The sequence below is a fragment of the Acinetobacter sp. AOR43_HL genome, assembly GCF_027854635.1.
In the GTDB taxonomy this organism is placed as follows: domain Bacteria; phylum Pseudomonadota; class Gammaproteobacteria; order Pseudomonadales; family Moraxellaceae; genus Acinetobacter; species Acinetobacter pittii.
This window is the reverse complement of sequence record NZ_JAKTHX010000002.1, coordinates 115344-230686: the sequence shown is the minus strand read 5'-3', so window position 1 is coordinate 230686 and position 115343 is coordinate 115344. Positions and strand designations below refer to the sequence as shown.

Sequence of the window (115343 nt, the reverse complement as noted above, 5' to 3'; positions counted from 1 at the left end):
TTAACCCTTCCCACTTATGAAGATGTAGCGGCCGCTGCTGAACGTATAAAAGGTTTTGTAAATAAGACTCCTGTTTTAACTTCACGTACTGTTAACAATGAATTTGAAGCTGAAGTATTTTTTAAATGTGAGAATTTTCAGCGTGTTGGCGCTTTCAAATTTCGTGGCGCAATGAATGCGCTTTTGCAATTTAATGACACTCAAAAAAAAGCTGGTGTGGTTGCTTTCTCTTCGGGAAATCATGCACAAGCAATTGCACTGTCAGCAAAAACTCTTGGTATTCCAGCCATAATCGTTATGCCCCAAGATGCTCCTGCTGCAAAAATGGCAGCAACGCGAGAATACGGCGGTGAGATTGTTGAATTTGACCGCTATACGGAAGATCGGGAAAAAATTGGAAAAGAAATAGCTGAAAAAAATGGCCTGACACTCATTCCATCTTATGACCACCCGCATGTAATTGCAGGTCAAGGTACGGCTGCAAAAGAGTTATTTGAAGAAGTAGGTGAATTAGATTACCTGTTTGTATGTTTAGGTGGCGGTGGTTTATTAGCAGGTTCAGCCCTTTCTGCTCGCCATCTCTCTCCTAACTGTAAAATATATGGTGTTGAACCTACTCTAGGAAATGATGGACAAATGTCTTTTAGAAAAGGAGAAATTGTTCATATTGATACGCCGCAAACCATTGCAGATGGTGCTCAAACGCAATATTTAGGCAAATTAACATTCCCTATTATTCAAAAGAATGTAGATGACATTTTGACTGTAAAAGACCAAGAACTGGTGACTTCTATGAAGTTCTTCGCTGAAAGAATGAAGATGGTAGTTGAACCGACAGGCTGTCTTGGATTTGCTGCTGCACGTAATTTAAAACATGAATTAAAAGGCAAACGTATAGGCATCATTATTAGCGGTGGAAACGTTGATATTTCTAAATATGTAGAGTTTTTATCAGCTTAATAAAAGTCGATATCTATCTATGATGTCAGCTAAAACGTCATAGATAGATAGAACTTCAATATACACATACCTCTCGACTTAGCCGTATTTTAATTTAAATAAACTTTTGGAGATGGTGATGAGATTTATTTCTGAGTCTGAATCTTCTGCTCTCATCAATCACGAACTGGCTTATGACGCCATTTACCAAGCTTTAATTGCTGCAACTCAACCCGATACTAAAAGTTTTCCTGTGGTTCACGGTCAAGCTTCCAATAGCAAAAATACCTTTAGTGTTAAGTCATCGGCGACTCAGCATTTAGCTGGTCTTAAAGTCGGTTCTTTTTGGGAAGATAACCCTAAAAATGGTTTGCCTCGACATAATGCGCTGATTTTATTATTTAATCAGGCCAATGGAAAAATGGCAGCAGCCATCGAAGCAGGTAAGGTCAATGCATTTCGTACCGCAGCTTCTAACGCAATTGCAACTCATGTACTGGCAAGAAAAGATTCAAAAATATTAGCCATATTTGGTACAGGAAATCAGGCTAAATATGAATGCGAGGCATTAGCGAGAATTAGAAATTTCGAACAAATTTTGATAGTAGGACGCGACTCAAGTAAAGCTGAAAAAATGGCAGAAGACCTCAAACACTTAGGGATTAAAACTGAGGTTTCAGAAGCAAAAGAAGCCTGTGAACAAGCCGATATTATTGTGACCGCGACCTCATCACATACTCCTCTTTTTAAAGCAGAATGGGTCAAAGCTGGCACACACATTTCATCTATGGGGTCTGATAAACAAGGTAAACAAGAGCTTCCACCACAGCTATTTCTGCATAGTGGTTTATTTTGTGATCTTAATACTCAGTCCAAAGTCATTGGTGAATTTCAACATGCGCCTGAGTCTGCCACTTTAACAAACATAGGTGATGTACTTTTAGCAAAGACTCAAGGAAGACTAACTCAGGAACAAATCACAATTTATGATAGTTCAGGGTTATCTATACAAGATTTATATATCGCTCAGAAAATTTTAGAAATGTCTTAATATTGATCATTAACTGCATCATTGGGGTTGATGCAGTTAAATTAAAAATATTGGTTTTCATTAGCCACAAACCAACCCCGCCAAAAAACAATCCAGCACTCTTTCCCGTTGGATTGTCGCATCCGAGCTTAAAAGCTGAATAATTGCACCTTCAATCATATATAAAAATAATTTGGCATCCTGAAAGGTTGCATCATTTCTGAATATTCTAAGCTGACTATAAATTTCATTGATGAGCCACGTTCTATACCTCACTGCGGTGATATAGGCTTTTGGATAGGTGAGTTTCGTTTCAAAAATTGCTTTAAATAATAAATAGTATGGCCCTTCTACATCGCTATGTAAGAAATAAAGTTTCTTAAGTTTATCCTTCCCGTTTGTACTTTGATCGTACTCAACAATTGAGACTACTTTTTCTTTTAAGCGTTCTTTTTGCACGATCAGACAGATTTCTATAAATCGCTCTTTAGAATGAAAGTAGTTATAAAAAGTTGCTTTTGGAGTGTGAGACTCTTTCACGATTCGGTCGATGCCCACTGTGTGAAATCCGTGATGGTGAAACAAATGAATCGATGTATTAATGATTTGGATCGCACGTGTTGAGAGAACTAAATTTGGCATATTTTTACCGTTATAAATTCTTGTTGTTTCTAAACGAGATAATTTTTTGGGAGAAAAAAAGGCATAGCAAAGCCATAAAGACTGTGCTTGGCACATCTCAAGTTTTATAGTTAATGCAAGTTTTTTGAGCCGTAATGACTTAAAGCCTGAAAACCCTAAGGTCATCAAGCTGCTTTAAATTTTTAAGTTGTGTCGTTATAGCTTTTGGCAAAGGCTGCCAAGAAATTATAAATATGCAAAGCCAACTCCTTTTTATTGGGAGTTCTGCCAAACATTTATAGAATTATGGTGGCAGAACGGAAGAAGGTTGACAGACTAGTATTATCTCAAACTAGCACACCCGAGGGTGTCCCTCTCCCGTCCTACCGCTACGGGAAAGGGACGAGTAGCTACCACACAAGACTATTCCTCAGAAGAAATAACTCTGATGCGGGAGATAATATTCAGCCTGTCAAAGCCGGCTGGCAATGTGGCCAGCAGGCAAAGGATAGTGCTCTGCCCTTTAGCAGTCAAGCACACAAAATGACATTTGCTTTAAATTAGATCATTAAAAAGTAAGGATAAATAATGGATAAGTGATTGTTAAAGTGGGGTTTATAAAGGTGGGGGTTTTGGCAGCTATAACTTTATAGGTTGTAACCTTTTAACAAGTTTAAAGGTTACACCGCTCAATTAAATTATAAATAGAAATTAGACTTAACCTATTTTCATAAAATATAAATCAGTGCCTTTTGCAATTGTCTGCTCTTGAAAAGGTACTATCACAATACAATTCGCTTTAATAAATGGCTCTATCTGATATGACTGTTGTTGCTCAATAATTTCTAATACATATTCCCCATTTTCTTGAGGCTTATAGTGCCCCCATAACAACTTTCTATTTGTCACATCAGGAACAATCTCTATGTCAGTTTTACCTTTAAAGTAAGCATGATCAAAAAAGTCTGAGATGTGCTTATTCAAAATATATTTCACAAAAGCATGCATTAGAATCGCAATATCTTGGATGTCACCCGGTAAATTAATAATAGTCGCTTTGTCTTCTGTAACGACTACACGCATACCTTTATGATTACCGCTTTCATCATATATCTGCACAGTCTCACGACTAGGTGGAGTCCTATCTTGTCCTTTAAGAATTTTAATTTCATTAGCTGGCATACAACGTGTATTCAAGGCTGATGACATGCTGCTTTGATCAAAGATTGGAAGTTTTTCAAGCTGGAATAAAGAAGAACGATTATTTTGATATGTGCAGCAAATAATGACATCAAAGTTTGAAGTTTGTTCTTCAAAGAATTTTATATAATCGTCCCTGCTCGTCGTTAATGAGTCATCTAAAGCTGGGTCATTATCTTTTTTAAGATTATTAAATGCAGCATCAAAACGTTCAGGTTTGAGTGATTTGATTTCTACCTGTTCGTAGCCCCATGTTTTCAAGACATCTTTAACATACAGACTTTCCTCACTCATTTCTTCTTTATCAAAGGAATGCATACTTACAATGAGGATTCTGGGATTTTTATATATAGATAATTCTTTGATTCCTGCTCGTCTTAAAACAATTAATTTTTCAGGAGTCAGTTTCTCATCTTTTTTTAGAATTACATCGCCTTGTTTAAATATACTGCCTTTGGGGATAACACCATGCATGGCAGGAATAGAACCAGTAATCTTTTTAGCATCCGTATCAGAAAGATCTAATCTTTCATCTTGTTCAGCAATCACTGAATCTAAAGACTCTAGTAATTTTGTATAGGCAGGAATTTCTAACAAACTTGGAGTTTTTAGATCTAATTTATACGGATTAATAGATCTATAAAGCTGTTGTCCCCAATAGTACCAATGAGTAATTAATAAAGGGCTATCTTTACTTGCAAATTGAGTTGTTTCTGAGTTAAGAGCCCAACCCGCATATTCAGATAAATTATGCAGAGGATAATCCTGTAAAGCATATACATCACTTGCGTTAACTTGATTTATTGCTTTATCCAGCTCTACAGTTTCTTTTAAATCACCTTTAGGCAAATTTATATTGATATGATAAAAAATGTCCGTTAAATGATTTGGTAAGTTATCTGGTATTGGAAGTTTTTTTTGCATAAATATAGATCCTAGAGGTACCTCAAATAGAAGGCACTTCGCTAGTTTTAATTATTAATAAAGAATTTATCGTTATCTAAAACATTCGGTATTAAATAAAGCTCCAAACTGCTTCAGCCTTTTAAGAAATGAAATTTCTCTTTTAGGCGAGTATAGAAACTGAAATTAATTTAGAAGACCAATAAAAAAAGCCCTAAACTATTATAATTAGGGCTTTTTAAGTCATGTAAAACTATTCGAGTTTATATGACTTTAAATCTTGGTAGGTATATCCAGACTCGAACTGGAGACCTCTACGATGTCAACGTAGCGCTCTAACCAACTGAGCTATACACCTAGAATGGAAAGCATAATATTCATTTTTCAAAAGCAAAACAAGTGATTTGCCATCGAAAAAAATACAAATGAGCAGACTTTAAGCAAACTCTTTTTCATTTTCCAAAAAAGAAAAACGGTACATGGTTTAACCACATACCGTTTCTTTAGCTGACTATTAATCTCAACTTAACAAGGGCATTTCTTTAAATTACCACCTGCCGATGGATATCTCGAATCAACACAATGACGGTAGAAAGTCGTCGCATCCATTGGAGTTAAATCAGGATGATGAGCCTTCATATGCTCCAGATAAGTTTGATAGTCTGGAACCCCAACCATGAGTCGAAAGCTTTGCTGCAAACGCTGCCACAAGGTTGCAATGCGCGACCAGTTCTTTGGAGAAAGTAATAGCTCTTTTTGCGAGAGCACTGTCATTTTGATGATTTTCGCAATAATGACAGTTCCATTTTTTGCAAATTTAAAATTCATCATTACTCTCCTCGTGGGGTGACCACTTTCGGATCAGCATATACAGCTGGTGCTTCATGAGCAGTTGCTGTCGGGCTTGCTAACGCACGGCGCACAATACCAATTGCAGCAATCACCATCACAATTGCAACGATCATGAAGAAGCCACAAAGCGCAGCGTTGATTTGATTTGACATCACAATCGTCTGCATTTCTTCAAGTGTCTTTGCTGGTTTAAGAATTTCACCACGCGCAATCGCATCTGAAAATCTATTCGCTTGCGCTAAGAAACCAATCTTTGGATTTTCGTGGAAAATCTTTTGCCAGCCCGCAGTCATACAGGTAATGAACAAGAAAATTGTTGGGAAAATCGTTACCCATACATATTTTTCTTTTTTCATTTTAAACAGAATAACTGTACCCAAAATGAGTGCCATTGAAGCCAACATCTGGTTACCCACACCAAATAAAGGCCAGAGTGAATTGACACCACCTAACGGATCAATCACACCTTGATAGACGAAGAAGCCCCATCCACCTACCGCAACAGCAGTACCCAGCAAATTACCAAAGAATGAGCTTGAAGATTTAACCGCAGGAATAACAATACCCACAGTGTCTTGCACCATAAAGCGACAAGCACGAGTACCCGCATCGACAGCAGTTAAAATGAATAATGCTTCAAATAAAATAGCAAAGTGGTACCAGAATGCCATCATTTGGCGGCTGTTAAAAATTTCAGAAATGATATGTGCCATACCAATCGCAAAGGTAGGCGCACCACCTGTACGTGAAAGAATCGAGCTTTCACCTACTTCTTGAGCCAACACTGTTAGCATTTCAGGCGTAACGACAAAGCCTAAATTACGCACAGCTTCTGCCGCAGATTCTACAGTTGTACCGAGTACAGCCGCAGGCGCATTAATTGCAAAGTACACACCCGGGTCTAAGACAGTTGCACAGATCATCGCCATAATACCGACGAAAGATTCCATGAGCATGCCGCCGTAGCCAATCACACGAATGTCAGCTTCGTTATCAACAAGTTTTGGTGTTGTACCACTTGATACAAGCGCATGGAAACCAGAAATGGCACCACAGGCAATAGTAATAAATAGGAATGGAAATAAACTACCAGAGAATACTGGACCAGTACCGTCAATAAAATGAGTCACTGCCGGCATTTTCAATTCAGGTAATGCAATCACAATACCAACGGCCAAGCCGAGAATGACACCAATTTTAAGGAAGGTTGATAGATAATCACGTGGTGCTAACAATAACCAGACTGGTAAAACTGATGCGATAAATCCATAAATGATTAAGCACCATGTCAGCTGTGTTCCTGTTAAAGTGAAAAATTCACCCCAGTAAGGATCTGCTGCAACCTGTCCACCATAAACAATGGCAAGCATCATTAAAACGAAGCCGATAATAGAAACTTCGGCAATACGTCCCGGGCGAATAAAACGCATGTAAACGCCCATAAACAATGCAATTGGAATCGTCGCTGCAATACTGAAAACACCCCAAGGACTATGTGCAAGTGCTTTCACCACAACTAATGCCAGTACCGCAAGGATAATAATCATTACCCCAAGCGCACCAAGCATGACCACAATACCGGCAAAAGAACCGAGTTCTTGTTTTGCCATTTCACCAAGTGAGCGACCGTCTCGACGTGTTGAAATAAATAAAACTAAAAAGTCTTGTACCGCACCCGCCAGAACCACACCGACCAATAACCAGATCGTTCCTGGTAAAAAGCCCATTTGTGCAGCCAAAATTGGTCCGACTAATGGCCCCGCTCCTGCAATTGCAGCAAAGTGGTGACCGAAAAGCACATATTTATTGGTGGGAACATAATCCAGACCATCGGCTAAACGATGTGCTGGGGTTAAACGTCTTGGGTTTAATTCAAATACTTTAGTTGCAATAAATAGACTATAAAATCGATATGCGATGCTATATACACATGCTGCAGCAAGTACAAGCCAAACCGCATTGACATGTTCACCACGACTGAGTGCCAGCATCCCAAAAGAAATTGCACCTATTATTGCCACTAGGCTCCAGACCAGCTTGGAGGGAAGCGTAGATTTCGCTTGCATTGTGTCCATTCTTAACCTCTCAATAAATAACTACAGCATTTTTATATTGTTATGTACTGTTTCTCTTAATCCCTGTGACTCTACTCCTCCTTTTTCTTTTTTCCTCTTATACTTTCGCATAAAAAAAGGGATGATTTACATCATCCCTTCGATAATAGTGTATTTTTTAACTATTATGCACGCTCTAAATAATCGCCAGTACGAGTATCTACACGAACGCTTTCTTCTTGCTGAACAAATAACGGAACACGAACAACCGCACCTGTTTCAAGCTTAGCTGGTTTACCGCCGCCGCCAGATGTATCACCACGTACGCCCGGATCAGTTTCAACAATTTTCAATACAACAAAGTTCGGTGGGCTTACTGTTAAAGGTACGCCGTTGAACAACATAATTGTACATTTTTCATTTGAATCGTCTTTTAACCATTTAGCAGCATCGCCCATTGCAATTTTGTCTGCCGCGATTTGCTCAAAAGATACAGGATCCATGAAGTTCCACATTTCACCATCGTTGTATAGGTATTCCATTTCAACTTCAACGATGTCAGCTGCTTCTAAAGAGTCACCTGATTTGAAAGTTTTTTCTAATACTTTACCGGTTTTAAGGTTACGTAATTTTACACGGTTGAACGCTTGACCTTTACCTGGTTTTACATATTCGTTTTCCATGATTGAACATGGGTTACCATCAAGCATAACCTTAAGGCCTGCTTTGAAATCATTTGTAGAATAATAGGCCATGAAAGGCACACTCCAAACTTAACAAGTCAACTATGCGATATAATGCGTTGTTGCATTATCTTAATCGTGTCAAATGATAAACTATTTATACCAAGAGCAAAACTGGCAATCTCAACTGAGTGACCTTATTACTGATCCTTCGGAATTGCTAAGCCTACTCGAGTTATCCTCAGAACAGCTATTATCGGGTGCGATTCTGGCTTCTGAAAAGTTTAAATTGCGTGTTCCTCGTGCGTTCGTCGGAAAAATGAACGCTAAAAACCCGCTTGACCCGCTTTTGCTACAAGTATTACCTCATCATTTAGAACTCGAAGAACATCCTGAATTCGTTACTGACCCATTAGGCGAAGAAGCAGCAAATCAATTACCAGGTGTATTACATAAATATAAATCGCGTTTTTTATTAACCTTGACTGGTGCTTGTGCCGTTCATTGCCGTTATTGCTTCCGTCGTCATTTCCCCTATCAAGAAAATTTGCCAAAAAATGAAGATTGGCTAAATATTAAAAACTATATTGAAGCAAATCCAAACATTAACGAGATCATTTTGAGTGGTGGTGACCCGCTTACGCTTTCTAACCGTAAATTAGCACTTTGGTTAGAACGCCTATCATCTCTCAAACAAATCCAGATTCTGAGAATTCACTCACGAGTCCCAATTGTTATTCCAAACCGGATCGACGAAGAGCTGATTTCTTTATTAAAAAACAGTAGGCTGCGTATAGTTCTGGTGGTACACTCAAACCATGCTTCTGAACTCGATGACTTTACTTGTTCAAAATTGTTGCAGTTATCTGACCATCACATTACTGTACTAAATCAGGCAGTATTGCTTAAGGGTGTCAATGACTCTGCACAGACGTTAATTGATTTAAGTTATCGTTTATTTGAAGCTCGCGTTATGCCTTATTACTTACATGTTTTAGATAAAGTAAAAGGTGCACAACATTTTGATTTAGAATCATCCGAGATAGATGATATCTATCGTGACGTGTTAGCGAACCTACCGGGGTATTTGGTTCCTAAACTCGTCAGGGAAATTGCGGGCGAAAAGAATAAAACACCGCTTTTTGGGGCTACAACTTTTTGAGTTATATAATAAGTGATGATGAATAATGCGCTGTCGGACATTTTTCACAATCAAACCGAACTCTCTCGTGAACGGTTAAGCTTTTGTGAAGCCAATATTAAAGATCTTAATGAATGGGTCACTACCCTTTCTATTATGCAACTCGGTGATACGTCAAAAGCATTATTCACAGCTATTTTAGAGCTCAATGAATTAAAATGTAGTGAAACCTTACGTTTCGACCTTATACAAACGCTTCATCCGACTATTAACAATGTACTCGCCAGCCTAGAGAAAAACTTCTTTAACCAAGGCGTGATTAGTACAGATCGTAATGAGCACATTATTGAATTAGCAATGTTGCTCCGCTGCTATTTCGCCAGTATTTATTTAAATATTGCGCAAAATAGTCATGAGCAACTCCAGCATCAAAAGTTTTCAATCTTTGCCTATAAACAAAAAAAGAATCTGCAAACGGCGCGTACTTTATCGACGTTTCATGCGCTACAACAATTAACGAGTCTCCTTTATCAGCAGCACATGCTTTATAGCGAGCCTCTTAAAGGTCAATGGTTAATAGCGCATCAGCTCTATGAAACCGCAGTTCAGCACAAATACCATCTCATCAATATCAATCATATTCAGGGCATACAGCACCCTTTAGCGAATATTACACAAGCTTATGCTCAGTTGATTTTGCTGGATATTTTAAATACGAACCAGATTCGTCAGTCAGAAATTCAGGCATTATTTCAATGTAGTTTTGACTGGGCAAGAATGATTCATATTTTGCCAAAAGATACCGCTTTAACGAAATATGTGGTCGATCCAAATAAAGATCATCCACCTGTTTATAATACAAAGCGTAGCTCTAACTTTAACCCAAGCATCTTCATCGGTACGCAAGCTTTACTTGAGCATGTCACTGCAACCATGCATAAAAATGCTCAATATATTTCTAAGAATGAAAAGTTTTATTTAAGCCCAGCTTTAAAATTTCATGTTCAAACGATTTTAGGAACCACGGCTCAACGTCGTCATGAACGTTATGAGTACAATGCAGAGCTCCAAATTTGTTTTGGTTTAAGCACTGCCCATTTCTATCTATCAAAAGCAAAAAACTTTGAAGAAACGCTACAGCTTAACCATAACTATAACTTACAAAGCGAGTCTAAAGTTTTATCCAACTTAGAGAAAAAAGAACAACAAACCAGCTCTTATCAACGCTTAAGTCGTGAAAGTAAAACCATTTATCAAACCACCGTTCTCGATATTAGTGTTAATGGATATCGTATTAAATGGTCTGGCGAAGCACCAAAGAACTTAAGAACTGGTGAATACATTTTAGTTAAAGAAACTTTGCATGGACAATGGCGTGGCGGTGTAATTCGCTGGATTAAACAATCGACAGAAAAATCCCTAGAGTTAGGTTTAGAGATTTTGTCGCAAGCCATGTTCCCTTGTTCAGTGCATATTCAAGCTGAGCGCCATACTCGCAATTATCATCCCGCACTATTACTACAAACACAAAATCTAGAAGAAATACAAAATACGCTTATTTTACCGGGCTCTCAAATTTTTAGAGAGCAACAAACAATTCATTTACGATTGGGGACAGAAGAAATCAAAGTGTATCTACTCAAAGCACAACTCATTACGCAAAGTTTTATTCAATTTCATTTCGAGCTTTTGAATGAGCAGCAACAAGGTCTGCTTGATCAGTTCATGATGAAAAAGGGTAATAACTCTAGCACTCAAGATTTATGGGAAGCACTAAAGTGAGAAACTCTTTATTATCTAAAAAGTTAAAACGTACTGAAACACGTTTACTCATTATTGATGACAACCAGCTACGTTATAACCAGATTTTAAATTTATTATTGGGGAATGATTATCAAGTTCAGGCATTATTACTTGATGATTTAAAAAGTTTTGAAAAACAGTTAAATACGCCGTGGGATGCTATTATTTTTGGTCGTGCTTATGACCTAAAAATTGAACAAACTCTCTCCCTCATTCAAGCATCTGAACAGCCAAATTTACCTGTTTTATTATTACAACCTGACGATTATCAACCTCAGCAATATCAGGCTTATATTCAAAAAGGCATTTATGATGTAGTTCCATTAGAACCATTAGATTATTTTTATATCACTCTTCTTCGGACCTTGTCTTATAGCCACTTATTACAAACCGAACAACGCCTGACCAATGAGTTAGAAACGATTCACTCCCATACACAAACATTGGTCAACAATAGCCATAAAGCAGTTGCCCTTTTTCAAGAAGGGATGCATGTTAAGGCAAATACAGAATACCTCAACCTTTTTGGGTTTAAACAAGAAGACGAGATTATTGGTCTACCGATTTTAGATGTTTTACAACCTGATGATTTAAATGTTTTTAAACAAAGATTTAAGAAAATTTCATTAGGCCAATTTGATCAGGCCCGTTTTGAAATCCAGAGTCAACATGCAGCAATCGCAGGTAACAATGCTCTAAAACTAGAGTTTATTCCTAGTCAGGAAGAAGATGCCGTACAGTTAACCATTGACTACCAACTGGATTTAAAAACACCTGCAAATACACTTTTTTCAGAAAAGAATTATGGTGTGCAAGCACCTTGGCAACAAATTAATCGACAACTATCGACCTACCCTGCTCAAGCCAACACATTAATTTTATTTAAATTAAATCAGTGCCCAGAGCGAGTATTTCAACAAGATTGGCAAACTCCTGCCCAATATTTTAATCAGCTGCACAGTTTCTTAAAAGAACACGCGCAAATGCCGATTTTTAATATTGAACTTGGTGCATATGTTGGCATTTTACAAGCTGAAAACAGCACAGTCCTTAACTCCCAACTGACTAGTCTGCAAAGTTTGCAAAAAGAGCATTTATTAAAGATTAATGAGCTTAATTACTCGATCCAATTTAAGCTGAGCTATGCCCCAATTACTGAACCTTTAAATGAAGATAGCTTTTCAAGCTTACTTGCTCAAACAAGTCAGCAAGAGTTACCTAAGGCGCAGGCAGAAATTGAGTTGGCACCAACCATCGATATTATCGCTCCCGAACCTGTTAAATCTTCTATATCGCTTGATCTAAGCCTTGAGCAAGTCGATGCTCCTTTGCAATCTTCGTTATTGCAGCAATTAAAGCAGCAGTTAGCTCGAAGTGAAATTCATTTAAAATATCAGCAGATCTACGATAAACACGATCAAGAAACCCATAACTATGAGGTGACTAGCGGTTTTATCAGCGATGAACAATGGTATGACATAAATGACTTGGCTGAATTAAGAGAAGACAGTGAGCTTTCTATTCAATTAGATCGCTGGATTTTGGTTGAGGCATGTAAGCAACTACATAACTTTATTACTCAGTACCCTAAAGCCAAACTGATTATTAACCTGAATATTGATATCTTGCTCAAAGATAAATCCTTCCCTGAGCTGATTTCAAAACTACTCACCATTATTGGCAGTAAGCTTGAAAGCCCACTGGTTTTACAATTTTCAGAACAGGCAATTCAGCCTCATCTTGCAATTGCCCAGCAACACATAGCTCGCCTGCGTCAACACGGCGCAGAAATTTCGATTCGGGATTTCAGCTCCTCTATGTATAGCGAATCAATATTGCAACAACTAGACGTTCAATATTTAAAACTGCAATCGAAGAAAACTGACCTATTAAACTCAGATGATGGTCTAACACGCTTACAAGAAAAGGTTTTGAACTATTTGACTGTAAAACCTGTAGGGATTTTACTGAGTGATCTAGATGATATGAACTTATTTGCTAATGCATGGAATGTGGAAACGCGTTTCTTGCAAGGTCGCTATTTCCAGAAAAAACTTGATCGATTAACAGACGTACAAGACCAATAATGGTCTTGTACTGAAAAACAAAAAACGGGCATAAAGCCCGTTTTTTGTTTCGTGTTGCAGTATTAACGCTTGATAGAGCGAGACATACCAGCAAAACGTTGTTTGAATTTGTCGATACGACCACCAGTGTCTACATTCTTTTGCTTACCAGTGTAGAATGGGTGGCAAGCTGAACATACGTCAAGGTAGATAGTTTCTTTACCTAAAGCAGAACGAGTTTCGATTACGTTACCGCAAGAACAAGTTGCAACTAATTTTTCATATTTTGGGTGAATATCGGCGCGCATCGTCGATTACTCCTAATTGGAAGAAAGGCTTAAGCTGTCATCGCAATTGATCACTCTCAACTTAAGTTGAGGACAGGCTCAAAATGAGCAGATCAACACCACAACAGACCATTCTTTTGGCCCACCGAAACCTCTAGGGTTAGAGCTAAGCACAACAAGTGGGCAACATTATACGTCAAATAATTTTCTTTTGCGAATTAATCTTTCGATTTAGCCCAGTAATTTGCAATTACGCCACACACCATTAATTGGATTTGGTGAAAGATCATAATAGGCAAAACGATCATGCCTAATGGTTGGCCAATAAATAAGATTTGCGCCATCGGAACACCACTTGCCAAGGTCTTTTTAGAGCTACAAAAGAAAACCGTGACTTGATCTGCTCGGTTAAAACCTAAAGCACGCGGTAGGTAAAGTGCTAATAGCATAATAATTGTTAAAAGTACTGAACACGCAATTGTTAGAATGAGTAAAGTTTTCCAACTTACTTGATGCCAAAGTCCTGCAACTACTGCTCCACTAAATGCGCCATACACCACCATCAAAATCGAGCCTTGATCGAATGCTTTAACAATACTCGGAACTTTTGCCATATAAGGGAAAATATAAGGACGTAATAATTGACCTAAAATAAATGGCACTAACAATAATAATGTAATTTGTATAATTGAAGTCGTCGGGTCAAATCCATGTTGGCTTTGGCCTAAAATGAAAAAGCTCACCAATACTGGTGTAATAAACATACCAATCAAGTTTGAAAAAGATGCACTGCAGACCGCTCCCGCCACGTTCCCTTTTGCAACCGACGTAAATGCAATAGAGGATTGAACTGTAGAGGGTAAAAAGCACATAAATAAAAAACCCCAGTACAGCTGTTGACCTAACAGAGGTAATAAAATTGGCTTAGCCAACAGACCAATTACAGGGAAAATAAAGAAAGTAAATGCAAAGACAAGTACATGCATTTTCCAATGCAAAATACCTTCAATCACAGCCTCACGTGATAGTTTCGCACCATGCAAAAAGAATAAGATTGCAATCGCGACTGTGGTCAGTGTATTGAAATATTGAGCTGCTTGACCACTGACTGGAAAAAATGTTGCTAGTAGTACCATTCCAACTAACAAAACTGTAAATCGATCAAGCGCCAATAACTTCAGCATAGCCATATCCTATGATTATTCTAGATAAATAAAAAACCCAGTTGATAAATTGACCATTTGGTCAAGCGTTCATCATACTGGGCTAAAAAAATAAAGCTAGGCTTTTAAGAACTAATTCTTAAAGCATCACAGTCAATTTTTAGTTATTTGTCGCATTAGCATCTTGTTGAATCAATTCGACTTTATAGCCGTCTGGATCTTCAACAAATGCGATAACAGTAACACCACCTTTCATTGGCCCCGCTTCACGCACAACTTTGCCACCACGTGCTTTAATTTCTTCACACGCTTTGTAGGCATCATCAACACCAATGGCAATGTGGCCATAGGCATTGCCTAAATCATAACTTGATGTATCCCAGTTATGGGTAAGCTCAAGCACGGTATTGGTTTCTTCATCGCCATAGCCAACAAATGCTAGTGTAAAGCGCCCTTCTTCATAATCACGCTTACGAAGTAACTTCATCCCTAATACTTCGGTATAGAACTTTAAAGATTGTTCTAAATTGCCTACTCGCAACATTGTATGAAGCATTCGCATGTTTATTCACCTGCCTTTTCTGATTCATGTGTTTGATGATCTCTTAGCAATTTTCCCACCCAAACCACTAAGATCAAGATTGGAATACCAATAAGAGTTGTCATCAAAAAGAACTTTGGGTATCCAATATTACTGACTATGGTACCTGAATATCCACCCAAAAGTTTTGGAGTAAGTGTCATGAGTGAACTAAAGATTGCATATTGAACAGCTGTAAATGAGACACTCGTTAAACTTGAAAGGAATGCAATAAATGCCGCGCCAGCCAAACCAGAAGCTAAATTATCGACAATAATGGCAAAATAAAGCCATAAAGAACTATATGGTTTAATGACCTTACCGCTGACTTCCACTGGTTGACCAGAAAGCGGATCAATATAAGCTACTGGTTCAATATTCACATCAAGTTCACTTGCCGCTTTTTGATTTGAACTAACAGCATATGGATGAGATGCAGAAAGTATTTTTTGTTCGCCATCCATTACAGCTACGTTAAGCTCTTTACTTGTCGATGCCACTAGTTTTTTTGCATCAATGGCTGCACTAAAAACACCTTTTTGATCAGTCATTTTTGCATCAAAATTTTGCCCATCAAGGCTAATGATAATTTTTTGCGTAGGAGTTAATGCTTGTCCAAAGTATTGCCCTCGAACCACAACACTTCCCTCACCATCTTTGAGTGAGACCTGATCATTGCCCATAACAGGTAAAATTTGTAGAGGCGATTTAGCTAACTCAGTTGTAAGTAATGGCTGAGTACGTGTAACAGGCGCTACATCATTTGAAGCATAAGCAGCTTTTACTTCAATTTGTTTTGTTCCACTAAAAGCAGAACTTGGTACTTCTAACTTCCATAACCCGACTTCATCTGGCTTGACTTGATAGCTATGTTCACCAACTTTTACGTCTACCATATCTAATGGCTGACCAGATTTTACTAGTCCAATAAAAATTAAATTGGTAGAGCTAGCCAAAACTGCACCGACAAACATCAGTTTCATAATGTTGATGCGCTGTGCTAAAAGACCACCTAAGAAACCGCCGACTAAACTAAATAGTACCCCATAGATTTTAACTGCTTCTGCAATTTGCTCTTTACTGAAGTTAAGATCTTGGTAGAACACATTAGAAATAACACCAGCAATAATGTCTGAAATACGGAAGAAACCAATAAGTAGCAACAACACTAATGCGAGTTTGACACCATAGCGTTTAAAGAAATCTAGAATTGGTGCAATCCATGTCTCTTTCGCCATTTGCTGGTTAACCACACCAATTTTAACGAGTAGATAACCTACAAAAATCGCAGCAGCAGTTGCAGTTAAAAATCTTAAAGCCTCTAAACCAAATAACGCAGCACTGTCTTTAATATTGCCAGCTTGTGAAATGGCCTCGGTAACATGCCCCGAATAAATATAAGTGACTACGAATGAAATAACGGCAATAAAAAATACGAGAACCAAACGGTAGTAATCACTACTCTTATAATTTTTATAAACTCGATTTACAACAGGCTCACGCACAAGTAGGGTCGTGACAATACCCACTAACATAAAGCCTGCCATGGTTAAATAAGTCGTTTTCCAAGCTTCATAAATGTAATTACCTTTAGCAGTTCCCAAGTGGGCAGCTAGAAATAATGCACCCGCTCCAGCCACAATCATGCCAATTCGGTAACCAGCATTATAGGTAGAGGCCAATACCGTTTGCATTTCTGTTTCTGCTAATTCAATACGGTAAGCATCAATCACAATATCTTGGGTTGCTGCCGAGAAGCCAAGTAATACAGCACCTACCGCCATTTGAATAAGATAACTTTGACCTAGAGAAGGATCAGAGAAAGCCATAATACAAATAGCAAGAACGATCAAACACTGTGCAATTAACAACCAAGCTCGTCTTCGGCCTAACGTTTTAGTTAAGACAGGCACAGGTAACTCATCAATAAGAGGAGCCCAAACGAACTTAAAAGAGTAACCTAGGGCAGCCCAACTAAAAAAAGTGACTGCACTTTTATCAATGCCCGCTTCCCCAAGCCATAAAGAGAGACTAGAGAAAATTAATAAAATCGGAATTCCGGCAGAAAAACCTAGAAACAGCATAATTAATGCACGGCGATCTAAAAATGCTTTAAAAGCCGAGACCCAACCTGAAGCTTGTGTGGTCATTCGTTTTTTATTTTCCATAAATTATAAATGTGCCTATTCAAACCCTTCTTACAATTCCTTTCAAGATTCTTTATGCAATCAATTTTGTTTTGGCGATAAAAACGGCAAGTTTGCTTGATATTTTATGCTAAACCTGTATACCTTTAAGCTTCAACCTTCGTTTTCTTTTGCTGGATATCAACAGTGACACAAAAACTTGATCAAGTGACCATCTCAACTTTATCACTCGCTAAAACAAACACCACAAACGTCACAATAAATGCATTTCCTTCAGCTTTTGAGCAACCTGATATAAAAATGACTTTGGATAAAACAGCCTTAAAACCCGAACAACTTACACATATTCCAGATTTTGAAAAAATTCCAGCTTCTACAAAACGTATAAAACCGCTTAATAACTTTTTAGGGCAAGACCGTGCCAAAGCATCGGTAGAAGCAGGTATTTCTTTACCCTACTCTGGCTATAACATTTTTGCAGTAGGAACAGCAGGCTTGGGTAAACGCACCATGATTAAGCGTTTACTCCAACAACATGCGAAAACAATGCCTACTCCAGATGACTGGGTATATGTCTATAATTTTAAGCAGGCACGCCAACCACTTGCTCTACGCTTCCCTGCTGGACAAGGGACAAAGTTTCAACATGCCCTTCATCAAACTTGGCAAATTATTTTAAAACAGCTTGAACGCCGTTTTAGTGCCGAGACCTATCATAACCGTATTGAGCGTATCCGTGAGGAAACTGGAGATGAGCAGCAACAAGCGCTTGTCGAGTTAACCAAAGAAGGTGAAGAGCTCGACTTAAAACTCATCTCTCGCAATGAAAAGCATGGCTTTGTACCTGTACAAGTAAAAGATGATCAGGTGCAAGAACTGACTCAAACAGAAATTGATGCTCTAAATACTAAGCAACGTGCTGAAATTGCAGCGAATGTTCGCTACATGGATAAAAAGCTCGAGCGTCTTGGTTTGCATTTAGGTGATTTAGAAGATGACGCACGTGACAAAGTCTCTGTGTTGAATCGAGACATCGCGACTCAAGTGGTTAAGCCACGCATGGATTTGATTTTAAATAAATATGGTCAAGTCAAAGGCCTTGAAGATTATTTAAAACAATATGCTCAAGATGTAATTGATAATGTTGAACTCATTTTAGAGCAAGAAGAAGATGACTTTGCTCCGGCAATGTTCAATCGTGTGCCTGCACGTTATCAGGCCAATGTAATTGTCTCAAACAAACCAAACAGTGGTGCACCGGTTATTTTTGAAGATTTCCCAACGCACTACAACTTGCTTGGTCATGTTGAACAACTTACTCACAACGGCACAATTACCACAGATTTCACGCTCATTCGTCCAGGTGCCCTACATCAAGCGAATGGCGGCTTTTTAATGCTTGAGGCCGAGCAATTACTCGAACAGCCTTATGCATGGCAAGGTTTAAAGCGTGCCTTAAAATCAGGCCAGCTCAAGCTTTCTTCTCTTGAACATATGCTGACGTTAACAGGCTCTATCTCGATAGAACCTGCTGCTGTTCCGCTTGATATTAAAGTGGTTCTTATGGCAGAACCTGAAATTTATTATGAAATTTTAGAAGTAGAACCAGAGCTTGGTAGTGTCTTTAAAATTCGTGCAGATTTTACTGATACTCTGCAACGTAATGACGAAAATGAACAAGCCTACATGCAGCTAATTGCTGATTATGTACAAGCGGATAAATTACTTCCGTTTGACCGCAGTGCTTTAGCAGCTTTACTTACCGATTCAAGTCGTCAGGCAGAAGACCAAAGCTCACTGTCGTTACATGCTTCAACTTTGGGCGACCTCATTCGCGAAGCACATCACCATGCTTTTAAAGCCAATGAAAAGCTTGTAACTGACCAGCACATTAACTTGGCACTACAACACAGACAGTATCGCTTAGGCTATTTAAGAGAGCTTTACTGGCAAGATCTGTCACGTGGAACTCAGTTAATCGAGACTTCTGGTCATCGTTTAGGTCAAATCAATGCCCTCTCTGTTATTCACTATGCAGATGTTGAGTTTGGTTTACCTTCACGTTTGACTGCATCAGTCTATCAAGGTGGCGGCGATATTCTTGATATTGAACGTAGTGTAGAACTTGGTGGTTCACTGCATGCCAAAGGCGTATTGCTCATGTCTAGCTTCTTGAAAGCTCACTTTGGTCGTGAACAGATTTTACATTTCTCTGCTGCTCTAGCCTTTGAACAAAGTTATGGACAAGTAGACGGCGACAGTGCAACAGTTGCCGAGCTTTCTGCATTAATTTCTGCAATTAGCCAAATACCAATTGATCAATCTTGGGCAATTACGGGTTCTATGAACCAGTTAGGCCAAGTTCAACCAATTGGTGGTGTAAATGCAAAAATTGAAGGCTTCTATGATGCATGTAAATTACAAGGCTTAACTGGCAAACAAGGTGTCATTATTCCACGTCAAAACATGCAGCATTTGATGTTACGCCAAGATGTAATTGATGCGGTACAAAGTGGTCAATTCCATATTCATGCGATTGATACGATTGATCAAGCGCTTGAGATTTTAATGGCCCGTCCTGTCGGTACACTCGACAAAAAAGGTAAGTACAGTAAACACTCTATTTATGCTGCTGTAATGGAGCAACTCGAATATTGGCAAGCCATTGAAGATGGCGCAGAAATTGAAGAGGAGCCAAAGAAGAAAAAGAAAAATAAGAAAAAAATTAAGAAGCTTGAAGAGCTTACGGCGGAAGGTCTACCACAAGAAAGTGTAGAAGAAGTCGCAACCTTAAAACAGAAATAATAAAAAAGGGTCTGTCAAATACAGGCCCTTTTTACTTTTAGAGGGGCAAAATTAGCGAACGATTTGGATCGCTCGTCCTCCTGCTAACTGACTAAAATATTGTTTTAGTGCTTCAACACAGCGCTGAATTTTCATTGGCTGTTGGTCATGCTTGGCAACTTCTGCATACAAAGTAAAAGTTGGTAATTTCCAATCTGGCATGAGTTCAATCAAAGAACCATTTTTTAACTCTTTTTGAGCATCTAAATATAAAATTCTTGCAATACCATGTCCTTGCTGACATAACGCTTTTGCAACTTGTAAATTATTGCTCTGCAAACGGCTTTGCATTTCAACATTAAGTGTTTCACCCGTTTTTACATGTTGAAAATGGAAATGGTGCGCGTCATTCATGACATTAATTGATAATAACTCATGTTCTCTTAAATCATTAGGATGCACAATTGGACTAGATTGATTCAGATAACTTGGAGAAGCTACTAAAATCTGATCGACAAAAGCCATCGGAATGACAGAGCTACTTTCTTCTACCGGCGTAGAACTCATGCGCACTGCAATATCAATTCGCTCTTCAATTAAGTCGATATAACGATGCCCAACTTCAAAATGCACAGATAAACCGCGATGAGCTGACATCCAGTGAGATAACGCAGGAATGAGGTGCTGAACTGCTAAATCAGGAGTAGTTGCGATACGCAAATCCCCAATTAAGTCATCCCTCAACTCATTAATTCTGATTTTCCCCCTTTCAGCAGCCGCCAACATTTCTTGACAGCTTGAAAAAAAAGCCTGTCCGGCTTCTGTCAAACTGAGTTTACGTGTGGAGCGATGTAATAGAATTACATCCATTTCATGCTCAAGGGATCGAATCTGCTGGCTCACCGCACTTGTTGTAATTCCTAATTCACGTGCCGCACCACTAAATGAACTTTTTTCAACCACACAAGCAAAAACACCCATCGCACGAAGCTGATCTAACATAGGTTTCCTCAAATCTAATTCTAAATTTATAAAAAAATGCTTATTGTTGTAATGAAAGCAACCAATTATATTATACGAGGAAACCTAAGTTTTATGCATTAGCTATTTTGGTAAAAGATTTATAGGATTAATTGGTTTTCCATCCAAACGGATCTGGAACTCAAGCATGACCTGAGAAGCCCCAGTAGAGCCCATCTCGGCAATTTTTTGTCCAGCAGTTACATTATCACCGCTTTTCACCAACATCTTGCTATTGTGGGCATAGGCACTGATATAGCCGTCAATATGCTTAATTAAAACCAGATTGCCGTATTCTTTTAAACCATCAGCTGCGTAGACAACTTGACCATCTGCTGCGGCATAAATAGGGTCACCCTGATTTCCACCATAACGGATTCCTTTGACATTATTTGCCAAATTAAACCCTTGAATCACTGGCCCATTATTCGGTTTTATCCAGCGTAAACTAGAATTTGGTGCAACCGAAGTCACTGTCGTATTCGTTGACGGCGCGGTCGTTGTAGGCTGAGTTACTGGTGTAACAGGTTGTGTGGTTGGTAGAGCAATGGTTTGACGTTTGATTTGCTCAGGTTGTGCCATGACTTGCGTAGATACTGTTCTTGGTGAAGAACCTTTCTTCAAACGCAAAGACTGATTAACATAAATACGATATGGCGGAGCAATATCATTCATTTCGGCAATACTGATATAGTCGAGGCCATAACGCATTGCGATACCACTTAAAGTATCACCTGAACGAACTGTGTAATAGTTAGGAGCCATTGCATAGCGAGAACTATTATTAATTTGTGGTTTAGAAGCACACCCTGCCATAGCAACGGTAAAACCTACAGCCACAGACAACAACATAATTTTCATTATTTTGTCTTTTTGGATATGCACTCTGCTTTGTTGCCCAATTAAATGCATTGATCTCCCTCACTAAATGCTACAAATCATTTCGGCTAAGAGTACCAAAAAAGTAAGAGGAAACACGTTCCTCTTTTTCTTTATTCACAAAGTTATAACATTCGAGGCAAATTATTGACTCAAACTGATCTGTAAATCTTCTAAAACAGCGTAATTTGTTGCATCCATTTGAATAGGAGTAACACTTACATAACCGTTTGCAACGGCAAAGAAATCAGATTGAATCTGGCTAGAAACACGTTGCGGATCTGTAACCGCCTCACCTGCTAGACCAATCCAGTAAACTTGACGGCCTCGTGGATCGACATGACTGGTAATAGGCTTAGATTGAGCACGACGCCCTTGATACGTAATCTGAGCCCCTTTTAACTGCGGCACGTCAGGAATATTGATATTAAAGATATGTCGCGGAGGCAAAGCTGGTAATCCGCTTGCAATAAAATCATGTACCCATTTAGCAGCCTGAGCATAATCTTCTTTATCGTTATAAGCACGTACATCAGGACCCGCTAAAGACACGGCAATTGCAGGTTGTTTCATTAAACGACCTTCAAATGCAGCCCCTACTGTTCCCGAATATAAAACATCATCACCTAAGTTCGCACCACTATTGATTCCGCTCACGACCAAGTCAAACTCAAAATCAAACAAACCATTCATGGATAAATAAACACAATCTGCTGGTGTACCATTCACTGCCCAGACATCTTCGGCAATTTGAATGGGACGTAATGGTCGATCCAATGTTAATGCACTTGAGAAACCACTTCTTTCACTTTCTGGTGCAACCACAACCACGCGTCCAAGTGGTCTTAATGCTTCAGCTAAAGCCTGTATACCTGGCGCAAAAACACCGTCATCATTCGCTATCAAAATATTCACTAAAATCTTTCTCTACAAATAAACCTAAAGGTTTTCACAATTGAATTATTTGTTGAATTATATATATTTATGCCTCCATAGCATTATAAAATTGTGAAAAAATGAAAACTTTCGCTCCTTTTTTTCAGGTATTGGGGATCAGTATCACATTGTGTACGCAAGTGGTTTTTGCAGATGAGGATATCTCAACACAAGAGGCTAATAGCTTAATTAAAGATGACATTGCCGCAACGCAAGTTTTGCAGGAAATCTGCCCAGCTTTCGTCGGACCAAATAAAAAACTTGAGTCAAACGCGCAAAAGATTATTGCGATGTATTTAAGTGGTTATTCAAATAAATCAATGACCTTAGCGACTCTACAAAACGATGCTGAATTTAAAACTTTATTAAATGAAGCACGTCTTGCGGCAAAACAAATGGATCATCATGAGCAACATGAGCTCTGTGAAGAGATCGTTAATTATAAAGAATAGATCTTACTCTTTTGTGATATAGAGACTTATTCATTTTGGGTTTTCTGTTTGCCATTAAGCAGAAAACCAACATAACAATACATTTTTTCCATTTTTTTAAATTCTAAATTGGTTAAGCTAACGGCATATTTAGAAATTTTATTTTGGGTTATCGATGTTTATGAAGAAAAGCTTAGTTCAATCGCTCTCTTTGGTTTTACTTATGAGCATGGCAACAGCTGGTTTTGCTGCTGATAAGAAGAAAACAACTGAAAAGAAAACCGAAAATGAAAATGTTGTTGAAGTCACTCCACAACAAGGCACGACTCCTGAAGAATTAGCTGCAATTCAAGTGCTTTCTGAAATTTGTCCAAGTTTGATTGGTAAAAAAGACGCTGATTTTGCTCAAGGCTATGAACGTTTAGTTAAAGACTACCTACCAAATGAAACTGATGCTGTTTCTGCATTAGAAAAACGTAGTAAAGACAAAGCTTTCAAGAAATACTTAAAAGAAGCACGTAGCGATGCGAAAGCTGCCGGTGATGAACAAAACACATTAGTTTGCCAAGACGTGAAAGCATATCAATCGCAAAACTAAATTAGTAAAAAACTCTTGAGTTACAATACTGTTTGAAAAAGCCGACTTCTCCCGTAGAAGTCGGCTTTGCTTTATCCTAAAATGCTAGGCTCTTCTGCTTCATACAAGATATTGGAATTACCTAGAATGACTCGAAAAAGCGCTATTGCTGCACTACTCCTCTTACCAAGTTTTTCTTATGCAGCAACTGTCTTATCAGCTCCGCCAGAATTAAATAATAAGTCTTATGTATTAATGGATTATGAGACAGGCCAAATTCTCGCTTCTAAAAATGAAAACGAAAAGCTTGCACCTGCGTCTATGACAAAAATGATGACCAGTTACATCATTGAACAAAAATTATTAAAAGGTGAACTGACTGAAAATGAGCAGGTTCGTATGAACGAGTCTGCATGGTGTAAAGGAAGTAGCTCTGAATCATGTATGTATGTTCCTTTAAACGGTACAGCGACAGTTCTAGAAATGCTCCGCGGTATTATTATCCAGTCAGGTAATGATGCATCAAAAGCAATGGCTGAACATATTGCAGGAAATGAAGGCACGTTTGCTCATATGATGAATCAGGAAGCAAAACGTATCGGCATGGTAAACACCCAGTTTATTAACTCGACTGGTATGCCAGCTGAAGGCCACTATTCAACTGCAAAAGATATGGCTGTGTTAGCACAACATATTATTAAAGACAGTTCAAAATACTACCCAATTTACTCTGAAAAAGAATTTACTTTTAATGGTATTAAACAAGGTAACCGTAATGCCTTGCTTTACACCGACCCAAGTGTAGATGGTTTAAAAACAGGTCATACAGATGAAGCTGGTTACTGCTTAACTACTTCAAGTAAACGCGGTCCAATGCGTTTAATTTCAGTGATTTTTGGTACTCCAAGCATGTCTGAACGTGCCGATCAAACGCGTACCTTACTGGCATGGGGCTTTGCAAACTTTGAAACTGCAAATGTTCAACCAGCCAATCAAGTTCTTGCAAAAGCAAAAGTTTGGTTTGGCAAAGAAGATGAAGTTCAAGTTGGTTTAGCTGAAAACTTTAGTGTGACTATGCCTAAAGGTAAAGCTGATGGCATTAAAACTCAGTTAGTGGTTCAACCTAACTTAAATGCACCACTTCAAAAAGGTCAAGTTGTCGGTAAACTTGTTGCTAGCCTAGACGGCAAAGTAATTGCTGAAAAGCCGTTAGTTGCATTAAAGCCAGTTGAAGAAGCAGGTTTCTTTGCTCGTTTAATCGATCATATCAAACAATTCTTCAGCAACTTATTCTAATTTTTGAATAGTTGAATTAAGCACTCATGCTATTTAGCCTGAGTGCTTTTTTATTTTATAATTCGACTAAATTTTATTTTGATACTTCTTATGGCAAACAACATTCGTCCTTATCTTGAACACCACCCTCAAGTAGATACAACCTGTTATATCGATGAAATGGCTGTTGTGGTTGGTGACGTTAGCTTAGCTGAAAATGTTTCTGTCTGGCCTTTTGCAGTCATCCGTGGTGACGTAAATAGTATTCAAATTGGCAAAAACAGTAACGTACAAGACCATTGTATGTTGCATGTAAGCCATAAAAATGATGCCAAACCGAATGGCTCACCTCTGATTATTGGTGAAGATGTAACGGTTGGACACCATGTGACTTTGCATGGCTGTACCATTGGCAACCGTGTTTTAGTCGGAATCAACACCGTTATTCTAGATGACGTAATTATTGAAGATGATGTGATGATTGGTGCAGGAAGTTTAGTTCCACCTCGCAAAGTCTTAAAAAGCGGTTATCTCTATGTAGGAAGCCCTGTACAACAAGTGCGACCACTCACTGAAAAAGAACTGGCGTTCCTTCCTTATTCAGCAAGACATTATGTAAAAGTGCAAAATAATCATAAAGCTGCACAAGCAAATCAGGATTAATTATCTATCTTGATTATGAGTAATAAAAATTCTGCTTTTTAAACGATATGGTTTTGTCGTATTGCTCATATCGTTTAGCAGATCACCGTAGCCAAAAACCCCTAAATTTCGTATTATACGTCTTTTAAATCATGGTGCTTTTTTATGGCCGCGTGGACTCCTCATGTCACTGTTGCTACAGTCGTAGAAAAAGACGGACGCTATCTGTTTGTAGAAGAACATAGCGAAGGTTTTGTACACACAGTATTTAACCAACCTGCTGGTCATGTGGAATGTGGTGAGTCATTAACAGAAGCTGCCATTCGAGAAACACTTGAAGAAACAGGCCATCATGTTGAAATTGATGCCTTGCTTGGTATTTATACTTATACCCCACCAATGTTTCCCGATCGCACCTATTACCGTTTCTGTTTTCTAGCGCATGTAACTCAGGTTGAAATTGATCCTCAACTCGACACAGGTATTATCGCTGCTGTGTGGATGACACCCGATGAACTTAAAGAATCTGCCCGTGCCCGCAGCCCTCTTGTGCTAAAAGCAGTTGAAGATGCTATGAAAGGCCACCATTATCCTTTATCGCTTATTTATGAGCACCCCTTCTCTCCCTCATTAACTTCTCATTTGGATGCCTAGTCCTATGCAACAACGTGTCATCGTCGGTATGTCTGGTGGTGTAGACTCTTCTGTTTCTGCAGCACTTTTACTTCAACAGGGTTATCAAGTTGAAGGTCTTTTCATGAAGAACTGGGAGGAAGACGACGGCACGGAATACTGTACGGCAATGGAAGACTTAGCCGATGCCCAAGCAGTAGCTGATAAAATCGGTATTAAGCTGCATACAGCAAACTTTGCGATGGAATATTGGGATCGAGTGTTTGAACTTTTCCTAGCTGAATATGCTGCTGGTCGCACGCCAAACCCCGATATTTTATGTAATAAAGAAATTAAATTCCGTGCATTTTTAGATCATGCCATGACTTTAGGTGCAGACTTTATTGCGACTGGCCATTACGCACGCCGTGGTGAAACTGCATATAACTCTAAAGGCGAAGCATACGCACCATTATTACGTGGTGTAGATAACAATAAAGACCAAACCTATTTCTTACATGCAGTTCATGGTAGAGAAATTAATAAAACCTTATTCCCAGTAGGTGAAATCGAAAAACCTGAAGTTCGCAGAATTGCTGAAGAACTTGATCTTGCTACAGCCAAGAAAAAGGACTCAACAGGAATCTGTTTTATTGGGGAACGTCGTTTTAATGACTTCCTTAAACAATATTTACCCGCTCAGCCTGGGAAAATTGTACTTGATACAGGTAAAGAAGTTGGTGAACATCACGGTCTGATGTACTATACGCTCGGTCAACGTGGTGGAATTGGTCTAGGTGGTTTGAAAGGTGCAGCTGAAGGTGCATGGTTCGTACTACATAAAGATCTTGCCAATAATCGCCTCGTTGTTGGTCAGGGACATGAACACCCACTCATGCAAAGTACTCAACTGTGGAGTGAGTCAATTGACTGGGTAGCTGGTGAACAGAATATTCCAGTTGAAGGATTACGCTGTACAGCTAAAACGCGTTATCGCCAACCTGATCAGGCATGTACAATTTTTATTGATGAAAACACTGAACACGGTGTTCGCGTTGAGTTCGATGAACCGCAGCGTGCTGTTACACCGGGTCAAAGCGTTGTATTTTATTCAGATGAAGTTTGCTTAGGCGGGGGTGTCATTCACCATACAAATGCCCCTACACCAAATTTTATTTAAGGGAATGAATGGCATGGTGGAGTTACCATTTCAACAATCACAAGCCTTGAATGTTCGCCAAAACCGTGCCCTTGCCTTGGCTGGGGTATTTCAGGCCACCCAGCTCACCCATATGACAGCCATGACGGGTCAGCAAAGTATTGGTGAAAGTGGTAACTTCTATTTTGAACTATTAATCAAAGCAAGTTTAAATATTCGCCCTACAGCCAACAATGGTGTTCAAACCTTAGATTTTTTTAATCAGTTGGCAGATATCTCTTTAGGGCTTAAAACACTCGAAAATTGTATTACTCAACCTTTTTCAAACATGCCTAAGTCTCGCCTTCCAAAAATGGGCACGGCCAAACTGCCAATGTCCTACGCGATGTCGCTCTTACAGCTAGAAAAAAAGGTTTATAGTAACCCTGAATATGTCGCAATCATTGAAAAAGCTCAGCAGAAAATTTTAAAACAGCTGTCTTTTTTTGATAATAACTACTTACACCCGAGCATTTTAGCTAATTTGGCGCAAACTTATGTTGATACGGCTGGCCAGATTAACCCACGCATTTTAGTTCGTGGTAATGCAGAAGCATTTAAAGATACCAATCATACTAACCGCATCCGTGCTTGTCTGTTTACTGGCTTGCAAATGGCCCATTTATGGCGACAACTCGGCGGTAGTTCGTGGAACATGATTTTTAGCAAACGTAAATTGCTACAGGATATTCAAGCACTTGCTCGTTTACAGTACCAAGTCGTTTAAGACTATAAACGAGATTTTTTTAGTTTTATGTTTATTCCAACATTAAGGAATCGTTATGAACGCTTTAACCGCACTATCACCATTAGATGGGCGTTATGCCAGCAAATGTGATGCGCTACGCCCTTTTCTTTCTGAGTTTGGTTTAATCCATGCTCGTGTCACTGTAGAAGTGCGTTGGTTACAAGCACTTTCTAACCGTCCGGAAATTGTTGAAGTTGCACCTTTTTCAAACGAAACAAATGCAGCTTTAGATGCAATTGTTAGCAACTTCTCTGAAGAAGATGCAAATCGTATTAAAGAGATTGAACGTACGACTAACCATGACGTTAAAGCAGTTGAGTATTTCTTAAAAGAGAAAATTGCTGGTATCGCTGAATTACAAAATGCGGGTGAATTCATTCACTTTGCATGTACTTCTGAAGACATCAACAACTTGTCTCACGCGCTTATGCTTAAAAACGGTCGTGAAGTTTTAGTATCAAGCATGAAGCAAATCCTTAATGCGATCTCTGCTTTGGCAACGACTCACGCTGAACAACCAATGTTGTCTCGTACACACGGTCAAACTGCTAGCCCAACAACTTTGGGTAAAGAAATGGCGAACGTGGCATACCGTTTAGCTCGTCAAATCAAACAATTTGAAAACGTTGAGTTACTTGGCAAAATCAATGGTGCTGTAGGTAACTACAATGCTCACCTTTCTGCTTATCCAGATGTTGATTGGGCTGCTCACGCACAAGCTTTTGTTGAATCTTTAGGTTTAACATTCAACCCTTATACAACTCAAATCGAACCACATGACTACATGGCAGAGTTGTTTGATGCGTTACGTCGTTTCAATACGATTTTAATCGACTTTAACCGCGACGTATGGGGTTACATCTCTTTAGGTTATTTCAAACAAAAATTGAAAGAAGGCGAAGTTGGTTCGTCAACAATGCCACACAAAGTTAACCCAATTGACTTTGAAAACTCTGAAGGTAACTTAGGTATTGCAAATGCAGTATTGGCTCACTTAGGTGAAAAATTACCAATTTCTCGCTGGCAGCGTGACTTAACTGACTCAACTGTATTACGTAATATGGGTGTTGGTTTTGCACAAAGCTTAATTGCTTTCGATGCGTGCTTAAAAGGTGTTGGTAAACTTGAGTTAAATGCAAACCGTTTAAATGAAGATTTAGACCAAGCTCAAGAAGTTTTAGCTGAACCAATTCAAACTGTAATGCGTCGCTACAACATTGAAAAACCATACGAAAAATTAAAAGCATTAACTCGTGGTCAAGCAATGACGCGTGACATGATGGTTAATTTCGTAAATGGTGAAGAGCTTTCTCAAGTACCAAGCAAAGAACGTGCGCGCTTAGCTGAACTTACTCCTGCAACTTACACAGGTAATGCAGCTGAACAAGCGAAACAAATTAACGATTTAATTAGCAAAATCTAATTAAAAAGTTTACAAAAAGCGGAGCTTAGGCTTCGCTTTTTTATTACACTCATATAAATCACAATAAAGACTTCATAAAATGATCGAAAAACAATTCAAACTTAAACACTATATTGCTCTTGGCTTGCTTTTGATTGCGATTGTCATTTCAGCTATTCAGCCTCTTGAATTTGAAGCCTATTTACTTCATCAAGCGGGCACAGTGTTTATGTTGATTTTGCTCTTTGTTATTTTTAAGAAGATTGGACTCGATTTTTTAAGTTTTACTTTCTATCTGCTGTTTTTGCTCATCCATATTGTTGGCGCACATTACCTGTATTCATACGTTCCATACAATGATTGGATACAACAGGTATTCAATTTTGATTTAGATCAATACATGGGTTGGTCCCGTAATATGTATGATCGTTTGGTTCATCTTGCCTATGGTATTTTTCTCTACCCTCTTACTTATCGCGTGTTTCAAGTGTGGTTACCATCAGTAAAGCCATTCAGTCTTTTTTTATTAGTAGTTCAATTTGTAATGGCATCAAGTGTTTTATATGAACTTATTGAATGGGCAATTGCTATTGGATTATCTCCCGAAGAAGCCGAAAATTATAATGGGCAACAAGGCGATATGTGGGATGCCCATAAAGATATGCTGTTAGCAACTATTGGGGCAATTTTCTATGGACTTCTTGCACTGATACTTCCATCTAAAACAAATAACTCATAAATAAAAAAGCGCTCAATGAGCGCTTTTTTTAAGATCACTTTAGACAACAGGATAGGTTTGTTCTAAAAGGCTTTGTAAAACCGAAGAAGTCGTATCAGGTAAAACATGCTCAAGATTGCCTGTGATATTACTAGCGTTCGTAGTTACATCACTTTGATCATTTACTTGCGTAGGCTTTACTGCTGCTGAAGACAAAAGAGTTTCAATTGGGTCTGGTTCACTAGACGTAGAGCTTTTTAACAAATCATCTAATAGTACAGATTTCTGCTGCTGGCTATCCGTTTCATTTGTTGTGCTTTGTACTAACTTTAATGTATTTAACCCAACGCTATCAGCAACAGACACAGTTTCTGTATGAGCAGTATCAACAGCTACCTCACTTAAACTGGCAGCCTTTGGAGCGACCACATAAAACGTAAATGGTGAACTCACTTCACTTGTAAGGCCTGCTGCATCTGTTTGAGTTAAAGTAATAGTATGTTTACCAATTGCTAAGTCTTTATCGAGTGTAAAGCTCCATGATCGACTACTACTTACATTTACAATCCCAATAGCAACACCATTATCATAAATGGTTAAAGTTGCATTTGCCTCACCTGAACCTGTGAGCTTTGGTCTTGCATCGTCAGTTTCTGAACCAGCAGTAATCGCACCTTTTAGAGTACCAACATCATCATCCACACTGTTTAAAACAGGTTTTGCAGGTGGTGTTGTGTCCTTAGTACCAATAATATCAAGAACCTCAGATTTATTTCCTGCACTATCAATAGCCGCAACTGAAGCATGTTTGTTATCAGTTAAAGCAGGCGAAATCGTAATTGTAAATTTTCCATTTGCATCTGCCGTTCCCGTACCAATGACCTTACCTGTCGTATCTTTAATTTCAACTTTTGCATTTGCTTCGGTTGTACCTGTTACGGTTGTTCCATCAGCATTAATTTGAGCAACAGGTTTATCAGGTGCAATAGAGTCATAACTTGGAGAAACTTCTAAAGGTTTAGAGGTATTACCTGCTGCATCTTCAACAACAACTGTTGCCTTTTGTGACTCTTTTAATGCTGGAGAAAGCGTAATTTGAAATTCGCCTTGAGCGTTTGCGGTACCCGTACCAATTACTTTACCATCAGCATCTTTTATCTGAACTTTTGCATTAGGCTCAGTTTGTCCTTCAACCGTGGTACCTTCTTTATTGACTTCAACTAAAGGAACATCTGGAGCGAAAGTATCCTTTCCGGCAATAATTTTAGTTGGTTCAGATTTATTACCCGCTGCATCTTCAGCTATAACTTTTCCACCCGCGTCACTCGTCAATGGAGGAGTAAGTTTTAAAGAAAAAATACCATCTTTATTCGCAGTTACAGTGCCTAGTACATTACCACTAGCATCATAAACAGTGATTTTTGCATTTGCTTCAGTTTTACCAGTTACCAATGAGCCATCATCACTCAGCTGAGTTTGGGGAGCATCTGGAGCAATTGTATCTTTACTACCAGTCACAACACCTGGTTTAGAAATATTACCAGCAGCATCCTCAGCTAAAACATTTAATTTATTCCCATTTGCTAAAGGCTTATCGAGTTTAATTGTAAAATTTCCACTTGCATCTGCAACTCCCGTTGCGACCGTATTACCAGCAGCATCTTTAATATAAATTTTTGCATTTGCTTCTGCTTTACCAGTAACCGTAACGGTATCATCCGCAACAGTAGCAGTCGGTGCAGCAGGAGCTAAGATATCTACAGGTCCTGAAGAATCATCTTTGTCATCATTATCAAAAGCCCAAAGATATAAGCCTTCAGCAGCTAAAACCGCCAAACCTGCTTTTAGCACGTTACCCATCGAAAAAGTTGGGGAATCATCAACCGCCATTGTTGAGGCTGGTTGGCTCGTGCTGGTATAGGCTAAATCTGTGACATGGTTTAAACCTGTATAGTCGATTACCTTACCCTGAGCATCAAATTGTGCTTCAATAAATTTTCCATGTTCAGTCGGAAGAACAAGTGAATGTTCTGTTGTATTCGTTGCTTCATTAAAGAAATTTTCTAAGACAATAGTCTCTCCATTTTTTAAATGGACGACTAGATTTCCACCTTGTTTTTCCACCGACGCTATATCTTTTTGACTTACGCCAATTTGAATAATAGAAGGTTTACTTAACACGACCTTATTGAGCTGACCATCTTGCAGAACGTCCAAACCCTCTTTGGATGCTACAATTATTCTTGTCATTATTTCCTGTCCTAAATTTCAGTTATATTTTTAAATGTCTAACTTTTTAAATATTTCATTTAAAAGCTATTTTATTGCTGTTTAAAATATCAAAACCATGTGTTTATCACAATTCAAAAATTATATTTATCAATATTTATTTTTTACTTTCCATTAAAAATCTAAGCGTATTTAATAAGACAATTTTGAATATTAACTTTATAAAAAAACCAGCATTTAAGCTGGTCTTTTATAACATTTGAATTAGATAAAATTATAGTTTTGGATCACGTACTTGTACAAGCGTCGTGTTCGCTTTTGCTAGGCTTTCCATTACTTTGCCGATTACAGTAGGAATCAAACTATCTGCCATTTGCGCTGCTTGTAAACCCAGCTTTTCACCTAAGGTCGCTTTCTTACGTGTATTAATCACATACACATCATGTTGCGGTAATAAAGCTAATAAATACTCATCAGAGGTTTGTAATTTATCAACAAGGTTCAGATCTAGGGCATCTTCACCATACCAATGCTCACCTGTCGCCACCTTATCAACATTAAGCTGTGGGCGATACTTTTCTACAAAGTGCTTAAATAAGACATGAGTTTGTTGCAGTTCTTCTTCGAACTTCGCTTTACCTTCAGGCGTATTTTCACCAAACATAGTTACAGTACGCTTATACTGCCCTGCTGTGTAAAGCTCAAAATCCACATTGTGTTCTTTTAAAAGACGATTAAAGTTTGGAACTTGAGCAACCACGCCAATTGAACCCACAATAGCAAACGGTGCTGCAATAATTTCATTTGCAATACATGCCATCATATAGCCACCACTTGCAGCAACTTTATCAACACAAATTGTTAAATGAAAACCTGCATCGCGTAAACGCACCAACTGAGCTGCTGCTAGACCATAACCATGCACCATACCACCTGGGCTTTCAAGACGAACTACAATACGATCACGTCCTGCTTTAGCAGTTGCTAAAATCAGGGTAATTTCTTCACGCAAGTTTTCAACTGCCGAAGCTTGAATATCACCTTTGAAATCTAAAACAAAAATTTTCTGATTATTTTTACGGCGAATTTTAGCTTCTTTAGCAAGTTGTTGAGCTAATTGTAAAAGTTCTAAACGGCTTGCCGTAGTTTGCGCAATTTTTTTTCTCTGTTCATTGACACGTGCATTTAAATGGCTGACACGTATTTCCGCAGGGAGTTTAGGCAAATGGAATAACATAAAATTCTAAGCTCATAAGTTTATCTTTATAGCCTTAAGATGTGGTCCTTTTGATTAAAATTCAATAGCGATTTTGAAAAATAGAGTCATTTTCATTTATAAAATAAAAAAAAGAGCACATGGCTCTTTTTCTTTTATTGTTTATTAATCAACCGAAGCGACCAGTAATATACGCTTCCGTTAACTGATGGTCAGGTTGAGTAAAGACTTTTTCAGTTGAGTTGACTTCAATTAAATCACCTAAATGGAAATAAGCAGTACGATCAGAAACACGTGCCGCTTGTTGCATTGAGTGAGTCACAATCACAATTGTGTATTGATTCGACAATTCAGAAATAAGTTCTTCTACTTTTGCTGTTGCAATTGGATCGAGTGCCGAACACGGCTCATCCATTAAAATCACTTCAGGACTAACAGCAATGGTACGTGCAATACATAAACGTTGTTGCTGACCACCTGATAAACCTGTACCTGGCTGGTTCAAACGGTCTTTAACCTCATCCCACAAACCAGCTTTACGTAAGCTATTTTCAACAATTTCTTCAAGGTCATATTTATCACGCGCTAAACCGTGAAGTTTAGGCCCATAAGCCACGTTGTCAAAAATAGATTTAGGGAATGGGTTTGGCTTTTGGAACACCATACCAACCTGAGCACGCAATAATACAACGTCTAGATTTGGGTCATAAATATTGTGGTTATCGAGGGTAATTTTACCTGTTACGCGGCAACCATCAATCGTATCGTTCATACGGTTTAACGTACGAAGAAACGTTGATTTACCACAACCTGAAGGACCAATAAATGCGATCACTTCATTTTGGTAAATATCTAGGTCAATACCTTTGATAGCTTCAAAATCACCATAGTAAACATGGGCATCTTGTGCACTAATTTTGATTTCGTTTGAGTTCTGCTTTTTTGAAGTATGTGGTTCAAAATGCGAAACATACGAAGTGCCATGATTCAGCGATTTATCTGTAAATTGAGATTGTTCAGTATTCACTAACTTATCCTTTTCTAAGGAATTCGTAATATCAATAGTATTCATGATTTATCCTCTATTACCAACGCACTTCGAACTTTTTACGTAACCAAATTGCAAGACTGTTTAAACCAATCATTAATGCAAGCAGTACGATAATCGCAGCAGCAGTACGGCCTTCGAAGAAGTTACGCAACTCATTACCCTGCCATAAGTAGACCTGTACAGGTAAAGCAGTTGCTTGATCAAATGGAGTTGCTGGAATACTTGCAACGAATGCACTCATTCCAATTAAAAGTAAAGGTGCGGTTTCACCAAGCGCATGTGCAACACCAATAATTGCACCTGTCATAATGCCCGGTAATGCCAACGGTAAAACGTGATGGAAAATCGTTTGGAACTTAGAAGCTCCCAAACCAAGTGCCGCTTGTCGAATAGAAGGTGGCACTGCTTTTAATGAAGCGCGCGTGGTAATGATGACCGTTGGTAGTGTCATTAAGCTTAAAACCAAACCACCCACCAGCGGAGCTGATAAAGGCAAATGCATCCAACCAATGAAAATTGCAGCACCAAGTAAACCAAATACGATAGAAGGAACAGCAGCAAGGTTATTAATATTTACTTCAATAATGTCGGTCAGAACATTTTTTGGAGCAAACTCTTCAAGATAGATTGCGCTGGCAACACCAATTGGGATCGCAATGATGATCACAATCAGCATCATGAATAATGAACCCATGAATGCACCTGCAAGACCACTAATTGCTGGAGAACTACGAGAGTCAGGATTCTTAAATAAGTTCAAGTTAAATGTACTTTCAAGAACACCTTTCGCCTTTAATTCATCTGCGAGCTTACGCACTTCTGGATCGAGTTGTTGCTGATCATCTGGTAATGAACGATCAATATTACCTTTTAACCAAACATCGACATTCGCATCACCTAAGAAGGTAATATTTTCTTTTTTACCAATAAGTGATGGATCTGCAAAAACCATATCACGTAGACGATAAGCTTCCGAGCTTGCATATAAGCTACTCAAGTAGTCACGTTGTGATGCAAGTGCAGGATCTTTAGCAATCATTCCATTTACAATGATGCCATCCCAATCGACCATACCCATTTTAGTTTGCCAATCAACATAACGTTCTTGGTAATGTGCAGGTGTTTCACCTTGAGTACGTACAGGTACTGGCCCTGCATCAATCACTTTAGGGTCAAAGTAAATTGGAACATTCATACTGGTTTGCCAAAAAGCAGGTAAACCTTTTGCCAAAATACTACCGAACAAGAGAGCAACGAATGCAAGACCAATAATGACTGCCGAGAAACCCGCAAAACGGAAAGCTTTTTCTTTACGATGACGTTTAGCCAAAGATTTTTCAATAACCTGTTTACGTCGTTCACGTGTTTCGGCAGCAGTTTTCGGATCAAATACGTTCTGATCCATAGGAGACGATGTATTTGATGTACTCATTCGTATTGCTCACGGTATTTACGCACAATGTACAGTGCTACAATATTTAATCCCAAGGTAATAACAAATAGTGTTAAACCTAGCGCGAATGCAACCAATGCTTGTGGACTTGAGAAGTCTGTATCTCCAGTCAACTGTTTTACAATAGTTACTGTCACTGTCGAAACAGCTTCAAATGGATTTGCGTGTAAAAGTGGACTGTTCCCTGCTGCTAAAACCACAATCATGGTTTCCCCAACAGCGCGAGAGACTGCCAATAAGAAAGCGCCTGTAATCCCCGGTAAAGCTGCTGGTAATACAACTTGACGAATTGTCTCAGACTTAGTCGCACCAAGTCCTAAAGAACCGTCACGTAGTGCACGCGGGACTTGAGTAATAATGTCATCAGACAAAGATGACACAAACGGGATAATCATAATTCCCATTACAAAGCCAGCAGTTAAAGCACTCGTCGCATTAATCTCTAAACCAACATATGCACCCGCTGCTTTAAAGAATGGTCCAATAATCATCATGGCAAATACACCATAAACAATTGTTGGAATACCAGCTAAGACTTCAATTGTTGGTTTTGCCCATGAGCGGAACCATGGTGAAGCATATTCAGCTAAATAAATTGCGATCATTAATCCAACTGGTACAGCAACGAGTAGAGCGATACCACTGACCATGAGCGTACCCCATAGCAATGGTAATAAACCATAACTGCCTTCAGCATTACCAGAAGTACTAAAGCCCGGATTCCATTCTGTACCAAAGAAAAAGTCCATTGGACTGACAAAACGGAAGAAGTGCATTGCTTCGCCAAACATCGACATTACGATACCGATGGTTGTCAAAATCGCAACACCAGAACATAAAATCAAACCAACATTAATGGCACGTTCAACTTGGTTACGAGCACGATATTGTTGGCTGATTTTTTTCTTTGCCCAAACCAACCCCAATAAAGCAGCACAAATTACAACAGCAAATTTGGCAAAAGAGCCAATGGTTTGAAATTTTGCAAACTGTTGAGCAGCAGCTAATTCGTAGGCTGCCGGTTTATCGCTCACCCCAAAACCTGAAGCAATTGATTGAACACGATCAACCAATACACTTCTACCCGCTTCATCAAGAGAAGCACTTACAGACGCCGGAATATTATTAAAAATAATATGATTTAAAATACTTGGTTCAACCAAGTTCCAAATGATCAAAATTAAAAAAGCAGGGATACCGCACCAAAGACCAACCAGTGCGCCATAATAACCAGGACGAGAATGTAACGTCGCCGAGTTGCTTCCCTTACCTGCTATGTTACGGCTCTTTCTCAGCCCAAGTTGATATGCAATTGCCACGAGGGCTAACAACACACCGATAAGTAGCAGATTCATGTACTCTCCACTGTTTTCTCAATTGTCATAATTTGGAAAAACAAGTTAGACAAAAAGGCTGATGAACTCTTAAGATCACCAGCCTTCATTCAAACTAACTTATTTAACAGTTTTACCTGCTTTAAAGTCAGCCAAAACTTTTGCACGTTCAGCATCAGACATCGCGATTAAACCATCACGTTCAGCTTTAGAACCTTTACCAGTTGCTTTCTTGCTTACAAAATATTCTACATATTGCGGTAAGCCTTTAACTGATTTTAAGTGTTCGCCTTTCACGTAGAAGTACAATGGGCGAGATACAGGGTATGTACCATTCAATACTGTCTTCTCAGATGGAACAACGTTGTTTACTGTTGCTACACGTAACTTGTCACGGTTCATGTCATAGAAACTTAAACCAAACACGCCTACAGCACTTGGAGAAGTTTTTAAGCGCGCTAACGTTTCTGTATAGTCGCCAGCGATTTCAATTACACGGCCATCTTTACGGAAAGTAGAACATGCTTTCTTCTGAGCATCTTTATCTAAGCTCTTGAAGTATTCATATGCTTCACAACCAGCTTCAACCATTTTCTCTTGGAAAACTTCACGAGTACCGTGGTTAGATGCAGGGATTACAAGCGTAATCGGTTCATTTGGAAGTGTTTTATCAATTTGATTCCAGTTTGTATATGGGTTTGGAACCAATTTACCTTTTGAAGGTAACTGTGCAGCTAAAGCAGCAAACACATGGTAAGGTTTTAATTTATAAGCTGCTTTGTGTGAGTTAGACGCGAATACAATACCGTCATAACCGATTTTGATTTCTTGAATTTGTTTTACACCAGCTTTGTTACAAGCTTCGATTTCAGTGCTTTTAATTTTACGAGAAGCGTTAGCAACGTCGATCGTGTTATCGCCAACACCTTGACAGAATTGTTTCAAACCAGCAGAAGAACCGCCAGAACCAACTACAGGAGTTTTAAATTGAGGGAAAGTATTACCAAACTCTTCAGCTACAACGCTGGCAAACGGTAATACAGTTGAAGAACCAGCAATTTGAATCGTATCACGAGCTGCATTTGCAGTCGTTGTTACAGCTGCCCCAGTTACTGCTAACGCAATTGCGATTTGACGTGGATTTAAGCGCATTCTGTTCTCTCTCATTAATGCAATAGGTTGTACGTCACTTTTTGTTGAGTGCTTGTACGCTCTTCGATAGCTGCATTGTGAATAGAAAATATGACAATTAAGTTACAGTATGATGACGCTTTGATGATTTCGATATTGTTAACTGTCACATTAATATTTTTTATGTACTATCAATTAGTTATTTTAAATATAGAGATTATTTTATCCTCTCTATCAATCTATATTATGAAATTAACTAAAAATATTAAATTTTTATTTTTTATAAAATATAAAAACAAAAGGTATTATAAATATATTAAAAAACGGTAATTTAGTGATTTATTAATTTTATTATTTAAATATTTTCTGTCATTAAAATTATTATTAAAAATTTCTAGAAAAAAACAATTTCTTTGTAACATGAAAATAATATGACAAGAGATAAAGGGTTACCAACCTTAAGGCTGATAACCGCAATATCATTGTCAATTTAAAGGATCAATTCGATTGTACTTCTGGCAGAACAACCATTTTTTTACGATATTTTAAGAAGTACATCACAGCTAAAACAGCAAGCCAGATTGGTCCTAAAATAACTGCCAATCTCATATCTGGAGTCATTGCCATAATAATAAGAATAAAGCATACAAAGCTAATGGTTAAATAATTACTCCAAGGACTCATAATGCTTTGGAACTTAGTTTGGCGTCTTTGCAATTTCATTGCTTTAGTAAACTTCAAATGCGTCACTGAAATCATGAGCCAGTTAATGACAAGTGCAGCCACCACAAGCATCATGAAGAGCTGAAAAGCTTGACCAGGAATCAGATAATTCACGACCACACATATTGCTGTAATAGATGCAGAAACAACTGCTGCTGGAACTGGAATACCGCGACTGTTTACTTTTTTCAAAATTGCAGGAGCATTACCCTGCTCTGCCAAACCATGCAACATACGGCTATTACAATAGATACAGCTGTTATAAACTGAAATAGCAGCAATCAAGACCACAAAGTTCAGAACGTTCGCAACACCGTTACTATTGAGTGACTGGAAAATCATAACAAATGGACTGCCGCCTTCTGCCACCATGTTCCATGGATAAAGACATAAAAGGATACCGATTGCACCGATATAAAAAATTAAAATACGGTACACAATCTGATTTACTGCTTTAGGAATAGTCGTTTCAGGTTTCTTCGTTTCAGCTGCAGCAATACCAATTAATTCCAAGCCGCCAAATGCAAACATAATGACAGCTAAAGCCATGACAAAACCGTGAATCCCGTGCGGGAAGAAACCACCGTGTTGCCATAAATTTGCAACACCCGCTTGCGGACCTGCTGAGCCTGAAAGTAAAAGATAAGCACCGAAACCAATCATGCTTAAAATGGCAACAATTTTAATGCAGGAAAATAAGAACTCGGATTCCCCAAAAAAGCGAACATTTACCAAGTTAATGCCGTTAATTAAAATAAAGAAAAATAAAGCAGTCAGCCATGTCGGAATTTCAGGCCACCAAAACTGTATAAACGTCCCAATCGCACTCAATTCAGCCATGCTGACGAGTACATATAATACCCAATAGTTCCAGCCAGACATAAAACCCGCCATTTTGCCCCAATACTTGTTCGCAAAATAACTAAAAGAACCACTGACCGGCTCTTCAACCACCATTTCACCTAAATGGCGCATAATTAAAAAGGCAATAATTCCTGCAATTGCATATCCTAATAAAATTGAAGGGCCAGCCAATTTAATTGTTTGTGAAAGACCTAAGAATAATCCTGTACCAATCGCCCCTCCGAGTGCGATGAGTTGAATATGCCGATTGGATAAGCCTTGTTTTAACTCGTGCTTATTGTTTGCATCCATAACATTATCTCCAATGTTGGTGTCACTTCCTGTACACCTTTATTCAGCACCACATCCGAAGATCAGGAACCGATCTTCGGATATAAGTTTGCTGTAATGTGAGTCCATTTAATTTTTGAGAAGACTTGTCCTGTCTTCTATTTAAAAAGAGATTGCATCCTTACATTTAATCGGTTGGGAACGCTCCTTTAAAATTTCGTAGCCGCGATCACCGTAATCAAAACGAGCAATCACAGAAGCAAATTTTTTCAAACTTACCGGCGCATCCATTGCTGGTAGTTTTAATTCAATGAAAGTTAACTGATCATTTTGCTGAACATTATCTAGAACGCTCTTAAGCTGGCCAGCGGTTTCAACCACATAAGTTGTATGGCCTTTTTTACCGTTAAATACCGCAGGAATTTCAGTGTATTTCCAGTTTTGCACGTCGTTATAGGCCGCGTTTTCACCCATAATTAAGCGCTCAATGGTATAGCCGCCATTGTTCAGCAAGAAAATGATTGGTTTTAAACCATGACGGATAATTGTAGAAAGCTCTTGTACCGTAAGCTGGAAAGAACCATCACCAATAAATAGAATTTGACGACGCTCAGGAGCAGCCAACAAACTACCAAGCAAAGCCGGTAAGGTATAACCAATAGAACCCCAAAGCGGCTGAGCAATATATTTAGCTGTGGCAGGAAGTTTGATACCTGACAAAGCAGAGTTTGATGTTCCTACTTCACCAATAATCACATCATCTTCTTTTAAAAACCCTGAAATGTAGTTCCAAAGCACATCTTGGCTTAACTTTTGTTGAGCTGGAGCTTCAATTACTTTCTGAGGTTGTTTTTCAAGAAGAGGTGTTGTTGATTTACGTGGAGCAACTTTTTTATTTAACTCGACAAGTAATTGTCCAATTTCAATACCCGGAAAATCCTGACCAAAAATATTTAGACCATAAGATTTAATTTCGATGTAGTTCTTGGTCTCAATTTGATGAGTAAATACAGCTGAGCCTACATCGGTAAAGCGTGCGCCAATACCGATTAAGCAGTCGGATTGTTCAATGATATTTTTCACATGCGGTTGGCTTGCCCCACCCACATAAGTGCCAATGTAGCGAGGTGAACCTTCATCCATAATATTTTTTGCAGTATTCATACCTGCAAATGGGATTGAGCATTTTTGAGATAAATCATTTAAAAGTGAAGTTACACCAAAAACTGAAGCTTCATTATCTATTAAAAGCGCTGGACTTTGAGCATTCTCAATAATGTCACAGAGTTTGCTTACCACACTCTGCAATAATTCAGGTTCAACAGCTGGGTAGCTTAAGTCAAGCGGACGTTCAGATACTTCAATCTTAACGTGAGTAATATCGCCTGGTAGTTGAATGTGCACAGGACGGCGTTCCAGGAAACACTGACGTAATACACGGTCAATTTCAAAAGCTGCATTTGCAGGAGTTAAACGTGTTTGGGCAACTGTGAACTCTTTCATACAGTTCATAATATTGTCGTAGTTACCATCGACAAGCGTATGATGTATTAGTGTGCCCTTTTGAACCGCATGTAACGGTGGAATTCCTGAGATATGAATAAGAGGTACATTTTCTGCATAGGCGCCTGCAATACCATTAATTGCACTTAAATCACCTACACCATAAGTGGTTGCCAAGGCAGAAAAACCGTTAATTCGTGCATAACCATCAGCTGCATAGGCAGCATTTAATTCATTACAATTTCCAATAAATTCGAGTTGTGGGTCTGCTTCAACTTGTTCTAGATATGAGAGGTTAAAATCACCAGGTACACCAAAAAGATGTTGGATACCCATTTGTTTTAAACGAAGATTTAAAAAGTCACCGATTTCTATGAACATTGCTCTATATCCTTTGAGACCAATTTTTATTCCATAGAAAAATAATATTTCATCTATCTTTTATATTTCGTGCATAATGGAAACGCATTTTAATAAAAATACATGATTTGTGTATCATAAAAGGATTTTATGCAATGGATAAGTTCGACTGGCAAATCATTCAGGCACTACAAAAGAATGGGCGGCTCACTAATCAAGAAATAGGAGATTTAATTGGTTTATCTGCTTCGCAATGTTCACGACGACGTCAATTACTCGAGCAAAAAGGCATAATTCTAGGCTACACTGCACGCATCCAGCAGCAGGCGCTAGGACTGGAAGTTACAGCAATGATTCATATTAATTTAAGGACACACGAGGCAAAATCACAGCAGGCTTTTCAAGAGCTCATTGAAGCTGAAGACAACATTCAGGATGCATTCTCAATTAGTGGTGATGCAGATTTTATTTTAAAAGTCGTTGCTGAAAACTTAGAACAGCTTTCTCAATTTGTGACCGAAAGATTGCTTTCTTATAATTTTATTGGCCATATAAAGTCTTACATTGTTCTTAAAAAAATTAAAGAACAGAATCATTTTTTAATCAAACCTAAAAGTATGAGCTATCATCACTCCCAATAAGTAAACTAAGCATTTCACTCTTAAAAAAGTGAAAATAAAAAGGCGGATAATAGATCCGCCTTAAAGTTAATATTTAGACTTTACTAATATGGACTGTTTGCCCAATTGTATTTTCAAGCAAACCTTCCAAGCCAAATTCAGCACCTAGGCCAGACATTTTCCAGCCGCCAAAAGGCGCATGAGGAAGAACTTCTGCATGGGTATTAATCCAAACAGTACCACATTGAAGCTGACTAGCGTAAGTCTGTGCTGCTTTAATATCTGACGACCAGATTGAACCACCCAAACCAAACTCACTGTCATTGGCACGAGCAATTGCATCGTTGATATCGGTATATTTTAAAACAGGTAATACAGGGCCAAACTGTTCTTCTTGCACCACGCGGCAAGAATCAGAAACTTCAGTCAATATAGTTGGTGCAATAAAGTAGCCCTGCTCTGGTAGCTGCTGTTGCCCAGAAAGTGCTTTTGCTCCTTGAGAAATGGCATCGGCAATAAGTGCTTTCACTTTGTTATATTGCATTTTGTTTTGTACTGGACCAAATGTTGTAGAAGATGCCATACCATCACCCACAACTTGAGCGTTGGCAATATCAGCTAACTTTTGAGATAAAGCTTCATACTGGCTTTCATGAACGTATAAGCGCTTTAAGGCTGCACATGTTTGACCGGCATTCAAGAACGCCATATTAAAAATCTTAGGTGCAATTTCATCGATATTTGCATCTGGTAATACAATACCAGCATCATTACCACCCAACTCTAAAGTTAAGTGTTTTAGCTGCTGAGCTGCACCGGCCATAATGTGCTGGCCTGTTCGAGTTGAACCCGTAAATACAACTTTTTGTACATCTGGATGAGAAGATAATGCTTCGCCAATCTCACCAGCACCAACCACAATCGAAATTACACCAGCAGGAACTTCTTGCTGAATGATTTCACATAAACGCAAAGTTGATAGTGGTGTGTATTCAGAAGGTTTGCTAATGACCACGTTACCCGCACGCAATGCAGGCATGATGTGCCAAACTGCAATCATCAGTGGCCAGTTCCATGGTGTAATTGAAGCCACTACACCTAATGGTTGGCGATGGCGCTCAATACGCTTGGTTTCACTGTCTTCAATTACTTCTACAGGTAAATCCATCGCAGCCGCATAGCGAGTCCAGCCAATTGCGCCCTGCACTTCCATTTGAGCAAGTGCGAGTGGCTTACCTTGTTCAAGCACAACCAACTCTGCGAGCATTTCAGCGTGCTTTTCAATGCCATCGGCAATCTTGTTCAAGATTAACTTACGCTCTTCGTGTGAAACTTGTTGCCAAGCTTTAGATGCTTGTTTAGCAGCACTCACTGCCTGATTTACTTGCGCAACCGATGCTTTTGCACAACGTGCAGCAGTTAAGCCAGTAGCAGGGTTAAGAATTTCTAGTTCACCTTGTTCACCTGAACAAAGTTGACCGCCAATAATGAGTTTAAATTCATTGAGCATATTCGCTTGTTGCATTTCTTCTTCCTTGTCTTAATTGTAATTACAGCCACTTACTTTTTTCAGTTAAAGCGGGATTATTTAAAGTAAGTACGATATTGATATATCAATGTGACCAAAAATATTGGGGACATACCAATACAATAAGAAATTTGCTCCCCATAAATCATGCATAATTATTTTTGTTTTTTGAAAATATGCATGATTTGTGCATGTATTCTTTTCTTCATACACAATCCAAATAAAAACAATCTGCCATAAAAAAGCCCGGTAATAAACCGAGCTTTTTTTGTTATCAACTCAATTAGTCGATTGGTGGTACATAGTTACCAGAAGCAATTGCATCTTTAATGCGGTCAGCTTCAGCCAATACTTGACCTAAAAGGTTTTTAACGTTTTCGAATGTCACAACAGGGCTTAATGTTGTCATTTTCAATGACTGTACATTACCCACTTTTGTTACACCGATATTTGCTTCACCACGTGCAAACAATTCGTCCGCTACGTTTTGGTTCAAGCTATCGATAAACTCAGCTGGGTAGCCTTGTGGAACAACACGGAATAATACCGAAGCAAACTGAGGCTCAACTAAAAGTTCTAAACCATCAGTTGCCTTGATGTAATCTGCAACTTCACGAGTAAGTTTTACACCATGGTCAATCATTGAACCATAAAGGTCTTCACCTAGTGATTCAATTGTCATCCACAATTTCAATGCATCAAAACGACGAGTCGTTTGTAATGACTTAGACACAAGGTTTGGTACACCGTGCTCTTCGTCATAAGCAGAGTTCAAGTATTCAGCTTCGTAGTGCATGAAACGATAGTTCGCTTCATCTTTCAACAAGAACGCGCCACAGCTAATGCTTTGGAAATAATGCTTATGGAAGTCGAGGGTAATCGAGTCAGACAACTCAATACCATCAAGCATTGCACGATAGTCATTTGACAGAATTAATGCACCGCCCCATGCCGCATCGATATGCATCCATGAACCATATTTATTGGTAATTTCACGGATTTTCTTCAATGGGTCAATTGCACCGGCATCAGTCGTACCTGCTGTCGCAACGACACAAGCAACAACTTTACCTTCAGACTGAAGATGCGCCATCGTTTTTTCGAGAGCATCTACATCCATTTGTGCATTTTCATTCACAGGAACAGTCACAACTGACTGGAAGCCCATGCCCATCATTGCCATGTTCTTTTGCACAGAGAAATGTGCATTTTCAGAACAAATGACTTTGACGTTTTTCATTGCATCGGCAGGAATACCATCACGCTGTACAGACCATGGATTACCATTTTCGTCTTTCCAGTTTTTCGAGATGCACCAGTCACGAGCAAGCAATACACCCATCAAGTTAGATTGAGTACCGCCAGAAGTGAAAACACCAGCCTGACCAGAACCATAACCTACTTTTTGACGCAACCAATCAATGAGCTGAACTTCCATTAATGAACCTGCCGGGCTTTGATCCCATGAGTCCATAGATTGGTTAGTTGCATTGATTAACACTTCCGCAATCTGGCTCATCACCATGGTTGGGCAGTGTAAATGTGCTAATGAATGTGGATGATGTACTTTCAAGCTTTTATTCAAGAAAAGCTCAATCATACGTTGAAGAGATTCTTGTACACCCATACCTTCTTTTGAAGGTTGGAAAGAAATTGCTGAACGCAATTCTTTAATGCTACCACCAGTGTACATCTTTTCATTTTGCAACCATGCTGAAACGGCTTTTACCGCTTCGCCCATTGCTGACTCATAGTCAGCAATGGATTGTGCATCATTGCAGAGTAACGCTTTACGATGTTCTGCAAAATCCACCATACTTATGCGCCTCGTACTGCAACCAATGCTTCTGCAATTGCTTTCTTAAAGCGAGCAACTACTTCAACACACTCGTCTTGAGTGATGATAAGCGGGCAAAGTAAACGAATTACCGTACCGTTACGACCACCTTTTTCAAGCAATAATTTATTGTTGAAACAAGCAGTTTGAATTGCAGCAGCTAATTGTGAGTCAGCAGGATGCGAACCAATACGATCAGCTGGTTTACGCTCGTCAACGATCTCAACACCGATCATTAAACCGCGACCACGTACGTTACCGATACATGGGAATTCTTGAGCTAATTTTTTAAATTCAGCTTGTAAGAAGTCACCACGCTCTTGCGCATTTTGAGCAAGATTTTGTTCGCTAATCGTTTTTAATACGACAAGACCAGTACCCATAGCAAGTTGGTTACCACGGAAAGTACCCGTGTGACCAGCAGGCTGCCAAGCATCAAATTTACGTTTAATACCTAATACTGCAAGTGGTAAACCACCACCTACTGCTTTAGACATTACAACAACATCAGGTTCAATACCTGCATGTTCAAATGCAAACATTTTGCCTGAACGTGCAAAGCCAGCTTGAACTTCGTCTAAAATTAAAACGATGTTGTGCTTTTCAGTCACTTCACGGATTTTTTGCAACCATTTTACTGGAGCTGTAACTACGCCGCCTTCACCTTGAATCGCTTCAAGAATAACAGCAGCCGGTTTTGTTACACCGCTTTCTACATCTTCAATAAAGTTTTCAAAGTAGTAAGTTAAAGCGTCAACACCAGCTTCACCACCTAAACCAAGTGGGCAGCGGTATTCATGCGGATATGGCATGAATTGTACGCCTGGCATTAAACCGTTAACTGCATTTTTTGCACTTAAGTTACCAGTCATAGCAAGCGCACCATGGGTCATACCATGATAACCGCCTGAGAAACTGATCACTGAGCTACGGCCAGTGTAAGTCTTAGCAAGTTTGATTGCTGCTTCAGTTGCGTCTGCACCTGCAGGACCACAGAACTGCAAGCAATATTCTTCTTTACCACCAGGTAAATATGCTAACAATGCTTCAGTGAATGCATCTTTTAAAGGTGTGGTTAAGTCTAAAGTATGCAATGGCAAACCACTTGCCAATGTATCTTGAATACTTTGAATCACCGCAGGATGATTATGACCTAAAGCCAATGTACCTGCCCCAGCTAAACAATCAAGGTACTGTGTACCTTCAACATCAGTAACCCAGCATCCTTGTGCTTTCGCTATCGCTAACGGTAATTTACGTGGATAGCTACGAACATTTGATTCCATTTGACTTTGGCGAGTCAAATAATATTCGTTAGTAGCATTAGTGGCAGGGTTAACGGAAGTAACGCTCATATCGGATTACCATCTCTGATAGGGGTAGAAAGAAATAAGTCTGGTGACGATTGGTCCTTTGACTCGGTGCTTTATAGAACTAGTAAAGACACTTATTTTATATCTTGTAACTAGGAGCGCGATGATACCTAATTTTACAAGAAAAAAAACGTCTTTTATGTACTTTACTCATCTAATCTTATTGAAAAAATGTATCATCCCAATAGTTATGATGAATTATCATCATACTATGTGACAACCTAAAGAAAATATTCTTTTTTTATATTACTTTGATTTTTTAAGTTACATTGAAACACTTTAATTTTAAGCTTTTAATTTTTAAAGACTTTATATTTACCAAAATTTAAAAAAACCTGATCTGAATATTACAAATACGCCACAAAATCTGCAAAAGTTATGCATAAGTTATGTTTAACATTTCCTAATGAAAAAAATTAAATTTATATTAATTTTTAAAGGAAAAATTTATGCGTACTTTAGCCGTATCCACCCTTCTTTTAGGTTCTCTCCTTAGCCCTTTAGTTTTTGCTCAGGATGATAATGCTTTGAACTACAATATTGTAAATGTACAAGCGGAAGCTTCTCGCCAAGTTTCTAATGATGAAATGCATGCAACTTTATATATTGAAAAAAGTAACAAACAACCAGCCGAGCTTTCAAACCAAATTAATCAACTGATGAATCAGGCACTTAATGTTTCTCGTAAATATCCACAAGTAAAAGTGGAAACTGGTGCTCAAAGCACTTATCCAATTTACGATAACGATAGCAATAAGTTAAAAGAATGGCGTGGCCGCGCTGAAATCCGTCTTGAAAGTAAAGACTTTAAAGCTGCTAGCCAGTTAGTAAACGAATTACAGCAAAACTTCCAAACTCAATCAATTAACTTTACGGTTTCTGATGAACAACGTAAAAAAGTTGAAAATGAGTTAATGGTAGAAGCATCTAAAAACTTCCAACAACGTGCTCAAATGTTGACCCAAGCTTGGAATAAAAACCAATATAGTTTGGTCACTCTAAACCTGAACACGAATAACTATTTCCCACAACCTGTAATGCGTGCCAGCATGGCTAAATTTGCTATGGCCGAAGCTGCACCAGCTCAAGACATGGCAGCTGGTGAGTCTAAAATTACTGTGAATGCAAACGGTTCAATTCAGTTTAAATAATTTGTTTCTCTAAAAAAAAGCCCTGATTAGTTCAGGGCTTTTTTTGACTTATTTTTTAAAAGGTAAAGCGTATTTAAATATACGGCCTACCACTTGTCCAAACTGTTTAGCCAGACTTGCATTGTTATAATTTAGACCATATTTTTTACATACAGCTTCAACTTTTGGAGCCATTTGGCGATAACGACGCGCTGGGATATCAGGGAATAAATGGTGCTCAATCTGATGGCTCAAATGTCCGCTTAAAATATGTAATGCTTCTGAACCTTTCAAGTTAGAAGAACCACGAATCTGGCGCATATACCAGTGACCACGGCTTTCTTCTTGTAAAACAGACTTTGGAAATACTTCCGCATCTTTTGTGAAATGACCACAAAAAATAATCGTAAATGTCCAGATATTACGAAGACCATTTGCAACCAAATTACCAGTGAATACAGGTAAAGCTGCTGGACCTGCAATTAAAGGGAAGAATACATAGTCTTTAAAAAGTTGTTTTCCAATCTTTTTATTAACAGGTTTTAACTCTTCCAAGAATTTTGCCATGCTCTTACGCTTATAAAGGACACGACCAATTTCAAGATTCTGAATAGCTACGCCCCATTGGAACAATAAACAGAATGGGATGCTATAAACAGGTTGAAGTAAGAAACCCGGCTTCCAGCGTTGCTCTGGGAATAAACGAAGTAAACCGTAACCGATGTCATCATCAATACCTTTAATGTTGGTATAGGTGTGATGTTTATAGTTATGAGTTTGGCGCCAGTTATCAGAAGTACCGACAGTATCCCACTCGTAAGTTTGACCATTAAATTTAGGATCGTTCATCCAGTCATATTGACCGTGCATCACGTTATGACCGAGTTCCATGTTTTCCATAATTTTAGAGAAGCCTAACAGACCTGTTCCTAAAATCCATGCTGGTGGGAACCAACCTGCAAACAAACATGCACGACCTAAAAAGCTACTATAACGAATTGCAGCATAAACACGGCGGATATATTTAGCGTCTTTCTCACCCAAATCATCCAATACTTCTTGCTTGATCTGATCGAGCTCTTTTGCAAATGCATCAAGTTCTGCTGGAGTCAAATCTCGATTTTTAGGATTTTTAAAATATTCGACTTTCACTGGCATATTCATAAGAGTTCTCTCTTAAAGATCAATAACTAGATCGGATTTTGCTGAGTTCACACAAATTTTGAGTAATTGGCTTGGTTCAGTGTTTTCACTACCGTTAAGTAAATTACGTGTTGAACCTTGGGATTTATTACAAACACATTTATTACAAATTCCCATACGGCAACCATGAGTTGGTTTAAGACCTTCATGTTCAAGGCTAACCAGAATTGACTGGCTTTTAGGAATTGCAATAACCTTATTAGACTGGGTTAATGTGACATTCACATAACCAATATCATCAGCAGAGCATTCATTTGTTAAGCTAAAGGCCTCTGTTAAAACGGCTGGAGCTTTTTCAAAAAGTTGCTCAACTGTCGCCACAAAGCCAGAAGGTCCACACGCATAAATTGTGCTATTTTCGATATCATCAACTAATGCTAAATGCTCTGTATTTAAACGCTCATCATTTGGGGTTTCTTGTGTATAGAAAACCTGATAATTAAAGTTCGGATATTGCTGCGCAACTTTTTCAAAGTATTCAACAAAAGCTGCATCTGAACGTTGTTTTACCCAATATAAAAGTTGCACCTGAACTTTATCTAACTGCTGGCTTTGTTTAATCGCAGTAATCAAGCTCAACATTGGGGTAATACCACTACCCGCAGCCAACATAATTAAATTCGGTGTTTTGATGTTTTGTTGCATGTCACCATAAGGTTGACCAAGCTCAAAAACATCACCGATTTTGCTTTCAGAAATAAACCAGTTACTCACGATACCATCAGCAACTTTGTTAACTGTTAAACGTAAGTGCTGAGCATCAATTTGCGTCAAACTATAAGTACGTTCATAGCGACGACCGGCAATTTCTACAATTACAGGATGATGCTGGCCTGCAACGCCCATTTTTACTAGGCGGTTGCATTTTAGCGTCAGGCTCACCATATCATGAGCGACAAATTCTTTTTTTACAATTTGAACAAGTCCGTGCTTTACAGACCATAAAGGATTAACTTTTTGTAGCCAGAAATTAGCCATTTCTTTATCAAAGATGGCTTGTGTCAATGAATTGAATAGAGAATTTCTCTTTTCGATTGCTTGCATAACTGAAGGCTCTGTCGCTCTTTTTTAATTATTATACACATGTATATATATTTGTATATACACCCGTACTTTTAATTACAATTTCACAAGTTCAGCTTCTAAGGCTATAATCCTGAGAGTTTACAAATATATTGAACAGCATGACCCAATCTTCACTTTCTCAGAACCTGAATGACACACCTCAACAACAAGATGTCATTGAAATTAAAACAGCTACGCGTTCTGTTGGAAGAAAAGCGACAATTACTAAAGAAGAACTTTTTCAGGCCGCTTTAAACCTCATTGGTCCGCAAAAAAGTATTGCTTCATTAAGCTTACGAGAAGTAGCTCGAGAAGCAGGAATTGCGCCAAATAGTTTCTATCGACATTTTAAAGATATTGATGAATTAGCTATTTCTCTAATTGACCGCGCAGGTATCGTTTTACGTAAAATTATCCGTCAGGCTCGCCTACGCGCTTCCTTGCAAGAAAGTATTATTCGTAGTTCGGTCGATATTTTTCTTCAACAGCTTGATGCCGACGAAGGCAATTTAAGTTTACTGCTCCGTGAAAGTTTTACAGGTTCAGCTTCTTATAAAGCTGCCGTAGACCGTCAACTCAACTTTTTTCAGCAAGAGTTGCAAGAAGATTTAATCCGTCTTGAGCGTTTAAATAACAATCACCTCTACCATCCAGATCTTGTTGCAAAAGCAATTACTCAACTTGTGTTTCACATGGGTGCAAAAGTCATTGATTTACCGATCAATCAACGTGCAGAAGTTGCTGAACAAACCATGATTATGATTCGGATGATTTTAGAAGGTGCACGTCATTTAGATGAAGCAAAAATTCGCTAAAATTATCTAATGAATGGCTTGTTGATGAACAGGCCATTTTTAAATCTAACTCCTCTATTTTCTAATAAAAATATAATTCACCAATTGAAGCTAATAGCTTGCCAGAGTATAAATAATCTTTCCGTTTGCTCTTTCTCCTATATTCCCAACGATCTCAGGGATCAACATGCAAAATTTGAATAATCGTCAAAGTCTGATTGCAAGCTACATTCTTATGGGCATCTTTTTGCTTTCGGTTATCCCATTACATCTATTAGCAAGTTTTTTTGCAGGCTTTCTCATTTATGAAATTATTATTAGTTTAAGTTCGGTTGTAGAACGTTATATTGATGGTCAAAGAGCCCGTATTTTTATTAGTATTTTACTCAGTATCGTCACCATCTCCCTTATTGGTTTTTTCATAACGAGTCTGATTAGTTTCGTTGTATACGATCTAAAAGGTGTCGGATTACATAGTATTAATAGCAAGGTTGATCAAACCCTTCTTCATTTGCAAGCAGAGATCACAAAGTATCTTCCAGGTTATATTCCTGATAGCGTGACAGATCTAAAAGACGAAATCTTTGCATTTATGAAAGATAACGTCACCACACTAAAAAATACCAGTTCCGATATTTTGCATAACTTCGTGACTATGGTCATGGGATTAATTATTGGTATTTTGGTGGCGATACATGGTTTTCATCGCCGTACGCCTCAGCCTGTTTTTAAATCTCTTCTGATCCAACGTATTCAAAAATTATCAATTTCATTTAAAAATGTTGTTTTTGCCCAAATAAAAATTTCAGCGATTAACACGCTGCTCTTTATTTTATTCGCCTTTATTTTATTGCCGCTTTGGGGAGTTCACCTTCCTTTTGCCAAAACTTTAACTATTTTGACCTTTATGTTTGGTCTCATTCCAATTTTAGGGAATCTGCTTTCAAACACTTTAACGTTTATTGCAGCTCTTACAATTTCCCTAGGACTAGCAGGAGCAGCATTACTTTATCTCGTTTTGGTTCATAAGCTTGAATATTTTATTAATGCTAAAATTATTGGGCATAAAATCAATGCAAATGCATGGGAGATTTTATTAGCAATGCTAGTATTTGAGTCAATTTTTGGCTTAGGCGGTTTAATCGCAGCTCCAATTTTTTATGCGTATTTAAAGCTAGAATTAAAAGACGCTGGTCTCATCTAACTCAAAATCGATGTATAAAAAAAGCGCCCTCTCGGCGCTTTTTTCATTTTGAGTAAGTTACGGTTTAACCACAACTAACACTTGAATTGCTTCTGGTGTAACAGTTAAACCATCAAGCAAGCTCAAGCCTTCTTTTTGCAGTTTTTGTAAACGTTCAATTTCGTCTTGACGAATACTTGGGTTGAACTGTTTTAGATAAGTTAAACGGTCAATTTCATATTGCCATTTATTGCCATAATGTTCTTTTGCTTGTTGCTGAAGCTGCGGTAAATCAACTTTCGCAATCTCTAACGCTTGTTTATAGCGCTGCTCAATGATATCACGGCGGGCTTTAACTACTTGACGGCAGCTATTGCCATCTAAATGGTGCAAATAAGGTTTTAAAATTGTTGGATCAATCTTTTCAGATAAATCCTGTCCATTTTCACTTAACAATACACGGATAAGCTGTTTCGGCAAGCTTGATGGCAAGTTCAAAGATTTAGGTGCAACAACATCTACTTTAAACCAGACTTCAATTAATACTGAGCCCTGCTTTAACGCATTAGATTTAAGTACAGCAACATTGGTACTACCAAATGATTGCGTACGGATCATTTCCATAACACTTTCAATGAATGGATGCTCTAAAGTTAAATATTGAGCATCTTCACGAAGCTGAGCTTGATCGCGATAGAAAGTTGCTGTCATACCTTCTTCGTCTAATGCCAAACCTTGCACTTGCATTTGATCGGTCGGTTTAATAATCACCGTACCATTACTTTGCTCATCAAAATCGATATTGGTTGATGACATGAAACGCTTCACAAACATTGGTAGCGTAGTATTGTCGTCATAGTCTTCAAGAGCTTGAACAATTTCTTGTGCCACAATAGGACGACATGAATTATATTCAAGTAAACGATCTCGGCCAGCTTGAAGTTCAGCTTCTAAGGCTTGACGTTGAACATTCACCTCTTCAAGCAAATCTTCAAATGTTTGACCTTGGTCTGCAAGTAAACAATCTTTTAATTCAACAATAAAATTCTCTTGCAGCGTTTGCGCTGTCGGAGAAATATTGCTGAAAATATTCAGTGCTTCGTTATACCAACGGAACATACGCTCTTGAGCTGTTCCCACAAGGTATGGCACATGAATTTGGATACGGTTTTCTTGACCAATACGGTCTAGACGTCCAATACGTTGCTCTAAAACATCTGGGTTAGCTGGTAGATCAAATAAAATTAGATCACTGGCGAATTGGAAATTACGGCCTTCCGAACCAATTTCCGAACACAATAGAATCTGAGCGCCATAGCTTTCTTCAGCAAAATAAGCAGCAGCTTGGTCACGCTCAAGTAAGCTCATGCCTTCATGGAACATTGCCGTACGAATGCCTGCATGCAAACGCAACACATTTTCTAAAGATTCAACTACTGGTCCGCTACGCGCAATTAAAAGCACTTTTTTATGCTTAAGATCTTTGCGTAAAATTTCCATTAACCATGGCACACGCGGATCATTTTGCATCCATGAACCATCAATTTGCGCTTCTTCAGGCCACATCTGTTCACGCAGTTTGCCATCTTTTGACCAATCTTCTGGTGCTGGTAATGGTGCTGGTTGACAATCACGACCTGGGAAGCCCTGAATGGCTTCACGTGTATTACGGAATAAAATACGTCCAGTACCGTGACGGTCTAATAATTCGTGAATTGCTCTAAAGCGTTGGTCAGGCTGATCTTCAATACTGTGGCCTAATAAGCCTTCTAAAGCAGATAAATGCTCTGGGGTTAAAGCTTGATCCGACATCAGCACTTCAGCAATTTTTGCAGTCTGCTGGTACTGAGTCTCCTCATCTAAGAAGCGCTCTAAACTACTAAAACGCTGTGGATCAAGTAAACGTAAGCGAGCGAAATGACTTTCTACACCTAATTGTTCAGGTGTTGCAGTGAGTAATAGTACCCCTGCTGTATTTTCAGCGAGCTCTTCAATTAAATCGTAGCGATCATTACCGCCTTCTTCTTCGCTCCACATCAAATGATGTGCTTCATCAACCACAAGCAAATCAAAACCAGCTTCTATGGCTTGCTCACGCAAATCATCATGGTCAACCATTAAGTCAACGCTGGCAATAATGCATTGCTCAGTCAAGAACGGGTTAAGCTCTGGATCATGTTCTTTAATAGATGCAGTACGCGTTAAATCAAACAGAGAGAATTGCAAGTTAAAACGGCGACGCATTTCAATCATCCACTGATACTGAAGAGAATCAGGGACTAAAATCAGAATTCGTTCTGAACGACCAGTTTTAAGCTGTTGGTGGATAATTAAACCAGCTTCAATTGTTTTACCTAAACCAACTTCATCGGCAAGTAAAACACGAGGTGCAAAGCGTTTACCAACTTCATGTGCGATATAAAGCTGATGAGGAATCAGGCCAACACGTGCACCGACCATCCCACGTAGAGGACTGGTCTGCATTTGTGCTTGCATGAGCATCGCTTCAATACGCAGATCATACCATTCTTTATAGTCAACTTGACTTGCAAGCAAACGATCTAAAGGTTTCGATAACTGAATTTGCGCGCCAATACGTGTTTCATTGAGTGCTTTACGCTCTTGCTCGCCATTTTCTAAAGTACGAACAACGTTGTAACGCAAAACGCCATGACGATCTTCAACAGACTCAACGATCCACTTCTGGCCTTCTTGATCTTGAACTTCATCATTCGAATTGAAGATGATACGAGATAGTGGAGCATTATTACGTGCATATACACGTGTCTCATCACTTTTGGGGAATAAAATGCTGACAGATCTTTCATCTACATCAATAAGAACACCTAAACCGAGCTCAGTTTCTGTGTCTGATAGCCAACGTTGACCAATAGCATACTGCTGCAATTTTTCCACCTTTCTCTCAAGTTCGCACTACATATTGTACGATGCAAATTAGCTTATTTTTGCATCTTTTTATGTAGTCTTTAAAGCAAAATTTTGAAGCAAAAACCAATTAAATCGCTTTGCTACAAAAAATCACGCATTAAAATTTTTACATTAAAACGGTACAGGACAGTCAAAAGTTAATGTTTCTGCTGTGACAGGATGATTAAAACTTAACTGCTTGGCATGCAAGCATAAACGCGGAACAAGTTGCTGCTCCGGTGTTGCATACAGCGTATCACCTACAATTGGATGCCCAAGATATTGCATGTGTACACGGAGTTGATGAGATCGGCCCGTAATTGGTGTTAATTTCACACGAGTTACAGGCTGTCCCTGAATCTGAAAATGTTCTATGGCCTGCCAATGTGTTAAAGCAGGCTTGTTGTGAGAAGCGTCGACAATATGTAAAGGTGGTCGGCTTGGGTCATAGATGACAGGAATATCTACAGTCCCCTCACCCTCTAAATGACCTGCGACAAGCGCTTCATATATTTTTGAAGTCTGACGATCTTGAAATTGACGTGCAATTGCACTTTGACCGTGCTTCGATAAACCAAATACTAAAATACCTGAAGTATCTCGGTCTAGACGATGAATGAGCAAAGTTTTAGGTTCAATCGCAACCAACCTTGTCAAAACGCTATCATGTAAATCACCCTTACCAGGAACACTCAAGATGTCCGAAGGTTTATGAATCACCATAAAATCATCATCACGATAGATCAGATGTTCACTTAGAAAATCACTCAAAGTTGTATTCCCAAGGTAAGATGAAAAACAAGCGGGCAATAATAAAAAGCTTACGTCCGAATTACAATGCCGTTCGGGTAAATTAACAGCAGAATTTGCAAATATTATGGATCACTTGAGGTCTATAGTCAGTCAAGGCTTCAATAACTGCATAATATGTTGCAATGTCGGTGCTTGCATTATCTCTTCAGCGCTTAAGCTCGCACCATTTGCACGCCATAGATCGACCAGATAATTCACAGCAGACTGATCTAGTCCGTAGTTTCTTAAATCAATTTCAGGATGGATCTCCATAGGATGTCGCCCCACCTGCTCAGCAATTGCCAATAAAATTCCTTTATCTGACAAGATATAGGAGGACGGTGCACTTAAAGACCATAACCGCATTAAGCTCTGCGTATTTAAATGTTTTATATGGTCAAAACTGATCTTTTCAACCCATTGGATATGCTGCTCTAGATTAGCCGCCAAGATCGCATCATTTACAACACTGACCTGATCTGTAATCGATAAAACAAGCTGCATAACTTGTTTAAACAGAGGCGACAAATCACCTGCCATCATAACTTGGGCTTTAGTATTTGATGACAAACGCTGACCAAGCTCCAACATGGTTTGTTGAAGCTGAGATGTCTCAATAAAAATAATTGGAATTTCGAGTGATTGAGCGCGCTTAATCAACAATTCCAAATGATTCGCCAATGGTTGCTCAGACCAATCTGGTCGTAGTTTAAGCTCATTGAGCCCAACCATGAGCAAAATACTTTGCGCTGACTCAATTGACCAATTTGAAGTACTTGCAGCTAATTGGATTTTTCGAGGTAAGGGATAAAACATTGTTCTTTACAAATATAAAAATAGCTCAAATTAAAAAGCCCGTTTAACACGGGCTTTTTTGCTTACTTCATTTCAGCGAATGTTTCTTTCGCAGCCTGAATCGTAAATTCAATATCTTCATCAGAATGTGCAGATGAAATAAAGCCTGCTTCAAATGCTGAAGGTGCCAAGTTTACTCCACGCTTTAACATGCCATGGAAGAACTTTTTAAAAGCTTCAATATCACATGCCAACATTGAGTCAAAGCTTGTAATATCTTCTTGGTCAGTAAAGTAAAGACCGAACATTGCGCCAGCTTGTTGAGTCTTAAATGGAATACCCGCTTCATCAGCTGCAGCTTGTAAGCCTGCAAGTAACTTTTCAAGTTGAGCAGATAATTTGCTGTAAAAGTCTGGTTGGCGTAAATGTTTAAACATCTCGATACCAGCACGCATAGCAAGTGGGTTTCCAGACAATGTACCTGCTTGGTATACGCCGCCTAAGGGCGCGATACATTCCATGATTTCACGCTTACCACCAAATGCACCAACAGGTAAGCCCGCACCAATAATTTTGCCTAAAGTCGTTAAATCAGGTTTAACGTTATAAACCGATTGCGCACCACCTAAAGCAACACGGAAGCCTGTCATCACTTCATCAATAATGAATACAGATTTGTATTCATCACAAATATCACGAATGGCTTGTAAGAAACCGTCAATTGGTTTCACCATATTCATGTTACCCGCGACAGGCTCAATAATAACACCCGCAATTTCATGGCCGAATTTAGCAAAGCATTCTTTTAATGCAGCAATATCATTATACGGCAGCGTTAAAGTATGTTTAGCAAAATCAACAGGAACACCTTTTGAAGTCGGTTCACCTTCACCTAAAGTGAGTAAACCTGAACCCGCTTTTACTAAAAGTGAGTCAGAGTGGCCGTGGTAACAACCTTCAAACTTCACGATTTTGTCACGGCCAGTATAACCACGTGCTAAACGAATAGCGGTCATGGTTGCTTCTGTACCCGAGTTCGTCATACGCACCAATTCAATGGATGGCATGATTTCACAGATAATATCTGCCAGTGTTGTTTCGTGTACGGTTGGTGCACCAAAACTTAAGCCATCTTCTGCTGCTGTTTGTACAGCCTTAATAATCTCTGGATGAGCATGACCTAAAATCATTGGTCCCCAAGAACCAACATAGTCAACATAACGCTTACCATCCACATCCCATAAATAAGCACCTTTTGCTTTCTCAATGAAAACCGGTGTTCCTCCAACGCCATTAAAGGCACGTACCGGAGAGTTCACACCACCTGGAATGTGTTTGCTGGCTTGTTTAAATAACTGTTCTTGCTTTGGAGATAAACTCATGGAAATGCTCGTCTTAAATATCTAAAAAATAATTTTGAAAGCTTAAGAAAATAATTGTGCCCACGCCTGTACACGGGCAGGAATTTCAGCAGTTGATCGACCTAATATATCACTAATGACTGCGCAGAGGTCAGCTCCAGCCTCAATCACAGGTTTTGAGTTTTCAACAGTTAAACCGCCAATCGCACAAATTGGTAAATCATATTGAGCTGCTGCTTGCTTAATCACTTCAATACCGACATTACCTGCTTCAGGTTTTGTAGAAGTCGCGTAAACCGCACCAAATGCAATATAAGACGCCCCATCGGCAATTGCTTTTTGCGCAAGTTCTAATGAGTTCAGGCAAGTACGGCCAATAATCATGCCTTCTGGTAATTGCGATTTTGCATCGGTAATTTCACCGTCACTTTGACCTAAATGCACACCTAAACCAAACTGAGCGGCCAGTCTTAGGTCATCATTAATCACAAAAGGAACCTGATATTTTTCACACAATAATTTGATTTGTTCGACTTCAGCAGGTTGGCTAGTTTTCTCTACTTTTTTACGGCGGTACTGCAAAATTGCGACCTGACGAGTTGCGAGTGCGGCATCTAGTTTTTCTAATAATAGTTGGATTGGGTCATCGTTGGTAATGAGGTATAAACCGCGCATACTCTACTCTCGCTTTAAAAAACTTCGCTAGTATAACGGATTTATAGATCATCATAAGTACCGATTGATATAGGCTTAACAGTACCAATCGGTATATTAAGAATAGATATAAAAATTAGCTTGGAATTTTATCAAACTTACGGTCAACCAAACTCAAACGGCCACGTGCAACATCAAACAACATTCGCCAATCAGAAATAAAGCTATAGAAAGGTTGTTTAAAACTGGCAGGTTTATTTTTTTCAAACACAAAATGTCCAACCCAAGCATTTGCGTAGCCTGCTACCAAACCATAGAGTACATATTTGGCTTGCTTCTTACGGACTGCTTTTGAAAAAAAGTATAGACCAATACTACTGCCCACCACGTGTAAGCGTCTGCTCATAATGTTACGGTGTTCAGTTAAATAAAAACGATAAAATTCCTGATAGTTTTTAATCGGCAATTCAAACTCTGGCTGAGCTTCATGGCTAAAGTTTACTGGTGCATTCACGATCATCTTCCTGATTTTTATTTGATCAAAACGTCACCTGATTGTACACCTAAATAAAAGTGTAGCGTCATATGTTTGATTGTAACTTTCTCTATCAAAACCATTATTTTTAGAGCTAAGCTATTATACTTATTCAAGATAGTCTAAATACCTGATTCAGGGAGATATATTATGGTCGAAGTCGAACTAAAGTTTCAGTTACCTGAATCGAAGAAAAAAACTGTCCAGCAATACTTAAAAAAACATAAAGCAAAGAACATTCACTTACAGGCAAAGTATTACGATACGCCAGATCGCCTACTTGCAAAAAATGGTATGGCCTTACGTTTACGTAAAGAAGATGATCAATGGGTACAAACATTTAAAGCCGCAGGTCAAAGCCATCTCCACCGTGTTGAAGAAGAAACTCATTTAGGCGTTTGTGACCAAGAACCTGACTTAAACCTTGAGTTATACCAAGATAATAAAGTGGTAACTGATTTAATTAATGCGGCCTTAGGAACGCAAGCTGAAAAACTAAGTTTGCAGTTTGAGACTGATGTACAGCGCACCTATCATGTGTTTGAAGCAGATAATACAGCGATTGAAGTTTGCTTAGATGATGGTGTCGTAAAAACAGCAGATGCACAAAGTGTAATTTGTGAAGTCGAATTTGAACTCAAGCAAGGGGCTGTGAAAACGCTCATTCAGTTTGCGCAGCAATGGATTAATCGTTACTCACTTTGGCTTGATGTAAGAAGTAAAGCCGAACGTGGCAACTTATTAGCACTAGGGCTAGCTGCCTCACCTGCTGTTCATGCTAAAAGTCTGACATTAAATAAAGATATTACTGCTGAACAGGCTCTAAAAAAGATTGTCGAAAACTGTTTAGGGCAATTCTTACCAAATATGGCTGTCATTGCCGATGGAGTTGCCGAAGCTGAGCATATCCATCAAGCACGGGTAAGCTTACGTCGTTTACGCAGTGCGCTTAAGCATTTTGCAGGTTGGTCAGGCGAGCTAAATCCTGTTTGGGAAGAACAAATTGCTGAGCTTTTCCGTAAACTTGGAGACACTCGTGATGAAGATGCGATTCGCACCGAAGTGTTACCTATTATTCAACAACATGGATCACCTGAACTTTTACTACCCGTTTCAGTTCAGCCCTCAAAAGAACTCTCAACAATCTTTAGCTCTGCGGATACGATTAAGCTGTTACTCGATTTATTAGCATTTGCTTATTCAGAAGAAGATTCTAAGTCCCAAAAAGGGAGCTTAAAAAAACATATTAAAAAGAGCTTAGATAAGTTACATCATAAAGTGATTAGTAATGCTGAACACTTCTCTGAGCTTGAAGTGACGGAACAACACAAAATAAGAAAGCAAGCTAAGCAGTTACGTTATTGTGTTGAGTTTATTTCGAGTCTTTATCCGAATAAAAAAGTACAGCAATATTTAAAACAGCTACAACCTGTGCAAAATACTCTAGGTCAATATAACGATTTGTTTATTGCAGAAGGTATTTTTAACAATGTGGTTGAACAAGATCCGTCTTTTTGGTTTGCTCTAGGTTGGGTCAAAGCCAAACAGCCACAATTACAAAAGCGCTCAGCAAAAGCTTTACAAACTTTTAGTCAGGCTGAAACTTTCTGGTAATTTATAAAAAGTCGCTGTAAACGTGCAGCGACTTTTATCGGTATTTACCAAATACTTTCCATACGCGGTTATCAGCTAACGGATCACTAAAGCTATCGCTGCGTTGCTTTCTTGGCTTATCACGAGCATCGACCAGTTTAAAATGCGGCTCAACTCCTAGCACAATCCCATTGGTATAAAACCGTGAACGTGTATATTCGCTTTGCCCATGTTGAAACACATAGGTTCTTAAATCGATGAACTCACGGTGAGCAACCAAAGCCGCGGTATCATCACTTTGCAACCATTCTTGCATTGTAAATATCTGGTCTGTTTCAAACTGCCCGCATTTTTCAATAAGACTCGCCACACCGCGGAAAGTTTTAGATTCTTTTGCACGTGTTTTATTAATCCGAATTCGGTCTACGTGAAAAAAGAATAGCGGTAAATTTAAATGGCTTGGCAAATGAATGGCATCTGGTAATTTATCTTCCATAAATGGCTGAAAAAGCTCTTGTGCCCTTTCAATTAGCCCCTGCCATTGACGGTAATAATTTTCGACTTCTTCTTGCAAGCCATAATAAATCGGCAATCCTTCAACATGCTCTAAATATTGGGGTGGGAAAACATGCTGGCGTAATAAAGCAATATCTGTCTTTAAACTTTGAATCGCAATTGCATCTTGCATATTAGTCTCTCCTACCAATACTTAGGCTATTTACAGACTAAGTCAAAGGTTTTGTTTCCGCAAGCGTTTGCCTATAATAAGCAGCTCTATTTTTGCGGGAATAAGTCATGTCTCAAAAGATTAATGCAACAGATATTACTGAAGAAGAAGCATTAAATGCTGTTTTCTTTGAGCGTGCGGATGAATTTATTAAACAGGCTAATGATTTTTGTCGCCCGCCAAAAGATAAAAAAGTTGATCCAGCTGAGCTACGTGGTCAAGTGAGTGCTGCAATGTTATTTGCTACTGCCCGCTTCAATACATGGGTAGCAGCAAATAACTTTAAAGATGGTAATGAAATGCGTGATGCAAAAGATCAGGTTATGTCTTACCTTCTTCAGCAATTTCAGATGATGCTTGAAGATAACTTCGATGAATATTGTGAACAGTTTGAAAATTATTTACGTTTCCGTAAAAATGAAGATTTTCACGCACACAAACATGATCATTAATATGATTTAAAGATCCAAATAAAAAGCCACATTTCAGTGGCTTTTTATTTACGAGAAGACTTTATTTCTTTGCGGCCTGACCATATTGATCAGCCATCACTTCGACCAAATGTTCAGGTTTAATATACTTCTTAATTACTCTGTTAACGTCAGCAACAGTCAATTTAGTTAACTCTTGATCATGACGAATTCGGTCTTGCAATGTTTTGTTTGTTTCAAGCTGTAGATTTAACATGCCATGAATATTACGCTCATCTTCTAAAGCCGTAACTCGTTTCTTCATGATATCTGCTTTAGCAGCTTCAAGCTCTTGCTCAGTTACCCCATTTTTAACCAAGTCATTTAACACTTTGTGTATTGAAGCAGACACTTGTGCTGAGCGACCTGAAGTATAATTTGCGCTAATACTCAAAGCTCCTACATTCGTGTCACGATCAAGTTGCAGCCCACTTCCAAAACCATAGACTAGCGCATTTTTCTCACGAAGCTCTTGAGCCAAACGTGATGAAATTTGAGACTCACCTAAAATATAGTTCATTAAAATGAGAGCAGATGCATCTGGATGGTTTTTCCCAACTGGAATTGAAAGGACACTTTGGTAGCTACCAAATTCGCGCTGCTCAGACAGAACATGAACTTGCTGTGCTGGAAAATCAACGTGATCAATCAAGATTTTTTGATATGGTTGCTTACCGTTCCAACGACCAAATTCCTGATTCAGTAATTTCTGCATCTTCTTCGCATCAAATTCGCCTGTAATGGCAATTTGAGCATGGTTCATTGCAAAGAAACGCTCATATAACTCTTTCACTTGCTCTTGAGTTGCATTTTTCAGCTGCTGTTTTGCCAGTTCAGGTTCGAAGTGATAACGCAAATCACCCGGTTGATATTCTTCAAGTAAACGTGAAAGTGTTAAACCCGCCACTACATCTGGCTCGGTATAAGGACGATCTAGGCTTGATAAACTTTGCGATTTAATTAAATCAAATTGAGATTGTTCAAATTTCGGATTTTTCATCACATCAAGAACAAACTTGAAAAACTCATCAAATTTTTCTGATTTAGACTGAATATTAATGGTCATGCCATTGCCGTCAGCACTTGCATAAGCTGCACCGCCTGCATCAATTGATTTATCGGCAATATCTTGCAAACTGTATTTATCAGAACCACGGAGCAATAAGTATGAGGTTAGATCAACTACTGTACCTTTATTAAATAAAGATTTTTCTGTTCCGAAGTCCATCGTAATCGTTGCATAAGTACGATCATCGCGTGTTTCAACTGGGAATAAAGCATACTTCATTCCATTTTTTAGTTTTCCACGGATAATCTTTTTCTCATTGCTTTCAACATATTGCTTAGAGGTTTTTAAAAACTCAGCAACTTCTTGTTGATATACCTTCGGATCTTTTAAAGGCTCAGCCTCTGCTTCGACCTGATCTAGAGTTTTAGGTGCCTCTTTTGAATTTTGCTGTTGCGCTTTTTTCTGGTCTTCAGGTGTTGGCAAAATATCGCCATCAATACGATGATCAGCTACAAGGAACTGTTTTAAAGTTTGATTCACATCATCTAGCTTAACTTTTTCTACAGAATCTAAATCTTTAAAATATTGATCCCATTGCCCGCCAGCGACGGTGTAATCACTTAAACGTGACCCCAGTGCTACCGCATCTTTCGTGATTAGATCCCCTTGAGTTTTCATTAAACTTTTAACACGATTTAATTCAACTTCAGTAAAAGGCTTCCCTTTTTCAATGCCTGCTAACAAAGAACTTTCAACTTTTTTAGGGTCATTACTTGGTGAATAAATAGCACCTAGAAACACCACGTTAAAATCTTGGTCTAACCAAGTACTAGCTTCAACATTTGTGGTAATACCTGTTTCCACCATATTTTGGTATAGGTGACCACTTGGCTGCATCGTATATAACAAAGGAGCTAAAGCGAGTGTCGGCTGAATTTTGGTATTTTTACCATTCATATAGATATGGAATTTAGCCAGATCACTGCCCTTTTTCACCATGAATTGACGATTTTTTATTTTTGTAGAGTCAAGCACAGGAATCTGTACAGTTTTAGGAACCGCTCTTGCCGCAATTGGACTAAAATATTGATCTATTGTTTTTAAGACATCAGTCTTATCAAATTTACCTGAAATCACCATAACAGCATTATTAGGTGCATACCAGCTACGATAAAACTGGTTCAATTCAGGCATTTTAATAGATTTAAGTTCAGGCAAATCACCAATCGGTAAACGACCTAAATATTGGTTACCATAAGCTGACTTCCACATTTGATCCATCAGCACAGCAAATGGCTGATCCATGCGAACTTCGCGCTCACGCTTTACAATTTCAATCTCGGAAGGAACAAACTTTTCTTGAAGAACTAATTTATCCATACGCTCAGATTCAAGATACAGTACCTGATCAAGCGCAGTTTTTTCTGGACGAACGATATTGGTATATTTTGTTGAATAATAATCAGTGCTGGCGTTTGTCATCAATGTATATTGATCTAAACGACGCTGGAATTCTTCCCCTTTAACATTTTGTGTCCCCTTAAAAGCCAAGTGCTCAAGCAAATGAGCTAAGCCACTTTTACCTTGCGGGTCATTTAATGAGCCTGTTAAATAAATGGTATTAATAAAGATTTTATTTTCTTTGTCATTCGGTGCAAGCACAATCCGAAAACCATTATCTAATTTATATTCCTCAATATTTTGCTTACTTTTTACTAGTGTAGTTTGTGCCCAAGACGCAGCACTTAAACCAAGAATACATAGGGAGAGTGTCAGTTGTTTAAACTGCATAAACATATAAATACCAATTAATTTGAATAATAAAAAATCAATAGTTGTGGGACTATAGTAGGAAATTTGAACTAACTTTCATAGTAAAGTTTTGAAAAAAAAGCCGTTTATTTAAACGGCCTTATATTTTAAGGAAAAATTTCAGCTTGCATATAAAGCTTCCCATACCCTGAAACTTCAATACGTTCCTGATTCAGGACATTGCAATATAAAACGCCTCCACGGCTAGAAGCCTGATAAGCAATAATATTATTTTTAGCAAGTTTCTCTGCCCATAATGGCGCTATTGCCGTATGAATTGAACCCGTAACTGGATCTTCTTCAATGCCCGCGACAGGTGCAAAATAACGCGATACACAATCATATTGTTGATCGGCTTTTGAGGTGATTGCAACATCCATCCCTGCAGTGGTAATCGCAGTCCGTTTACCCAAGGCTTTAAGTAAGTTCATGTCAGGCTGCTCATCTAACACGTCTTGCACTGATTCATACTCAACAATGTAGGCTTGAACATTTTGATAAACCGCTTTAAAAGGCTTTGTTAATGCTTGACGTAAAATAGCTGGATAATCTTCAACTTGATGAGCTTTGCGAATTGGAAAATCCATTCTGATTTTACCGTCTTCATCTTGGTGAACCACAAAAAGACCTAAGTTTCGTACATGGAAATTAATTGTCTTTTTCTCGGTAAAATCTTTAAATAATACAAAAGCACTGGCAAGTGTTGCATGCCCACAGAAATCAACTTCAACTGTTGGAGTGAACCAACGGATTTCATAGTTTTCAGAGTCTATAATTTTTACAAAAGCAGTTTCAGACAAATTATTTTCAAGTGCTATCTTCTGCATTAAATCTACATCTAACCACTCTTTTTCAACAACGACAGCGGCCGGATTTCCACGAAATAACTGTTTTGTAAAAGCATCAACTTGATACATTTTCATGATAGTACTCTCTTTTGTAATAGACTCATTTTCGAAAATTATTTAAAAGAAAAACAGATACAGTTTTTTTAAAATTAACATCACAGTGGCAATTTATGCATATAAAAAAAACGGCTCATCCAGAGTGGAGAGCCGTTTAATACTCATTCTTAATGATGTTGAGTTAACTCAATTTCATCTTCACTGTTTAATATTTCTTTATCAGTCTGACCCATCAATTGGCTCGTAACAACACCAGCAGTCATCGAACCATTTACGTTTAACGCAGTACGTCCCATATCAATGAGGGGTTCGATTGAAATAAGAAGCGCAACCAATGTTACAGGTAAACCCATTGCAGGAAGCACAATCAACGCAGCGAAAGTCGCACCACCACCTACTCCGGCAACCCCAATTGAACTTAAGGTCACAATACCAACTAACGATGCAATCCACATTGGGTCTAAGGTGTTAATACCCATAGTTGGTGCAACCATTACTGCCAACATTGCAGGGTACAAACCCGCACAGCCATTTTGACCAATAGTGGCACCAAAAGAAGCAGAGAAACTTGCAATAGATTCGGGCACACCCAAACGACGAGTTTGTGTTTCAATGCTCAGTGGAATACTTGCTGCACTTGAACGGCTAGTGAATGCGAACGTTAAAACTGGAGCAACTTTCTTAAAGAACTTAAGCGGAGAAACACCCGTCATAGTCAAAATAATGGCATGTACGACAAACATAATCGCCAAGCCTAAATAAGATGCAACCAAGAATCCGCCTAGATTTAAGATATCTGCGACGTTTGAACTTGCCACGACTTTTGTCATAAGCGCAAATACGCCATATGGTGTAAGTGTCATTACTAAGCGCACAAGCTTCATTACCCATGACTGCAACGTCTGAATCGCAGTCAGAATACGTTGACCTTTTTCCGCATCGTCCTTCATTAGGTTAAGCGCTGCTATACCTAAAAAGACGGCGAAAATAACTACACTGATAATTGATGTTGGGTTTGCACCAGTCAATTCAGCAAATGGATTACTTGGAATAAAGGAAAGAATAAACTGCGGTACACTTAAATCGGTAACTTTACCTACATAATCCGTATTAATCGCAGTTAAGCGTGCAGTTTCAGCAGCACCTTGCACTAAACCTTTTGCCGTTAAGCCAAACAGGTTGGTAACAAATACCCCTACCAGTGCAGCAATCAGCGTTGTAAAGAGTAAAGTACCAATCGTATAAAAACTGATTTTGCCTAAAGATGAGGCTTGGTGTAATTTTGCAACCGCTCCCAAAATAGACACAAATACCAAAGGCATCACGACCATTTGTAAAAGTTTTACATAGCCGTTTCCAACGATATTAAACCAGCTAATAGATTCAGCAAGAATCGGATGGCCACCGCCATAAATCAAATGTAGTCCTAAACCAAACACCACACCTAGAACTAAGCCAGCCAGAACTTTTTTAGATAAGCTCCAGTCCGTTTTACGTGTTTGGGCGAGTAAAAATATTAACCCGACAAAAACCACAATATTGATGATTAAGGGTATATTCATTCCCAAACTCCAAATTATTGCTTGTGTCATCTTTCAAGGGGGCATATTTGACCATAGCCGGCCTATATAAACTACCCTTTTCAACAATTTTATAGCATCAAGATGATTACAAACCTCTGTGAGAATATAAAATGACTTTTTCATACATATATATCACTTTTAATTTATAAATTAAGTTGGATATTTACGTATGAAAATCAATCACAACTTAAGCAACCTTTAATTCAAATTGTTGCTCAATAAAATTAATAAACTGCTTTAAATTGGTTCCCCAGGTTTCAGGCGACTGGGCAACCAAGTAGGTAGTAAAATGAGCGGATTCAGTATTAAGTTCAAAACAACTTAATGACACTTTCTCGACTACTTTGTTTAGATATGACTTTGGCAATAAAGCAAAACCAACACCTAATTCCACACAGCTTACAATCCCGTCCAGACTGCCCATTTCCATGATTTGTGAAGGCGGGACACTGTGATCATTTAAAAATAACTCGATTGCATGACGATAAGAACAACCTTGTCGAAACGCAATAAATCGGGTCTTTGCAAGCTTGGCAACATCTGGAAAGTGAGTTTGCTGTTTCGGACAAACCAAAACCAATTGTTCTTGCCAAACAGGTAAACTATACAACTCTGGAATTAAATATTTAGAAGCAACAAAAGCACAGTCGACCTCTCCTTGCTGCACAGCGCTTAACAAATATCGTGTCGGGTGAGTTTGCAGCTCAATCGGCAAATTCGGATATTGCTGCATACATTGATTGAGTAATTGAGGTAGACGTATTGCTGCTGTCGTTTCCATACTGCCCAAACGAATGGTTTCGTTCGGGTCAATATCACCCTCTTGAAAGATTTTTTTCGCTTTATTATGTAGAGCAATCATTTGAACAGCATAACTATGCAGCTGTTGTCCAGCATTCGTTAAAGTCACAGGGTTATTACGATTGAATAAAATAACCCCTAACTCTTCTTCAAGTTTTTTCACATGGCTCGTGATATTCGATTGCACGGTATACATTTTTTGTGCAGCTAAGGAAAAACTTCCACTCTCTGCAACAGCTAAAAAAAACTCTAGGGACTTAAGTAACATTTCACTATCTCAAAACAAGATAATCACCATCATATTAAATCATTTTTAAAGATTTAAAAACTCGCTTTTAATAATAAAAAAAATGAGCGTCCTCTCATGTCTACGTTTTATCGAATGAGCTTAATTGTCTTTTTGGCAACTTGTTTGGGAATTGGTGTTTTTAGATTTTCATATACTGCGCTTATGCCCATCATGATCGAGCAATACCACTGGACTCACGATTTTGCCAGTTTCTTAGGTAGTGCAAATTTATTGGGATATCTCATTGGTGCCTTATTAGCGCTATTAAGTATTAAAGAGAAGTACATCTCACCCTTCATCGTACTTTCAGCTATAGCGGGCAGCCTTAGCCTACTCTGCTGTTCATTCATGGATATGCCTTTGGTGTGGTTCATTGTCTGGCGTACGATTTCAGGTATTGCTGGCGGCTTACTAATGATTTTGGCGCCTAGCTTTGCAATGAAATACATTCCCACCACGCAAAGATTAAAAGTTAACTTTTTAGGATTTAGCGGGATTGGTGTAGGGGTTTTATCCGCCACTATTATTATTCCTCTACTTCAAAATATGCCTGTTCATTATGTTTGGAATATTTTTGCGGGTCTTTCGCTATTAGGAAGCTTAACTCTTTACCGATTATTAAGCCGTAATACTGCCCAATTTATTAAGCCACAATCGAGCGCTCTTCAAGCCTCACAAAAATCACGTTTAGGCCTTGTCATTATTATTGCCTATATGTGTAGTGCCTTTGCATATATTCCACACTCTTTGTTTTGGATGGATTATTTATCTGGAACTCTGCATTTCCCATTACAGCAAAGAAATTTATTTTGGGTTCTCTATGGAGTAGGAAGCTGTATTGGTGCACTTGTCGCTTATTGCTTAAGCAGACTAATCGGATATCTACAGGCCATTAAATGGTTATATACCATTTACTGCTTAGCCGTTGTTTTACCGTTCCTTTCACATACCGCATCTTTACTAGCCTTATCTTCGCTTCTGACAGGCTTACTGACTCCCGCAACAGTATTTATTAGTTCTTTTAGCCTGCTACAGATTTATGAGCAACGCTATCAAAAGCTTTGGAGCCTTGCCACCATTGGCTTTGCCAGTACTCAACTTTTGGGTGGTGTTGTCATTAGTACTTTGCATCATTTGCATTGGTCTTATGCCCATCTCTTTCTTTTGGGTGGAACTGTTCTTCTCTTTGCGGTTTGCCTTTTAATTCCCCTACGCCCTTCTTTCACCTCAACTTTCGGAGAAACCAAATCATGAAAACTCTGCTCTTTCCTTTATTTCTAGTTGCTTTCGTTCTTATTATTCAAGCCCTAGACCAGAGTTATCAAAAGAAAACTGGCTTTATTAAAACTCCGAAACATCCCGAGTTTATGCAATAAAAAAAGCCCTCAACCGAGGGCTTTCCTATATAAGATTTATTTAATCTTCCATGTGTTTGATAATCGCATCACCAAATTCAGAACAACGTAACAAGGTTGCACCCGGCATTAGGCGCTCAAAATCGTAAGTTACGGTTTTGGCAGCAATCGCTCCAGAAATTCCTTTAATGATCAAATCAGCTGCCTCTGTCCACCCCATATCACGCAGCATCATTTCCGCAGAAAGAATAATAGAACCAGGGTTTACTTTATCCTGACCTGCATATTTAGGTGCTGTGCCATGAGTTGCTTCATATACTGCAATAGCACCACCAATATTTGCACCCGGTGCAATACCAATACCTCCGACTTCTGCTGCCAAAGCATCAGAAATATAATCACCGTTTAAATTTAGCGTGGCAATCACAGAGTAATCGGCTGGACGCATGAGAATCTGCTGTAAAAATGCGTCTGCAATGACATCTTTGATAATGATGTCTTTACCCGTTCTAGGGTTTTTAATTTTAACCCATGGACCACCATCAATCAGTTCTCCACCGAAACGATCTAGAGCCAATTCATAACCCCACTCTTTAAATGCACCTTCGGTGTATTTCATGATATTGCCCTTGTGAACCAACGTCACAGAAGGCTTGTCATTTTCGATTGCGAACTGAATGGCTTTACGGACTAAACGCTGTGTTCCTTCTTTCGATACAGGTTTAATTCCAATGCCACATCCTTCAGGGAAACGGATTTTTGTGACACCCATTTCTTCTTGAAGGAACTTAATGACTTTTTTTGCCTCTTCAGAATCAGCTTTCCATTCAATCCCTGCATAGATATCTTCCGAGTTTTCACGAAAAATCACCATATCGGTTAATTCGGGGTGTTGAACGGGTGATGGAACGCCTTCAAACCAACGCACTGGACGTACGCAAACATATAGATCTAATTCTTGGCGCAATGCAACGTTGAGTGAACGAATACCTCCACCTACTGGTGTGGTTAAAGGACCTTTGATTGATACAACAAACTCGCGAAGTGCTTCAAAAGTTTCTTCAGGCATATAGTTGCCATAAATTTTATTGGCTTTTTCGCCGCAATACACTTCCATCCATTCGATTGAGCGTTTGCCACCGTAAGCTTTTAAAATCGCAGCATCTACGACTGCTTTCATGGTTGGTGTAATATCCACACCAATACCGTCGCCTTCAATGAAAGGAATAATTGGATGATTTGGTACGTTCAGTGATAGGTCTGCATTTACTTTGATTTTGTCGCCGTCGGCAGGAACCACGATCTTCTGATAACCCATTGTGTAGATTCTCCCTTTTATAATACTTAATTAACTAAAAATAATTATCGATAAACAATACTTTCAACTTTTATTAACGCATAATAGCTTAATCGAATTTAATTCTTTTTGAGATTTATGTGGGAAATAAGCAAATTTCCCACTTAAATATAGCTCAATGTTTTCTCTAGTTATTTGAAAGAAGAAGCCATTTTTTATGAAAATTGTGATTCTCAACAAGCCATATGACGTTCTCTCCCAGTTTCGTAAAGACGAAGCGCACATGACCGTCTCTGACTTTGTTGATGACCCGACTTTGCGCTTGGCAGGCCGTCTTGATATGGACTCTGAGGGTTTAGTTTTTTTAACCGATCATGGTGGTCTGAATCAGTTCATTACCAACCCTGCAAATAAAAAATACAAAACGTATTTAGTTCAAGTTGATGGCGATGTAACCGAAGAAGCGCTTGAGCAACTTCGTAAAGGTGTAGAACTGAATGATGGTATGACACTTCCTGCCAAAGCCATTAAAGTCAGTGAACCTGAATGGTTATGGGAACGCAATCCACCCGTACGTTACCGTGCGAATATTCCAACTTCTTGGATCGAGATTTCAATTTGTGAAGGCCGTAACCGCCAAGTTCGTCGTATGACTTCTGCGGTAGGTTTTCCAACTTTACGTTTAATTCGTACTAAAATTGGCTCAATCGATTTAGTTCAACTTGGTTTAAGACCAGGTGATGTAAAAGAAATTGAACCATTACTCTACCCTGACTTTAAAGATGTTCCAGCTGAACAGCCTTATCGCTCACGTTCATATGTGAAAAAGCCAGGCGGTACGGGTGGCAAACCAATGGTTCGCAAGAACAAAGATGGTTCTGCTAAAAAGTCTGGGACAAAACGTATTTGGCAAATGGATGAAAGCGAGAAACCACGTCGTAAGACTAATGGTACAACTCGTCCAAATACCAAAGCACCACGTGGTCGTGGCCGCAATGGTCGATAAGATTTAATCTTTTAAAAGCTCACATCAGTGGGCTTTTTTAATGTCTTTTATTTTAGGCAATAAAAAACCGGTGCATATGCACCGGCTCTTAAGCTATTTACTAACGAGTTAGTAATTAAGCCTCAACTGTTGCAAGAGCTGCATTAAATGTAGCACTTGGACGCATTACAGCATTTACTTTAGTTGGGTCAATTGCGTAGTAACCGCCGATGTCCGCTGGTTTACCTTGTACTTGAGCAAGTTCAGCAACAATCTTCTCTTCATTTTCAGCTAAAGCTTTAGCAAGAGGAGCAAATTTAGCTTTCAACTCAGCATCTTCGTTCTGAGCAGCAAGCGCTTCAGCCCAGTAAAGTGACAAGTAGAAGTGGCTGCCACGGTTATCGATTTCACCAGTACGACGTGATGGAGACTTGTCATTGTCAAGCAATTTACCAGTCGCTTCATCAAGTGTCTTCGCAAGTAACTTAGCACGAGCATTATTTTCTTTAATGCCCATTTCTTCTAAAGATACTGCAAGCGCAAGGAACTCACCAAGTGAATCCCAACGTAAGTGGTTTTCTTCAACAAGTTGTTGTACGTGTTTAGGAGCTGAACCACCTGCACCAGTTTCGTACATACCACCGCCCGCCATAAGCGGAACGATAGACAACATTTTTGCAGAAGTACCAAGTTCCATAATTGGGAACAAGTCAGTTAAGTAGTCACGTAAGATGTTACCAGTCACAGAAATCGTGTCTAGGCCACGTACTACGCGCTCAAGTGTGTAACGCATTGCACGTACTTGAGACATGATTTGGATATCAAGACCAGTCGTATCATGATCTTTTAAGTACTTTTGTACTTTCTTGATCAATTCGTTTTCATGTGGACGGTACGGGTCAAGCCAGAAGATTGCAGGCATACCTGAGTTACGTGCACGAGTTACTGCAAGTTTAACCCAGTCACGAATCGGAGCATCTTTAACCTGACACATACGCCAGATATCGCCTTCTTCAACATTTTGAGTCAATAACACTTCACCAGTGTCAAGATCGGTAATATTTGCAATACCAGCTTCTGAAATCTCAAAAGTCTTGTCGTGAGAACCGTATTCTTCAGCTTTTTGAGCCATCAAACCAACGTTTGGTACTGTACCCATAGTCTTCGGATCGAAGTTACCATGCCACTTACAGAAGTTGATCATTTCTTGGTAAATACGGGCAAATGTTGATTCTGGCATTACTGCTTTAGCATCGTATTGCTTACCATCAGCACCCCACATTTTACCACCGGCACGGATCATTGCTGGCATAGAAGCATCTACGATGATGTCGTTTGGAGAGTGGAAGTTTGTGATGCCTTTTGCTGAGTCAACCATTGCAAGTGCAGGACGGTGTTCTTGACAAGCATGCAAGTCTTCAATGATTTCTTCACGCAACGAAGTTGGAAGAGTTTCGATTTTCTCGTATAACCCAGCCATACCGTTATTTACGTTAATACCTAACTCGTCAAATAACTTACCGTGTTTTTCGAAAGCTTCTTTGTAATAGATTTTCACACAGTGACCGAAAACGATCGGGTGTGAAACTTTCATCATTGTCGCTTTTACGTGTAAAGAGAATAAAATTCCCGCTTCTTTACAATCGTCAAGTTCTTTTTCATAGAAATCACAAAGTGCTTTCTTGCTCATGAACATTGAATCAATGATTTCACCTTCTTGAAGCGCAACTTTTGGCTTAAGAACAATGCTCTTACCACTATTCGTGATAAGTTCCATTTTCACATTACGTGCGCGATCAAGTGTCATTGATTTTTCACCATGGTAGAAGTCACCTTCTTCCATATGTGAAACGTGAGTTTGTGACCACTGTTTCCACTCGCTCATTGAATGAGGGTGTTTTTTCGCATAGTTTTTAACTGCTGCTGGAGCACGGCGGTCAGAGTTACCTTCACGAAGGACAGGGTTTACTGCTGAACCAAGGCACTTACCATAACGAGCTTTGATTGATTTTTCTTCTTCAGTCGTTGGATTTTCCGGATAATCAGGAATTGCGTAACCTTTTGATTGAAGCTCTTTGATACATGCAGTTAATTGCGCAACAGACGCACTAATGTTCGGGAGTTTGATAATGTTTGTATCTGGATCTTGTGTAAGACGACCTAGCTCTGCAAGGTTGTCGGATACCTTTTGCTCTTCACTTAGGTAATCAGCGAATTCTGCGAGCACACGTGCAGCTACAGAGATGTCACTTTTAATAATCTCGATGCCAGCTGGCTTAGTAAAGGTCTCAATGATCGGCAGTAGCGAATAGGTCGCCAATAATGGCGCCTCGTCAGTCAGTGTGTAAATAATAGTTGACTTTTCACCAGCCATATATAGCCCCTTCCGTTTGATTGAGTGTTGAGGACCGAGCTTTTGGCCCAGTGCCTACGAACCGATATGCTTAAATAAAACCCTGAGAGTATCGGCTCTCATTGCCTTCCAGTCAACGAAATATCCAGTGATAACGACATTTCGCAGCGAAATAATACATAATTCAAATATATAGATAATTTTCTGATATCTAAGTCATTGTAATACGCACATTCAGATCACTTTTCAGGCATTAAACATCATTAAATTACATGAGATATCTTTCAGTGTTCTGACAATTATTATACTTTTCATTCAAAACAAACTCAAAGATAAAACGAATCTCATCGTTTAGTAGCACTTAAAAATAAAAAACCGATGTACAAAACATCGGTTTTTTATAAACTATTTAACTGTTATTTAAGCTTTTAACCATTTTTCAGTTTTAGCCTGATCTTCAATAATAAGTTCAACTTCAGTTAAATCAGATGTAGCACACTCAACTTCAAAAGATAGTAACTCATCGCGACGGAAAGCAAACAAGGTATAAATACCGCCCTGCTTTGCATACTTCTCAACAAGTTTAGTGGTCGCTTTTAAACCATCAATTGCAATAATTACATCATTGGCAGAAATACCTGCTTTCGCTGCTGCGCTATCACGGCGAGCACTTTGCACGAGTACGCCTTCTGGCTTATCAACAAGTTTCAAACCAAGTGGCAAAGATTTGTCAGTTTTAACTCTATAACTTAAGCCAAACTCAGGGAACAGTTGATCAAGTGGCAATTCATCAGTGGTATTAATCAAATGATTAATTTGTTCAATCCAGCTATCACCCGTCAGTTCTTTACATAAATCAAAAATGGTTCTTTCGTTTACTTGCACACCATTTTGAGTGTTTTCATATAACCGACGCATTAAAGCATCGAGACTAGAACCACGTAGGCGTAAACCTAAATCTAGACATAACGCAACTAACGAACCTTTATTGTAGTAACTGGTGCCTGCATTATTCGAGTTTTCATCTTGACGATAAAATTTAATCCATGCGTCAAAACTTGATTCAGCAACTGTTTGAACAAAACGGCCTGGGTTTTGCAAATAACGGTCAATTTGTGCTTTGAGTAAATCAAGATAAGACTTCTGAGAAATCACGCCGCTACGTAATAAAATCAGGTCATCGTAATATGAAGTAAAGCCTTCAAATATCCAAAGTAAAGAAGTGTAGCCTTCTTGATGCAAATTATAGTTTGCAAAGTTTTCTGGGCGGATAAACTTGACTAACCATGAATGAAAATATTCGTGACTACATAAGCCTAAAAAGCGCTGATAATCTTTAGAAGGTTCAGTTGGTTCATTCGACTTTGGCAAATCGTCACGCGGTGTAATCAAGCTTGTGCTATTGCAATGCTCTAATCCACCATAACTATTACCTGTTGCCATGGTCATAAAGGTATAGTTTTTAAATGGTGCTGAACCGAACATATTTATTTCAGCTGCACAAATCTTTTCAATATCGGCTTTTAGGCGATCAATATTGGTATTATGCGAACCAGAAATTACAAACTCATGTCCAATGCCGTTCGTCTCAAAACTAAAGCGTGTTTGATCAGCCAACTCAAATGGACTATCAATCAGTTGATCGTAATGATCTGCTTTTAAAGTAAATCGACCTTTAACTAAGCTTTTTGAAGCTAAGCCTGTTGCTAACTGAAAATGCTTTAATTCATCCGGCAAGAAAACTTCGACTTCACAAGCGGACTGCTCCTGCCCTTCTAAAGCCAAACATACACACGCAGGATTAATATATAGACGAGTCTGGTCTACATACGCACCACGTACAGACAAATCATATGCATACACATCATATTCAATCGTCATTAATTCGTGGTCTGTATTAAATAAACGCCAGCGATTCTTGCTCGTTTTTTTAATGTCCAGCAGACGTCCAGCTTCATCATAAGCTTTAACGGATTCAATATGTTTTGAGAACTCTCGAATTAGATAACTACCCGGAATCCACGTTGGTAACCAAAGTTCCTGATTCGGGTTGGCTAAAAAACGAATTGTCACGTGAACAAGGTGCTGTTTGTAATCATCGAACTCAATTTGATAATGCAACATAAATTCTTCAATTTAAAAATAAGAACGGCTTCACATTAGATTATCACTTTTTTGTATCGTCTTGCGTAGATGTATTTTTTGGCAACAATTCACACTAGCCTTCCATGAAAAAAAGGCATAGCATGCTGTGCATCTGTGTCCCGTATTTGCCAGTGAAGTTAAGGTCATCCGTGAAATTTTTTCTATCTCTTTTTACCCTCTTTAGTATTTTTTGTACTACCCTAACCAATGCTGCATTACTCAATATTGCACCTGAAAGTGTTGAAGCTGCTGCATGGACTATTGTAGATACTCAATCGGGTCAAATCATTGCTGAACATAATAGCCATGTGCAACGTGCACCAGCATCTTTAACCAAAATGATGGTTGCATACATTGCCCTAAAAGAGATTAAAGCTGGAAAACTGAAAAAAGAAGAAATCATTACTGCAACTCCAGTGGTTAGTGTTGTGCAGTGGGATGAATCACAAATGTATCTTAAAGCTGGTGAACAAATTTCAGTTGATCAGTTATTGGCAGGTCTAATCGTGATGTCTGCTAATGATGCAGCCGTGACTTTAGCTGAAAAAATCTCTGGCGATGTTCCGCGCTTCATGCAGCGTATGAATCAGGAAGCTCAAGCTTTGGGTATGAAAGATACTCATTTTAGTAATCCTGCTGGAATTACAATGCCTGACCATTTCACTACAGCACACGACCTTAGCTTATTAAGTCAGGCATTAATTAAACAAACCCCTGAATATTTACATTATTCAAAAATGCCAAGCTTTAGCTATAACCAACGTTTCCACCACGCGACTAATCTTGCTTTGAAATATGATCCATCTGTAGATGGCTTAAAAACGGGATATACCAAGGCAGCAGGTTATAACTTGGCTTTAACAGCTTCACGTCCTTCATTCTCATCTGACTTAAGTCAAAGACGTTTATTAGTCATTGTTTTAGGTACGCCGAGTGCTGTAAAACGTGCTGAGATTGCAGATAAATTAATGAATCTTGCTTACGCCTATACACGTGATGAAGTGATTATTCCTGAGCAAAAATTAATTGCTGAACTACCTGTTGTAAAGTCGACTTTAAAAATGTTTAAGGTAGAAACAAAGCAACCGACAATTGTAACGACATCTTTATACGCAGACCCAGCACCAATTGACCTAAATACTTTTGATAATGCAACTCAACGCGTTCAAGTACTTGATAGCAATCAACAGCTCAAGGTGATTGCTCCACTTGAAACGACTCAAACCCGTGTAAACATTGAGCTCAATGAAAAACAATTAACTGCGCCATTAATGAAAGTCGTAAGTTTGGCAACAGTATCGATTTATCAAAATAATCAACTGATCCGTAGTCTTCAAATCGAAGATAACGTACATATTGAAGAAGCCAACATTTTCCAAAAAATCGCAATGTGGTTTTCTAGCCTCTTCTCTATTTTTTCATCAAGTGAACATAGTGCTGCAAAACTTTACCCAGTAGATTCGCACTAAAAACATCAAATTGTGCACAGACGCACAATAATTTTTATAAATAAAAGATGGCATAATTTAGCCATCTTTTTTTATAGAAAAATAATTAGGTGAAAAAATGACCCAAAATTTACATCATATTGTAATTGTTGGTGGTGGTGCTGGTGGCTTAGAACTGGCAACACAACTCGGTGAAACTTTTGGGAAAAATCGTAAAGCAAAGATTACATTGGTTGACCAAAACCTTACCCATATTTGGAAACCATTGCTTCATGAAATTGCTGCTGGTTCTTTAAATCCCCACGAAGAACAAACTAACTATTTTGCACACTCAGAAAAACATCATTACGAATTTGTGCTCGGAACATTAGTTGGAGTTAATAAAGATAAAAAATTAATTGAACTAATGCCCCCTCAAGTGTCTAAGGATCAGCAGAATCATTCGCAAAAGCTAAGTTATGACACACTTATTTTAGCGCTTGGTTCAGTATCAAATGACTTTAATACAGCAGGTGTGCGTGAAAACTGCCATTTCCTTGATAGCAGAAAGCAAGCCGATATTTTCCAGCAAGATTTATTACATCTTTATATTGAAGCTCAAAATCAACCCAATCAGCGAACTTTAAATATTGGAATTGTTGGTGCGGGAGCAACAGGTGTAGAGCTTGCAGCTGAGTTAATTGAAACGACTAAAAACTTTTATCGATATGGTTTAAAGAAGATTCATCCAAACCAAGTCAAAATCACACTGATTGAAGCTTCTGAACGTATCTTACCTGCTTTAAATGATAAAACTGCTGAACACAGTGCTGGGCAACTCAAAAAAATGGGTGTTGAAATTTTAACTCAACATCGTGTTGAAAAAATTGATAAACATTGCATCTACTTTAGTAATGGTAATCAACTCAAAAGTGATATTACCGTGTGGGCCGCAGGCGTAAAAGCACCGAAGGTATTAGAAAGTTTTACCGATTTTAAACGCGACAATATTAACCGCCTGATGGTCTATGCAACCTTGCAAACTTATTCTGATCCAAATGTATTTGCGTTTGGTGACTGTGCTCATTGCCAACTTGATGCAAGACATCCTCCACTTGGCCCGCGTGCTCAAGTTGCAAGCCAACAGGCCAGCTTCTTAGTCGATGCTATGGCTGCCAGACTAAATGGCCGATCACAGCCAATGTTTACATTTAACGACAAAGGTTCTCTCGTGTCTTTAAGTCGTCATAAAGCCGTTGGAGAATTACTTGGGGATGTCAGCGTGCAAGGCTATATTGCGAAAACAATGTATGTCTCTTTATATCGTTTACATCAAGCAACGATTCACGGATATACTCAGGCTGGACTACTCACAATGAAAGATTTACTTACAAGACGTGTACGTCCAAAAATTAAGCTGTATTAAGTTGAATTTTTTAAGTTCGTCCCTATTTATATAAAAACGCATCAGAAAAAGTGCCAAAGATTAAGATTTTGTAGTCTACAAAATTTATTTTTCACTTTATGATGTACGCTTCAATTGATTGAATGGATCAAAAACATGACTGCTATTGCAAATAACCACGTGGTTTCATTCCACTACAAATTAACAAACGCTGAGGGTGAAACACTTGATCAATCTCAAGGTGAACCACTTGCCTATTTGCACGGTGCAGGCAATATCATTCCTGGTTTAGAAAATGCATTAACAGGTAAAACTGTTGGTGAAAAATTCACTGTTAACGTTCCAGCTGCTGAAGGTTATGGCGAATACAACCCAGACCTAGTACAAGAAGTTCCAGCTCAAATGTTCCAAGGTGTTGAGAACATTCAACCTGGTATGCAATTCCAAGCTCAAACAGATGACGGCGTACAGATCGTTACTGTTAAAGCGGTTGAAGGCGACAACGTTGTTGTTGATGCTAACTTCCCACTTGCTGGTCAAGATTTAACTTTTGAAGTTGAAATCGTAGAAATCCGTGATGCTTCTCAAGAAGAATTAGATCACGGTCACGTACACGGTGCTGGTGGTCATCACCACTAATTCATCTTTAAAGATGATAAGAGCAAAGCTTCGGCTTTGCTTTTTTTATGTATTTATTTTTATATAATATTTTGATAATAATTCTTTAACTCACTTCACTCTAAAAGGGCCAATTTTCATGTCAAACGTAAATCAGCTAATTTGGTTTCGTCAAGATTTGAGAGTTCGAGACCATGCTGCTTTATGGCATGCCTCTCAACAAGGGCCTTGTATTGGGTTAATTATTTTATCGCCTGAACAATGGAAAATGCATCACGATGCACCTATAAAAATTAATTTCTATCTACGCCAACTTCAACAACTAAAAAAAGAACTAGAACAACTTAATATTCCCCTTATTATCCAAGTCATTCCTTACTGGAAAGATATCGCTGATTATATTGGTGAACTTAGCACTCAACTTAATATTGAAAACATCTATTCAAATATAGAGACCGGCGTTAATGAATTAAAAAGAGATAAAACTGTACAAGATTTTTTAAATCAACAAGGCAAAGAACTTTTTTTATTTCATGATCGTACGATTTTTCCTTTACGCTCAATTCGCAACCAGTCACAGCAGCCCTATCAGGTTTTCGGTGCATTCAAAAAAGCATGTTATTCAAAATTGGATATCAGTGGGTTACCTCAATGCTATCCGATTCCTGAAAAGCAAAGTGGCTATCCATCGTTTTTTTCAAAAATAAACAGCTTAACCCTAGAAGATATTGAAGCTTTTTTTGAACCTTCTGTTTCTAAAGAGCAACAAGACTTATGGCCAGCCGGAGAAGTTTTTGCTCTAGATCAACTCGACGTATTTATTAAAGATCATCTATCTGATTATAAATCTGAACGTGACTTTCCCAATATAAAAGGAACTAGCCAACTTTCTCCCTATTTAAACCTTGGGATTTTGTCTATCCGCCAGTGCCTGCAAGCTCTTTTTAGGGCTGAACATGGCAACTTTCATTTGACAAATGAAGGCCAGCAGACTTGGTTAGACGAACTGCTTTGGCGAGAATTTTATCAGCATATTTTATTTGATTTCCCACATGTTTCTAAACATATTCCATTTAAAAAAGATACTCAAAAAATTAAGTGGAGTCACAATCCAGAGCACCTAGCCGCATGGCAAACGGGCCAGACAGGTATACCGATTATTGATGCTGGAATGCGTCAACTTTTAAAAACGGGATGGATGCATAATCGTGTTCGTATGATTACCGCTATGTTTTTATGTAAAAACTTACTCATCGATTGGCGAGTAGGTGAACAATGGTTTATGGAGCATTTAATCGATGGGGATTTAGCAGCAAATAATGGTGGCTGGCAATGGTGCGCTTCTACCGGAACTGATGCCGTACCTTACTTTAGAATTTTTAACCCTATTGCTCAATCAATGAAATTTGATCCAAATGGAGATTATATTCGTCAATGGGTTGAAGAATTAGCTCATCTAGATAATAAAGCCATTCATGAGCCCTACTCGACTAAAACGAATATTCAGTTAAATTATCCAAAACCAATTGTAGATTTAAAGGAAACTCGTCTTAAAGCAATTGAAACTTTCAAGAGTATTTAAATAAGAATTACGTCTTAAGTGTTTATTTTTAATTAAAAAATAATAACAGTATTTGACTATAGTGAGACTTTGTTCTACAAATAAACATAATAGATACTTAAAAAGGCCATAAACAACAACAACTTCGCAATGTCTCACATTTAGTAATAAATAAAAGTATAAAAAAATTAACATTACAATAAGGTAGCTATAGCTCACATGCAACAAAAGAACCCTGGAAGAACACTCGTCTTATGGATGCAGCTCATCTATTTATGGGCATGGTGGCGTATGAGTGGTTGCCTGTAAGTTTTAGAGGAAGCTGGATTTTTATTCTCATTCTTTTAATTTCTGGAGCTTTTTTACAAGTTGGTGCATCCTTAATTGTGGGTTTACTCGCTTTTATCGGTGTTGCAGTATATTTTCTACTCGACTTAGGGGCTCAGACGCATATTGAACGTCAGCTTCTTTTACTTTTTATTATTCCCCTCATTCCTCTTTTTCTGAGTGCTGTTCGCCATAATATCGAAATTAACGTTCAAAAATACCGCGATATTCAAAGTTATGACCGTAATTATCGCCGTGATATTTTCCCGCTTAGCGCACTCAAATATTTTCAACGCAGTTTCTTTAAGCTTCTTGATCATCATCACATTCAAGACTATGAAGTCTTTGAAATTAGAATTCTCAACCGAAGCTTAATTAAAGAAATGTTAGGCGACGATGTGTGGAAAACCACGCAAAATGAGATGATCAAAATTTTGAGCCAACATCATCCACAAGAAATCGTTTTCCAGTTTGCTGATGATGATCTTGAAACTATATACAGCATTGTAATTCGCAAGCAAAAAACGGATGAAGAACCTGAATTTATTAAAAAGCTAAAAGAAATTATGACTTTGCGGCTTGAAGTCGAATATAAAGTTATTCAGATTCCACCTGAAGAGGAGATTACTTAATGTCTAATCTTCTTAATATTTGTGGAATTATTATTGCATCTAGTCAGTATCCTGATGCCACTTTACAGCAGTTCTATCGGCAATATTATCATTGTGAGATTAAAACGGAACAAACAAAAACAGAAGTTCAGAGTACTGATGATCTTTCAATGTTTTTTCCATATCAGGATACATGGTGGCCTATCTTTACAATTGACCAGATCAGCTCGGATAGCTTTCAACGACTTATTCATAAAGGGATCAAGCCTGGCATTATATTGCCGGATGAAGTTTTTAGCTTTTCTCATTATTTCTTGCTCAAAGAAGCAGTCAGCCAAGGTGCGATTCCGATTGCACTTTATAAATCAGAGCAACCTCAATATTTTGCGGCTAAAGCCACATTTTCGACTGCAATTGGGTTACGCCCAATGGCTGCTTTTGTCTCAACGGGATGGGATGAAAATTTAATTTCACAGACCGCTGGTAGTTATATTATTCAATTTAACCCTTCGCAGCTCCCGTTACCCTCTAGAGAAATTAAGCAAAAACAGCATTTATTTTATTCGGCTAAACGTTTTAACGGTCATATTTCTGGGTATGAAATTATTATTAATCCTCCTGCTGATCTACCCACAACAAATATTCGATATCCTCAACTCGGAATATCTTGGAAATTTAATAAGATTAATTACATAAGTACGCCAGAGTATGTAAAAACTAATTTCCTTGGATACATTTTTATCGGTTTAAGTACTGTTGTAGTTCCACTCGATCTAATTCTCACGAGTACCTACCCTGACCTCCTTGGTACGTTTGGCAGCTATATTTCATGGTTCTCTCTTGTAATCGGGTTGATTTTATTAGTCTTGCTCATCTCGTCTATTATCAGGAGGGTTAAATCAAATGGCTCCCATTGATATTCTCTTCTTATTTGGATTTTTAGGGATTTGGATTCCACAAGCATTTTGGGCGTGGTTAAGTTATCAAGCTTGGAAATATTCAAAAACAGCAGAAAAAGAGTTACAAAACCTTCCAATACCAGAGAGATGGCCCATTTTGAGTGTCCTCATCCCTGCCTATAATGAAGGTGTTGTGATTGAAGATACTTTGCATGCAATTGCTCAACAAGATTACCCAGCCGAAGCATATGAAGTTTTACTCATTAATGATGGGTCAAAGGATAACACCTTAGAAATTGCCGAAAATTTGGCACAGATTTATCCTTGCATAAAAATTGTCAATGTTCCTAAAGGAATGGGCGGTAAAGGCAAGTCTAGAACGCTTAATAATGGCCTCCCCCATGCTCGAGGTGAATTGATTGTTGTCTATGACGCAGACAGTACACCTGAACCCGATTGTGTTCGTCTGCTCGCTCAAACCCTCCTTGCCGATAAAAAATTAGTGGCCGTTAATGGAAAAGTAAGAACACGTAATTGGCAAGATAGTATTTTGACCCGATTTATTGCCATTGAGTTCATCTTTTTCCAATGGATTTTCCAAGGCGGCCGTTGGCAACGTTTTGAGCTATCGACATTAATGGGTACTAACTATGTGATTTGGCGTGATGCTTTAGAAACCTTAGGCGGTTTTGATGAAAAGTCATTGGTCGATGATACAGAAATGAGTTTTAGGATTTTCATTGGTCAAAAACGGATTAAATGGGTGCCCTATGCAATTGGTTGGCAGCAAGATCCTCCATCTCTGAGTGTGTTTGTTAAACAGCGTTCACGTTGGACCCAAGGTAATTTTTATGTGACTCGTAAATATTTACCCGTCGCATTAAGAACGCCTTTTCCTATCGGAATTGAAATTCTTAACAACATTATGTGCTACATACTTTTTGTACCCGCTTTATTCTGGAGTCATATCACCTTAACCCTTGGCATACTTGATATTGCGGGTATTTCAGTTCCAGGCCCATTCACAACTCTATGGGGACTGTCATTTTGCCTATATGTGGCACAAATGTGGTTTACTCTCTCTTTAGAAAGGGTCAAACCAGAACTCTACTTTTATTCAGTTCTATCTTACGTAAGTTACTCACAAATATTTCTATTTATTGTTTTTAAAGCCGCATATGACATGCTTAAAAATAAAATACAGGGCAACTCCCTTCAATGGTACAAAACGGAACGTAGCAAGGAGAAAAAATAAATGAAAAAGACTTTTGATCTTTACAAAACAGCTCAAGTGCTCCTTGCCAGCACCAGTCTTATGCTCGCCATGTCTGCTCATGCATACATATGGAAACTCGACGATATTAGTACTTCAACTAAATATACGGTCGAGCCTCATTTTTTCTATATTGGCAAAGGTGCCCAGTGGCAAAACATTCAATTTTCAAGTGATTATTCCACTGAAAGTGATACAACTTTACTCGTAAAATATGATGATAAACTCATTTATAACACTACCCTAAGTGGGGATGGTCAAGTAAAATTTGATATTCCAGCAAGTCAGAGTGGCTTTCATCGTTTAGATTTTATTATTCAACAGTATGCTAAACCAACTACACTGAATCAAACCAAAGAAACATTCTGTACAGAAGATATTGATCACTTAACTTATTTAAGCAATTCCCAACTCGACTTTACGCCTATCCGTAATGTATACCGTTTAAAAGACTTACCAGATGCTTTAGCTAATCCACAAGCGAGACGGCCTACTCCGTTTGTTGGTATTTTAAAATATAACCGTAAAGAGATTATAGAAGCTTCTATGCTCGCTAGATTAGCAAGTTCATGGACTTCTATCACACCAATTGAATGGGTTGATTCAGGACAAACTAATTTAAATGATGAAACAAATTTCATTATTGAAGTGATTCGCTCAGCTACGCCACTTAAAGGGGGAGCTTTAGTACAAATTGCAAAACCAGCAAATGGAGTGGCTACTCTTTCAATTACTTATCACACACCACAAGAACTCACTGCTGCCATAAATGGACTAATCAATCCCTCATATGTAGAGCAACTTGATACAGGAAGTGCAATTTTTCCCACAACGATCTCCCCCCCAACTTGGGCACAATTTAAAAAAATCAATACACTTGCTGATTTAGGCATTGAGGACTTCAGATTAAATCACGCTGAAAAGAACTTATTCCTTGATTTCCCAGCGGTATGGCAACCAACCGATATCTTGCAAGGGCAAATTGCACTTCGTATTCAAAGTGGTTTATTGCAAGGTTCAAATATTACGGCTTGGATTGATGGCGGACTTGCAGGCAGCATGAAAACAGCCGACCTTGCTTCCGATCCCGTCAACCGACAATTCAACATTTTTGCAAAAGCGATTTCTAATACGACCAATTTTAGTTTAAAGCTTGAAAACTCGGTGATTGCTAATTCACAGTGTTTACCCACTGCACATGGTTCGCTCTGGATTGATACAGCTAAATCTACCTTAAAGCTACCCCATAAACTCAAAAATGGCGTAGCCGCAATTTCTATGACTTTAGCCACTACTCCAACCATTGCGATTGATGATCAATCTGGTGCTTTAAATATTGCTATTATTATGGGCCAAGTTGCTAAAAAAATGTTGTTAACACAAGCCCCTATTCCTCTAAACCTAGTTCGCTATACACCGAGTGCACCTCAATCAATAAATGTTCGTGTGAATAAAGATATTTATCAACAACAGGTATTAATGCATCAAGATATTATTTATGCGCCTGCTGCTGTTAATGGTTTTATTGTGAGTTATAACAATAACCGTTTTGATGTTATTACCGACTCAGAAGGTGGCGCACAAAGCTTTATGCATCTTTGGGAAAAAATACAGCATAAAATTCCAAATAACGTGACAAAAATGTTGGTTTCAGAAAATGGAAATATTTATGTTTTACAAAAGCTCATTGTCGGAAATCAAAAAGCACCTTTAGTCCAACAATCTTCTTTCTTCTTATTAGTTGTGATTATATCTGCAATTATGATAATAATTATCTTCTTGTGGTACTGGTTAAGACGAAATAATGAAAAAACAGATACCAATTAAAATAGCTGCTTTTATTATTTTAATTATATGTAGTGTTATAGCTTATGCGGGGTTGTTCAAACATCAAGGTCAAGCCCCGCGTATTGAAGGAATTTTCTGGCAGCCCGACAATAACACGACCCCACCAGAGGGAAACTGGCACTATTTGGGTGTTGATACATTTGTTCCTCAGTGGTCTGTTGTTGAGTCTAAATCATGGTGGAAAGAATCAAACTTTCCTCAATGGGAAAAAGCAATTAATTTAGAAAAAATTAAACAAGAACCTTGGGCTAAAAATCTAATCTTGGGTTTAGCAGGTGAATATAATGAACCTAAAGCTCGAGCTAATGTCATTGAGTTAGGCGAAAAATCTGCCCAAATTATAAAAGAACAAAAAACAGCATTTAAAGGTTATTACTTTCCGGTAGAAGCAGATCCAACTTGGCTACGAGTCAGTGCTTTAGGTCATGTGTTGTCGAAGCTTCCTTCACCAGTCTGGGTGAGTATTTATAGTGGCGAAACTGAGCCTGAAAATTATGATTTATGGGTTAAAAGCTGGCTGCCTGACCATACGGGAGTTTTTTTCCAAGATGGTGTTGGCGTTGGCGTTCGATCACCTAAACAGGCCAAACATATTTTAGATCAGCTTGAACATAAACTTGGAAAAGACAAAGTAATTATAGTATTAGAAGCTTTTAGAGTGAAAAAGAATGGGCAATTTAGAGCCGCATATCCTTGGGAAATTATTTCTCAGCTAAAAGCATATGAAGGTAAAACTGTTTATATTTTTGATGGTCCTCATTACATGAGCCGCTGGTGCGTTAATATTGTGAGCTTATGGTACCGCCTCACTTATGGTCATGCCAACAAAACCATAAATGAGACGAGATCCTTAAATCATGATTATGCCAATTCATAAGATTTAGCAATTTGATTGAGAATACGTTGAGCTGCTTGCCCATCGCCGAATGGGTTTTCTACATGCGCCATTTTTTCATAGTGCTGTTGGTCAGTGAGTAACTTTTCAGCTTCTTCAATAATTTTTTGTTGATTTGTACCCACCAAAACGCCTGCTCCCACCTCAACAACTTCTGGTCGCTCGGTAGTGTCTCGCAAGATTAAAACTGGCTTATTAAATGATGGACTTTCTTCTTGTAAGCCTCCTGAATCCGTCAAAATAAAAGTAGATCGGTCTATCACTGCCAATAGACTTGGGTAGTCTAATGGTTTAACAAGATGAATTTGGGAGTGGTCTTTAAACTTATCATGGACTACGTCATGGACGGCTGGGTTTAAATGGACAGGCCAAATGAAATGTAAATCAGGATGTGCTTGAGCTAAGTGCTCAACCGCATTGCAAATATTTTGAATTCCACCGCCAAAATTTTCACGACGGTGGGCAGTAATAAGTACTACTTTGTCATCTTGCTTTAATTGAATTCCATAAGGTTCAAGCTGGTTCTTCAAATCAGATTTTTCAGCAATTAATTTACGCCCTAAATACACCGCATCAACAACTGTATTGCCAGTAACCGTAATGAGCTCTGGCGGAATTTGTTCATTGAGTAAATTTCTTTTTGATTGTTCAGTCGGGGCAAAATGCCATTTAGTAATACGTGACACTAACTGACGATTTCCCTCTTCTGGAAAAGGATGATCCAAATCATAAGAACGTAAACCAGCTTCAACATGCGCAACAGGAACTTTCATTGAAAATGCGACTAAGCCAGCTGCTAAAACAGTTGTTGTATCTCCCTGAATAACAATTGCATCTCTTTTTTGCCCATCAGTATATACATTCTCGATTTGGCTCAAACCGTGTATTAGTAGCTGATTTAAACTTTGTCCAGCATTCATAATTTTAAGACGATGGTCAATTTCAACCCCAAAGAAATCTATCGCATCTCTTACTAGTTCGTCATGCTGTCCAGTAAAAATCACTTCAACTTGAAAGCGAGGGTCTTGTTTTGCCAATAAAATAACAGGGGCAAGTTTGATTAATTCAGGACGGGTTCCAAATACAATAGATATAAAAATTTTATTCACTTTAGAAATCCTTATAAAAAACGAGCTCTACTCGAGTATTGTTGTAATGATCTTTCGTATTTATTGGCACATCTTTAAAGTAATTGCCATATAGCCGTTCTACACGTAATTTTATAGGTTGATAATTAAAAGGCTGCCATGAAATACCTGGGCCATATTCAAATAAATTATTGTAATACTCATCTTTGCTGTCAGCTAAGCCATGCAATTTCACATACGCCTGTACAGTGCCCGTTTCCCCCTTATAGACATTCAAACCCGTACGTAATCGCAAGTCACCAATAACGTTATAATCTTCTCTAGAATAAGTTGCTGCGTTGCCATATAAATCAGTGAAGTAATCATTAAAACAAAGTGACTGATTACAATTATTTTGAGAATACCACTCTTGATAACCCGTCACCCCACCCACAACACTTTCACGAAACTTATCTCTATTTCGATCGATCAGATCATAGCTTCCACCTACTTCTAAATACATGCGCACAGGTATAGAAGTCCAAGGTTGATAATTAGCGCCCACACCTAGAGTTACTGCATTTTCATCAATAATTTCAGGTCTTACACCACCTTGAGATTGAGTATCGCGGTTTAGATTTAAAAAGCCATACACTTGCGCTCGACCATTATCGAGGTTCTTACCATAGCGAGCTTTAAGTGGGAAAATTACATCGTCGTAACGTGATTCATATGAAGGCGCAAAATACACATCACGGAAATAAGTTTTGACCTCTCCTCCACTCAGATTTTTTACAGCCTGTGTCGCTTTAGTCGCAATATCAGCATCTTTAGACTGGGTAAGCTCCTTAAAAACCACCAGAGCCTCTTTGTTATTTTTTTGAGAATTCAGTAGATAGGCTTCTTGGAGTTTTAAATTATCATCTGCTGGATCTAATGCCTCTGCTTTTCTCAGACTTTGCAAAGCTGCATCTTGTTTCCCCAGTCGAATCTGTAAATAAGTTAAGCTTTTCCAAACTTTGATATCTTGTGGCGTCATCTCTCCAAGTTCTAATAATAACTTCTCGGCATTTTCAGGTTGAGTCTTTTCAATTTTATAAAATTGATCCCATTTATCATAAATTGGATTACCTGGTTTATATTCTTGATTAACAATCTCTTGTGCAAAACTAGTCTCCATGCTTAAGAGGCCTAAAGCTGGACAGATCGAACCAATAACGATAAAGGAACGGGTTATAGATTTTATTGTTTTGCTATTCATTGGGACCTCTAGAGTAAAATAGGTAGAATGCTTGCGTAGCAATCAAATTAAAATTTAATCAATAAGTATTATAATTAAACCCATAAATGACACTGTTTATATAAGTAGATGAGTTCTTTAAATTGTTCATTTTATCTCCTTTAATATGATGTTTTAAAAAGTTCTTATCTGTTTGTTTTTCCTATAATGACACATTTTTTAATCGTATTATTGTAAATAATCTTATAGGATAAGATAAAAATTTATAACTACAAATAGGAGAAAACATGTCCTTTTCTCAACATCCAGAACATCATTTTATTCACCGCTCAGGGTGGTTAAGGGCGGCCGTTTTAGGGGCAAATGATGGAATTATTTCTGTTACTAGTCTAATTATGGGAATGGCTGCAAGTGGGGCTTCTGCTCATACACTTCTTATTGCATGTATTGCTGGTTTAATTTCCGGTGCAACCTCTATGGCTGCAGGAGAATATATTTCAGTAAAATCACAAGAAGATATTGAAAAAGCCGACTTAAAATTTGAAGAACAAGAACTTAAAAAGCATCCGCAGCGTGAACTGGACGAACTCACTCAAATTTATATATCCAGAGGCTTAGCACCTGATTTAGCGCTACAAGTTGCTACTGAACTTACAAATCATGATGCATTAGGGGCTCACGCGCGTGATGAAATAGGTATTCATGAAAATACCGCAGCAAATCCTATTCAAGCCGCATTAGCTTCAGCTGGCTCATTTTCATTTGGGGCATTGTTTCCTATGCTGGCTATTTTACTCAGTCCAGAGATATGGATCGAAAAAACAGTCTTAATATTTGGCATTATTTCATTAGCTTTTTTAGGAGCGCTATCAAGTCATTTCGCAGGTACTTCCAAGCTTAAAGGGAGTCTACGCATTACCTTGTGGGGAATTTTAGCGATGGGCTTTTCAAGCTGGATCGGCTCTTTATTTCATGTTACTCCACTTTAAAAAATCACAACTTATCAATGTTTAAGAACTAAATATTTAAAAACTAAATGCCCAATATTATTTGCTCTTGGTTCTGCTTTCACGTTATGGTGAACAGAAAGAAATGAGGTGAATAAAATGGACCTATTACAACAACTTGAAATTAAACATCCAATTTTTCTTGCCCCTATGGCAGGTGTATCTACACCTGAACTTGCAGCAGAAGTTTCTAATCAGGGTGGTCTTGGGTCCTTAGGTCTAGGTGCAAATACGGCACAAAGTGCACGTGAACAGATTTTAAAAACCCAAACACTTACAGAAAAATCATTTCAGGTTAATTTTTTCTGTCATCAACCCGAGCAACTTAATCTTCAAACTTCTGCTCAATGGATTGAATATTTACGCCCACAATTTGAAAAGTTCGGAGAACAGCCTCCTCAAAAGTTAAACTGTATTTATCCAAGTTTTCTTGATAACGATGATTTTCTAAATGTCGTATTAGAAACCAAACCTAAAGCGGTAAGTTTTCATTTTGGGATTCCCCATCCCCACCAAATTCAGGCATTAAAAGATGCCGGAATTATTACGATGGTGTCTGCTACCAATTTAGTTGAAGCACAAGCCATTGAAGCGGCTGGTATAGATATTATTATTGCTCAAGGGATTGAAGCAGGCGGACACCGTGGAATCTTTAATAAAACTTTTGATGCAGCAATTAAAACAAGCGATTTAGTACACCTTATTGTCAAGCATTGCAAACAGCCTGTGGTAGCCGCAGGCGGAATTATGAATGGAGCACAAGCACGGCATATGTTGAGCTTAGGAGCTGCTGCTGTTCAACTCGGAACAGCATTTGTTCAATGCCATACATCAAATGCATCTGCCGAGTATCGTAAAGCTTTATTTAATGAACCTGTAACACAAATCAGCGCCAGTCTTTCTGGGCGTCCAGCCCGTGGCCTGCTCAACCATTGGCACACACAAATTGATTTACCTAATCGCCCTCCTCAACCCGAATATCCATATGCATACGATCTAGCCAAGCAATTAAATGCCATTGCAAGCAAGAATAAAGACTATGGCTTCGGTGCTTTTTGGGCGGGTAGTAATGTCTCTCAAATACGAGAGCTAGATGCTGCTGATCTGGTTAACCAGTTAGTTGTAGAAATGCTAGAAGATGAGTAAATCTTAAAAAGCCAGTAATCATATACTGGCTTTTTACTTAATGGGTTTCTAGTAAGTTAACCTGCTCAACCTGAACATCACTCATCAAATTGCCTTCAGCTAATAACTGATTAAAATAATTTTCGACTACTATTGCCTGCTCAGCAGTGCTTTCAACTTTATACATATTTTGGCGAAATTCGTTACTTGAGCGTAAACCTTTTGTGTACCAAGCAATGTGTTTGCGGGCAATACGGCAGCCAGAGTATTCACCATAAAATTGATAAAGTTCTGATAAATGTCCTAGTAACACCTGCTTCACCTCTTCAATATTAGGTGCAGCTAAGTGTTCACCAGTTTTTAAATAATGAGCAATTTCACGAAAAATCCATGGTCGACCTTGAGCAGCTCGACCAATCATAATTGCATCGGCCCCTGTATAGTCGAGTACATATTTTGCTTTTTCAGGACTATCAATATCACCGTTCGCAATAAGTGGAATATTGATTAATTCTTTGACATGTTTGATCAAATCATAACGTGCTGTATTTAAATACATGTCTTCACGGGTGCGGCCATGTAAAGCTAGCGCGGCAATCCCCGCTTCTTCTGCCCTTTTTGCGACTCTTAAAATATTTTCCTGACCATTTAAAAAGCCTAAACGGGTTTTCAAAGTCACGGGAACATCAACAGCAGCAACAACCGCATCAAGAATTCGAGCCACTAAGTCTTCATCTTGTAATAACGCTGAACCAGCGAGCTTATTACATACTTTCTTGGCAGGACATCCCATATTAATATCAACAATTTGTGCGCCATTTGCTACTTGATAGCGTGCAGCCTCTGCCAATTGCTCAGGATCAGAGCCTGCAATTTGAGCAGAGATCGGAGCGAGCTCACCATCAAAGTTCGCACGGTAGAGGCTCTTTTTGCTCATCCGCAAAGTTTTATTAGCAGTCATCATTTCACTGACTGCATGGCCTGCGCCAAAATACTTGCAGAGTGTTCTAAATGGACGGTCAGTAACTCCCGCCATAGGAGCAACAATTAAATTATTTGACAGTTGATAGGGACCAATATACATATATATTCATACAATTGATGATCAACATAGTATACTTCATCCGCTTAATCGGCTCATCTTTTTATGCAGGTGCTTTCCTCGCCATGAACAAACCGTTGTCTTCCCGTTTTTTATTAAAATCATTCGGCATGGCTGCCGTATGCATGAGTTTAGCTGCTTGTGGTGATAAAGCTTGGTGGTCAAACAATGATGAGCCTGAACTAGAAAGCCAACAGATTAAACGTCTAATTCCATCACGTGTGCATGACCGTGAGTCATGGGCTAAAGATATTGATGACATTATGAAAGACTTGGATATTCCTAAAACCAAGAAAAATGTCTGTAGTATTGTAGCTGTAGTGGATCAGGAATCTAACTTTGTTGCCAACCCTCAAGTGCCTGGGTTAGGACAAAAGGCAGTTGAAGAAGTTAGTACACGTTTAAATGAAAAATTTGAAGATAAGCTTGGCAAAACCGTTGGTGGAACAATTGCTGGTTACTTTGAAGAAGTTCTAAGAACTCAGCCCTCTCCTGATAACAACTATATGAGTCAAATGCGTAAAGTTAAAACCGAGAAAGAACTCGACTTACTTTACCGAGAAATTTTCGACTTCATGGCTAAACACTATCATGTGAGTGCCTTAACTGGTGCAGCCAAATTGGTTGGTCAAGATATTGGCGAGAAAATGAACCCTATTACGACTTTGGGCTCAATGCAAGTTCATATTAATTATGCGAAAGCCAATAAGCGTTCGAGTATGAGTACTGCTGCGCTCCGCGATGACCTATATACTGAATACGGTGGTTTATATTACGGCATACATCGTTTAATGGTTTATCCGGCAGACTACGATAAAGCCATTTATCGTTTTGCGGATTATAACTCTGGTATGTACTCTAGCCGTAATGCAGCTTTTCAAAAAATGCTAAAAGAACTTACTGATACAGATATAAGTCTTGATGGCGATCTACTTCTTTATACAAAAGATGGTGATCCACGCGCAGCTCAAAGCGAGTCAGAAAAAGAACTGATCACGGTATTTGCAAAAAATAATGTATTGGTTACCCCACGACAAATTCGTGATGATCTTAAATTAGAAAAAGAGAAAAAGTTTGAAAGTACTCAAACTTATATTGCGCTGACTAAACTTTATAAATCAAAAACTGGCAAAGAACCGCTCTATGCAATTATGCCTCAAGTGGTGATTTCCGGGCCTAAATTAAGTCGTGATTATAATACCAATTGGTATGCAACCCGCGTAAACGGACGATATGAAACATGTATGCAACGAGCGAAACGAATAAGACTATAAAAAGTCTCGCCCTGTTCGATTTTGATGGAACCTTGTGTAGTAAAGATAGTTTTACAGGGTTTATCTTTTATGCTTTATCTAAGCCTCACATTGTTAAGCAAGGCTTGAAAATTCTGCCATGGATTCAAGCCTACTATCTTAACTTTTATCCTGCCCATGCTATGCGTGCCAAGTTATTCCGTAGCATGTTTAAAAATACGCCTGCAATTGAATTACAAAAATTAGGTGAAGAATACGCACAAGAGTTAGTCTCTGCGCTTTCGCCTGAAATTTTTAATCAGTTACAAAACCATCAATTGCGTGGTGATCAGGTCGTATTAGTTTCAGCTTCAATTGATGTCTATCTTGCTCCACTTTGCAAGTTACTAGATATCGAATTAATTTGTACTGAAACTCAAATTAAAAACGGCATGATGACGGGTTACTATTCCACTCCAGACTGTAGTAGTGAACAAAAGAAGTTAAGAATACATCAGCAATATACACTACAGCATTACCACCAGATTTATGCTTATGGTAATAGCTCGGAAGACTTAGACATGCTCAGTCTCGCCACACATCCATATATGGTAGGTGAAGACCGTGTTTTACCTCGTTTAACACCAGAAAAAAAGCTCGCTTAAAGCGAGCTTTTTTATTTGAGTAAAACTTAATAAATTGCCATATGATCACGGTGAATCATTTCAAGTGAACGAGCTTCACCAAGCACTTGATAAACCTTATCTGAGGCTAAGCCTTTAATAATTTCGGCTGATCGTGAGCTAAAGTTCACTCGACCTACCGCAATACGTTTACCTTGTTTATCGACACATTCAACCACATCACCACGATCAAAATGTCCTTCAACATTTTTAACTCCAACAGGGAGCAAACTGCGATGCTTCAATTTAATCGCTTCAACAGCACCATCATCAATCACAAGACGGCCTGCTGTCTGTAAATGAGCAGCGAGCCACTGTTGATGAGCAGTCATACGGTCTTTATCTGTCGTAAACAACGTACCTAGCATTTCACCCGCCATCGCACGTGACAAGACATTATCACTTTCACCGCTTGCGATGAGCGTTGGACAACCCGACTTAGCAGCTAAACGTGCGGCACGAACCTTAGTCACCATACCACCTCTGCCAAGTACACCGCCACCGCCAGCCATTTCGAATAAAACATCGTCCATGGCACGAACAGTAGAGAGTAATTTAGCATCAGGGTTATGACGTGGGTCTGAGTCAAACATACCCTGCTGATCCGTTAAAATGATCAGCAATTCTGCATGAACCTGACCTGCAACCATCGCAGCTAGAGTATCGTTATCACCAAAACGGATCTCATCGGTAGATACCGTATCATTTTCATTAATGACCGGAATCACACGCCAATCAATCAAGTTTTGTAAAGCATCACATGAGTTTAAATAACGACGGCGGTCCGCCAGATCATCATGTGTCAGTAAAACCTGAGCAGTACGAATACCATGTTCTTCAAGCACACTAGACCAAGTATGAATTAAACCCATCTGCCCAATCGCAGCACAGGCTTGTAGACTGGGTAGATCGGTGGGTCGACTCGCAAGCTTCATACGAACCATACCTTCAGCCACAGCTCCAGAAGACACTAAAATAATTTCGTGTCCAGCATTGTGTAGATCTGCAATCTGTTTCGCCCAATGCGAAATAGCATCCAAATCTAAACCTTGCCCATTGGCTGTGAGTAAAGATGATCCGATTTTAACAACGATTCGTTTACACTCACTGAGCTGACGTTGCCCATCGACCACTTCTATCATGTTTTCCTCGGTTTTCTAGTCACGAACGTAGACGCTTTCTACATCATTGTCGTCTTCATCATCGTCAAAATCATCATCATCGCCTAACATGCCTTCAAGACGTTGTGCTCGACGCATAGCGCGATATGCTTCTTTTGCCGCAATGGTTTGTTCACGTGTTTCAACTTCTAGTTGTTCACGGAAAGCTTTTACTTCTGCTGCATATTCAGGATCTTCAACTTCGCGTTCACGTTGTTGTTCAAGCTGATCCATGAGGTAATACACAACCTCTTTCGTTCCTTCACTTAATAAGCCCGATGTCTTAAAGACAGGTCCAGTCCACTCTAGTTCATCTAGAATATGCTGACACCACTCTTCACGACTTTCTTCAGCAATCTGATCAAGTTTATTCAGTACTAAAACAACTGGTAGTTTAGCCAAAGTAGGTGAAAACTTAACTAACTCGTTCATAATTGCTTTTGCATTATGCGCCGGATCTGAACCATCAATTGGCTGCACATCAATAATGTGTAAAAGGATACGCGTACGTGCCAGATGTTTAAGGAAACGAATTCCCAAACCTGCACCTTCTGCTGCACCTTCAATCAACCCAGGAATATCGGCCATTACAAATGAACGATGACGGTCAGCATCTACTACACCTAGGTTTGGAACCATGGTTGTAAATGGATAGTCTGCCACTTTTGGTTTTGCAGCACTTACAGCACGAATAAAGGTTGATTTACCAGCATTTGGCATGCCCAATAAACCAACATCTGCCAATACTTTTAATTCAAGGCGAATTTCACGAAACTCACCTTTTATACCAGTCGTACATTTACGCGGAGCACGGTTAGTTGATGATTTAAAGTGGGTATTCCCCAAACCACCGTCACCACCACCTGCAACCAGAATTCTTTGGCCATCTTCAACCAAATCGCCAATAATATCGCCTGAATCTGTATCAACAATTGTTGTACCAACGGGTACTTTTAAAACCACATCTTCACCACCACGTCCGGTACAGTTAGCGCCTGCACCATTCTTTCCGCGCTCAGCACGGAACTTACGTGTGTAACGGTAATCGACTAGCGTACTCGTATCATCATCAGCTTGAATATAGATACTTCCACCACGTCCGCCATCACCACCATCTGGGCCACCAAATGGTACAAATTTTTCACGGCGAAAACTGGCTACGCCATTGCCACCGTCGCCAGCCTCTACGGTAATGACTGCTTCATCAACAAAGCGCATCTGCCAATCCTCTAAAAACTCTAAAACCGCCTATTCTGCCATATTTTCATAAAATTCTCGAATATAAAATGGGACAATTCCTATTTATAACGATCTGTTTTTATATTTAAGTCATCAGAAGCATTTTAGACCTACAAATACAGCCGATATTGAAAATAAAATGCAGGATGACTATTTAATTTTTAAGGATGAACATTCCGTAGAGGTAAGGTCATTTGCATATCAAGATTTGCTTTTGTTTTTGGAACCGAATTATACATAATGGCATTAAATGAAGAGACATTCCCCATTTCCATAGGATCATTCACTTGTAGACTTGGTTTAAACTGATGTTTAACCGATAAATTTACTGGCTCATCGAATTCAAAATAAACAGGACCATCAAAAACAATTTTAATCGGAATGGTATAACTACGCTTTAACTGAAAAGGCACATCTAACTTTATGGGAATATCAAGTTTAAGTGGAAATTTAGGCAAAAACTTATTTTGATAAATTAAGTCTGTCGTTGTTTCAAGAGGCATAACCTGATCAATTTTTAGAGTCGTTGTGTAATCAACATTTACTGTAACTGGTGTTTCTATAGCAAAACTGATATCTGCTAAATATTTCCCTTTCAGCGGTAGAGTCAGTTGGCGGTCTATATCCAATGTTGTATCAAGTTTACCAATAGATTGAACTTGCAAAGTATTGCCAACTTGAATCTTTGTTTCTAAAGAGTCAGGTAAACTAATATCTGCGTTATGAGCCGAAACCACTACATTTGCCTGAATATTGAGATATACCCAAAACATAACAGCGGCAAGTATCATCATTAAAATGAAACTGATGAGCATACTCTTGAGTGAACGAAACATTACCATCCACCCTATTGATCAGCTGTCGTCTGCGACGTTTCTGAACCTAATACCCGATTTAATCGCATACTGGATAGAGGAATCTTTAACTCACCATTTGCAATCTTAACAGGCAAAGTATTTTTCACATCAACTGAAGCATTTAATGCAGTTTTAACAGGTACATTTAAATTACCCTCAATTGGGATATTCGTGTCTAACCTTGCTTTTAAAGGAATATGTAGATTTTCTTTTAATACCGTGCGTACTGGGGCATCAAATTTTAAATGAACCTTTTGCTCAAGCGGGACATTAATATCAATTGGTACATCAAGTTTTAGTGGAATTGTCCCTTTCAATGGCAAGGTAATATCACGTCCTAAAACTCGCACCTGAACCTTGGTATCAATTGGTAGATTTTGCTCAACTTTTAATGTCTCTTTGACCGGGATGGTTGTGCTAATCGGCACCATATTATCGAAGTAAACACGCGGAGTTAATGTTTGTGTTAAAGGAATATTCAGTTTCTCATCAATTGGAATACTGGCATTTACGCGCCCCTTTACATCCACATTTAAAGCATCTTGTACTTTAACCTTAACCTGTAGAGGCTCTTGCAAATCAATAGCAACTGCCTGATTTTTCAGTGGAATATAAATATTAAAGTGCTTAAATACCCATATTGCAATGAGTACACCACATAAATTGGCAATAATGATGAATACAAAAACGACCAACAAACGTTTAAACTGCGACAATTCCTATCCCTTACTATTTTCTTTTTTTCCTTAATTTGTATTCTCATTTATTTACAAAAAATAGTCAGCATATATTTTGTACGGTTGTAAAAAAACCCAGTCTAAACTGGGTCTTTTTGTGAAAATATTTTATAGATCGTTAAATGATCTTAAGCATTCAATTCTGCTGGGATTTTTTTGTAGCTTACGCCACACATTTGTTCAGCGATACGTAATACCTGACAGCTATAACCAACTTCGTTATCGTACCAAACGTAAGCAGTTAAACGGTTACCAGAAGTAATCGTTGCTTGAGCATCGTATACACCTGCTGTACGAGAACCGATAAAGTCACTCGATACAACTTCAGTCGAGTTGGTATAACCAATTTGACCTTGAAGGTTGGAGTTAATCGAAATTTGACGAATGTATTCGTTCACTTCTTCACGATCAACTTCTTTATCAAGCGTTAAGTTCAAGATTGCAAGAGATACGTTTGGTGTAGGAACACGTACAGAGTTACCAGTTAATTTACCTTTCAATGCAGGTAATGCTTTAGCAACTGCTTTAGCTGCACCAGTCTCTGTAATTACCATGTTCAAAGTAGCAGCACGGCCACGACGATCTGCTTTATGGTAGTTATCGATTAAGTTCTGGTCATTTGTAAATGAGTGAACAGTTTCAACATGACCGTTAAGAACTTTATATTTGTCATCCAATACTTTAAGAATTGGAGTAATTGCATTTGTTGTACAACTTGCAGCAGAGATGATTTTGTCTTCATCTAAGATATCTGTGTTGTTTACACCAAATACAACGTTTTTCATTTCGCCTTTACTTGGTGCAGTCAATACAACACGTGCAACGCCTGGGCATTTCAAGTGTTGGCTTAGACCTTCAGCATCACGCCATTTACCAGTGTTGTCGATTAAAAGTGCGTTTTCAATACCGTATTCAGTATAGTCAACTTCACTTGGGCTAGACGCATAAATCACTTTAATGAAGTTACCGTTAGCAATGATTGCTTCGTTTTCTTCATCAACAGAAATTGTACCAGCGAAAGTACCGTGAATAGAGTCACGACGAAGTAAAGAAGCACGTTTTGCTAAGTCACCGTCAGAAGACTTACGTACAACGATTGCTTTAAGGCTTAAACCACGACCTAAACCTGATTGGCTAATGATTAAACGAGCCAAGATACGACCAATACGACCAAAACCGTAAAGAACTACATCTTTAGGTTGTTCAGAAGTTGCGCTACCTTTGATTGACTCAACTGATTGAGCAACAAAAGCATCAACATCACCGCCTTTTTCTTTGTATTCAACAGCAAGTTTACCGATATCAACTTCTGCAGAACCAATATTTTCAACTTTTGCTAAAGCTTCTAAAATTGGGAAAGTATTTACAACAGAAAGCTCAACGTCTACAACACGTGTACGACGGTGAGTTTTCAAAATTTGGATAACAGAACGGTTAATTAAAGAGCGACCGTAAACAGATACGACAATATTTTTTTCACGGTATAATTGACCGATTAATGCAATCATACGTTCCGCGATTTCTTCACGGTTTTTCCAACGGCCTTGGTGTTCAGCATGCAGGGCGATGATAGTGTCTTTGCTCACAGATACGTCCTCTAATTAATTATATCTAGGCGTGATTTTTTAAACCCCGTAATTGTAATGGAATTATTGGCAAGAATGAATCAAAAGCTGACGTTAGTGATTAGATTTTCCTAAAATTCATCATAAATTCATAAAATACCTATAATTATTTTTTATTATTTTATTGTTTAAAGCAGCTAAATTTTTGCTTTTTCTTACTTTTTAGATTCTGCTCCTCTAATCAAACTCATCATTTTTTAATCTTTTTTGATATTTTGCGATGTTGAGCTGCAAATTTTTGGCTTTTTGACGTTGCTGATAAAGGTGAACTGCACCTTCTAAAACTAACACAAATACTGCGCACCAAATCGGAATATAAGTGAACCATTCTTCTTGGCCAATACTCTCCCCTAAAACTAAAGAAGCGAGAGCAAGTAATACAGGTTCCAAATATCCTAAAAGTCCAAACACGACTAATGGTAAAAAGCGACTTGCCAGAATATAACTTCCTAAACCAATAGCACTTAAAATTCCAAGCCCAACAATGACCAAAGCAAGACTCGGTTGGTCTATAAATTTGCTATAAGGGAGTAAACCCGTATGGGTCAAATAAATTGCAATCGGCAGAATAATGACTAAATCCCACCAAAAGCCGCCTAAATTGTCTGTTTTAATGGTCTTACGTAATAAAAAGTAGGCAGAATAGCCAACTGCAACCAGTGCAGTTTCCCAAGCAATACTTCCTAAACGCCAGATCTCATGGCCGACTCCAATGACTGCAAGAATAATTGCGACCCATTGAAATTTAGATATTTTTTCGCCATACAGCACACTTCCAGCCAAGACAAGAACAAGCGGCAATAGAAAATACCCTAAAGATACTTGTAGGCCTCGACCATGCATTGGCCCCCATAAAAACAGCCAAAGTTGTACTGAAGTTAAAATGGAGGTTGTGATTAACAACAATAATAAAGACGGCTTTGCCAAAATACGCTGGTAGATATTTTTTATATACCCTAAATCACCGCTCCACCACATAAACAAAGTGAGAACTGGTAGTGTTGCAATAATCCGCCATCCAAAAGTCTGTTCACTATCAAGCTGACTTAACAATTGAGTATAAAAATAAAGTACACCAAAAGTGATAGATGCCATGACAGACAAGCTCACGCCCTTAAACATCATCACCCTCTTATACTTTAGTAAAAACAGCTCACCACAATACTTGATTTATCCACTATAAAAAAGAAAAAACCATGTAAAAACATGGTTTTTTATTAATCAGACATCTACAGCTATTCTTTATGTTCTGTATGAATAATATCGCGAATATCAAAACCTAATGTTTTTGCATAATTTAGATATTCATCAACCACTTCTTGTTCAGGATGAGGTGTTCTTGATAAAACCCAAAGATATTTACGAGAAGGTTCTCCTACTAAAACAGTTTGATAGTCTTCATCTATTTTTAAAATCCAGTAATCTCCACGAATGACTGGAATCCATCTCACAGCTTCTGGTAAAAAACTCACCTTCAATTTCGTGTTGTATGGCGGATTTACGACAAAGGCTTCACCAATAGATTGCTGTAATTGTTTTCTATTGTCATAACAGCGATTATCTACAACCACATTTCCATTTTCATTTAAAGTGTAAGTTGCAGATACGTTATAAGCACATTTTTTTTGAAAAAAAGCAGGCTTACGAGCGACCTCATACCAGACACCTAAATATCGGTCCAGTTCAACTTTATAAACGGTTTGCAAAGGTTTCGGCTGAGCATAGACATACGTTCCAACAGCTAAACCAGCCAAAACAACACCGCCCAACGCAATTTTAGCCAAACGCCAACTGGCTTGCGGAACATTATTTCGAAATGCCATTGTTGCCCTCAACGATTAGTTGTGAATACAAAAGAACTCAAACATCTACAGTAGCTTGTTTTTTAAACACATTATGTAGCGTTATGTATTCGTTTATTGCAACATTTGCGCTTTTAATCGAATGATTTCATCACGTATCCGCGCTGCTTGCTCGAACTGCAAATCTTTCGAAGCCTTTAACATATCTTTTTCAAGCTTAGTAATATGCTTACTAAACAGTTTAGGATCTGAAAGAATATGTCTTTCATCGGCACTCAATGCTTGTGCTTGTTCAAGTACTTTTTCATCAATCTCGTCGTCTGAAAGTACCTCACCCGAGTCAATTTCTTTGACAACCTGACGCACAGCACTACGTGGTGTAATACCATGCAGCTCATTAAATTCAATTTGTTTGGCTCTACGGCGATCAGTCTCATCTATTGCTTTTTGCATAGAATCGGTAATTCGGTCAGCATATAAAATTGCTTTACCTTTCACATTACGCGCAGCACGACCAATCGTCTGAATGAGTGAGCGTTCTGAACGTAAAAAGCCTTCTTTATCTGCATCTAAAATAGCAACCAAAGAGACTTCTGGCATATCCAGACCTTCACGTAGCAGGTTAATGCCGACTAAAACATCAAATACACCTGTACGTAGTTCATGAATAATTTTGACACGTTCAACCGTATCAATATCCGAGTGTAAATAAGCGACTTTAACCCCATATTCTTTTAAATAAGAAGTCAGATCTTCCGCCATACGCTTTGTTAAAGTGGTCACTAACACACGTTCATTTAGGTTCTTACGAATATTGATCTCAGAAAGAACATCATCAACTTGAGTTAATACAGGACGAACTTCAATTTCAGGATCGATTAGTCCTGTTGGACGTACCACCTGTTCAACCACTTGGTCAGACTTTTCTAGCTCATATTTAGCAGGTGTTGCACTGACAAAAATAGTCGTCGGTACAATGCGCTCCCACTCTTCAAATTTCATTGGTCGATTATCAAGTGCGCTTGGTAAACGGAACCCGTAATTCACTAAATTTTCTTTACGTGATCGGTCACCTTTATACATCGCTCCAATTTGCGGAACTGTAACGTGTGACTCATCAATAATCAGTAATGCATCTTCTGGTACATAATCAAATAAAGTTGGAGGCGCTTCACCAGCTGGACGGCCCGATAAATGACGTGAATAGTTTTCGATACCATTGGTATAGCCCAACTGTTGCATCATTTCTAAATCATAACGGGTACGCTGCTCAATACGCTGGGCTTCCAGCAATTTGTCATGTTCACGGAAGAATTTAAGTTGATCTTGTAACTCATCTTTAATTGTATCAATAGCACGAGTTAGATGATCTTTCGGCGTTACATAGTGGCTTTTTGGATAAATCGTAACACGTGGAACTTTACGGACCATTTTACCCGTTAACGGGTCAAACCAACGGATCGAATCGACCTCGTCATCAAATAGTTCAATACGAATCGCATGTTGATCAGATTCGGCAGGGAAAATATCAATAATTTCGCCGCGAATTCGATATGTACCACGTAAGAACTCAAGTTCATTACGCGTATATTGCATTTCAACCAAACGGCGGATAATTTCATCACGACTTACACGGTCGCCCTCAACCACATGCAGTAACATTTGCATATAAGCATTTGGGTCACCCAAACCATAAATTGCAGAAACCGAGGCCACAATAATTGCATCACGACGCTCTAATAAAGCACGTGTTGCTGATAGTCGCATCTGGTCAATGTGATCGTTAATGGCAGCATCTTTTTCAATAAAAGTATCTGAGGATGGAACGTAAGCCTCGGGTTGATAGTAATCATAGTAACTTACGAAATACTCAACTGCATTATTAGGGAAGAACGCTTTAAACTCTCCATAAAGCTGGGCAGCCAAAGTTTTGTTATGAGCCATCACAATTGTAGGTCGCTGTGTTTGAGCGATCACATTCGCCATGGTATAGGTTTTACCCGAGCCAGTTACACCCAGCAATAACTGATTACGAAAACCATGCTCGATACCATTTACCAGCTTTTCAATGGCCTGTGGCTGATCACCTGCTGGCTGATAATGAGTGACCAAATCAAAAGGTTGATTTTCGTTCAAAGTTATCTCTCTTTATGAAAAATTGAATTTAACGTCTCCCCTTTTAATGGGGATTTTTATCTTAATTTAAAGTCTAAATTGAGCTGGAAATTCAATGTAAAAGATTAAGCATCTTAACACTTGACCAATACCCTAATCGGTTGCAACATGAAGCTATCCATTAAACAAAAAGTATAACCATGACTTATCAATATCATGATGAAAGTATTGTAACTGAACTTCCCGAAGATACAGTTTTTGTATTTGGAAGTAATCTTGCTGGACAACACGGTAGTGGTGCAGCGCGCGTTGCAAGTCAGCACTTCGGAGCAGTTGAAGGTGTAGGTCGTGGCTGGGCTGGTCAAAGCTTTGCAATTCCAACTTTAAATGAACACATTCAACAAATGCCACTTTCACAAATTCAGCATTATGTTGAAGACTTTAAGATATACACAAAAAATCATCCTAAAATGAAATATTTCATTACTGCATTAGGTTGTGGCATCGCAGGCTATAAAGTTTCTGAAATCGCTCCTCTTTTTAAAGGTATTTATCACAACGTTATCTTTCCGGAATCTTTTAAACCCTATGTAGAAGATAATGCAGTATCTCAATTTCCGACTTTAACTCAAAAGATGGTACAAAGTTTCATTAATGATGAAGTTATTTTTTACTTTAATCATGGCAGTGAATCATTTGAAGAAGCTTTAGATAAAACTGATTTATCAGATGCTGAAAAAGCCATAGCTCTTATTGTTTTAAATGAAGAGTTGTATCCACGAGATCGTTATGGACGAGGCCGTGATCATGAGCTTAGTGATATTTTAGGGAAGTTAAACGGTAAAATTTTCAATCTTCATGGAAACTCTGAAGGTGCCATGATTTTTGTGAGTGCTGTTGTTGCACTGATGGAACTTTACGATTTTGATGAGCAAGATTTTATTAAGTTATGGCGTGGTGAAAAAAACATTGATCACCCTATTAATCGTTAAGTTTTCTTATAAATTTATGAGTTAAGCAGATAATCTCTGCTTTCTCATTATTTTATTTTTAATTACATTTAATCCTTTTATTTTTAATTATTCTAATATATTTAAACTATTTATCCTCCCAAATCTTAATTTTTCTCATTATACTTTAAGGCAAACTGAATACTTAAAGAAACATATGGAAACTTTAGATTCTTCGATTTTTGACCTTAGCCCAATTCCGATGTGGATTGAGGATTTCAGTGAAGTTAAACAACAATTTGATTTATGGAGAAAGCAAGGAATTGAAAACCTTCATGAATTTTTAAATCAAAATAAACACTTAGTTATCGAATGCGCTCATAAAATTAAAATTATTCGTGTTAACCAAAAAACCTTGGAACTTTTTGAAGCAACAACACGCGAAGAACTATATTCAAATTTGAATCTTATTTTTAAAAAGGAAATGTTCGAATCACATATTTATGAGCTTGAAGCGTTATGGAATGGTAAAACCCATTTTTCAAGCACTACTGTGAATTACACCTTATCAGGCAAACGTATTGATGTTCAGTTAAGAGGGTCTATTTTACCTGGTTCTGAATCTAATTTTGAGCGGGTACTACTTACTACCGAAGATATTACCCCCTATCAAAATGCACTTCGACAGGAAGAAAAAAATCGTCGCTTAGCTGAATCTATGTTTATCTACTCGCCTACTTCGCTTTGGGTCGAGGATTTCAGCCGTATAAAAAATAGAATTGATCAACTTAGGCTATTGGGAATTGAAGACTTCAGAACTTTTCTAGATGTTCATCCTGAGTTTGTCCGCCAATGTGTAGAAGATATTTTAATTTTAGATGTTAATCAGGCCACGATAGATTTATTTAAAGCTCCTGATAAGTCGACACTTTTAAGAAATACACACAAGATTTTTGCTGAAGAAATGGTTGAAACCTTTCGAGAACAACTCATCGAGTTATGGCAAGGCAATATCCATCATAAACGTGAAGCCGTTAACTACGCTTTAGATGGCCAAATAAGAAATGTTTTGCTTCAATTTACCGTTTTTCCGGGATATGAAGAGACTTGGGGATTAGTACAAGTTGCACTGACAGATATTACTGCACGGAAAAAAGCGGAAAACTATCTTGAATATTTAGGGCAACATGATGTTCTTACTAAACTATATAACCGTGCTTTTTTTACAGAGGAACTTAATCGTTTAAATCGAAGTATTATTCGACCAGTTTCTTCAATTTTTTTAGATATGAACGGTTTAAAAGAAACAAATGACCAGTTTGGGCATGATATTGGAGATGGTTTATTACGCCGTGTTGGAAATATTTTAAGTCAGGCTATTTCAAATACAGCATATACTGCATCCAGAATCGGTGGTGATGAATTCGTGATCTTAATGCCGGGGGCAGATGAGACGAATGTTCTCATTATGCTTCAAACCATTCAGGAACTTTTTAATATCGACAATCAATATTATTCAAGCCATCCAATTAGCATCGCAATTGGACATGCAACGACTCAAGTCAATGAACAAATTGAGGACATGTTAAAGCGAGCAGACCATCACATGTACCAAAGGAAAAAATCTTATTATCAGGAAATTTTATTTAATCAATAAAAAAACAGGCATATTGCCTGTTTTTCAAAATTAGCGTTTTCCCATGGAACGACGAGTACCACGTGGCGGCATCCACGTTCTATCTGCGTATTGCTCTGGCTTTGGACGCACTTGGTTGTGTACCGCATCGTCGGCTTGATTGCTTTCATTCGGCATTGGGAATGGCAATTTCACCAAAGCCTTTTTCTGTTTTGGCTGTTGCTCAGTCATGATTCATTCTCGAAATTTCGATTGCGACTTATTATAAATGATTTTTCTCATTTCTTTTCAAAAAAGCTTTAATTGTATAAATCTTGCTTAAGTTTATTACCAAACTAAACTTTTTTACATCTGAGAGGAATCACTTCCGCAAATTGCTTAATTTTTGCGATAAGATAGGATGCTTTTTATTTTTAATCCCATAAGAGGAATATTGCCGTGGACGTACGTCTTTCTGATCGTGTCAATGCTATCAAACCGTCCCCTACACTTGCTGTAACGAATAAAGCTGCTGAGCTTAAAGCTGCTGGCAAGAACGTGATTGGTTTAGGTGCTGGCGAGCCAGATTTTGATACCCCTCAACACATCAAAGATGCTGCAATTGAAGCGATTAATAATGGTTTCACCAAATATACGGCTGTAGATGGTACTCCTGGGTTAAAAAAAGCAATTATTGCTAAGTTTAAGCGTGATAATAATCTTGATTATCAAGCGAACCAGATTTTGGTTTCTTGTGGTGGTAAGCAAAGCTTCTTTAACTTAGCACTTGCTCTATTAAACAAAGGCGATGAAGTGATCATTCCAGCACCTTTCTGGGTAAGCTATCCAGATATGGTCATTATTGCTGAAGGGACTCCAGTCATTGTGAAATGTGGCGAAGACCAACGCTTCAAAATCACTCCTGAACAATTAGAGGCTGCGATTACACCTAACACTCGTTTAGTTGTATTAAACAGCCCATCTAACCCAACAGGTATGATTTATAGCAAAGCTGAATTAGAAGCTTTAGCTGAAGTATTACGTCGTCATCCACAAGTATTTGTTGCATCTGACGATATGTATGAACCGATTCGTTGGGAAGATGAGTTCTACAACATCGCAACTGTTGCTCCTGATTTATATGATCGCACAATCGTTTTAAACGGTGTTTCTAAAGCATACGCAATGACAGGTTGGCGTATTGGCTATGCAGCCGGTCCAGCAAAAATCATTGGTGCAATGAAAAAGATCCAATCACAGTCAACTTCTAACCCAACTTCTATTTCGCAAGTTGCTGCTGAAGCTGCATTGAATGGTCCACAAGACGTTTTACAACCTATGATTGAAGCGTTTAAACGCCGTCATGACTTAGTTGTAAATGGCTTAAATGATATTAAAGGTATCTCTTGCTTACCTGCTGATGGCGCTTTCTATGCCTATGCAAACATTCGCCCTCTTATTCGTGCAAAAGGCTTAAAATCTTGCACAGAGTTCTCTGAATGGTTATTGGAAGAAACTGGCGTAGCAGTTGTTCCTGGTGACGCATTTGGTTTAGGCGGTTTTATGCGTATTTCATATGCAACAGCTGATGAAGTACTTGTTGATGCGTTAGCACGTATCAAAAAAGCTGCTGATTCAATTGAAGGTGTAGACGCTGCTATTGCTTCAATTGAAGCTGAAAAAGCTGCGAAATAATCTGCATTTTGCATAAAAGGGGTTCTCTTGAGAGAACCCTTTTTTTCATTCACTTATGCATTTTTGGCTTTTTGAGGTCTTATATAAATGACTAATAAAATTCCAAATAAAACCATAAAACTCGATAAAATCACTCGCCCTGTCACAGTCTCATTTACAAATAGGCTTCCACCTATAATCGCCAAACATGGCACACTTAGCTGTACTGTACTCGCTGTCACCCGATCAATATGCTTCAAAATTGCATACCAGAGTACATAAGCCCCGCTTGAAGTGACACCGCCCGACAAAATCGCTAAGACCCATCCTTGCATGTCAATGTAGCGATCTTGGGCAAGTAATACATTCGCCAACAAAACCATTGGCACAGCTAGCGTAAAATTTGCCAACGTACTACCAATCGGTTGTGTCATATTACGACCAGCAATGCTGTATCCTGCCCATGCCAACCCAGATATCACCATAATTAGAGCATATCCCCAATCAGGCGCATGAGTATCGGGTAATAACAAAACAATGATTCCAGCCAAAGCAATACATAAGCCTATACCACGGTATATGCCAATCTGTTCACCCTGCCAATAGCCATAAAGCACCATAGTCAGCTGTACAACCCCAAACAATAACAGAGCACCAATACCAGCGTCGATCTGAAGATAAGCATATGAAAATGCCAAAATATAAACCGCTAGAAAAAATGCGTTTTTTAAACTCCATTGGACTTTGGTTTGAGACGATTTTGAATATAAAAACAGTCCAAATAAAACAACCGCACCACTTCCCACTCGTATTAGACTAAAAGTCATTGGGTCAATATGTCGGCCAACCAAAGCCAAACGACACAATACAGAATTTGCTGCAAAAGCCGCCATTATGAGTGCAATTTTAAAAAGCATTGTCCTTATGCTCCTGTTATTTCTTATAGTGTAAAAGAAGTCTTTCTTATCTATCTAATTCATTATGCAACTCATTTAATTCAATTTTTATAATAAAGGAATTTTATATTAAATGAACAAAATTTTAAAATTCAACTTATCAGTTCAATCTTTAACTATAGAATTGACTTATCGATGACTTAATAATAGGCTAATATCAAGTTCTATTTTGGAACTTAAAGAATTAAAGGACCCAAAAAATGAAAAATCCGATGGAAATGACTGGCCTTGAATTTTTACAAGCAATGATAGAAGGCCATATTCCACCTGCCAGCATTAGTAAAACAATACCTATGCAACCTACTGAAATTTCAGAAGGATCTGTTACCTTTAAATCCCAAGCAGATCATAACCATTTAAATCCACTCGGTGGCGTACATGGTGGTTTTGCAGCCACCGTCCTAGATTCAGTGACTGGCTGTGCAGTACATACGATGTTACCTGCGGGTGTAGGTTACGGCACAATCGACCTTAACGTAAAAATGTGCCGCCCTATTCCCCAAAATCAGGCTTTAATTGCAACAGGCAAAGTTATTAATTTAAGTAAAAATTTAGGTATTTCTGAAGGAAAGATTATTGATGAGGAAGGTAAACTGTATGCCTATGCAACAGCAACCTGCATGATTATTCGTCCATAATCATTAAAGGCAGCCTTAAAACGCTGCCTTTTTTATTAAGTCATCTGAATTATCTGGACGTTCACAAGTTTGTGCAATCACATACGGCGCCCAAATATTTTTAAGTTGGAGTTCTATAATTTCTTGATGCTCTACAGACCAAGCTAAAACTTTATTTTTACCCAACAATAACTCCCCTTCTAATTGAAAAATATATAAAGATTCAGAAGAGTTTAATGGTTTTGAGCTTTTTAAAATCTTAAGTGAATTATGCACATTCCATTTAGCGCTAAACCAAAGCTGCAATAAATCGCCTAAATATAAATCCTGCTTTTTGAAAGGATAAGCATTAATCCATGCATCTTCTACAAGTGTGTAATAAGATTCTGATTGATTTAAGATATTGAGATAATTGTGTTGATAGAAATCAAAATTAGAAAAAATAGAAGCTATCGTAAGCGTTTTCATACTTATCTCCGATTTAGCCATTTTAGTGCTGGCAAGTTGGTTTAAATCCACACTGTTTGGATTTCTCCAAACGCTTGTTCTTTTTTGAATCTAGCAATTGATTTTTTAAAGTGCAAGTAATTTCTTAACTCATCACTCAACTGATCAAATAAAAAGCATACGACACAAAAATGAAGTAAACATGACAATTTAGACTTGACCCTTCTCAAAATCTCCTTATAATCGCATGCAGATTCTCCCATAGCTCAGTCGGTAGAGCGACGGACTGTTAATCCGCAGGTCCCTGGTTCGAGCCCAGGTGGGAGAGCCAAATACTAAAAAGCCCGCAGCATTAAAGCGGGCTTTTTTTTGCCATAAATTTATCAATAACTATAAAAAATCCTCTATCAGCAGATAGAGGATTTAATTTTTTCTTAGAGTCTTTATTAGGTTTAACGCTCTAACCTAACTCGAAAGAATATATTTTCTTCTTAAATTATTATTCCACTTCAACCACTTTTAAAGGATTAAAAGATTGAGTGGTCGGCATCATTTCAATACGATTAATATTAATGTGTGGAGGTTGTGAAGCAATCCAAGCTACTGTATTTGCAATATCTTCAGGCAAAAGTGGATTCTTTTTATCATATAGACTGTTTACTTTATCCTCATCACCTTTAAAACGCACAAGAGAAAATTCAGTACCTCCACACAACCCTGGTTCAATGTTAGTTACGCGCACACCAGTACCAGCCAAATCAGCACGAAGATTTAGACTAAATTGCTCCACAAATGCTTTGGTTGCCCCATACACATTGCCCCCTGGGTATGGATATGTGCCTGCGATAGACCCCATATTAATAATCAAACCTGATTTTTTCTTTACCATACTTGGCAAAATTAATCGGGTAATCGTAACAAGCCCCTTAACATTGGTATCAATCATCGTGTACCAATCATCTAATTCTGCTTTATCTGCGGGTTCCAATCCTAATGCCAATCCAGCATTATTCACCAATAAATCAATTTGATTGATTTGAAATTCAGTTGGTAAATCAACCAATGCCTTATTTATATTTTCTGCCGTATCCGTCATGTCAAATACTAATGGGTAGAATTTTTCACCAAGTTCTTGTTTTAGTTCTTCTAGTTTTTCTGCTCGTCTTCCGCAACCAATAACGTTATATCCTAACTCAATCAGCTTTTTTGAAATGCTATAACCAAAACCTGCCGATGCACCTGTAACTAATGCTAACATTCTTATATCCTTAGAAATGATCAACTATTTCAGTTGAACTCATGATGAACATATCAACCTTTATATTTACACAATATTTATTATTAACCTAAAAAAATAAAAGTTTTTTTAAAAATTTTAAGAGAAATTAAAATCTATAAAAAATATATTTATTAAATAATTATATGTATTAAAAAACTAAAAGCAGAACATGCTTACCACCAAAGAGATAATACTCACCAAATAAAAAAGTTTACCGTGAAAGGTAAACTTTTTTATTTGAGACATCCAAGACTAAGCAGGAATACCACTATGAAAACGGAAAGTATCATCTGGTGTTAAAATCAGATTCTTTTCAACTTCACGGATATGATCAATTCGCTGTTGAATATCCTCTTTAGGATCTTTCATTTTTGCAGTGGTTGCCACATCAAGCGCAAGAGCTAGATAGTCTTCAAAATGACGAGACTCTGACTTAAGCAAGTATCGATAATAACGTCCTAACTCATCATCTACACGCGGTGCAAGTGCATAAAAACGCTCACATGAACGAGCCTCTACGAATGCACCAATCACCAGCACATCAATTAAAGCTTCAGGCTCATATGTACGAATCTCTTTACGTAAACCACCTGCATAACGCCCAGCACTTAAACCAGTCCACTCTTGACCGCGCTTAGCCATAAGCTCAAGTACTTGTTCATAGTGAAGCATTTCTTCTCGTACAAGTTGAGCAAGTTTTACTTGTAAGTCAGGAAAGAAGCTATAGCGGAACATTAAGTTCATTGCTGTACTAGCAGCTTTCTTTTCACAATTAGCATGATCTTGCATCAAGATATCTAAATTATTGATTGCCTCATCCAACCATGCAGTTGGTGTTTGACATCCTAAAAAGGCCACCACAGGTTGCATTAATTCATCGTAATTGATACTCGACATAACCAACTATCCTGCTGCCTGAATCGCTGTTTTCATATCTTTAACAGCTTGAACCAGACCTACAAAAACACTTTCAGCAATAATTGAATGACCAATGTTTAATTCATGAATTTGTGGAATAGCTGCAATTGGCGCAATATTTTTAAGGTTAAGGCCATGACCTGCATTTACAACCAAACCTTTTGAATCTGCATATTCAACCCCTTTGATAATGCGCTCTAACTCGGCTTGTTGATCTTGCTCCGTTTCCGCATCCGCATATGCACCCGTGTGCAACTCAATCGTAGGTGCGCCACACGCAACTGCTGCATCAATTTGAGCTAAATCAGCATCAATAAATAATGATACGTCACAACCAATAGCCGCTAAAGTTTGAGTTGCTGCTTTAACTTTTTCAAAGTTACCCACTACATCCAAACCACCTTCAGTTGTTACTTCTTGGCGTCTTTCTGGCACAAAACACACGTGCTGCGGCTGAATTTCTTTCGCAAACTCGACCATTTCATCAGTAACAGCCAACTCTAGGTTCATACGGGTTTTTAATAATGGACGCATGCGGCGTACGTCATCATCTTGAATATGACGACGATCTTCACGCAAATGCAAAGTAATCCCCTCTGCACCCGCTTCTTCACAAATAAGAGCAGCTTCTACAGGGTCTGGATAAGTAGTACCGCGCGCCTGTCTCAAAGTAGCAACATGGTCTATGTTTACACCAAGCAATGCAGCCATAAATAAATCCTAATTACGATTGAGTTTGAGTATTTTGAATCCACAATTGTCGACTTTTTAGGGGACGATCTCCTAAAAGCGATGTAATCATTTGACGGTATAGTTTACCTAATAATTGCAATTGTTCGTGAGAAAAATCCTGGCCTTGTTCATAATCCAACATAGATAAAATTGCTTTACCTGACAATGAAGAACGACTTGCCTGAACAACGGGCGCAAAACCTTCAGTCACCTGAAATTGATAAAACTGGTGAGCCTGTATTAGCTGTTGTTGAGTATCAATTGAGAAATCAATCGCGTAACCCAGCTCAGGAAGCAAAACATGTTCGAACTGGCGCAAAATCTGTCTCAGAAAAAGATCAGGATTTTCGTGG

Annotated in this window: 97 protein-coding genes, 2 tRNA genes and 2 pseudogenes (2 of these 101 cut by a window edge); 42 read left to right on the top strand and 59 right to left on the bottom strand. The window is 38.5% G+C overall.

Annotation, left to right across the window (positions count from 1 at the left end; genetic code table 11):
* Together MKL33_RS01095 and MKL33_RS01090 are read left to right on the top strand one after the other, a co-directional pair.
* Positions 1-960: the 3' portion of a threo-3-hydroxy-L-aspartate ammonia-lyase gene (locus MKL33_RS01095; RefSeq protein WP_270906310.1), read on the top strand. The gene continues 9 nt to the left of window position 1, outside the view; only the last 960 of its 969 coding nucleotides appear in the window; the start codon falls outside the window, past its left edge; it ends in the stop codon at positions 958-960.
* A gap of 118 nt (positions 961-1078) precedes the next feature.
* Positions 1079-1990: an ornithine cyclodeaminase family protein gene (locus tag MKL33_RS01090; protein WP_270906309.1), complete on the top strand. Its 912-nt coding sequence runs from the start codon at positions 1079-1081 to the stop codon at positions 1988-1990.
* Positions 1991-2050: 60 nt separating this feature from the next.
* Here MKL33_RS01090 and MKL33_RS01085 read toward each other — a convergent pair whose 3' ends face one another.
* The 6 genes from MKL33_RS01085 to efp form a co-directional block, all read right to left on the bottom strand.
* Positions 2051-2611 carry a TetR/AcrR family transcriptional regulator gene (locus MKL33_RS01085; protein WP_270906308.1) on the bottom strand — a complete coding sequence of 187 codons (561 nt, stop codon included), beginning with the start codon at positions 2609-2611 and terminating at the stop codon, positions 2051-2053.
* Positions 2612-3307: 696 nt separating this feature from the next.
* The gene (locus MKL33_RS01075) at positions 3308-4714 is read right to left on the bottom strand and encodes a molybdenum cofactor biosysnthesis protein MoeA (RefSeq protein ID WP_270906307.1); all 1407 of its coding nucleotides are present in this window, start codon (positions 4712-4714) and stop codon (positions 3308-3310) included.
* Positions 4715-4974: 260 nt separating this feature from the next.
* Positions 4975-5051: transfer RNA gene (locus MKL33_RS01070), tRNA-Val, on the bottom strand.
* A 167-nt stretch (positions 5052-5218) separates the two neighbouring features.
* A complete protein-coding gene (locus tag MKL33_RS01065) occupies positions 5219-5524 on the bottom strand; it encodes a YbdD/YjiX family protein (RefSeq protein WP_000980869.1) in 306 nt (101 codons plus the stop codon).
* Complete coding sequence (locus MKL33_RS01060) at positions 5524-7620, bottom strand: carbon starvation CstA family protein (RefSeq protein WP_270906306.1); 2097 nt, start codon at positions 7618-7620, stop codon at positions 5524-5526. The genes MKL33_RS01065 and MKL33_RS01060 overlap by 1 nt, the downstream gene beginning before the upstream one ends.
* Positions 7621-7784: 164 nt before the next feature.
* A complete protein-coding gene (efp, locus tag MKL33_RS01055) occupies positions 7785-8354 on the bottom strand; it encodes an elongation factor P (RefSeq protein ID WP_002118666.1) in 570 nt (189 codons plus the stop codon).
* 73 nt (positions 8355-8427) lie between these two features.
* Here efp and epmB point away from each other — a divergent pair, with 73 nt between their 5' ends.
* Genes epmB through MKL33_RS01040 form a run of 3 tightly spaced genes read left to right on the top strand, consistent with a single transcriptional unit; the run spans position 8428 to position 13313 of the window.
* Entirely contained in the window at positions 8428-9444 is a 1017-nt protein-coding gene (gene epmB, locus MKL33_RS01050) for an EF-P beta-lysylation protein EpmB (RefSeq protein WP_068557441.1), read from the top strand.
* A gap of 15 nt (positions 9445-9459) precedes the next feature.
* Positions 9460-11205, top strand: coding sequence for a hypothetical protein (locus MKL33_RS01045; protein WP_005073306.1), 1746 nt, complete (start codon positions 9460-9462; stop codon positions 11203-11205).
* Positions 11202-13313, top strand: coding sequence for an EAL domain-containing protein (locus tag MKL33_RS01040; RefSeq protein WP_270906305.1), 2112 nt, complete (start codon positions 11202-11204; stop codon positions 13311-13313). The genes MKL33_RS01045 and MKL33_RS01040 overlap by 4 nt, the downstream gene beginning before the upstream one ends.
* Positions 13314-13375: 62 nt before the next feature.
* Here MKL33_RS01040 and rpmE read toward each other — a convergent pair whose 3' ends face one another.
* The 4 genes from rpmE to MKL33_RS01020 form a co-directional block, all read right to left on the bottom strand.
* Positions 13376-13600 (bottom strand): 50S ribosomal protein L31, encoded by a 225-nt coding sequence (rpmE, locus tag MKL33_RS01035; protein WP_001200845.1) that lies wholly within the window; start codon positions 13598-13600, stop codon positions 13376-13378.
* Positions 13601-13797: 197 nt separating this feature from the next.
* Positions 13798-14769, bottom strand: coding sequence for a bile acid:sodium symporter family protein (locus MKL33_RS01030; protein ID WP_270906304.1), 972 nt, complete (start codon positions 14767-14769; stop codon positions 13798-13800).
* Positions 14770-14902: 133 nt separating this feature from the next.
* On the bottom strand, positions 14903-15304 hold the full coding sequence (gene gloA, locus MKL33_RS01025) for a lactoylglutathione lyase (RefSeq protein ID WP_005067992.1): 402 nt from the start codon (positions 15302-15304) through the stop codon (positions 14903-14905).
* Positions 15305-15306: 2 nt separating this feature from the next.
* A complete protein-coding gene (locus MKL33_RS01020; protein ID WP_270906303.1) occupies positions 15307-17490 on the bottom strand; it encodes an AmpG family muropeptide MFS transporter in 2184 nt (727 codons plus the stop codon).
* Positions 17491-17655: 165 nt separating this feature from the next.
* On the opposite strand from MKL33_RS01020, the gene MKL33_RS01015 reads away from it, so the two are divergent.
* Entirely contained in the window at positions 17656-20274 is a 2619-nt protein-coding gene (locus tag MKL33_RS01015; protein WP_270906302.1) for a Lon protease family protein, read from the top strand.
* Positions 20275-20325: 51 nt separating this feature from the next.
* Here the strand turns inward: MKL33_RS01015 and MKL33_RS01010 are convergent, their stop codons facing one another.
* The 3 genes from MKL33_RS01010 to surE form a co-directional block, all read right to left on the bottom strand.
* The gene (locus MKL33_RS01010; RefSeq protein ID WP_119684729.1) at positions 20326-21255 is read right to left on the bottom strand and encodes a LysR family transcriptional regulator; all 930 of its coding nucleotides are present in this window, start codon (positions 21253-21255) and stop codon (positions 20326-20328) included.
* 102 nt (positions 21256-21357) lie between these two features.
* Complete coding sequence (locus MKL33_RS01005) at positions 21358-22185, bottom strand: peptidoglycan DD-metalloendopeptidase family protein (RefSeq protein WP_002119027.1); 828 nt, start codon at positions 22183-22185, stop codon at positions 21358-21360.
* Between the two features lie 111 nt (positions 22186-22296).
* On the bottom strand, positions 22297-23067 hold the full coding sequence (surE, locus tag MKL33_RS01000) for a 5'/3'-nucleotidase SurE (protein ID WP_017387263.1): 771 nt from the start codon (positions 23065-23067) through the stop codon (positions 22297-22299).
* A 101-nt stretch (positions 23068-23168) separates the two neighbouring features.
* Between surE and MKL33_RS00995 the strand changes: the two genes are divergently transcribed.
* The 9 genes from MKL33_RS00995 to MKL33_RS00955 all read left to right on the top strand — a co-directional run bounded on the left by MKL33_RS00995 (position 23169) and on the right by MKL33_RS00955 (position 30712).
* The gene (locus tag MKL33_RS00995; RefSeq protein WP_262727748.1) at positions 23169-23540 is read left to right on the top strand and encodes an MCR_0457 family protein; all 372 of its coding nucleotides are present in this window, start codon (positions 23169-23171) and stop codon (positions 23538-23540) included.
* A gap of 154 nt (positions 23541-23694) precedes the next feature.
* Entirely contained in the window at positions 23695-24117 is a 423-nt protein-coding gene (locus MKL33_RS00990; protein ID WP_002118406.1) for an MCR_0457 family protein, read from the top strand.
* Positions 24118-24243: 126 nt separating this feature from the next.
* Positions 24244-25392 carry a D-alanyl-D-alanine carboxypeptidase PBP5/6 gene (dacC, locus tag MKL33_RS00985; protein WP_002118558.1) on the top strand — a complete coding sequence of 383 codons (1149 nt, stop codon included), beginning with the start codon at positions 24244-24246 and terminating at the stop codon, positions 25390-25392.
* A gap of 90 nt (positions 25393-25482) precedes the next feature.
* Positions 25483-26034, top strand: coding sequence for a gamma carbonic anhydrase family protein (locus MKL33_RS00980; RefSeq protein WP_086399818.1), 552 nt, complete (start codon positions 25483-25485; stop codon positions 26032-26034).
* Positions 26035-26178: 144 nt separating this feature from the next.
* Positions 26179-26667: an NUDIX hydrolase gene (locus MKL33_RS00975; protein WP_002119006.1), complete on the top strand. Its 489-nt coding sequence runs from the start codon at positions 26179-26181 to the stop codon at positions 26665-26667.
* A 4-nt stretch (positions 26668-26671) separates the two neighbouring features.
* Positions 26672-27805: a tRNA 2-thiouridine(34) synthase MnmA gene (gene mnmA, locus MKL33_RS00970; RefSeq protein ID WP_005073282.1), complete on the top strand. Its 1134-nt coding sequence runs from the start codon at positions 26672-26674 to the stop codon at positions 27803-27805.
* A 13-nt stretch (positions 27806-27818) separates the two neighbouring features.
* Positions 27819-28550 (top strand): high frequency lysogenization protein HflD, encoded by a 732-nt coding sequence (gene hflD, locus MKL33_RS00965; RefSeq protein WP_002118587.1) that lies wholly within the window; start codon positions 27819-27821, stop codon positions 28548-28550.
* A gap of 55 nt (positions 28551-28605) precedes the next feature.
* A complete protein-coding gene (purB, locus tag MKL33_RS00960) occupies positions 28606-29994 on the top strand; it encodes an adenylosuccinate lyase (RefSeq protein WP_270906301.1) in 1389 nt (462 codons plus the stop codon).
* A gap of 79 nt (positions 29995-30073) precedes the next feature.
* Complete coding sequence (locus tag MKL33_RS00955) at positions 30074-30712, top strand: DUF2238 domain-containing protein (protein ID WP_270906300.1); 639 nt, start codon at positions 30074-30076, stop codon at positions 30710-30712.
* A gap of 39 nt (positions 30713-30751) precedes the next feature.
* Here the strand turns inward: MKL33_RS00955 and blp2 are convergent, their stop codons facing one another.
* From blp2 to MKL33_RS00915, 8 genes are all read right to left on the bottom strand, one after another.
* A complete protein-coding gene (blp2, locus tag MKL33_RS00950) occupies positions 30752-32941 on the bottom strand; it encodes an Ig-like repeat protein Blp2 (protein WP_270906299.1) in 2190 nt (729 codons plus the stop codon).
* A 253-nt stretch (positions 32942-33194) separates the two neighbouring features.
* Positions 33195-34157: a protease SohB gene (gene sohB, locus MKL33_RS00945; protein ID WP_005067965.1), complete on the bottom strand. Its 963-nt coding sequence runs from the start codon at positions 34155-34157 to the stop codon at positions 33195-33197.
* A 148-nt stretch (positions 34158-34305) separates the two neighbouring features.
* The gene (gene pstB / locus MKL33_RS00940) at positions 34306-35208 is read right to left on the bottom strand and encodes a phosphate ABC transporter ATP-binding protein PstB (RefSeq protein WP_005067963.1); all 903 of its coding nucleotides are present in this window, start codon (positions 35206-35208) and stop codon (positions 34306-34308) included.
* A gap of 13 nt (positions 35209-35221) precedes the next feature.
* Positions 35222-36619 carry a phosphate ABC transporter permease PstA gene (gene pstA, locus MKL33_RS00935; protein ID WP_005073268.1) on the bottom strand — a complete coding sequence of 466 codons (1398 nt, stop codon included), beginning with the start codon at positions 36617-36619 and terminating at the stop codon, positions 35222-35224.
* Positions 36616-37995: a phosphate ABC transporter permease subunit PstC gene (pstC, locus tag MKL33_RS00930; RefSeq protein WP_002119004.1), complete on the bottom strand. Its 1380-nt coding sequence runs from the start codon at positions 37993-37995 to the stop codon at positions 36616-36618. The genes pstA and pstC overlap by 4 nt, the downstream gene beginning before the upstream one ends.
* 99 nt (positions 37996-38094) lie before the next feature.
* Positions 38095-39126 (bottom strand): substrate-binding domain-containing protein, encoded by a 1032-nt coding sequence (locus MKL33_RS00925; RefSeq protein WP_002118975.1) that lies wholly within the window; start codon positions 39124-39126, stop codon positions 38095-38097.
* A 477-nt stretch (positions 39127-39603) separates the two neighbouring features.
* The gene (locus tag MKL33_RS00920) at positions 39604-40983 is read right to left on the bottom strand and encodes an amino acid permease (protein ID WP_014207315.1); all 1380 of its coding nucleotides are present in this window, start codon (positions 40981-40983) and stop codon (positions 39604-39606) included.
* Positions 40984-41124: 141 nt separating this feature from the next.
* Positions 41125-42846 (bottom strand): alpha-keto acid decarboxylase family protein, encoded by a 1722-nt coding sequence (locus MKL33_RS00915; protein ID WP_233733067.1) that lies wholly within the window; start codon positions 42844-42846, stop codon positions 41125-41127.
* A 134-nt stretch (positions 42847-42980) separates the two neighbouring features.
* Between MKL33_RS00915 and MKL33_RS00910 the strand changes: the two genes are divergently transcribed.
* The gene (locus tag MKL33_RS00910; RefSeq protein ID WP_004700117.1) at positions 42981-43466 is read left to right on the top strand and encodes an Lrp/AsnC family transcriptional regulator; all 486 of its coding nucleotides are present in this window, start codon (positions 42981-42983) and stop codon (positions 43464-43466) included.
* A gap of 73 nt (positions 43467-43539) precedes the next feature.
* On the opposite strand, the gene MKL33_RS00905 is transcribed toward MKL33_RS00910, so the two are convergent.
* The 3 genes from MKL33_RS00905 to MKL33_RS00895 all read right to left on the bottom strand — a co-directional run bounded on the left by MKL33_RS00905 (position 43540) and on the right by MKL33_RS00895 (position 48165).
* Positions 43540-44970 carry an aldehyde dehydrogenase family protein gene (locus tag MKL33_RS00905; RefSeq protein ID WP_078225184.1) on the bottom strand — a complete coding sequence of 477 codons (1431 nt, stop codon included), beginning with the start codon at positions 44968-44970 and terminating at the stop codon, positions 43540-43542.
* A 286-nt stretch (positions 44971-45256) separates the two neighbouring features.
* On the bottom strand, positions 45257-46789 hold the full coding sequence (locus MKL33_RS00900; protein WP_017399290.1) for a pyridoxal phosphate-dependent decarboxylase family protein: 1533 nt from the start codon (positions 46787-46789) through the stop codon (positions 45257-45259).
* 2 nt (positions 46790-46791) lie between these two features.
* Positions 46792-48165, bottom strand: coding sequence for a diaminobutyrate--2-oxoglutarate transaminase (locus MKL33_RS00895; RefSeq protein WP_002118718.1), 1374 nt, complete (start codon positions 48163-48165; stop codon positions 46792-46794).
* Between the two features lie 467 nt (positions 48166-48632).
* Here MKL33_RS00895 and MKL33_RS00890 point away from each other — a divergent pair, with 467 nt between their 5' ends.
* Complete coding sequence (locus MKL33_RS00890; RefSeq protein WP_014207320.1) at positions 48633-49334, top strand: SIMPL domain-containing protein; 702 nt, start codon at positions 48633-48635, stop codon at positions 49332-49334.
* Positions 49335-49382: 48 nt separating this feature from the next.
* Here the strand turns inward: MKL33_RS00890 and MKL33_RS00885 are convergent, their stop codons facing one another.
* Positions 49383-50477: a fatty acid desaturase family protein gene (locus MKL33_RS00885; protein WP_002118415.1), complete on the bottom strand. Its 1095-nt coding sequence runs from the start codon at positions 50475-50477 to the stop codon at positions 49383-49385.
* Positions 50478-50489: 12 nt separating this feature from the next.
* Entirely contained in the window at positions 50490-51560 is a 1071-nt protein-coding gene (locus MKL33_RS00880; RefSeq protein ID WP_270906298.1) for a ferredoxin reductase, read from the bottom strand.
* A gap of 140 nt (positions 51561-51700) precedes the next feature.
* On the opposite strand from MKL33_RS00880, the gene fabR reads away from it, so the two are divergent.
* Together fabR and MKL33_RS00870 are read left to right on the top strand one after the other, a co-directional pair.
* Positions 51701-52396, top strand: coding sequence for an HTH-type transcriptional repressor FabR (fabR, locus tag MKL33_RS00875; protein ID WP_002118668.1), 696 nt, complete (start codon positions 51701-51703; stop codon positions 52394-52396).
* 166 nt (positions 52397-52562) lie between these two features.
* Positions 52563-53579 (top strand): AI-2E family transporter, encoded by a 1017-nt coding sequence (locus MKL33_RS00870; protein WP_005067939.1) that lies wholly within the window; start codon positions 52563-52565, stop codon positions 53577-53579.
* Between the two features lie 57 nt (positions 53580-53636).
* Here MKL33_RS00870 and rapA read toward each other — a convergent pair whose 3' ends face one another.
* The 6 genes from rapA to MKL33_RS00840 all read right to left on the bottom strand — a co-directional run bounded on the left by rapA (position 53637) and on the right by MKL33_RS00840 (position 60608).
* Positions 53637-56474: an RNA polymerase-associated protein RapA gene (gene rapA, locus MKL33_RS00865; RefSeq protein WP_032004481.1), complete on the bottom strand. Its 2838-nt coding sequence runs from the start codon at positions 56472-56474 to the stop codon at positions 53637-53639.
* Positions 56475-56618: 144 nt separating this feature from the next.
* Positions 56619-57257 (bottom strand): RluA family pseudouridine synthase, encoded by a 639-nt coding sequence (locus tag MKL33_RS00860; protein ID WP_161282510.1) that lies wholly within the window; start codon positions 57255-57257, stop codon positions 56619-56621.
* A 132-nt stretch (positions 57258-57389) separates the two neighbouring features.
* Positions 57390-58094 carry an acyl carrier protein gene (locus MKL33_RS00855; RefSeq protein ID WP_170249464.1) on the bottom strand — a complete coding sequence of 235 codons (705 nt, stop codon included), beginning with the start codon at positions 58092-58094 and terminating at the stop codon, positions 57390-57392.
* Positions 58095-58156: 62 nt separating this feature from the next.
* Positions 58157-59455, bottom strand: coding sequence for a glutamate-1-semialdehyde 2,1-aminomutase (gene hemL / locus MKL33_RS00850; RefSeq protein WP_016146072.1), 1299 nt, complete (start codon positions 59453-59455; stop codon positions 58157-58159).
* Positions 59456-59497: 42 nt separating this feature from the next.
* The gene (thiE, locus tag MKL33_RS00845; RefSeq protein WP_270906297.1) at positions 59498-60109 is read right to left on the bottom strand and encodes a thiamine phosphate synthase; all 612 of its coding nucleotides are present in this window, start codon (positions 60107-60109) and stop codon (positions 59498-59500) included.
* Between the two features lie 115 nt (positions 60110-60224).
* Positions 60225-60608, bottom strand: a complete 384-nt coding sequence (locus MKL33_RS00840) for a DUF962 domain-containing protein (protein WP_270906296.1) — start codon at positions 60606-60608, stop codon at positions 60225-60227.
* A gap of 165 nt (positions 60609-60773) precedes the next feature.
* Between MKL33_RS00840 and MKL33_RS00825 the strand changes: the two genes are divergently transcribed.
* Positions 60774-62237, top strand: coding sequence for a CYTH and CHAD domain-containing protein (locus MKL33_RS00825; protein ID WP_333724932.1), 1464 nt, complete (start codon positions 60774-60776; stop codon positions 62235-62237).
* 34 nt (positions 62238-62271) lie between these two features.
* Here MKL33_RS00825 and MKL33_RS00820 read toward each other — a convergent pair whose 3' ends face one another.
* Positions 62272-62904 carry a hypothetical protein gene (locus MKL33_RS00820; RefSeq protein WP_069035797.1) on the bottom strand — a complete coding sequence of 211 codons (633 nt, stop codon included), beginning with the start codon at positions 62902-62904 and terminating at the stop codon, positions 62272-62274.
* A gap of 107 nt (positions 62905-63011) precedes the next feature.
* Here MKL33_RS00820 and MKL33_RS00815 point away from each other — a divergent pair, with 107 nt between their 5' ends.
* Positions 63012-63395: a DUF3144 domain-containing protein gene (locus MKL33_RS00815; RefSeq protein WP_002118682.1), complete on the top strand. Its 384-nt coding sequence runs from the start codon at positions 63012-63014 to the stop codon at positions 63393-63395.
* Between the two features lie 61 nt (positions 63396-63456).
* Here MKL33_RS00815 and MKL33_RS00810 read toward each other — a convergent pair whose 3' ends face one another.
* From MKL33_RS00810 to MKL33_RS00795, 4 genes are all read right to left on the bottom strand, one after another.
* A complete protein-coding gene (locus MKL33_RS00810; RefSeq protein ID WP_161282513.1) occupies positions 63457-66219 on the bottom strand; it encodes a M16 family metallopeptidase in 2763 nt (920 codons plus the stop codon).
* 122 nt (positions 66220-66341) lie between these two features.
* Entirely contained in the window at positions 66342-67157 is an 816-nt protein-coding gene (locus MKL33_RS00805) for a PhzF family phenazine biosynthesis protein (protein WP_270906295.1), read from the bottom strand.
* Between the two features lie 149 nt (positions 67158-67306).
* On the bottom strand, positions 67307-68701 hold the full coding sequence (locus tag MKL33_RS00800) for an L-cystine transporter (RefSeq protein ID WP_002118474.1): 1395 nt from the start codon (positions 68699-68701) through the stop codon (positions 67307-67309).
* A 208-nt stretch (positions 68702-68909) separates the two neighbouring features.
* Positions 68910-69791 (bottom strand): LysR family transcriptional regulator, encoded by an 882-nt coding sequence (locus MKL33_RS00795; protein WP_033847815.1) that lies wholly within the window; start codon positions 69789-69791, stop codon positions 68910-68912.
* A gap of 96 nt (positions 69792-69887) precedes the next feature.
* On the opposite strand from MKL33_RS00795, the gene MKL33_RS00790 reads away from it, so the two are divergent.
* Both MKL33_RS00790 and MKL33_RS00785 read left to right on the top strand, forming a co-directional pair.
* Positions 69888-71066, top strand: a complete 1179-nt coding sequence (locus MKL33_RS00790) for a YbfB/YjiJ family MFS transporter (protein WP_033847817.1) — start codon at positions 69888-69890, stop codon at positions 71064-71066.
* A complete protein-coding gene (locus tag MKL33_RS00785) occupies positions 71063-71188 on the top strand; it encodes a hypothetical protein (protein WP_075383506.1) in 126 nt (41 codons plus the stop codon). Before MKL33_RS00790 ends, MKL33_RS00785 begins: the two co-directional genes overlap by 4 nt.
* A 40-nt stretch (positions 71189-71228) precedes the next feature.
* Here the strand turns inward: MKL33_RS00785 and icd are convergent, their stop codons facing one another.
* Entirely contained in the window at positions 71229-72485 is a 1257-nt protein-coding gene (gene icd / locus MKL33_RS00780; protein WP_016146080.1) for an NADP-dependent isocitrate dehydrogenase, read from the bottom strand.
* Between the two features lie 196 nt (positions 72486-72681).
* Here icd and MKL33_RS00775 point away from each other — a divergent pair, with 196 nt between their 5' ends.
* On the top strand, positions 72682-73470 hold the full coding sequence (locus MKL33_RS00775; RefSeq protein ID WP_005067912.1) for an rRNA large subunit pseudouridine synthase E: 789 nt from the start codon (positions 72682-72684) through the stop codon (positions 73468-73470).
* Between the two features lie 115 nt (positions 73471-73585).
* On the opposite strand, the gene MKL33_RS00770 is transcribed toward MKL33_RS00775, so the two are convergent.
* Complete coding sequence (locus tag MKL33_RS00770; protein WP_002118624.1) at positions 73586-75823, bottom strand: NADP-dependent isocitrate dehydrogenase; 2238 nt, start codon at positions 75821-75823, stop codon at positions 73586-73588.
* Between the two features lie 399 nt (positions 75824-76222).
* The gene (locus MKL33_RS00765; RefSeq protein WP_270906294.1) at positions 76223-77926 is read right to left on the bottom strand and encodes a M61 family metallopeptidase; all 1704 of its coding nucleotides are present in this window, start codon (positions 77924-77926) and stop codon (positions 76223-76225) included.
* Between the two features lie 170 nt (positions 77927-78096).
* On the opposite strand from MKL33_RS00765, the gene MKL33_RS00760 reads away from it, so the two are divergent.
* From MKL33_RS00760 to MKL33_RS00720, 9 genes and pseudogenes are all read left to right on the top strand, one after another.
* Positions 78097-79416 carry a D-alanyl-D-alanine carboxypeptidase PBP6B gene (locus MKL33_RS00760; RefSeq protein ID WP_270906293.1) on the top strand — a complete coding sequence of 440 codons (1320 nt, stop codon included), beginning with the start codon at positions 78097-78099 and terminating at the stop codon, positions 79414-79416.
* Positions 79417-79513: 97 nt separating this feature from the next.
* Positions 79514-80800, top strand: a complete 1287-nt coding sequence (locus MKL33_RS00755) for an NAD(P)/FAD-dependent oxidoreductase (protein WP_262441471.1) — start codon at positions 79514-79516, stop codon at positions 80798-80800.
* A gap of 135 nt (positions 80801-80935) precedes the next feature.
* On the top strand, positions 80936-81418 hold the full coding sequence (locus tag MKL33_RS00750) for an FKBP-type peptidyl-prolyl cis-trans isomerase (protein WP_002118581.1): 483 nt from the start codon (positions 80936-80938) through the stop codon (positions 81416-81418).
* A 118-nt stretch (positions 81419-81536) separates the two neighbouring features.
* Positions 81537-82979 carry a cryptochrome/photolyase family protein gene (locus tag MKL33_RS00745; RefSeq protein WP_270906292.1) on the top strand — a complete coding sequence of 481 codons (1443 nt, stop codon included), beginning with the start codon at positions 81537-81539 and terminating at the stop codon, positions 82977-82979.
* A 198-nt stretch (positions 82980-83177) separates the two neighbouring features.
* Positions 83178-83917: pseudogene (locus tag MKL33_RS00740) on the top strand (hypothetical protein).
* Positions 83917-84813 carry a hypothetical protein gene (locus tag MKL33_RS00735; protein WP_270906291.1) on the top strand — a complete coding sequence of 299 codons (897 nt, stop codon included), beginning with the start codon at positions 83917-83919 and terminating at the stop codon, positions 84811-84813. Before MKL33_RS00740 ends, MKL33_RS00735 begins: the two are co-directional and overlap by 1 nt.
* Entirely contained in the window at positions 84800-86050 is a 1251-nt protein-coding gene (locus tag MKL33_RS00730) for a glycosyltransferase family 2 protein (RefSeq protein ID WP_032004457.1), read from the top strand. Before MKL33_RS00735 ends, MKL33_RS00730 begins: the two co-directional genes overlap by 14 nt.
* Entirely contained in the window at positions 86051-87895 is a 1845-nt protein-coding gene (locus MKL33_RS00725; RefSeq protein ID WP_270906290.1) for a hypothetical protein, read from the top strand.
* Positions 87873-88793 carry a hypothetical protein gene (locus MKL33_RS00720; protein WP_270906289.1) on the top strand — a complete coding sequence of 307 codons (921 nt, stop codon included), beginning with the start codon at positions 87873-87875 and terminating at the stop codon, positions 88791-88793. The genes MKL33_RS00725 and MKL33_RS00720 overlap by 23 nt, the downstream gene beginning before the upstream one ends.
* Here MKL33_RS00720 and wecB read toward each other — a convergent pair.
* Together wecB and MKL33_RS00710 are read right to left on the bottom strand one after the other, a co-directional pair.
* Positions 88778-89920 (bottom strand): non-hydrolyzing UDP-N-acetylglucosamine 2-epimerase, encoded by a 1143-nt coding sequence (wecB, locus tag MKL33_RS00715; RefSeq protein ID WP_039759548.1) that lies wholly within the window; start codon positions 89918-89920, stop codon positions 88778-88780. The two genes, MKL33_RS00720 and wecB, sit on opposite strands and share 16 nt — an antisense overlap.
* A gap of 1 nt (position 89921) precedes the next feature.
* Complete coding sequence (locus tag MKL33_RS00710) at positions 89922-91139, bottom strand: tetratricopeptide repeat protein (RefSeq protein ID WP_270906288.1); 1218 nt, start codon at positions 91137-91139, stop codon at positions 89922-89924.
* 266 nt (positions 91140-91405) lie between these two features.
* On the opposite strand from MKL33_RS00710, the gene MKL33_RS00705 reads away from it, so the two are divergent.
* Both MKL33_RS00705 and MKL33_RS00700 read left to right on the top strand, forming a co-directional pair.
* Positions 91406-92107, top strand: coding sequence for a VIT1/CCC1 transporter family protein (locus tag MKL33_RS00705; RefSeq protein WP_005067876.1), 702 nt, complete (start codon positions 91406-91408; stop codon positions 92105-92107).
* 117 nt (positions 92108-92224) lie between these two features.
* Complete coding sequence (locus MKL33_RS00700; RefSeq protein WP_005067873.1) at positions 92225-93271, top strand: NAD(P)H-dependent flavin oxidoreductase; 1047 nt, start codon at positions 92225-92227, stop codon at positions 93269-93271.
* A gap of 37 nt (positions 93272-93308) precedes the next feature.
* Here MKL33_RS00700 and dusB read toward each other — a convergent pair whose 3' ends face one another.
* Positions 93309-94334: a tRNA dihydrouridine synthase DusB gene (gene dusB, locus MKL33_RS00695; protein ID WP_270906287.1), complete on the bottom strand. Its 1026-nt coding sequence runs from the start codon at positions 94332-94334 to the stop codon at positions 93309-93311.
* 83 nt (positions 94335-94417) lie between these two features.
* On the opposite strand from dusB, the gene MKL33_RS00690 reads away from it, so the two are divergent.
* Positions 94418-95626, top strand: coding sequence for a DUF1615 domain-containing protein (locus MKL33_RS00690; RefSeq protein WP_025468349.1), 1209 nt, complete (start codon positions 94418-94420; stop codon positions 95624-95626).
* Positions 95593-96249 (top strand): HAD-IB family hydrolase, encoded by a 657-nt coding sequence (locus MKL33_RS00685; RefSeq protein ID WP_270906286.1) that lies wholly within the window; start codon positions 95593-95595, stop codon positions 96247-96249. The genes MKL33_RS00690 and MKL33_RS00685 overlap by 34 nt, the downstream gene beginning before the upstream one ends.
* A 26-nt stretch (positions 96250-96275) precedes the next feature.
* Here the strand turns inward: MKL33_RS00685 and proB are convergent, their stop codons facing one another.
* From proB to uvrB, 8 genes are all read right to left on the bottom strand, one after another.
* Positions 96276-97409 carry a glutamate 5-kinase gene (gene proB / locus MKL33_RS00680; RefSeq protein WP_270906285.1) on the bottom strand — a complete coding sequence of 378 codons (1134 nt, stop codon included), beginning with the start codon at positions 97407-97409 and terminating at the stop codon, positions 96276-96278.
* A 15-nt stretch (positions 97410-97424) separates the two neighbouring features.
* Positions 97425-98645 carry an Obg family GTPase CgtA gene (gene cgtA, locus MKL33_RS00675; protein WP_003650347.1) on the bottom strand — a complete coding sequence of 407 codons (1221 nt, stop codon included), beginning with the start codon at positions 98643-98645 and terminating at the stop codon, positions 97425-97427.
* Positions 98646-98827: 182 nt separating this feature from the next.
* On the bottom strand, positions 98828-99502 hold the full coding sequence (locus MKL33_RS00670) for a hypothetical protein (RefSeq protein ID WP_004643643.1): 675 nt from the start codon (positions 99500-99502) through the stop codon (positions 98828-98830).
* Between the two features lie 11 nt (positions 99503-99513).
* On the bottom strand, positions 99514-100239 hold the full coding sequence (locus tag MKL33_RS00665; protein WP_270906284.1) for an MFS transporter: 726 nt from the start codon (positions 100237-100239) through the stop codon (positions 99514-99516).
* 149 nt (positions 100240-100388) lie between these two features.
* The gene (locus MKL33_RS00660; RefSeq protein ID WP_002118702.1) at positions 100389-101846 is read right to left on the bottom strand and encodes a glyceraldehyde-3-phosphate dehydrogenase; all 1458 of its coding nucleotides are present in this window, start codon (positions 101844-101846) and stop codon (positions 100389-100391) included.
* A 216-nt stretch (positions 101847-102062) separates the two neighbouring features.
* Positions 102063-103010, bottom strand: a complete 948-nt coding sequence (gene rarD / locus MKL33_RS00655; RefSeq protein ID WP_080027583.1) for an EamA family transporter RarD — start codon at positions 103008-103010, stop codon at positions 102063-102065.
* A 110-nt stretch (positions 103011-103120) separates the two neighbouring features.
* Positions 103121-103708, bottom strand: a complete 588-nt coding sequence (locus MKL33_RS00650) for a lipocalin family protein (RefSeq protein WP_005038917.1) — start codon at positions 103706-103708, stop codon at positions 103121-103123.
* Between the two features lie 93 nt (positions 103709-103801).
* Complete coding sequence (gene uvrB / locus MKL33_RS00645; protein ID WP_270906283.1) at positions 103802-105823, bottom strand: excinuclease ABC subunit UvrB; 2022 nt, start codon at positions 105821-105823, stop codon at positions 103802-103804.
* Positions 105824-106002: 179 nt separating this feature from the next.
* Between uvrB and MKL33_RS00640 the strand changes: the two genes are divergently transcribed.
* Positions 106003-106794, top strand: a complete 792-nt coding sequence (locus tag MKL33_RS00640; protein WP_002118650.1) for an A1S_2505 family phage non-structural protein — start codon at positions 106003-106005, stop codon at positions 106792-106794.
* Positions 106795-106969: 175 nt separating this feature from the next.
* Positions 106970-108406 (top strand): annotated as a pseudogene (locus tag MKL33_RS00635) (diguanylate cyclase domain-containing protein); the annotation flags it as partial.
* 33 nt (positions 108407-108439) lie between these two features.
* Here MKL33_RS00635 and MKL33_RS00630 read toward each other — a convergent pair.
* Complete coding sequence (locus MKL33_RS00630; protein WP_002118942.1) at positions 108440-108619, bottom strand: hypothetical protein; 180 nt, start codon at positions 108617-108619, stop codon at positions 108440-108442.
* A gap of 207 nt (positions 108620-108826) precedes the next feature.
* Here MKL33_RS00630 and MKL33_RS00625 point away from each other — a divergent pair, with 207 nt between their 5' ends.
* Positions 108827-110062 carry a pyridoxal phosphate-dependent aminotransferase gene (locus MKL33_RS00625; RefSeq protein ID WP_002118408.1) on the top strand — a complete coding sequence of 412 codons (1236 nt, stop codon included), beginning with the start codon at positions 108827-108829 and terminating at the stop codon, positions 110060-110062.
* Positions 110063-110115: 53 nt separating this feature from the next.
* Here the strand turns inward: MKL33_RS00625 and MKL33_RS00620 are convergent, their stop codons facing one another.
* The gene (locus MKL33_RS00620) at positions 110116-110958 is read right to left on the bottom strand and encodes a DMT family transporter (RefSeq protein WP_002118781.1); all 843 of its coding nucleotides are present in this window, start codon (positions 110956-110958) and stop codon (positions 110116-110118) included.
* Between the two features lie 239 nt (positions 110959-111197).
* Between MKL33_RS00620 and MKL33_RS00615 the strand changes: the two genes are divergently transcribed.
* Complete coding sequence (locus MKL33_RS00615; protein WP_270906282.1) at positions 111198-111635, top strand: PaaI family thioesterase; 438 nt, start codon at positions 111198-111200, stop codon at positions 111633-111635.
* A gap of 15 nt (positions 111636-111650) precedes the next feature.
* Here MKL33_RS00615 and MKL33_RS00610 read toward each other — a convergent pair whose 3' ends face one another.
* Positions 111651-112082, bottom strand: a complete 432-nt coding sequence (locus tag MKL33_RS00610) for a hypothetical protein (RefSeq protein WP_270906363.1) — start codon at positions 112080-112082, stop codon at positions 111651-111653.
* Positions 112083-112123: 41 nt separating this feature from the next.
* Positions 112124-112270, bottom strand: a complete 147-nt coding sequence (locus tag MKL33_RS00605; protein WP_079381033.1) for a hypothetical protein — start codon at positions 112268-112270, stop codon at positions 112124-112126.
* Between the two features lie 46 nt (positions 112271-112316).
* Here MKL33_RS00605 and MKL33_RS00600 point away from each other — a divergent pair.
* A tRNA-Asn gene (locus MKL33_RS00600) sits at positions 112317-112392 on the top strand.
* 168 nt (positions 112393-112560) lie between these two features.
* Here MKL33_RS00600 and MKL33_RS00595 read toward each other — a convergent pair.
* The 4 genes from MKL33_RS00595 to recO form a co-directional block, all read right to left on the bottom strand.
* Positions 112561-113319 (bottom strand): SDR family oxidoreductase, encoded by a 759-nt coding sequence (locus MKL33_RS00595; RefSeq protein ID WP_017386245.1) that lies wholly within the window; start codon positions 113317-113319, stop codon positions 112561-112563.
* A 273-nt stretch (positions 113320-113592) separates the two neighbouring features.
* Positions 113593-114237 (bottom strand): tRNA-(ms[2]io[6]A)-hydroxylase, encoded by a 645-nt coding sequence (locus tag MKL33_RS00590; protein WP_270906281.1) that lies wholly within the window; start codon positions 114235-114237, stop codon positions 113593-113595.
* A gap of 6 nt (positions 114238-114243) precedes the next feature.
* Complete coding sequence (gene pdxJ, locus MKL33_RS00585) at positions 114244-114969, bottom strand: pyridoxine 5'-phosphate synthase (RefSeq protein ID WP_069123844.1); 726 nt, start codon at positions 114967-114969, stop codon at positions 114244-114246.
* 13 nt (positions 114970-114982) lie between these two features.
* A protein-coding gene (gene recO, locus MKL33_RS00580) for a DNA repair protein RecO (protein ID WP_270906280.1) crosses the window boundary here: on the bottom strand, positions 114983-115343 show its 3' portion. It continues 353 nt past the right edge of the window; the window shows 361 of its 714 coding nt (coding positions 354-714); its start codon lies beyond the right edge, outside the window — the gene reads right to left on this strand; its stop codon occupies positions 114983-114985.

Coding starts and splice junctions, on each gene's coding strand:
- MKL33_RS01090 (WP_270906309.1), top strand. CDS start 1,079: ATGAGATTTATTTCTGAGTCTGAATCTTCTGCTCTCATCAATCACGAA.
- MKL33_RS01085 (WP_270906308.1), bottom strand. CDS start 2,611: ATGCCAAATTTAGTTCTCTCAACACGTGCGATCCAAATCATTAATACA.
- MKL33_RS01075 (WP_270906307.1), bottom strand. CDS start 4,714: ATGCAAAAAAAACTTCCAATACCAGATAACTTACCAAATCATTTAACG.
- MKL33_RS01065 (WP_000980869.1), bottom strand. CDS start 5,524: ATGATGAATTTTAAATTTGCAAAAAATGGAACTGTCATTATTGCGAAA.
- MKL33_RS01060 (WP_270906306.1), bottom strand. CDS start 7,620: ATGGACACAATGCAAGCGAAATCTACGCTTCCCTCCAAGCTGGTCTGG.
- efp (WP_002118666.1), bottom strand. CDS start 8,354: ATGGCCTATTATTCTACAAATGATTTCAAAGCAGGCCTTAAGGTTATG.
- epmB (WP_068557441.1), top strand. CDS start 8,428: ATGATAAACTATTTATACCAAGAGCAAAACTGGCAATCTCAACTGAGT.
- MKL33_RS01045 (WP_005073306.1), top strand. CDS start 9,460: ATGATGAATAATGCGCTGTCGGACATTTTTCACAATCAAACCGAACTC.
- rpmE (WP_001200845.1), bottom strand. CDS start 13,600: ATGCGCGCCGATATTCACCCAAAATATGAAAAATTAGTTGCAACTTGT.
- MKL33_RS01030 (WP_270906304.1), bottom strand. CDS start 14,769: ATGGCTATGCTGAAGTTATTGGCGCTTGATCGATTTACAGTTTTGTTA.
- gloA (WP_005067992.1), bottom strand. CDS start 15,304: ATGCGAATGCTTCATACAATGTTGCGAGTAGGCAATTTAGAACAATCT.
- MKL33_RS01020 (WP_270906303.1), bottom strand. CDS start 17,490: ATGGAAAATAAAAAACGAATGACCACACAAGCTTCAGGTTGGGTCTCG.
- MKL33_RS01010 (WP_119684729.1), bottom strand. CDS start 21,255: ATGTTAGATCAGCTTCGTGCGATGGGTGTTTTTGCTTGTGTGGTTGAA.
- MKL33_RS01005 (WP_002119027.1), bottom strand. CDS start 22,185: ATGCATTTAATTGGGCAACAAAGCAGAGTGCATATCCAAAAAGACAAA.
- MKL33_RS00995 (WP_262727748.1), top strand. CDS start 23,169: ATGAAAACTTTCGCTCCTTTTTTTCAGGTATTGGGGATCAGTATCACA.
- MKL33_RS00990 (WP_002118406.1), top strand. CDS start 23,695: ATGTTTATGAAGAAAAGCTTAGTTCAATCGCTCTCTTTGGTTTTACTT.
- dacC (WP_002118558.1), top strand. CDS start 24,244: ATGACTCGAAAAAGCGCTATTGCTGCACTACTCCTCTTACCAAGTTTT.
- MKL33_RS00980 (WP_086399818.1), top strand. CDS start 25,483: ATGGCAAACAACATTCGTCCTTATCTTGAACACCACCCTCAAGTAGAT.
- MKL33_RS00975 (WP_002119006.1), top strand. CDS start 26,179: ATGGCCGCGTGGACTCCTCATGTCACTGTTGCTACAGTCGTAGAAAAA.
- mnmA (WP_005073282.1), top strand. CDS start 26,672: ATGCAACAACGTGTCATCGTCGGTATGTCTGGTGGTGTAGACTCTTCT.
- hflD (WP_002118587.1), top strand. CDS start 27,819: ATGGTGGAGTTACCATTTCAACAATCACAAGCCTTGAATGTTCGCCAA.
- purB (WP_270906301.1), top strand. CDS start 28,606: ATGAACGCTTTAACCGCACTATCACCATTAGATGGGCGTTATGCCAGC.
- MKL33_RS00955 (WP_270906300.1), top strand. CDS start 30,074: ATGATCGAAAAACAATTCAAACTTAAACACTATATTGCTCTTGGCTTG.
- blp2 (WP_270906299.1), bottom strand. CDS start 32,941: ATGACAAGAATAATTGTAGCATCCAAAGAGGGTTTGGACGTTCTGCAA.
- sohB (WP_005067965.1), bottom strand. CDS start 34,157: ATGTTATTCCATTTGCCTAAACTCCCTGCGGAAATACGTGTCAGCCAT.
- pstB (WP_005067963.1), bottom strand. CDS start 35,208: ATGAATACTATTGATATTACGAATTCCTTAGAAAAGGATAAGTTAGTG.
- pstA (WP_005073268.1), bottom strand. CDS start 36,619: ATGAGTACATCAAATACATCGTCTCCTATGGATCAGAACGTATTTGAT.
- pstC (WP_002119004.1), bottom strand. CDS start 37,995: ATGAATCTGCTACTTATCGGTGTGTTGTTAGCCCTCGTGGCAATTGCA.
- MKL33_RS00925 (WP_002118975.1), bottom strand. CDS start 39,126: ATGCGCTTAAATCCACGTCAAATCGCAATTGCGTTAGCAGTAACTGGG.
- MKL33_RS00920 (WP_014207315.1), bottom strand. CDS start 40,983: ATGGATGCAAACAATAAGCACGAGTTAAAACAAGGCTTATCCAATCGG.
- MKL33_RS00915 (WP_233733067.1), bottom strand. CDS start 42,846: ATGTTCATAGAAATCGGTGACTTTTTAAATCTTCGTTTAAAACAAATG.
- MKL33_RS00910 (WP_004700117.1), top strand. CDS start 42,981: ATGGATAAGTTCGACTGGCAAATCATTCAGGCACTACAAAAGAATGGG.
- MKL33_RS00905 (WP_078225184.1), bottom strand. CDS start 44,970: ATGCAACAAGCGAATATGCTCAATGAATTTAAACTCATTATTGGCGGT.
- MKL33_RS00900 (WP_017399290.1), bottom strand. CDS start 46,789: ATGGTGGATTTTGCAGAACATCGTAAAGCGTTACTCTGCAATGATGCA.
- MKL33_RS00895 (WP_002118718.1), bottom strand. CDS start 48,165: ATGAGCGTTACTTCCGTTAACCCTGCCACTAATGCTACTAACGAATAT.
- MKL33_RS00890 (WP_014207320.1), top strand. CDS start 48,633: ATGCGTACTTTAGCCGTATCCACCCTTCTTTTAGGTTCTCTCCTTAGC.
- MKL33_RS00885 (WP_002118415.1), bottom strand. CDS start 50,477: ATGAATATGCCAGTGAAAGTCGAATATTTTAAAAATCCTAAAAATCGA.
- MKL33_RS00880 (WP_270906298.1), bottom strand. CDS start 51,560: ATGCAAGCAATCGAAAAGAGAAATTCTCTATTCAATTCATTGACACAA.
- fabR (WP_002118668.1), top strand. CDS start 51,701: ATGACCCAATCTTCACTTTCTCAGAACCTGAATGACACACCTCAACAA.
- MKL33_RS00870 (WP_005067939.1), top strand. CDS start 52,563: ATGCAAAATTTGAATAATCGTCAAAGTCTGATTGCAAGCTACATTCTT.
- MKL33_RS00855 (WP_170249464.1), bottom strand. CDS start 58,094: ATGTTTTATCCCTTACCTCGAAAAATCCAATTAGCTGCAAGTACTTCA.
- hemL (WP_016146072.1), bottom strand. CDS start 59,455: ATGAGTTTATCTCCAAAGCAAGAACAGTTATTTAAACAAGCCAGCAAA.
- thiE (WP_270906297.1), bottom strand. CDS start 60,109: ATGCGCGGTTTATACCTCATTACCAACGATGACCCAATCCAACTATTA.
- MKL33_RS00840 (WP_270906296.1), bottom strand. CDS start 60,608: ATGATCGTGAATGCACCAGTAAACTTTAGCCATGAAGCTCAGCCAGAG.
- MKL33_RS00825 (WP_333724932.1), top strand. CDS start 60,774: ATGGTCGAAGTCGAACTAAAGTTTCAGTTACCTGAATCGAAGAAAAAA.
- MKL33_RS00820 (WP_069035797.1), bottom strand. CDS start 62,904: ATGCAAGATGCAATTGCGATTCAAAGTTTAAAGACAGATATTGCTTTA.
- MKL33_RS00815 (WP_002118682.1), top strand. CDS start 63,012: ATGTCTCAAAAGATTAATGCAACAGATATTACTGAAGAAGAAGCATTA.
- MKL33_RS00810 (WP_161282513.1), bottom strand. CDS start 66,219: ATGTTTATGCAGTTTAAACAACTGACACTCTCCCTATGTATTCTTGGT.
- MKL33_RS00805 (WP_270906295.1), bottom strand. CDS start 67,157: ATGAAAATGTATCAAGTTGATGCTTTTACAAAACAGTTATTTCGTGGA.
- MKL33_RS00800 (WP_002118474.1), bottom strand. CDS start 68,701: ATGAATATACCCTTAATCATCAATATTGTGGTTTTTGTCGGGTTAATA.
- MKL33_RS00795 (WP_033847815.1), bottom strand. CDS start 69,791: ATGTTACTTAAGTCCCTAGAGTTTTTTTTAGCTGTTGCAGAGAGTGGA.
- MKL33_RS00790 (WP_033847817.1), top strand. CDS start 69,888: ATGTCTACGTTTTATCGAATGAGCTTAATTGTCTTTTTGGCAACTTGT.
- MKL33_RS00785 (WP_075383506.1), top strand. CDS start 71,063: ATGAAAACTCTGCTCTTTCCTTTATTTCTAGTTGCTTTCGTTCTTATT.
- icd (WP_016146080.1), bottom strand. CDS start 72,485: ATGGGTTATCAGAAGATCGTGGTTCCTGCCGACGGCGACAAAATCAAA.
- MKL33_RS00775 (WP_005067912.1), top strand. CDS start 72,682: ATGAAAATTGTGATTCTCAACAAGCCATATGACGTTCTCTCCCAGTTT.
- MKL33_RS00770 (WP_002118624.1), bottom strand. CDS start 75,823: ATGGCTGGTGAAAAGTCAACTATTATTTACACACTGACTGACGAGGCG.
- MKL33_RS00765 (WP_270906294.1), bottom strand. CDS start 77,926: ATGTTGCATTATCAAATTGAGTTCGATGATTACAAACAGCACCTTGTT.
- MKL33_RS00755 (WP_262441471.1), top strand. CDS start 79,514: ATGACCCAAAATTTACATCATATTGTAATTGTTGGTGGTGGTGCTGGT.
- MKL33_RS00750 (WP_002118581.1), top strand. CDS start 80,936: ATGACTGCTATTGCAAATAACCACGTGGTTTCATTCCACTACAAATTA.
- MKL33_RS00745 (WP_270906292.1), top strand. CDS start 81,537: ATGTCAAACGTAAATCAGCTAATTTGGTTTCGTCAAGATTTGAGAGTT.
- MKL33_RS00735 (WP_270906291.1), top strand. CDS start 83,917: ATGTCTAATCTTCTTAATATTTGTGGAATTATTATTGCATCTAGTCAG.
- MKL33_RS00730 (WP_032004457.1), top strand. CDS start 84,800: ATGGCTCCCATTGATATTCTCTTCTTATTTGGATTTTTAGGGATTTGG.
- MKL33_RS00725 (WP_270906290.1), top strand. CDS start 86,051: ATGAAAAAGACTTTTGATCTTTACAAAACAGCTCAAGTGCTCCTTGCC.
- MKL33_RS00720 (WP_270906289.1), top strand. CDS start 87,873: ATGAAAAAACAGATACCAATTAAAATAGCTGCTTTTATTATTTTAATT.
- MKL33_RS00710 (WP_270906288.1), bottom strand. CDS start 91,139: ATGAATAGCAAAACAATAAAATCTATAACCCGTTCCTTTATCGTTATT.
- MKL33_RS00705 (WP_005067876.1), top strand. CDS start 91,406: ATGTCCTTTTCTCAACATCCAGAACATCATTTTATTCACCGCTCAGGG.
- MKL33_RS00700 (WP_005067873.1), top strand. CDS start 92,225: ATGGACCTATTACAACAACTTGAAATTAAACATCCAATTTTTCTTGCC.
- dusB (WP_270906287.1), bottom strand. CDS start 94,334: ATGTATATTGGTCCCTATCAACTGTCAAATAATTTAATTGTTGCTCCT.
- MKL33_RS00690 (WP_025468349.1), top strand. CDS start 94,418: ATGAACAAACCGTTGTCTTCCCGTTTTTTATTAAAATCATTCGGCATG.
- MKL33_RS00685 (WP_270906286.1), top strand. CDS start 95,593: ATGTATGCAACGAGCGAAACGAATAAGACTATAAAAAGTCTCGCCCTG.
- proB (WP_270906285.1), bottom strand. CDS start 97,409: ATGATAGAAGTGGTCGATGGGCAACGTCAGCTCAGTGAGTGTAAACGA.
- cgtA (WP_003650347.1), bottom strand. CDS start 98,645: ATGCGCTTTGTTGATGAAGCAGTCATTACCGTAGAGGCTGGCGACGGT.
- MKL33_RS00670 (WP_004643643.1), bottom strand. CDS start 99,502: ATGTTTCGTTCACTCAAGAGTATGCTCATCAGTTTCATTTTAATGATG.
- rarD (WP_080027583.1), bottom strand. CDS start 103,010: ATGATGTTTAAGGGCGTGAGCTTGTCTGTCATGGCATCTATCACTTTT.
- MKL33_RS00650 (WP_005038917.1), bottom strand. CDS start 103,708: ATGGCATTTCGAAATAATGTTCCGCAAGCCAGTTGGCGTTTGGCTAAA.
- MKL33_RS00640 (WP_002118650.1), top strand. CDS start 106,003: ATGACTTATCAATATCATGATGAAAGTATTGTAACTGAACTTCCCGAA.
- MKL33_RS00630 (WP_002118942.1), bottom strand. CDS start 108,619: ATGACTGAGCAACAGCCAAAACAGAAAAAGGCTTTGGTGAAATTGCCA.
- MKL33_RS00620 (WP_002118781.1), bottom strand. CDS start 110,958: ATGCTTTTTAAAATTGCACTCATAATGGCGGCTTTTGCAGCAAATTCT.
- MKL33_RS00615 (WP_270906282.1), top strand. CDS start 111,198: ATGAAAAATCCGATGGAAATGACTGGCCTTGAATTTTTACAAGCAATG.
- MKL33_RS00610 (WP_270906363.1), bottom strand. CDS start 112,082: ATGAAAACGCTTACGATAGCTTCTATTTTTTCTAATTTTGATTTCTAT.
- MKL33_RS00595 (WP_017386245.1), bottom strand. CDS start 113,319: ATGTTAGCATTAGTTACAGGTGCATCGGCAGGTTTTGGTTATAGCATT.
- MKL33_RS00590 (WP_270906281.1), bottom strand. CDS start 114,237: ATGTCGAGTATCAATTACGATGAATTAATGCAACCTGTGGTGGCCTTT.
- pdxJ (WP_069123844.1), bottom strand. CDS start 114,969: ATGGCTGCATTGCTTGGTGTAAACATAGACCATGTTGCTACTTTGAGA.